Consider the following 115343-nt stretch of genomic DNA (forward strand, 5'->3'; position numbering starts at 1 on the left):
GTTGACCATGCCGCGCGTCTCTTCGGTCAGCGGACAATGCAGCGACACGACATCCGCCTCGGCCAGCAGTTCATCCTGACTGACGAACCGAATCCCGGCTTCGCCTGCCGGCACCGTGCGGGTGGTTGCGATGACATCCATCCCGAATGCCCGGGCCAGCCCGGCCACCTTGCGCCCGATCTGCCCGTAGCCGATGATGCCGAACGTCTTGCCGGCCAATTCCGTCTGCGGCGACAGCCCGTAGCTGAAGTCCGGCTGGCGGGACCAGCGGCCCCGCTTCACCGAGCGATCATGGGCTTCCACCCGGTGGCACCAGGCAAGGAGCAGGGCGAAGACGAATTGGGCGACATTGTCCGCGCCGTACCCCGGGACGTTCGTCACGGTGATGCCCAGCGACTGCGCCGCATCGACATCGACGATGTCATAGCCAGTCGCCAGCACGCCGATATAACGGAGCGACGGCAGCTTCCGCAGCGTCTCCGCAGTCAGCGGCGTCTTGTTCGTCAGCACGATATCCGCCCCTTGCGCCCGGGCATCAATCTCCTTCCTCTCCGTGCGCGGATACACCTCCACCTGCACTTCGGCCGCTGGAATACACGCCGCCTCCGCGACCGCTGCGCGCAGCACGTCCCAGCTCAGATCGCCGGGATTGAGCGCATGGCCGTCCAATATGACGATCCGCATCGCGGCTCTCGCCCCCTTCTCCTTTTCGCTTGCGCTTCCTTATTCGCCGTTCTGCTTCGCCAGCGCGGCCTTGAGCAGATCGCCCAGATTGTTGCCGAGCGGCTCCTGCTTCTCGAATTGCTTGACCAGCTTCCGCTCTTCATGCTTCTTGATTCGGCCGCCGCCTTCCTCCAGCTTCTCCGTAATGTTGCAAGGAAGGCACTGCACGAATTTGCCGGCTTTGCCGATTTTGAACTCCATTTTTTTATGGCATTGCGGGCAGCGCCGGTTCGACAGATTCTTCTCCTCCGAGCGCCGGTACTCGCATGATTTGTTGGAGCAGACGAGCCACTTGCCCCGCTTCCCCTTGCGCTCCATCAGCCGCGATCCGCACTCCGGGCAATGGCTGCTCGTCAGGTTATGCGGCTTATACTCCGCCTGGCTCCGCTTCACTTCGCTCACGAGCTGTTCCGTCATCTTGCGGATATCCGTCATGAAGGCAGACGTCTGAGCCGAACCGCGGGCAATCTGCTCCAGCTCGCGCTCCCACTGTGCCGTCAACTCCGGCGAACGAAGCTGCTCGGACACGAGGTTGATGAGCTGGGTCCCCTTGCCGGTCGGCTGGAGCGAAGAGCCTTGGCGTTCGATCGTGTCGGAGGAGACCAGCTTCTCGATGATATCCGCCCGGGTCGCCGGCGTGCCGAGTCCGTATTTCTCCATCTGGGTAAGCAGCGTAGCTTCGGTATATCTTGCAGGCGGCTTCGTCCGTCCGCGGCGGGTAAGGACGCGCTTCGCCTGCAGCCGTTGGCCCTGGGTGAGGCTCGGCAGGCGCTGCTCGGCCCTGCCCGCTTCGTCGGCATCGTCATCGTCATCCGCCAGCTCCCAATCGTTCTCATACGCCTTTTTCCAGCCGTTGTCGATGACCGTCTTGCCTTTCGCATGCAGCTGCTCCCCGCCCATGCCGATCGTGACCGCGACTTGCTCGTAACGGACCGGGGGCAAGAACAAGGCGAGGAAGCGGCGCGCGATGAGATCATAGAGCTTGCGCTCCTCCGGCGACAGATTGGCCAGCCGCAGCGGCTCATCCGTAGGAATGATGGCGTGATGATCCGTCACCTTCGCATCATCGACGATGCGCTTCGTTACATGCAGCTTCCCGCGCAGGAGCGGCTTCGCGATCGCGGCGTACGGGCCAACGGCCATCGCATCCAGCCGCTCGGGCAGCGTCCCCGTCATATCGGAAGACAGATACCGGCTGTCCGTGCGCGGATACGTTACGAGCTTGTGCTGCTCGTACAGCCGCTGCAGCACATTCGACGTCTGCTTCGCGGAGAAGCCGTAGCGCCGGTTCGCGTCCCGCTGCAGCTCGGTCAAATCGTAAGCGAGCGGATGCGGCTCGCTCTTCTCCGACTTCTTCAAGCCGGAGATCAGCGCCTCGCGCCCTCTCAGCTTCTCGGTCAGCGCCGCAGCCTCTTCCAGCCGGAACAGGCGGGCATCCCCGCCCGGGGCGCGCCATGCGGCCTCGAAGCCGCCGAAGTCAGCGTGCACCGTCTCATATTCCTGCGATTGGAACTCCCGAATCTCCTGCTCCCGCTTCATCAGCATCGCCAGCGTCGGCGTCTGCACCCGGCCGGCGGACAACGGGGTCTCGAACTTGGTCGTCAGCGCCCGCGTCACATTCAACCCGATGAGCCAATCGGCTTCGGCGCGGCAGCGGGCCGATTCATACAGCCGATCGAACGCCTTGCCGGGCTTCAATTGGCGGAAGCCCTCCCGAATCGCCTTGTCTGTCTGGGAGGAGATCCAGAGACGATGGAACGGCTTGTTCCACTTGACCATCTGCATAATCCAGCGGGCGAGCAATTCTCCTTCGCGTGCCGCGTCCGTCGCGACAATCAGGTCCTTCAGGTCCTGACGCTTGCAGAGCTGCTGGACGGCCTTGAATTGATGAGATGATTCCCGAAGCACCTTCAATCGCATCCGATCCGGGATGATCGGCAGATCTTCCAGGCGCCAGGTCTGGTAGTTCTTATCGTAGTCTTCCGGCTCCGCCAGCCCGACCAGATGACCAAGCGCCCAGGTGACGACATAATCAGGACCTTCAAAATATGTTTTATGCGAGTTGCGGCATCCGAGCACGCGCGCGAGCTCCCGCGCAACCGAAGGCTTTTCTGCCAGAACGAGTGATTTCATGCGTCCATTCCTTCCTTATCGATAATCTGAACCCATTATAGCATGGCGTTCAACAGCGGTACCGCCCCTTCCCCTGCCGCCAACGGACGCAGCCCCGAAAGAAGAATTTGTCTCTCGGGGCCCGCATGGCGATACATCGTTCCGGCTTAGAGCGAGCGGACGGCTCCCCCGTCGGCCAGCACCGCCTGTCCGGTCATATAGCTGTTCGCCGGCGAGGCGAGGAACGCGATCAGCGTCCCCATCTCCTCCGGGCTGCCGTATCGTCCGATAGGAATGCGGCGGCGCTGCTCCTCCTCGATCTGGCCGACCTCCACCTGCCGCGCCTCCGCGGCCAACTGGTCCAATTGGATGACGCGATCGGTCGCGAAGCGGCCCGGACCGACCGTATTGATGAGAATATTGTCCCGTGCCAGCTCCGGAGCCAACGTCTTCGCAAGCCCGAGCACGCCGACCCGCAGGGTGGAGGAGACGATGAGATTCTCGATCGGCTCCTTATGTGCGGAGGAGGTCACATTGACGATGCGCCCGAACTTCTGGCCGCGCATATAAGGAAGCACGGCGCGAATGGAGCGGATATAGCTGAGCAGCGTCAGCTCGAAGCCGTGCTGCCAGGCCGAGTCGTCAATCTCATCGAAGGTTCCCGGTGCCGGCCCGCCGCAATTGTTGACCAGAATGTCGACCGTGCCGTACCGCTCCACGGTAACGGCTACGATGCGTTCAATGTCTTGCGGGCGGGTAATATCCGCCACGACGGCAAGCGGCCGGCTGCCTGTCCGTGCCTCTATCTGTCCCGCCGCCTCGCGAACGGTCTCTTCCTGGCGGCCGACCAATGTCACGCGCGCCCCTTCCCCCGCCAGCGCGGAGGCTGCTGCCAATCCCAAGCCTTTGGATGAGGCCAACACGATGGCCGTCTTGTCCTTCAGTTGCAAATCCATAGATACCCGGCTCCTCTCCTGTAAAATACGGCAAGTCTGCCGCACGCCGCGGCAGATTCGACATGCACCTGCGATGCTGCTATCGACATTATACCAAATTCAACCACTTTCTTCGTAATCCTCCTCCCTGGTTGTGCTATGATAAGGGAATGGACAACCGCGGCCCGCACGCCGCGGCCGCTATCGCAAGGAGGGATTCCACGCCTTGAACGCGTTCACGCTGAAGCTGCTCGCGCTCGCACTCATGCTGCTCGATCATATTCATTTTTATTTCCCGGATTCTCCCGACTGGTTCCATAGCGCGGGACGGCTGGCCGCCCCCATCTTCTTCTTCTTCGCGGCGGAAGGCTACGCCCATACGCGCGACATCCGGCGCTACATGCTGCGCATGTTCATTTTCGCTCTGGTGATGGCGGCAGGCAGCGAGCTGCTGACGTTGGCCATGCCGGGCGGCACGATTGACAATAACATCTTCCTCTCGCTCTTCGCCGCGCTCGTGCTGATGGCAGCGTTGGACTGGGCGAGATCGTCAGGCCAGACGGCGGGAGGCATCCTGATCTGCGGCACGATTATGGGAGCCATGTTCTTCGTCGAGTACGGCTTGCTGGCGGTGTCGATGGCGATCGTCTTCCATCTGCTTCGAGGCACCAAAGCGATGATGCCGGCGTTCATCCTCTCTTCTCTCGTGCTCTCGCTCGCCCCGTACGCCCATGTGCACCGAGAGGAGATGTGGACGGCGCATTACCTGTTCGTGGTCAATCCGCAATGGATGATGATCTTTGCCATCCCGCTGATAATGGCCTATAACAGAGAACGAGGCCCGGACCAGCCATGGGCCAAGTACGTATTCTATTTCTTTTATCCACTGCATGTGTGGATTCTATATGCCATCAGCTGGCTGGCCGCGGCATAGGCCGCCCCATGTCAGCCGTGCATTCCCCGCTTACTCGCAGCGTGAAGCAGAGCAAACGAGATGATAATATGGTAAAATAGTCCTACTACTGATAGACTATCAAGCAGCAATGCCGCTGCTGCGGGAAACATAGGCCAAGTCCTAGCAATGATAGAATCTGATACATGCTAAGATACATAACTTCATGAGGAGAGATGACATGAAAAATAGATGGTTCATCGGACTCGCGTTCGTGATGCTGCTTGCCGCATTTGCAACCGGAGCGTTGGCCGCCGGGTCGTACAAGCTGATCGTGGACGGGAAGAAAATAGATGCGGACATCCGGGACATCAACGGCACCGTCTATGTGCCGTTGCGCACCGTCTCGGAAGCGCTTGGGGCCGCCGTGCGCTATGACAAGACCAGCCAGACGATTACGCTCCATTCGTCTCCGCGTGCTGCACCGGCCGCGCAAGATGCGGCGGATGAATCGCGCAAGGGTTCCCGGCAGCATCCGGCTTCGCTGGGCGAGACGGTGGCCTTTGCGGCGGGCAACGGAGCCGATGCGACGGCGACAGGAAGCATAACCATCGAGGAGATTGTTAGAGGGAAGGAAGCATGGGATCAAATCTATGCGACGAACCGCTTCAACAAAGCGCCGCGCAAAGGCTATGAATACATATTGGCAAAAGTGACCGTCAGCATCGACTCTCACGCCAACCCGGACGCGGCGGTCGATGTCAACGCGTTCGACTTCACCCTGGTCTCATCCGCCGGCGCCGATTACCCCGCAGTCGCGGTCGTCACTCCGGATCCCCCGCTCCGGACGAAGATATATGTCGGCGGCACCTATACGGGATGGGCCGCCTTCCAGGTCCGTCATGACGACGCGGAGCCGCTCATCGCGAACGGCCGCAAACACGACGGCACGAGCGGCCTGTGGTTCAAGACCGTTCCATAACAACAACGAAGCCGCAGCATCCCTGGCTTAGGGAGGCTGCGGCTGATTGCGTTGGGCCTATGGAAGCTTTTTCAGCTCGATCGTCTCTCTGTCTTCCTCTTCCTTACCGTCATCGGTCAGGCCGCGGGTGGAATTGCGGAATTCCCGCAGCGTATCGCCGAATGCGCGGCCGAGCTGCGGCAGCTTCGCCGGGCCGAAGAGCAACAGCGCCAGCATCAAAATAATGACCAGGCCGGAAATCCCGATATTGTTCAGCATGGAGGCCACCTCCTTCCTTGAAGATGTGAGGGCTACGGACTGGCAGACGAGGCATCCAGCCGGCGGGAATAGGCAGCGGACAGACAAATGCTCAGTTCGAACAACGCGATCAGCGGGATGGTTACCGACAAATGCGAGACGACATCGGGCGGCGAGATGCATGCCCCGACAATCGTCAATCCGAGGTAGGCAGGCTTCCGGATGCGGCGCAGCTTATCCGGCGTCATGAGTTCCAGCCGGGTCAGGAACAGGACCACGACCGGCATCTCGAAGGCAATGCCGAGCGGGAAGACGATATTGAACATCAACGTGAAATACCGGTCGATGCCATAAATCTCCGCCGCCCCAATGCTGCGGTTCATCTGCATCAGGAATTCCAGCATCATCGGGAACACAAGGTAATAGCTGAAGGCAACCCCCAGCAGGAACATCAGGAAGGAGGCGGGCACATAAGCCAGCGCCGCCAGCGCCTCTACTTCCGTCAACCCCGGGCGGACGAACGCCCACAGCTGATAAAAGAGGACAGGCAGCGACAGCAGCACAGCGAAGAGCAGGGCGCACTTCATATAGACGAACAGCCCGTCCGTGAACGCGAACACGTTCCATTGGATTCCGAGCTTGGCTGGACGCGACTTCAGCAGAACCAGCAGCCGCGGCGATAAGTATACCCCGACGCACAGCATCGCAATGAACCACGAAGTGAACACAATCAGCCGCTTGCGCAGTTCCGTCAAATGCAGAATCAGTTCTTCCTGGTTATTCATTCGATCTCGCCCCTTGCCGGACAAGGTGAGGACGCGAAGGGTTTCCGCATTTACGCCAACGGCCCTCCCTGCTTCAAATACGTGAGAATGCCTTCCGCCGCGCGATAGGCAAGCGCGCCTACGGTGGCGGTCGGGTTGTACCCGCTGTTATGAGGGAAGGCCGACGCGCCGACGACGAATACATTATCCGCGTCCCACATTTGCATATAGTTATTGACGGCCGAAGTGGACGGATCGCTTCCCATAATGACGCCGCCCGTGTTATGCGTCGACTGGTACGGCACGATATTGTACGGGCCAAGCTCCCCATTGGAACCGGCCTTGCTCGGTTTCATTTCTTGCATAATCTCTGCGGACTTCGCAGCCATGAACTTGACCAACTCGCGGTCCTGATCCTCGAAATCATACGTAATCCGGATCTGGGGAAGTCCATACGTATCCTTGTAGGTAGGGTCCAAATCAAGATAGTGGTGCCGCCATGGCATATTTGCTCCTTGCGGCCCAACGCTCAGCGTGCGATACGCGTAATGCAACGAAGCCTTCTTGAATTCCTTGCCCCAGGAAGGCGTTCCCTCCGGAACCGAGTTGTTGGCGATAGGCCGAAGGCCGGTCTGAGACAGGCGAATACCGGCTCCGTGAATGAAGTTGACATCCGAATGGTCGAAGTTGTCACCGTTGAAGTCATCAATTTCAATGCCCAGCGCTCCGGCGCCTGCATAGGTGTTGAACTCGCGGTCCTCATAAAATCCGGCGGCGGCCCCCCCATTCACTTGGTAGGCATAGTTGCGGCCGATGACGCCCTGCCCGGTATCCGGGTTATAAGCCGTCCCCAGATTCGACAGCAGCAGCAGCTTCACGTTATTGAAGACGTAACTGGCCAAAATAACGACATCGGCAGGCTGAATGAACTCCTTGCGCGTCACCGTGTCCACGTAGACAACGCCCGTTGCTTTTTTGCCGCTATGTAAAATCTCGGTCACATTGGAGTTCGTCCGGATCTCCAGATTCCCCGTCTTCTCGGCGACTGGAATGACCGTCACGACCGGATCGGCCTTCGCTCCATATTCGCATCCGAATCGCTCACAGAAGGCGCAATATTGGCAGGCGGCCCGTGCGATGCCGTCCGGATTCGTATACGCTTGAGACAGATTCGCCGACGGCATCATGTACGGATGGTAGCCCAGCTTTTTGGAGGCTTCCTCGAACATGGTAATCGCCGGCGTTTTTTTCATGGGCGGCGTCGGGAACGGATTGGATCGCTTGCCGACCATCGGATTCTGCTCCTGCTCCCCGGAGATGCCGGCCATTTTCTCGAAGTTGTCGAAATAAGGCTCCAGCTCATCATAGGTAATGCCCCAGTCCTGAATGGTCATGCCGTCCGGAATCTTCTTTTTGCCGTAACGTTCCACCGTCTTCGTATAAATCTCGAAATCATACGGCAAAAACCGGAAATATTGGCCGTTCCAATGGATTCCGGCACCGCCGAGACCTTCGCCCATCAGGAAGGAGCCATAGCTTCGCAGCGGCAGCGCCCGCTGGCTTTGTTGGTTGCGGAACGTGACCGTCTCCTTGGACAAGTCTTGCATCAGCTCATAGCGCTGGGCGTAGCGCAGCTCATCATGGACCATGAAATAGTCTTCCGTCTTGCGGCTCTTGCCCCGTTCCAGCCCGAGCACCTTGATGCCTGCCTTGGTCAGCTCGGAAGCGATGACTCCTCCCGCCCAACCCATGCCGACGATCACGACGGGCACTTTCGGTAACTTCGTTGCCATAGCATCGCTCTCCTTACGCGGTTATTAATGTTGGGTCATATGGCTGTGCAAGCTTTGCGGTTCCATCTCGACGAATTCGGGCTTCTCGATAATATTGAGGTAACTCATCTGGTTGCCCGGGTAGCGTCTCATTCTCCATCCCATCATATCTTTGTTCCCGCCATAGAGCGGATCGGCGTAGACGCCTTCGAGCGTCAGCGCACGCAGCATTTTGAAGAAGGCTCCCGTCGTCTCCCCATTATCCAGGAGGACATCCTTGCCTTCCTCGAACGCCTTGAGCACTTCATCCTGCTGACTCGCTTCCAGCTCGGTGAAGGTCTTGCCGTAATGCTTCGTGCTGAACATCTCCAACGCGTCCAATCCTAGCATGAACAGTTCATGGTGCTTGATGCTCGGGAAGCCGCCTTGCGTCGGCTCGCCCTTGAAAAACGGCCCCTGCATATATTCACGCGCATTAATTCCCCATTGGCCTGCCAGCTGGTGATCGATATAAAAGGCAACCCCAAGCTCGGCCGCGCCCTGCCCGATATCGTCTGCGGGGAAAATCCGTTCCACAGCCGCTTCCGTGAGGCGGAACTCCCGCTGATTGAAAAACATCAGCGCCTGGTTATGATCCGCAGCCTGCTGCGGCGCCGGCTGATTCGGAGCCGGCTGCGTCCCGGCGCCCGGCCGTACAGAACGATCGATGACCGCTCCTACGACACCCCCGACTATGGCTCCGCCAAGCGCCGCCCCGGACACTTTCAGAAATTGCCGGCGGGATTGGTCGCGGGCTTGGCCTTGCTGGTTGCTGCGTGTGTCCGCCACATTCATCCTCCTTTTCTGAATTCGGCATCGAATCTTGCACTCACTCTTGAAGTCCGCTGCCCATGTAGTCACGCCTACACTCCGCTGTTCCTTACAAGTTTTGCGAAGCAAAACTCGCTACGAAAGCCGCTTCGAGTTCAAGCAACCTTCTCGGTGCTGAAAATCGGTCTTTTTAAAATGTTCATTTATACAGTCTTCTTTTATGTACGCTTACTATTTCCGTCCACAGGAACAATATGCATATGGTTGACGGCTTGCCGAGACCCGCCACGGCGCGAAAAAGGAGCGAAGATAACCTGCATCTCCACTCCTCTGCGCCGCTTGGTGCGGACGGCGGCATCCGTTTATTTATGGGCAGACAGCCAGTCTACCAACGCGCTAATCTCATCCTCGCTCAATACGCCCTTGAACGCCGTCATTCCGTTGCCTCCGTTATGGATGACAGTCGAGATTTCTTCCGGAGTGCGCGTCGCCCCGACCTTTTGCAGATTCGGGCCCACTTGTCCTTCCAGATTGGCTCCATGGCAGACGAGGCAGTTCTGCTTATAGACCGCCGCCGCGTCTACGGTAGCGGCAGGAGGCGTAGTCTGTTCCGGGGCCGTTCCCTGATTCGTGCCGGCCCCCTGCTTGTTCGCGGATCCGCAAGCAGCCAATCCGATGATGAGGGCTGCAGAGAAGATCATTATGGTCATTTTTTTGAACATCGCTTCATCCACCTCATATTCATGCCAAGAATACCGTTAGCATACCCACTCGTTGTCTCATCATGTATTTATCATTTTCCCTCAAATTAAATTATCCACAATTTAATTGACCACAATTTTTGGTTGTGCTATAAATGGGGGTAGTTAGTTGATACGTTACTTTTCGAATGCAAAGGAGCGGGTGAATGATGGCAACGGTCTACGATTTTACGGTGAAGAAGCCGAATGGCGAATTAACGTCCTTGCGGGATTACGAAGGGCAATTGCTCCTTATCGTCAATACCGCGAGCAAATGCGGATTTACGCCGCAATTCAAGGAACTGCAGGCCTTGTATGACAAGTTCAAGGATCGCGGCTTCGCCGTGCTCGGCTTTCCGTGCGCCCAGTTCGGCAATCAAGAGTACGAGAAGACGGAGGAGACGATGGAGTTCTGTCAGGTGAATTACGGCGTCACCTTCCCGATGTTCGCGAAGGTCGATGTGAAGGGGCCAGAGGCCGATCCGTTGTTTTCCCATCTGACCCATGAGAAAAAAGGGCTGCTGGGCAGCACCGAGATCAAGTGGAATTTCACCAAATTCCTCGTCGGCAAAGACGGGCTCGTCGTGGACCGGTATGCACCGCAGACGAATCCGGCCAAGCTGGAAGATGAGATTGCGGCTCTGCTCTAGCGGGGCCAAGGTTAGGAGTGGTTGCGATGACGACATCCCATCTCCTGCCGCCGGATGAACGGCTGAAGCTGGATAACCAGCTCTGCTTCGCCATTTATGCGGCTTCCCGGGAATTGACGAAGCTATACCGGCCGCTTCTGGAGCGGCTGGAGCTGACCTACCCGCAATATCTCGCCCTCCTGGCGCTATGGGAACATGACGGCATGACGGTGAAGGAATTGGGTCACCGCTTATATTTGGACTCCGGCACGCTAACGCCGATGCTGAAGCGCATGGAGCAGCAAGGGCTGATTCGGCGGACTCGCGCCGCTGAGGATGAACGCAAGGTCATCCTCTCGCTGACCGGCAAGGGCCATTCCTTGAAAAAGGAGGCGGCCTGCATCCCTGCCCAATTAGCGGAGCTGGTTGACAGCGCCCGGCTCGATCCGGCATGCCTGCTGCGCGACATCCGCACGCTGCTGGACCATTTGTCGCAGCATCCTCCGCAGCAGGCCGAATGACGGTTTGACTTTTGGATAAAATATTCTATAATAATATCAATCATGATACAGCTACCACGCCAATGAAGAGCATCCAACTCGGAGGCGTTCTCGATCGGATATAGACAGCCGCTTGTACCTGTCCTTGTCTCTAAGTGAACCGGGCCCGCCCGTTACCGCGGAACCAAGAGGATTCTCCGTCGCCTGCGCCTGAGCGGGAGCGGGAATCAAGTTGGGTGGCACCGCGAGCTAGCGCTCCTCGTCCCAATCGGATGAGGGGCGCTTTCTGTTTATTTTCGGTAGATCGAAGGAGATGTGACGAATGCTGGATATCAAATGGATTCGCAGCCACCCGGATACGGTTCAGGAGGCGGCCCGGGTCAAAGGAATGGAGTTCGACGTGAATGAACTGCTTCAATGGGATGAAGCGAGAAGAGCGAGGCTGCAGGAGGCGGATACGCTCCGCCAAGCCCGCAATGAGGTTTCGGCCCGCATCGCGGCCTGTCTGCGCGATGGTCGGCGTGATGAAGCCGAGACGCTGAAGGCGAGCGTGCGGGAGATGAACGAGACGCTGGAGCGTCTGGAACGGGAACTCGGCGAAGCGGAGCGGGAATTCCGCCGCTGCATGCTGCTCGTTCCGAATCTGCCGGCGGCGGATTCTCCGGTCGGCGCTTCGGACGCCGACAATGTGGAGCTGCGGCGCGTCGGCGAGCCGCCACGCTTCACCTTCGAGCCGCTTGATCATGTTGAGCTCGGCGAGCGGCTTGGCCTGATCGACACGGAGCGCGGGGTGAAGGTCGCGGGCTCGCGCAGCTATTACTTGCGGCAGGCTGGCGTGCTGCTCCATCGGGCGGTGCAGCAGCTGGCGCTCGATCTGCTCGCCGACCGCGGCTTCACGCTGCTGGACGTGCCGCTCCTCGCGCGGGAGGAGGCGCTGGTCGGGACCGGCTTCTTCCCGCTTGGCGAGGAGCAGACATACGCGCTGCCCGAGGACGGCCTCTGGCTCGTCGGCACGTCGGAGGTCAGCCTCGCCGCGTATTACAGCGGCGAGATCGTGGACGTGAGCGAGCCGATCCGGCTGGCGGGCGCCTCGTCCTGCTTCCGCCGCGAAGTCGGCTCGGCCGGCCGGGATGTGCGCGGCCTGTACCGGGTTCACCAGTTCGCCAAGGTGGAACAGGTCGTGCTGACCCGCAGCGATCCGGCGGAATCGAACCGGATGCTGGAGGAGATGGTCGCCCACGCCGAGGACATCCTTCATGCCCTGGAGCTGCCGTACCGCGTCATGGACGTCTGCACCGGCGACATGTCGCAGAAGACGTATAAGCAGTACGATATCGAGACGTGGATGCCCGGGCGCGCCGCTTACGGCGAGACCCACTCGGCCTCGAATCTGCTCGACTTCCAGGCGCGGCGGCTGCAGATCCGCTACCGTGACGAGGACGGGGCGCTCCAGTACTGCCACACCCTCAACAATACGGCCGTCGCCAGCCCGCGCATCCTGATTCCGCTGCTGGAGAATCATCAGCAGGCGGACGGATCGGTGCGGATCCCGGAAGCGCTGCGGCCATATATGCGCGGAATGGATCGCATCCAATAAGGGCCCTTACACAGGGCTTATCCCATAGGCATTGAATCATGACGCAGGGCAAGACGGGATAACCGGGAATGGAAAGGCGGAAAGACGGGTGCGGGACTAACGGCGGAACTTCTGCGGAACTAGCTGCGGAACTAACGGCGGAACTTGCCGCGGAACTAGCCTTGGTACTAGCCGCGGAACTTGCCGCGGAAGATGCATGAGGCAATCCTGCATTGGTGCAGGAATTTACGCTATTTCAGCCGCTATCTAATGAGATTCCTGCAAAAGTACATCATTTTTCCCGATTTTTACTCTCGATCCATGGGGATGGTCTACATTCCTGCTATTGTGCAGGAATTTCGGTAACGGGGGGAGCTTCACAAGAGAAAACTGTAATTTTGCAGTTTTATGGCATGTCGATCTGTGAGCAGCAGGGCGGGGCTGTCTCCCTATAGCTATAAACTACTTACCGGGAACAGCCCCCTTGTTTGCTGCCTATCCATTGTTTGGCCGGAGGTTTGATTGCATCCTTGTTCTCGCTCTAGACGGCGGTCTTGCTTGGTCTTGCTTCTTGCTTGCGGTCTTACTTCAGTCTTGCTTGCGGTCTTACTCGCAGTACGTGTTACTTGTAGTCTTGCGTGCTTGCGTTCTTACTTGCGGTCTTACTTGCGCTCTTGCCGCTGCCCTCGGCGGCCGACGCATCCTTCCGCTTCTCGCCGGCAATGGCCGTCACTGCATCTGCGGAGGTCCGCAGCGATCGCTTGACCTCGAAGGTTCCCAGTTCGGCCGCCTTGCCGTCCTTGTCGATCTTGCCATATTTGACCGTGTCCTGAACCGGGAACGTATGCTGAAAATAGATTAGCGACGCCTCCCCTTCGGGCCGGGTTCCGCTCTCCTCCAGATAGGTATCCGGATTGGATGTCGTCCGTCCCTGCCATAACACTTCCGCCAGCCCCTCCTCATTCACGGCGATGTAGCTCTTCACATCCTTCACCGTAGAGTAGTAGCGCAAAGCTTCTCCTTCCGGGAATTCGATCTTGACCTCGAAGCCTTCGGCCCGATACGGCAGCTCACGGTTCGGGAAGACGAAGGGCAGCAGCAAGGCTTCCTTGCGCGCATCCTCCAGCCCTCCGGTGCGCAGCACCTCATCCCGCCGCACCCGTTCCGGCGTCCGGATAATTGCCGTACGCGTGCTGTTGTTCCACTCCACCTCGCCGCCCAGCGCCTCGCTCACGAAGCGGAGCGGCACATACGTGTGGCCGTCAATGATTTTGACCGGAGCCGCCAGCTCCACTTCTTTGCCGTTCACCCAAGCGGCCGTCTTATCCGCGACCAGCTTCACGGCATTCGACTTGCCCTTGGAATATACCCATACCGTCTTGGTGGCCGCGTCCCATTTGTACGTAATCTCCTGGTCGTTCGAGTTGCCGAAGTAACTGTAATCATCAAAAGCAAATAACGGAACCATGATGTAATTGCGCTCCCATCTCCATTCCGTTAGCTGAAATCCGTTCATGTACACATTGGTCGCCTTCCCGCCAGCCGCCGTATTGCCCGCCGCCTCCGCGTTCCCCGGTCCGGCCAATAATTGGAGTCCCAACCCGATGACCAGACATAATCCGGCTAGCATCCATTTGCGCATCTTTCCTGCTCCTCTCGCATTCGATGTAGGTCCTGGTCGTGCTTCTATGTAAGGGATTCGCTATTCATCCAGCCGAACCCTTCTTCCAGATGCTGCAATCGGCGAAGTTTTGAAAAAAATGTCGAGGACCGGGGGGGAGTGGCGAACCAGACCGCGAAAAATACTGCAAAACTACATTAATTCTTCGAGCGGTCTTGGCGTGGAGAAGGAAGCCTGCAAATAGGCATCAATTTCGGCCCATCGCGGCGACTCCTTGGGAAATACAGGATAATTGATGTATTTTTGCAGGAATTCTATTGATTTTACGTGGTAACGAGATAAAATCCTGCACATTTGCAGTTTTGCCCCTTAGCATTTCTTAGCATGACGAGAAGTAGGCTTGGTGCACTTTCCTAGCTTTCATTCGTGCAGCCATCTAGAAATAGTCTTCATTCGTGCAACCTTCTAGAATAGCTTTCATGCGTGCAGCCTTCTAGAATAGCTTTCATGCGTGCAGCCAACTAGAATAATCTTCATTCGAGCGGCCGACCAGAATAGCTCTCATTATGACATGCAACGAGAATAGCCCTCATTCTTGCAACCAACAGATATGAAATTATAGGATTCCTTTGAGTGCGATGATAAACTCATATAAAAAATAGCCCGCAAAACCAAATAAAATAAAACCGGCGATGATGGATACCCTTTTGATCATCGTTCTGCTCATAGCTTTCCTTGTGACCGCCACAATGGCTAGTAATCCAACATCATGGACGAGAATACCGGTTAAAATACCTGCACCCACGATTAAGAATTTTCCCGGTTGGGTCATATCATACGAATCCGAAAGTACAGCTCCGAACACGGAGATCCAGAACACGAGGTTTCCCGGCGACACCGCTACAAGTAAACCATTGCGATAGGAGCTGAAAAAAGATTTGTTCGGTTTATCGCCAGCTAACGCAATATCTTGATCCGAGTTTTTGATAGAATCATAGCCTAAGAACGCCAAGAACCCTGCACCGATCAGCCACATTGGGATTTGAATGTAGGGTATGGCAAGTACGGAAGCCAAGCCCATATATAAGGCAATAATTAGTAGAAGATCGATGGTCATTCCGCCTAAGCCTACCGCCCAACCATGCATAAACCCCTTTTTCAGACCTTGCTTCGTCATTTCAACGGTCATTGCGCCTACCGGCATGGCAACGGCAAGCCCCGCTAGCAGATACGTGAAAAATAGATTCAACGATAAACACTTCTTTCATAGGATGATGTCGTGATAAGTTCATATCCACTTTACTATAAGAATACATAGAAATAAATAATTATGCAAAAATAAGCGTGAAAATTCACTTTGGAAAGCATCCGACACGGCGAATGTACACAAAAGCAGACCGGAACTGCTCCGGCCTGCCTGTCTTTCGTCGCTATTCCTTCTTACTTCTTACTCCGCTGCGGGCTTGTTCTTCAAGCCGAGCACTTCCAAGCCGTAGATGCGCGCGGCCGTATCTCCGCCCTGCGTCGGCTTCTGCACGAGCAGACGGACGTAGCGTGCCTCGGTCTTCGCGATGGCGTGCTTGCTGGTCGCCTTGTCGTTGTCGATCACGGTAACCGCATCGCTCCAATTCTCTCCGTCCATGCTTAGCTGAATCTTGAATTCACGCGTACTGAAGGCAGGGGATTCGCCGCCTGCTTCAGCATGGTGAACGACGAACTGGGTAATCGCATGCGCCTGCCCCAGATCGACCGACAGCCAATGCTCGCCGCTGCCGACCGCGCACCACTTCGTGCTCATATCTCCGTCGACGGCAAATTGCGGCGCTTCGCTGTCATTCACGAAGCTGGACGCCTCCGTCTTCGCCCCGATCGCCAGATCCTCCGAGCGGAACGCCGCCTCTTTGGATACCGTAATCAGCTTGGATTTCGTCATGACATCTTCGCCGGCCTCGTTCTTGGCCTTCAGCGTTATCTCATACGTCCCTTCTTCCGCATAGCTCACCTTCGGATGACGCTCCTTGCTCGACGCAGGCGTGCCGCCCGGGAAGCTCCATTCCCATTCCGCCGTAACCTCGGATGATTTGTCCGTCAGCTGCACGGCTTCTCCCGGCGCCACGAAGGTCTTATCGGCCTCGAAGTCCGCCTTCGGTGCCGGATAGGCCGGCCACTCGAACGATATCTCTGCCGAGCGGCCTTGCTTGTAGTGGCTATTCACCGGCACGACGGCCAGCTTCGTCTCCTGTTCCATGCCATTCCGCTTCATCTCGGACACATAGTAATAGTTGTTGCCTGTCGCTCCGACGAACTCGCGGGAGCCGTCCGGCAGGACCCGGTACACCTCGTAGAGCAACGCATCGTCGCCGAGCGGAGTCCAGGTCAAGCGGGCATCGGCATAAATGCCGTCGCGCACATCGTTCTCGATCAGCTTGAGATCGGAGACCTGCCCGACTTCCTCCGCTTTGTCGTCCAGATTGCCAATCTGGAGCCGGCCGATGTTGACCGCATATAGATTGTTGCTTGTCTTGCCTTCTACTTGAACCGAGACGCCGACGATCTTCTGCCCCGCATACGGGCTCAAGTCGTAGACGGCACGCGTCCAATCGCCGTGAACCCCGGCCGCTTCGGCGGAAGCCGGCTTCACGATCTTGTACTCATCCGGCGCCCCCTCCAAGGCTACGCCGATGTTAATGGCTGCCGCTTCGCTGTCATTGGATTGATAGATGAGCGACATTTGCAAGGCGGACGTCGCGTCGATGTCGGTCTTGAACAGCTTCACGTTCGACGAAGCCCCCGGCGCGACCGTACCGAGCAATCTGAGCGAGCTTCCGCCATAAAAGGAAGTGCCGAAATCGAAGCTAGGCTTCAGCTTCTGGCCTTGCTCGTCCACCATCCAGCGCCAGGTCGGCAATATATCCTGGAGGCTCCGGTTGAACCATTCGCGATCGCGCACCTTTGTGCCGTTCACGCTGAATTGCTTCCCGTTCCCCGTATTGAAATGCGTGATAAAGTCCGCCTTCGTAATCACCGTCTTGTCCACGATATCATGGGCAATGCCGCGCCAGGCGTTGCCTTGCGCCTTCGTATTCGACGGGTCCTTGTTCTCCCCGACCCAGAGCTTCTGCTCCTTCTCCATGAAATCCTGGATCGTCTTCGTCGTATTGAACGCCCAGTCCGGACGATACAGGCCGAGCGAGGTTACGGCTGTGCCGTCTTCCGGGAACAAGACCGGGAAGTTGTATTTGCCCTGGTAACCTCCGCCGCCTTCCAGATCCATGCCCGCATACAGATCGTATTGATCGCGCTTCAAGCTGTCGGCCAGCTTGGGCGAGTTCTGGAATGGCGTGACGTAATCATATTGGCCTTCTTTTTTGAATTGCCAGCGGAAGTCGATGAACATCTGATCCGCGACACGCTCTTCCCCGTCTTGGAAGAACATGCTGTTCTTGTCCGTCAAGGCGCCCTGCCATTTGACCGGCCCCTCCTTAATCATCGAATCGTACCAGATGATTTCCATATGGGACGGCTTCTTTTTTTGCATATATTTCACAAACTGCTGCATAAGCTGCGCATCTTCCGCTGTCGTCCCCTGCGTCTCCTGGTTGATGAACCACCCGTCGAAGCCGTAATACGAGGCGACTTCAATCAGCTTATCCGCGACCGGGAACGATCCGTCCTCCTTCTGCTGAACCAGATCACGCAGCCATTCGATCTTGCCGCCATGCTCCGTCTGCGGCAGGAAAACGGTTCCATACACCGGAACGCCGTTCTTATGTGCTGCATCGATGACATCCGCGCTTGGAGGCACAATCAGTCCTTCCCCTGCCGAACCGCCCCACATAATGAGCTTGTCCACATACTGCCAGTAGCTGAACGCATAGCCATGGAACTGATCGTTCCCTTGCGACGGCGCGCCGCTTGTGCTTTTATACATGGACGCGAGCGCCATGACCTTCGGCTCCGTCTTGGCGTTCGGATTCACTTTGTGGCCCTGCACCCGTTCGGTATTCAGCTTCACCGAGCTGCGGTTGAATGGCGCATCCTTGTCTGTCTGCGGCGACCATTCCAGCAAGGTGTCCGGATACCAATAGGACGAATGCGGCTGCGCAGCATGGGCTTGTCCGGCCCAGCCGGTGAGCGCGCCGGCGATCATCGCCGTGCTGAGCAATAAGGCAAACTTGCGCTTCATATTGCTGCGGGACAGAACAGTTGGTTTTAGGCGTTTCATGAAAAATCCCTCCAAATGGTCCATTATGTATACTTTCACATGGAAATAATTTGTCTCCATTTTTCGCCTTGACCGCTTAAGCCCCAGCGAAAAAGATAACGCTTCCACACAACGACAAGTCCATTGTAAACGTTTGCGTCACAAAAAAAAGGGCAATTATCCCCAATCGGACAATCGCCTTTAATTAATCTCCTGAACCTTTAATTAATCCACTACTAGGATTTCCGGATTACCCTCTTCCTGGTACAGTTCAACAGTTTTTCAGCAAATACGGGAAGCAGCAGCAATGCTTCAACGCTTACAACGGAATGCCGGGATATGTGCCCTGCTACCGCTTGAGCATGCTTTTCAGCACCCACTTCCGTTCTTCCCGCTTCTTGTAACGCGGCAGCGATCGATAGATCGCCACGGCCTGCTTCCACGCCTCCCGGGCTTCCTCCTTGCGGTCAAGCTGCTCGTATAGCTGACCAAGGCGGTAATACGATTCACATGATGACGAATGAACCTCCTGATAGGCCTGCAAAGCCTCAATCGCCCGGTTCTTGTCCGTCGCCGCATACAGAGAGGCAAGCCGAAGATGCGGCTGGCCGTATTTGACCCGGGCGTTCAGCTCCAACGCCTTCCTGATGGCCGCTTCTCCCCGTTCCGGCTCGCCAGTGTGCAGCCAGCAGGTTCCGAGATCATCCCAGAATTCGGCTGAATGATCCATCGTCTCCTGCAGCGGCTCCAGCCATTGTCTCGCTTCCCGATAAGCTCTGCGCTCGATCAGCAGCCGGGCGAGCTCCATCTTAGCGGACACATCATGCGGGTTGGTGCCGAGCTGCTGCTTCAGCTTCCCGATCCGGCTTCTGCGCTTCAGCGGCTTAAGCAAGCTCGGCGACAGACCGACGAAGCGCCGATCGAGCACATATAGAATAAGCAGCAGCACGATGATGGCTGCAATCGGATTGCCCAAAAGCCAAAATAGCATGCCAAAGGCCAGAAATTTGCTCACGTTCCATTCCACCCCTACTAAGAATGATCCGAGTATATCATAATCCGGGCACCGCCCACACCTGCCCCCTCCCTGCCCGTTCCTGCCGGTTCATACCTGTTCCTGCACGTTCTTGTCGGTTCCTGCCCGTCCCTGCTCATCCATGTCCCCGGCTTGTCCAATGCCATGATTTTCGGCTGCGGCTTGCGGTGCAACGAGATCGTGATTAAGGGGGCGCCCATGTCTTGATGGAGCCATGCCCGGAACGGTTGGCGGACTTGATTGGCCGGTTGTTATCGGAACGGCAGGGCGCGCCGGTATGCTGGCCGCTTGCAACCGGCGCCCCGATAGATTCATAATAAGGGGAGCTTGTGACTTAGACTACGACTAGCGAAGAGGAGACATCTATGGTATCGGAAAAAGAGAAAATGATCCGGGGCGAGCTGTACCGTGCTGGAGATGAAGAACTGGTGCGCGATCGCGAGCGGGCCAGACGATTGACCCGGCTGTATAATCAGACCATGGAAACGGATTACGAGGAGCGGACAAGACTGCTGCAATCGCTCTTCGGCAGCTTGGGAGAAGGGACCTATATCGAGCCGTCGTTCAAATGCGACTATGGCTACAACATTCATGTCGGAAGCCGGTTCTACGCCAATTTCGACTGTGTCATGCTCGATGTATGCGAGATTCGCATCGGCGACGACTGCTTCCTGGCGCCTGGCGTTCACATCTATACCGCTACCCACCCGCTGGATCCGATAGAGCGCAGCTCCGGGGCAGAGTTCGGCAGGCCTGTCACGATCGGCGATCGGGTCTGGATTGGCGGCCGGGCCGTCATCAATCCGGGCGTTACGATTGGCAACAATGCCGTCATCGCTTCGGGAGCCGTCGTCACGAAGGATGTGCCTGATAATGTTGTCGTCGGTGGCAACCCGGCGCGCATCATCAAGACGATCGACGTCAAATAGCACAGCCGGACCGGACAGCGGTCCAACAAGCATAACAGCCGGATACGGGCCAGGGCGGCTCCGCATCCGGCTAACGCCGATCGGTGAGTCACACGATGATGGCCCCGGGCTCCGAAGCTATGCCTTCATCCCGGTCATCACGTAATATTGTTCGGAAGGAAAAGAGACGCTGATCTCCTTGAAGCCGATCTGCAGCATCGCATGCAGCAGATCATCGGACAATATCCGGTGAGCGGGCGGCGGGCCTTCCTGCGGCTTCTTCACATCCCACTCGGCGATCAGCGCGCGGCCGCCGGGCTTCAGAAGACGGTGGATCTCCTTCAAGCCCTGCTCTGGCGGCTCCACCTCATGCAGCACGAGCGAGGCGATGACATGATCGGCCGCCCCATCCGGCAGCGGCATGCGTTCAATCTCCCCTAGCTGGCTCTGGATATGGCTGATCCCTTCCTGACGGGCCCGCTTTTGCAGTTCCTCCAGCATCTGCGGCTCGGCATCCAGCGCAATCACCTTGCCGCGGGTCAGCTTCGCTGCAGGCAGGGTGAAATATCCTGTGCCTGCGCCGATATCGACAACCGTATCGCCATCCTCGATGTTCAATAATGCGACAAGGCGCTCAGGGGGGAGCGATTGACGGCGTTCCGGACTGTCCAGCCTCGCCATGTTCTCCGGGTTGAAGCGACGTTCTGACATTTCTTCTCCTCCTTGACAATCAACCTGTTGCGCGGCGGCTTCCTAAGGAAGACCGCCACAAATCTCATCTGCATTCATCTTAACGAAGAAGCGTAAAGCCAACAACAGAGGGAAGTCCCGATTCTATCCGGACCTTCCGCATTAAAAATCGGCTTCATGAGCGCTCTCTATCATGTCCAGCAGTACGGATAGCGGCTGGGTTCCTACCTTTCTCGAGAACTCCCTGCCCTCCTTGAACACAACAAGCGAGGGAATGCCTTGAAGCTGGTAACGAACGGCGGCGACGAAGTTCACATCCGCATTGCATGCGGCGATGCTTGCCCGCCCCCCGGCTTCGGCGGCCAACTGCTCCAAGACGGGAGCCATCGCTTGGCAAGGCTTGCACCACGGCGCCCAAAATTCAACCAATACAATCGGATGCTTCCGTATATGCTCCTCAAAAGTAGCATCCGTCAGTTCCACGACCGGCACGAGACCACCCCCTTCTCTCTATTATATACCCCTACCCGTATCATTTCATGCTAAAAATTAAATGTGTTAGCCACAAAAAAACGGATCAGCCTGGATTGTATCCTGGCCGATCCGTGTGTGAACAAGCAATGAATGATGTCTTCCCTTGCGGCAGCTTCCTTGCCTCCGACATCCGCTGCCTACGCACAAAAGAACGCGTGATCACCGATGATGAGCAGCACCGCTGCCCACTGGGTGAATGTAAAAGGTATCCGCCTCAGGCCTATCCCTCCTATTCACGAACCGGGCCGCAGACTCGATTGGCCTCTCCCGTTCCATTTCTGTAGCGGACAGCTAGGCAATGTAATGAAAGAAATGCCAATCGGCCATTAGCAGGATGAAACTGATAAGCAGCCCCGCTGTAGCTGCGCGGAGCCATCTTTGCCCTCTGGAATACGGAGTGTTCCTGCCTATCCAAAGAGAGAGAGCAAAGAATAGACCCGCAAGCATCGCTAGTATCCAATTGATCGTAATCCCATAGTTCAACCGTTCGACAAGGAGATGCGGATTGCCGACAACGTCCATGAGCAGCAACAACACATTAATGATGATAGCGGTACCGCATAGGAGAGCCGCTGCGAACCATCGATTGGTGTTGCTTGAAGGCACAATTCCCTTTTTTCTCCGTACAAGCCAGCGGAGGAATAGCCCAAGCGGGGCTAACAAAAAGAATCCAATCGCGATGACAGCAATAACCAGATAGGCCATCAGCGCCGGGACCGATCGGCCCGGCTTGACCGGAAGCAAATCCATTGCTTGCCCGCCGCTTAGCCGCGTTATTTGTCCTTCTGACTTATCAACGTACAAGATAGGCGCCATCATCTGCAGACTCTGATAATTGGTCTTCTCCAAGGTGTAGATATAGGGACGAACCTGCTTATAATATCCCGATCTTCCCATCACGGTCAAGGTAAGATCATGTTCGCCCTTTGCCTCCAGACGAATGAGCCCCAGATAGGCCATCACTTCCTGGATCGTGGTGAAGGTATTGCGCGAGAGCACATAGTATCCGGCCGCTTCGCTTGACGGCGGCAGCTCCTCTCCAAGCTGCGCGGGCTCCTCTTCGTTATTTCCTATGAGCAAGTTTATCAGATGAGGCACGATCACGCGTTCCACCTCTGTATTGACTAAGACGACAATCCCCAGCTTTTCCTCCGGAACGACCGCGAAATTGCTGGAGAAGCCAATCGTGCCCCCACTATGCCCCAGCGTGCGGGGATGTGCGTTGTATTCCCAGAAGCCATGCGCATTGGACAGGAGATCCTCGTGCGGCGTATAGCTCCGGGCAAGCATCGTATGCAGTGTCTGGCGATTGCGGAACAGCGGGCTCTCTTCAGCCGTCAGCGCTAGGGCGAAGCGGGCCAGATCCTCCGCCGTTCCCTGCATAGCGCCTGCAGGATAATACGGAATAACATACTTGTCTCTGGGCTCGAAGCCTCCTCCCGCTGCGACCGCATAGCCTGTCGCTTCGGCCTCCTTCAAATCCGGATGATCCTGCAATGCCGGATGGCCGGAGGTATGGTTCATGTCCAGCGGACGTAAAATCCGCTTCATCTCATAGTCGGAAAACCGTTCCCCGCTTACCTTCTCCACCACCAATGCCGCCAAGGCGGTCGCGAAGTTGGAGTAGGACATGACTGTGCCAGGCTCGAATATTTGCTCGGGTTGGGAAGACAGCAGCACCTCATCGAGGGACGCCAATTCCCCTGACGGCTTGATAAAGAAGCCCCCCGAATATTCCTCGAAGCCCGCGGTATGGCTCATCAGATCCAGCATCGTAACCGGTTGGTCGTAGCGAAGCTTCTCTGCGAACTCCTGAGGCAAATACGCCCTGATATCCTGATCCAGCTCGATCTGTCCCGCTTCCGCCAACTGCATGACGGAGGTCCAGACGAACAGCTTGTTGATTGAGCCGAAGCCAAACACCGTCTTGGCGGGGTCTACAGGGATGTGCTTCTCTACATTGGCATACCCGTAACCTTTGGAAAAGATAATGCTGTCCCCTCTCGTTACCACGACCGCGGCGCCGGGAGTGGAGGTTCCGATATAGTCATTCACATAGCTATCGATCTCTTGCTCAAGCTTGGCGTAGGGAATACCGGAAGGGGTCCGCTCAGAGCCCGCTTCCTCCGCCCGGGCCGGGATCGAAAATGCAGGCAACAGCAGAACGCTAATCATGAGTGCGGCGACGAATTTGTTCCATATGTTCATGTTCCTGTACATGCGGGTACTCCTCTCGAGTCTATTCCATAATCAGCCCATACGCTGTGATCCGCTTGATTCTGCGCGACACCAACAGCGCTACGACATAAGCGAGTACCGTCATCGCGATGCAGAGCTTCGTGATAAGCGGGACAGGGATGATGAAGCGCGCATGGGACAGGCCGGCATCAAAAAGAATCAGCTTCAGCACGGAATTGGTATACAGGCAGCCCAGCACGCCGCCGGCGATGATGCCCGCGATGACGATGGGCATGAGGCAAAGTGCAATCTGAGTCATCAACTGGAACGTGGTGTAGCCTATCGCTTTGAGAATGCCGAACTCTCTTTTTCGCTTAATGAGGCTCGCGTTAATGACCAGATAGAGGAGCAAGACGACGACCAGCGCGGTGATCGCCACAATGACCGCCATGACGGCAAAGATGGCTGTAATATATCCCTCGCTCTGGCTCTCTAACGATTGATTCACATCCGTGATCGCCTGAATCCGGCTGCCGTACGCCGATTCGGCGGCGTGAATAAAGTCCGCATTCGCCGTATCTTCCAGATAGACGTTAATGGACATGCCCTGGTGACCGGGTACAAGATGCTGTACGCCCGCCATCGTTAATGAGGCTCCATGGTTCCCTCTGTGAAGCGACTGGTTCAACCCGGTAATCAGAAACGGATAGGAGGCCTCCCCCAATCCGGCATGAATCGTGTCGCCGACGGATTTGCCGAGCTGTCTGGCCAGTCCCCGGGTAACGGCAATCTCGTTATCATATTGCGGATAACGGCCTTCATAGATAGTCGGATTATCCAGCTTGCCGTAATCGTCGGAGATCTCGGTCGTCACTAGTTGCCCCTCTATCGACGTTGTTATATAGTCCAAAATATTTGCTTTCTCCACTCCCGGCATCTGTTCGATTCGCTTCAGCAGCTCCCCGCTGTCATGACCGGGCGCAACCTGAATCCCGATGTCTGGGGTCTCGGCGCCAACCAGCTGGAAAAAGGCCGTTTTATCTTCTGCGGCATTGTAGTACAAGACAACCGAGAACACCGAAGCAAAGGTAATCGCGGCCATAATACCGGCGATCATCAGATTATGCCTGCGGTTCGCCAGCATCGCTTTGCAAGCCAGCAGCAAGGAAAGGCCGCCCGCAGCCTGATCCAGCGGGAGCGGATTCCGTCTGAAATTATGGGGCTGGATCCCTCGCCGCAGAGCCGCAGCCGGGTGCAGCATATGAATGCGCCGCGAAGAGAGCAGCGTCACCGCCAGCACCAGCAAGACCATGATCAGCACGGTGAGCAGATCCGTTCCGGTATGGATGCCTCCCGGCCACAGCAGCCCCGTCACAAAAGAGAGGACGGCTCCGAATGCCGGCATCGCCGCATAAGAAACGGCTGTGCCTGCCGCACTGGCGGGAAGGGCGATCAGCATATACTGCAACCCAATCGACGACACAATCTGCAGGCTGGTATAGCCCAACGCCTTGAGCACCCCAATGTTCACCATTTCCTCCTCAATGCCGTTCGTGATGTGGAACTTGATGACAAGGAGCGACGCCAGCACGATCACCGCCGCGAAGGCGATCAGAATCAGGGCGACGACATGAACGGTCATCATGCTGCTGTCGGCCATGTCCAGGTTCGCGCTCCAAAAGCCGGAGTCCGCAGCCGCATACAATTGCGGGAATTGCTTGTGAAAGTCACGTAATAAAGAGCCGGATTGTTCACTATTCCTTACTTGAGCAGACAGCAGGATACCGTCGGACGCAGGTCCGAGTTCGGCAGACAGTTGGAGGTAGGCCGCATCCGGCAAATAGAATTTGAGCATGGCGAGCTTGGTCGTCCCCATCAAGGCGGACTCGAAAAAACCGGCTACACGGTACCGATACGTCTTATTGTGATAGGTAAATGCGATGGAATCTCCCAGCTGGTAGCCGCCGGCCTTCAGTCCATAAGGGATATACATCCCGTCTTCCATGCCGGAAGCGGACTCCCCAACCAGCTTCAGCGGCGCGATGTCGCGGCGGCTATCTGCATTCAACAGGGCAAGACGAATGCTGAAGTCGTTGTTGTTGTAACGAATCGTAGCCGCGGGGAGAAAAATCATCTGCTCCGTGACGCTTCCGATTACGCCTGGGTATCCATTGAGAAAATCCGCGTAAGGCTGCTGAAAGTCCGCCTTGTTCATCACCATGCTGACATGCGCATCATGCAGCTCATCCACCTTGTCTTCGTAAAAGGAGTTCATCGAAGACGTAATCGTCATGCCGATGTTCAGCAGCAGCGAAGCGGCAAATATCAAAACGAACAGCGAGATCGCCGCGCTTTTCCCTTGTCTGATATTGGCAATGGCGAGGTCGGCTATTCTCACCTCACCACCCCATTTCGGTCAAAAACGCATGGAGCCGCTCCTGCCGATCGCGATTCTGATCCGCATCATAGGCGCCCAAATCGAGCTCCCCGCCAATCATGCCGTCGCGCAGGTAAAGAATCCGGTTGCCCCGTAAAGCCGTTTTGATATCATGGGTGACCACGACCATGCTCTGTCCATTCCGGTTGACCTCGGTCATGACATCCAGCACGCTGTCGCTGGATGCGGAATTAAGCGCCCCGGTAGGCTCATCGGCGAACACCATTTTCGGATGGTTGATCAGGGCGCGCACAATGCCGGCCCGCTGCGCTTCGCCGCCGGACAACTGGGAGGGGAAGTTGCCCCACACCGATTCAGGCAAGTCCACCTGGGCAAGCAGCCGCTTCGCTGTGGCAGCAACGGACTGCTTGTTCTTATTCACCAACAGTCCGCACGCCAGCACATTATCCAGCACGCTCATATTGTCCAGCAGACAGATGTGCTGGAACACGAACCCGCAATAATGTCTGCGGAACACAGCAAGCTGATCATGACTCAGCTTGGTGAGATTTTTCCCGATGAAATGAACCTCCCCGAGCGAGGGCTTATCCATGCCGGAGAGCGCGTAGAGGAGCGTCGACTTGCCCGAACCGGAGCTGCCCATAATAATCGTAAAATCTCCTTCCAGCAGGCTGATGTCCACATTTTTCAGCACATGCCGCTGAATTCCGCCCGTAGAGAACGTTTTGCATAATTTCTCGGTTCGAAGTATCGTATTTTGCATGCATGCGGTCATTCCTTTGCTTGAAGTGGAGTGCGGATTGGACTACAGTCCCATCATACAAAACCAATTCTTATCCAGTCTTTGCTCATTCCTTAACCAATCCTTAATTCCATCATTAGCGGAGCTTGATTCGGAGGGTAACGGTAAACCCGTCGTCGCGGTTATGGCATTCGATATCGCCCTGCATGCTCTGCATGAGATATTGGGAGATGAACAAGCCAAGCCCTGCCCCGGAATGGCTCGCGATATTATGGCCCCGGTAAAACTTGTTGAACAGCAGCGGCAATTCTTCCTGACTTACGCCATTCCCGTAATCCATGATGTCCATCTGCAAATGAGCGGGGGTGAGTACAGAGGAGATAGTAATGGCGGTGCCGGCATATTTGTAAGAGTTGCTTATAATATTGTCAAAGACTTGCTGCAAGCGCATCACATCCGTGACGATGATGCATTCCGGGATGGGGCCGCACGAAATCTGCCCGTCATAATTCACGTTCGCGACGATATCCTCCAGCACGCGGCTAGATTCCTCGGTTGCATTGACCTTCAGCTCGGTCAGCTCCTCCAGCGTCGCATGGAACATATCGGTCACCAGCAAGTTAATTTGCTCCGCCTTCGAATGGATCATTTGCAGCTGCTTGATCGCTTTCTCATCGGTCGCGCGAAGCAGCATCAGTTCGCTGATCGCCTTAATGGAGGCGACGGGCGTTTTGACGTCATGGCTCAGACTGGCTACGAGCTCCTTTTTGCTGCGGTTGGCCTCATACTCGCTCTGCCGCGCCGCCGCGAGCTCCTCGCGCATGATGTCGAAGCTCTCGGTGAACGCGCCGAACGGATTGTTTTTGTCCATGTGCAGAGGGATATCCAAGTTCCCCCGTGCCACATTGAGGGCAAAGCTTTGCAGCTTTTTGAACGGCTTCCAGATGACATGATTCAAAAAAAGAATATAGAGCACACATAATATGGCCATCACGGTAAAAGTAATCAGGATCGCGGCAACAAGCTGTTTCTTGGTTTGCAGCGCCTTTTGTTCGTAGTCATCATGAATGATGAGCTTGCCTGCGGCCGCTCCATGCACGGTAACATCCAGTATGGAAGCCCGTTTTTTGATGGCGTCATACAAGGTGATGGGGCGTCCATCCGCCGACTGGTAACGCACGTTCCCGCTCTGATCCAATACGACAAATGGCTGCGTGATGCCGCTGTAATCACCCTGCTCGAGCCGATCCCAGTTGCTTTCCACCGTCTTCAGCACTTGGTTGGCCATGACAACATCCACATCCCTGCTTACTTCCGGCCCAATCACCCGCATCGACAGAACAAGGCCGGCGGCCAATACAACAAGCATCGTCACGAGAAATCCCCTCGTCCTCATCGCTGTCCATCCTCCAGCACATATCCCGTTCCCCACACCGTTTTGATATATTGGGGCTTATTCGGGTCGGTTTCTATTTTCTCGCGCACATGACGAATATGCACGTTCAAGGTTCCGTCCCCGGTAAAAGAGTCCTCCCACACCTTGGCGAACAGTTCTTCCTTCGGGACGACCCGATTCTTGTTGCGCGCCAAATAGCAGAGCAACTTGTATTCCAAGGCCTTGAACTTGACCTCCCTCCCGTTCACGCGGACACGGGACAGCTCGCAGTCAATCTCAACCCGGCCGAATTGCAGCTTGTCCGGAGAGGTTCGGTTTCCGTATCTTTTGAGCACCGCCTTCACCTTGGCCAGCAGAATGCTGAGCGTATACGGCTTCTGGATGTAGTCGTCTCCCCCGATATGAAGAGCAATCAGAATATCATCATCGCTGGAGCGGGCACTGATGAACAAAATGGGAATCTGCGTCGTTTGCCTCAGCTTTTTGCACAGTTCGAAGCCCGAGGTCTGGCCCAAGTTGATATCGAGAAGAATCAGGGAGGTCTCATTCGCTTGCAAAAACCGTTCGCATTCCTCCGCGCTGGTCACAAAGGCCGTTCTCACCCCGAACATATTCAAATACTCGCATGTGGTGTCCGCGAGAATGCACTCGTCATCCACAATCAAACAATCATAGTTCATCTCTGTTCTCCATGGAATCCTCAGAATTGGAACCGGTTCGTCCCTTCCATAAGATACCACAAGTAGAAACGCCACTGTCATCGTTTTCAAAATGCGTGTCTGCGAGAAATAAAAAACAGACCAAGCACCCCGCTGCGGCCCGAACGCCGCGCTTCGAATTGTCCGTACGGCTGTGATATGATGGGTACAAGACCTTAGCGAAAAGGAAGGGTGTGATGAAGCATGCAATACCGCAGATTGGGACGGACCGATCTGAAAGTATCGGTTATCGGCATCGGAACATGGCAGTTCGGCGGCGAGTGGGGCCATGATTATACGCAGGAGGAAGCGGATCGTATTTTACATAAGGCCAAGCAGCTCGGCATCAACCTGATCGATACCGCCGAATGCTACGGCGACCACCTGTCGGAAGCCTTCATTGGCGATTTCCTGCGGCGGGACAAGCGGGAGGATTGGGTCGTGGCGACCAAGTTCGGGCATCAATTCCATTCCCATCTGAACCGCACGGACCGCTATGGGGCGGAAGAGGTGCGCGGGCAGCTGGAAGCGTCGCTGCGGGCCTTGAAGACGGATTATATCGATCTGTACCAATTCCATTCGGGCAATGACCAGGCGTTCGATAATGATGACCTGTGGACGATGCTCGACAAGCAGGTGCAGGCAGGAACGATCCGGCATATCGGCCTGTCGCTGAACAAGAGCAACAGCATGCACCAGACGGCTTCGGCGACCAGCGTCGGAGCGGGAGCGATTCAACTCGTCTACAATCGGCTCGATCGCGGGCCCGAAGAAGAGGTGTTCCCTTCTTGTCTCGAGCAAAATCTCGGCGTGCTGGCGCGGGTTCCGCTCGCGAGCGGCTTCCTGAGCGGCAAGTACAAGCCGGGAACCGAGTTCGCCGCCAATGATGTGCGCCATCGCCATGGACGCGAAGAGCTCGACAAGCGGCTCAAGCAGGTGGAGGAGATTCAGCAGAACGAAGTGCCCCAAGGCATGGATATGGCCGAGTGGGCCCTGTCCTGGTGTCTCCGTCATCCGGCGGTCACCTGCGTCATCCCCGGATGCAAGAACGAGGAGCAGGTGGAGAGCAACGCCCGGGCGGCACGCCATGCCGCGGGCGATCATCCGCAGATCTGGGCGAATCAATAACAGGCAAGCCGGCATCGGCGCCCCCGGATGCCATGGCATGCTCTTCGTGACAAGCAACAGGTATGAATATTCGGAGTTGTCCACACTCCGGTACCCATGATAGTCTTATCGGTAAGGAGCCTGTTGAAGCGGCTCCGCGAGAGAAGATACGCCGGCAGAAGCGAAGGAAGGTGTAAGGATGACGGAACAGCATAACGAGCCGAAAAAAGTTAATCTGGCGGATGCGATGAAGGAAATGCTGGCCAAGAAGAAGCAGCAGCAAGCGAATCAAAAAGGCGGCTTTTCCGGCTCATCGTCGGCCAAAGTGTTAAAAAGCCAAAATACGAAGAAACCGAATAACCAGCGGCGCCGCACAGGCGGATCCTAGCAAGGTTCCGCGCGGCCATTAAGAGGCTTGTACCGCATGCCATGTTGGCGGGACAAGCTTCTTCGTCCTTCTATGAGGACCGCTTCGGCTTTATTTCCCCGCTCGTCCGGCAAGACGGGCATTCCTGCCCCTGTCTAACGGCGGGCGCTCGCCAGCCCCTCTTTACCCGAATATATCCGTATAATTTTGCAAACTCAGAGGAACAATGAATGTGCTGTAACAGCGCTTTCACCTTCAGTATAATTACAAACACATAAGGCAGTACAAGACAGGGGGTGCAAAAAGATTCTGGATGACAGAAGTGCTTCCATTCTCGCGTTACTGCAACAGAGGGAAGACTATGTACCTATCCGGGAGCTAATGGATGCCTTCCACATCTCCAAGCGGACCGTGTATTACGATGTCGACAAAATTAATGGATGGCTGAAGACCAATCATCTGCCCCCCATCGAGTATGTGCGCAGATCAGGCTTTCTCCTTCCGGAAGCGACTCGCAAGCAACTGCCCGTCACGGCGAGAACCATCCACCACTCCCAATATAATCCCTCTCGCATGGAACGGAAGGCTTGGCTCGGAATCCATCTGATTCAGCGGACAGAACCGCTATTTCTCCATGATATGGAGGAACTGCTCAAGGTCAGCCGCGGAACCGCTCATGCCGAATTAAAGGGGCTTCAGCAACAATTATCCGCTGTGCGGTTGAGGATTGTCTATCATCGCAAGCAAGGCTACATCGTTGAAGGCAAGGAGCAGGATCAGAGAACAGCACTATCCCTTTTTTTGTACGACTTATTATCTCTTGTCAGTTGGAAAGACTTCGTGCCGCAGATTCAAGGTCTGATTCATGCCAACCTGTATCGGAACCAGTTGCCGATATTGCAGGCGGAGCAGTTGTCTTCCGTCTACCGTATTATTGCTTCCGGGGAACGAACGATTGGAATGGAACTGACAGACGAGACCGTCTTGCAGCTTGCCGCTCGTCTGCTGCTCTTCACGAACCGGCTCGTTCAAGGGAAGAAGGTAACGATGGACGAGGATGAGAAGGACGCGTTGAAGAAAACGCCCCAATTCAAAGCAGCCTTGCAGATTTCCCGGGAACTAGGGCCGTTGTTCGGCACCGAATTCCCTGAGGACGAGATTTGTTATATGACCGTTCATTTGCTGGCCGCCAAGGTCAACAAGCTGGAGGAAGAATCGCATGACCTCATAACGAACAGGCTGCGCGAAGCGACAAGCCGAATGATTGAGTCGTTCGAACAGCGAGGCTGCATTCATTTCACCGATCGCACAGCCCTGGAGAATCAATTGTTCCTCCATGTGAAGTCCGCCTATTACCGGATCAAGTATGATCTCCAGATCGAGAATCCGCTGACGGACACGGTCATGGAGAAATACCGGGAAGTATTCGAGCTTACGAGACAATCGGTATTCCCGCTGGAGGAACTGCTGGGCAAGCCGCTGGATAACCGGGAAGTTGCCTATCTTGCCATGCATTTCGGCGGTTGGTTGCGGAAGGAGCAAGTCAAGCCGGCGCCAAGCAGGACGGCCGTAATTGTATGTGTGCACGGTGTCTCTGCTTCGCGCATCCTTCGGCTTGAGCTGAAGCGTTTGTTCCCTGCTATCGAGTTCCGCTGAACTATCCTTGCGCGATTATGAAGCCTTTACCGGGCAGGTTCATTTTATTTTTTCTACCGTACCGTTATCGGAATGCAGGGTGCCCGTGTTTATCGTCAGCCCGATACTGACCGATGCGGACAAGGCCCACTTGCTGAATCAGGTTCAGCCTTTTCTGGACGGCGGAAACGGGATGAATGCGCTTGGCCCTTCCGCGCAAGACATTGTCGACCTGGTGAAAAAACATTCTTCCGTCTTGAATGAATCCGCTTTGCAGGAGGATATTAAGCGCTATCTTACAGCCGTGCGGAACCGGCCTCCCCAGGACAGCCGGCCAACCTTGCCGGAGCTGCTGTTCCCTTCGCGCATCACGATCCGGGAAGAAGCCGCCGATTGGCGCGAGGCAATACGAATCGCTTCCCGGCCGCTATTGGATGACGGAAGCATTCGCCAGCCGTATGTCCAGGCCATGATCAAGGCGATTGATGATCATGGTCCCTATATTGTCATTGCCCCGGGAGTAGCCATTGCCCATGCCAAGCCGGAAGATGGCGCGGTTCGAACCTCGATGGCACTTCTTGCGTTACAGCGCAGCGTTGCGTTCAGTGAAGCTCTGAAGCATCAGGTTCGGCTGCTATTCATCGTTGCCAGTCCGGATGGGGATTCTCACCTGAAGGCTTTGACTCAATTATCAGACCTGCTTAAGGAAACCAAAAACAGGATGATGCTGGAGAATGCAAGCGAGAAGCATGAGATTATGCGATTGCTTCTTCCCTATTAGACTACTGCAGTGGACATCAAGGAGGTTATTTGATGCTTTTTTTGGAACCAAGCCTGATTGAGCTGAACGCCAAGGCCAAGGATGCCGAGGAGGCCATTCGCGCCGCCGGACAACTGTTGGTGGACAGTGGCGCAGCAGAGGACAGCTATATTGAGGCGATGGTGGAGTCTTACCGGGAGAAAGGGCCTTACTTCGTCCTTGCTCCTCATATCGCCCTGCCCCATGCCAAGCCCGAAACCGGGGTGAAGCAAGCTTCTGTCTCCTTCGTTCGGTTGAAGCAGCCGGTCGAATTCGGCCATACCCGCAACGATCCGGTCGAGTTCGTCTTCGCGCTCGGTTCTTCATCCAATTCAGAGCATATTACACTGTTGCGGAAGCTGACCACACTGCTTAATGAACCGGCGAATGTGGAAGCGATGAGGGAGGCGGCAACCGCCAAGGATATAGAAGCAATCCTGATCAACGCTGAAGTCTAATATTCCGGTAGTCAAGCCGCGCGATTAACGGTTACTTACGCCATCTTTGACGAAGAACCATTTCACACCTAAGGAGGGTTACTATGAAAATGCTATGTGTTTGCGGCCTAGGGCAAGGAACAAGCTTGATTTTGCGAATGAACGTAGAAAATGTGCTGAAGGAAATGGGCGTGCAAGCGGATGTGGAGCATACCGACGTGTCCACCGCATCAGGCACAGCCGCCGATTACATTGTGACCAGTAATGAGCTCGCGCAAAGCCTGCAAGGACATTCAGCCAAAATCGTTATCGTCAATAACTATTTTGACTTGAATGAAATTAAAGAAACGTTGAAAGAAGCACTGTAAAAAAAGGAGGCATCTCAAAATGGAAGCTCTCTTTTGGATTTCAACGAATATTTTCGGAACACCCGCTATTCTGTTAGGCTTTATCGTTCTGGCCGGTCTTCTCCTTCAGAAGAAGTCGACTACCCAGGTCATCAGCGGCACAGTGAAAGCGGTCATCGGCTTCCTGATTATTAACGCCGGCGCCAGCGTTATCGTCGGTGCGTTGAATGTTTTTGAACCGATGTGGAAGGAAGTATTCGGGCTGGAGGCGCAATCGCTGGGGCAATTTTTGGGACAGGAGTCATTCAACGCTCAATTCGGCAGCGCCGTTACATTAGCCATGCTTGTCGGCTTCCTCATCAACGTGCTGCTGGCACGCTTCACCCGGTTGAAGTACATCTATTTGACCGGACATATGATGTTTTGGACGGCCACCATATTTGCCGGCATTGTCGTCCATACTGCAGGAGAAGTATCACAGTTGAAGCTCGTGCTTTTCCTCGCCGTTATTTTAGGGTTGTATTGGACGATTCAGCCTGCGCTGACCCAACCGTTCATGCGCAAAATTACCGGCAATGACAATATCGCACTCGGACATACCTCCGCATCCGTCGCTCTGCTTGGGGCGCTGTTCGGAAAATGGTTCGGCAACGCCAAAAATGATTCGGAAAAAATCAAGGTTCCGAAAGGCTTGGAGTTCCTCCGCGACTCTAACGTGATTACCGCGGTAAGCATGGGCGCCCTATTCTTGGTCGGCGCTGTCGTTATCGTCATGAAGGGAACGCCTGGCGCCCAGGAACTGGTTGCCCAAGCCGGTCAGCAGAACTTCATTATTTATGCGATTATTCAATCGCTAACCTTTGCTGGCGGTATCGCTATCGTCCTGATGGGCGTGCGCATGTTCATTGGCGAGCTGGTTCCCGCTTTTAACGGCATTGCGACGCGGCTCGTTCCGGGCGCCAAGCCGGCTCTCGACGCTCCGATCGTATTCCCGTACGCTCCGAATGCGGTCATTCTCGGATTTATCGGAGCCTTCGCGGGAGCGCTCATCTGGTTGGTCGTGCTCGGCAGCACGGTGTCTTATATTTTCGTGCCGACGATGATTGTCCTGTTCTTCCATGGCGCTACCGCCGGCGTATTCGGCAATGTGACCGGCGGCGTTCGAGGCGCGTTAATCGCGGGCTTCCTGACCGCTACCGTGGTAGCCTGGGGCCAGTTCTTCATGGTTCGGTTCCTCATCTCGTCGACCGTTCCGGATACGGCGATGTGGGCTGCCGATTCCGACATGTTCATCCTCGGACCGATTATCCGTTTTCTGGCCCAGCTGTTGTTCTAGAACGTATTTGCTCCCGCAACAATGAACATGCGCAACGCAGGGGGGATGTAGAATATGAGTTTTATCCGATTGCTTGATCAAGATATACCGAAGGAACAACTGGGATTCACTTATTCCCACGAGCATATCGTCTGCCGGCCCGCTCACTGGTCTGAACGCGGCGAAGATGACTTATTGCTGGACGATCCGGCCAAATCGAAGCTGGATGTGCTTGATTTCAAATCCTATGGCGGACAATCGATCGTCGACGCAACGGCAATCGACTACGGGCGCGATGTGCCCGCCGTTCATCACATTATGAAGGACACCGGCGTTCAGATTATCGGCACCGCCGGGTTCAACAAAAGTTTCCTGTGGGATGGAAAAATCAAAGACGAGCTCAAGCCCGTCCTCGGCGATTATGAGACATATTATGAATGGATCGAGGCGAAGAGCATCAACGAATTAACCGAGTTCGTCATCCGCGAAGTCGAGGAGGGCCTTGAGGGCACTCCGTTCCGGGCCGGGCAGGTTAAGTTCGGAACCGGTTACAACCGGATTACCCCGCTCGAGGAAAAGACGCTGCGCGCCGTCGCCCGCGCTCATCATGCAACCAAAGCGCCGATTCATTCCCATACGGAAGTCGGCACGCTGGCTCTGGAGCAGATTGAGCTGCTCCGCAGCGAGAATGTCGATGTCAGCTTCCTTAGTATCGGCCATATGGATCGCAATCCCGATCCTTATTATCACGAGCAGGTTGCACGGATGGGCTGCTATCTCTCCTTCGACGGGATCGCCAAAATCAAATACGCCCCGGAGAGCACGCGCATCCAGCTTATCCTGGAACTCGTGCGCAAAGGCTATGAGGATCAGATTCTAATCAGCGGCGATACGGCGCGCAAAAGCTATTACAAGCACTACGACTACGGTCTTGGCTTGCGGCATATTATCGCGGACTGGGTGCCGCGGTTCATCGATGAAGCGAACCGGGCCGGGTTCGACGGCCAACAGCTGGTGAACAAATTTTTCATAAGCAATCCGGCTAACTGCTTCGCTTTCAAGCGATAAAGGAGACGGGAATATGAATTTTCAAGAAGAGAACGCCATGGATGTTGCCGGCAAAATTGAACAAAGTCTATGTGCGATTCTGCCGATCGGGGCCGTGGAGGCGCACGGCCCTCATCTCCCTCTGGGCACCGACAATCTGCTCGCCGAGCGGTTGGCCCGGCTGCTGGCGAACAGAACGAACAGCTTCGTTCTGCCGACTCTTCCCTATGGGCAAGTGTGGAGCCTCCAGAATTTCCCCGGCAGCATCAATGTCTCTAATGAAGCGCTGATCCGGATGCTGTACGACATCGGGGAGAGTCTGGTCCGCCAGGGCTTCCGCATCTTCGCGATGCTGAACGGCCACCTGGGCAACGCGCCCGCCCTGAAGGATGCGGCCCGGCTGCTCTATCGGGATTATCCGGAGCTGAAGGTATACTACTTCTTCTACCCCGGCTCCAAGGAAACGATCGCGAAGGTCCGGGACACGCCGTCTTCCCATGCCTCCTATTTCCATGCTTGCGAACTGGAAACGTCCTATATGCTTTATCTGGCGGAAGAACATGTGGATATGTCCAGAGCTGTCAATGATCCCCCGACGATCGATCTGGAAGCCGACTGCACCCCGACTCCATGGGAGACGTTCACCTCCACCGCTGTGCTCGGCGACGCGACGCTGGCCACGAAGGAGAAGGGACAACAAATCATTGAATCTACCTTGCAGACGATGACCGCGATAATCGCGAATGCCAAGCAACGAATTCTATTAGAGAGGGAGCCATGATGCCGGATGCTTCATACGTACTTGAACCACATTCATGACATGCTGCACCGTATCGAACAACAGGAAGCGAATGCGATTAGTCTGGCCGCCACGAAGACAGCGGAAGCCATCATGAACGGGGGAATTATTCATCTGTTCGGCTGCGGACACTCCCATATTTTGACAGAAGAAGTATTCTACCGGGCCGGCGGGCTTGTGCCGATCCGGCCTATCTTCGTCGAGAAGCTGATGCTTCACGAAGGGGCGGTCCGTTCCTCGGAGCTGGAACGGCAGAACGGCCTGGCGGAGACATTCATGGAAGAGCAAAATATTCGTCCCGGAGAGGTGATGTTCGTTCTCTCCACTTCCGGACGGAATCCGGTTCCGGTGGATGCCGCTCTGATCGCCAAGGCCAAAGGCGCGTTCACGATCGGCATTACCTCGCTTGCCTATTCCCAGAGCCAGCCATCCCGGCATCGAAGCGGCAAGCATTTATATGACGCCGTTGATCTCGTCATCGACAATTATGCGGTGAAGGGCGACGCCATATTGACCCATCCGGATGTGCCGGTTCCCTTTACGCCGACTTCGACGGTCACCGGCGCTGCGATTCTCAACGCCATTCTGGCGGAAGCCATTGCGAGGATGGCTGAACAGGGCTATAACCCCCCTGTATTTCTAAGCGGCAATATCGACGGAGCCGATGAGCATAACAACGCTCTGATCGAGCGTTATCGGGAGAGAATCCCCCTGCTTTCTTGACCCAAGGCTCCAATTAGCGCAATGTCTGACAGGAGGAATAAGGATGGTAACCAAACAACTCGTAATCCAAAATGAACAAGGCTTTCATGTGCGTCCCGCACAGCTATTTACCGATAAGGCCAGCGAATTCAAGTCCACGATCAAGGTCAGATCCGAGAGCGGAGAAGAAGCCGATGCCACCAGCATGCTGGAACTGATGACGCTAGGCCTCGTCAAAGGAACTTCGATTACGCTCGAAGCCGAAGGACCCGATCAGCAGGAAGCGATCGAGGCGCTGGCCGGGCTGATCGAGAGCAAGTTCGGTGAAGACTGATGGCGGAGCAGCACATTCATGGCATCGGAGCATCGAACGGGATACGGATCGCCAAAGCGTTGGTGCTCCGGAATCAGAGTGACCTGGCCAACAGGCGCGAGACCATTAGCCAGGAGGAGACCGAGGCTGAATTGGAGCGGTTGAAGCAGGCCAGGGAGAAGAGCGAGGCCGAACTGCTCGAGTTAGCAGAGCATGCGAAGCAGACGCTCGGCGAGAAGCAGGCCGGCATTATCGTCGGCCAGGCGCGGATGCTGTCCGATCCGGCGCTCTATCCGCTCATGGAGAAGAAGGTAGCCGAGGAACACCTGAGCGCCGAACATGCGGTAAGCGCCGTGACCGAGCAATTTGCCGCCCGGTTCGAGCGGCTCGACAACGAATATATGCGGGAGCGAGCCGCTGATATTCGTGACCTGGGCAAGCGTCTGCTGGCGCGGCTCGGGGGCGGACAGCGGACCGGCCTGTCCGGCTTGCGCGAGGAGGTCATCCTCGTCGCCGATGACCTGGCGCCATCTGAGGCGGTCCAACTCGACAAGCGGTATGTGCAAGCGCTGGTGACGGAGATGGGCGGAAAGACGGCGCACACATCGATTCTGGCACGCTCGCTCGGCATCGCAGCCGTCGTCGGAGCCGGAGAACCCGTTCGCCAGATTGTTGACGGGGAATGGCTTATTGTCGACGGAAGCGAGGGACTCTGCATCCGGATGCCGGAGCCGGAGACCCTCGAAGCGTACCGTCGTCGCCAAGAGAGCGAGCAGGGCGAGCTTCAGGCCTTGGCCCGGTTCAGAGAACGGCCGGCGGAGACGAAGGACGGCGTCCGTGTGGAAATGGCGGCAAATATCGGGACGGTTCAGGAAGCGGCCGCGGCCAAGGAGCTGAACGCGGAAGGCATCGGCTTGTACCGGACCGAGTTCCTGTTCATGAATACGGACCGCATGCCGGACGAAGAAGCTCAGTATGCCGCTTACCGGGAAGCAGCACAACAGATGGGCGGCAAGCCGGTTGTCATCCGCACCTTGGATATCGGCGGAGACAAGGAGCTTCCCTATCTGGATCTGCCGCACGAGGCGAATCCGTTCCTTGGCTACCGCGCCATCCGTATCGGACTCGACCGGCAGGAGCTGCTGCGCACACAGCTGAGGGCGATCGTGCGCGCGAGCCATTACGGGAATGTCAAGGTGATGTTCCCGATGATATCGAGCCTCGAGGAATGGCGGCAGGCTAAGGCCATCTATGAGCAAGCGCGCAAGGAGGTCGTTGCTGACGGCCATTCTATATCCGATGCGATTGAGGTCGGCATTATGGTTGAAATCCCCTCAGCCGCCCTGCTTGCCAGGTCGTTCGCCGCGGAAGTCGATTTCTTCAGCATCGGAACGAATGATCTCGTGCAGTATACGCTGGCCGTAGACAGAATGAACGAGAAGGTATCTTATCTGTACGATTACTTCCATCCCGCCGTCCTGCAACTGATTGAGAGGGTGATCGACGCCGCTCATGAGCACGGCAAATGGGCCGGCATGTGCGGCGGCATGGCCGCCGATCCTCTGGCCGCCCCGCTGCTCATGGGGCTCGGTCTCGATGAATGGAGCATGGAAGCTGCCTCCATCACCACCGTGAAGCGAGCGCTTTCTAGGCTGGACAGCCGCGATTGCAGAGCGCTGGCCGGGCGCTTGCTCCAGCTGAGCACGACCGAAGAAGTGCGGCAAGCGCTGCGCGGGTACGTGGATGGCTTGCCGGAGCAATAACGGCCGGACAAACTAGCTGCCGGCGTCACGCTGGCGTCAATGCGTTCTGCCGCATCATGAGGGCATGCGGCGTGATGGTGGCAGGCTGCGTTAGTCCGCGTCACCAGAGCGTAGCGGCGTGATGGTGGCAGGCTGCGTTAGTCCGCGTCACCAGAGCGTAGCGGCGTGATGGTGGCAGGCTGATGTCATTCGGGGCTGTCCCATATGCAGCTGTTAGCTGCAGGGAGACAGCCCCATCCTGCTTCTCACAGCTCGACTTGCCAAAAATGCTGCAAAATTACAGCTTTCCCTTGTAAGGTTTGCTCCGTTACCGAAATTCCTGCAAAACAGCATGAATGTAAGCCATCCCCACGGATTGATAGCAAAAATCGGGGAAAATGATGCGCTTTTGCAGTAATTTCGTCAGATAGCGGCTGAAACACCGTAAATTCCTGTAGAAATGCAGGATTGCCTCACCGCTCTTCCGCCTTTAGTGCTCCCGTTAGTCCGACCACTAGTCCTGCCGCTAATCCCGCTGCCAGTCCAGCCGTTACTCCCGCCACTAGCCCTGCCGCTAGTCCCGCCTCTACATTCTCTGTTGTCCCGTCTTGCCCTGCGTCATGATTCAACGCCTAAAAGATAGTCCCTAGTTCGGCTTCAATTCCTATGAGACGGTCGCTTGTTCGGCTTCTGCTCCCTCGTCTTCGAACGAGACGAGCAGCGAATGGTGGGAGGCTGTCTGCAGATCGCGCCAGACCCGGTTCAATGGAGCACTCTTCATGACCGATGTCATCCCCATGTACGGGAAGACGGCCTGGGCGCATTCGAGTGCGGCCCGAGCCGCATGCCGGCAGGATGCGGTCACGCGCGCTTGCTCATCGTCATCCAGCGTGCCGCCTCCGGTCACCCGCTTCCATGATGACTCCTGCTCGCGGTAGAACGGTTCGACCGCGGCAGCCAGCTTCGAGCGCTGCGCCGCGAGCAACCGCTCGATGAAGGCGGCGCGTTCGGATGCCGACCAGGCCGTGCGCTGGGCCTCCAGCATCCGCTCCGCTTCGTCAAGGAAGCGGCGCCCCAGGCCGACGGCGACACCGGCGAACGATGCCTGCGCGAACGGAAGGAACGGATAATCATAGATCGCGTCCCGGTCCTCTGTCTGGCGCTCCGTCAGCAGGAAGGTCATCTCTTCCGGCACGAATTGCTCCCGCACGGATATCGTATGGCTGTCCGTCGCCTGCAGGCCGAAGGCATCCCAATCCTCTTCAATCATCACCTGATCCGGCAGGAAAGCGAACGAGCGCATATCTGGCTCCGCAGCGGCGCCATCATTGTCGATGAGCGCATTCGCCGTGAACAGGCTCGCATGCTTCGAGCCGCTGCAATATTTCCATTGACCGCTGACGATATATCCTCCCGCGACACGGCGGGCCGTTCCGGTCGGCATGCCCGATCCGGCCACGACCGCATGAGGCGGCGAGAATAAACGCTCCGCAGTAGCAGGCGGCAAGAACGGGACGAAGAATCCGCCTCCGGAACCGATCGTGATCGTCCAGCCTACATTCCCGTCGACCCAGGAAGCCTCCTCGAAGAGGCGAACCGCCTCCGGCAGCGGCATCATGCTCCCTCCAAGCCGCTTGGGCACGAACAACTTGAATGTGCCTTTATTGAACAGCAGATCAAGAACGCCCGGCGCCAGGCTTCCGGTCCGCTCCATCTCCGCCGACTGCTCACGAATGTACGCAATTTCTTCTGAGTTGAAAAACATCGGTATCACTCCTGCTTCTCCGGTCTTGCCGGTGCATTCCGGGACGGGAACCGGTGCGCTCCCGTCCTGCTCCTTCCAATATATCATATGGGCCTCAGCAGCGGACAGGCGAGGGCTGCGTGAGCAGCAAGGGCGGGACGGACGCTTCCGTCTTCGATTTGCGCCATTGCTTTGACTGGCTGCATTCTTTATCATAGAAGCAAGTGTAACCGAGATAGCTCCTTGAACCGCTCCGCACAGGCAAGTTGCGGGGCCTGATCTGACCATTCCCGAGCGGAAACGGAGGGCAAGACTATGATTCGTACGGTGTTGTTTGATTTCGACGGCACATTGGCGGATACATTGCCATTGTCTTTGCATGCATTTCGGCTGGTCTTCCAGACCTATGACAAGCGATCGCTGACAGACCACGACATCATGTCCATGTTCGGTCCGACGGAAGATGGCATATTGGCGGCCAACCTGCGTCATAAGGGCTTCCTTCCGCAAGCAATCGAAGCGTACTATGAGCATTACCGCCGCTGGCATCCGAGCCGCGTCCGCTCTTCCGGGCCGGTCATGAACCTGCTGCGGGAGCTGAAGGCCCGGGGCTTGTCCATTGGCGTCCTCACCGGCAAGAGCCGGCGATCCTACGACATATCGGTCCGTCACCTCGGATTGGATTCGTATATCGACGCCTCGGTGACCGGCGATGACGTCCAGCAGCCGAAGCCCCATCCGGAGGGCATCTATCAGCTCCTGCAGACGATGGGCTTGGCGCCGAATGAGATCGTATGGGTTGGCGACAGCGAGGCTGACATCGCCGCAGGCCGCAGGGCGGGCGTCCTCACGTTCGCGGCCCAATGGTTCGGCACGGTGCAGACGCGGCAATTCGAGACGCAGCCGAATGGAATGTTCCGGCAGCCCCAGGAGCTGCTGGACGTCATCAGCAGCCAGGGAGCGGATTCGTCCGCCGATCGCCGCTGGCTCGACTGGACGCTGCGGATTCAGGCGATCGCCCAGACCGGCCTCGCTTACGGCGCAGACATCTATGACCGGGAGCGGTACGAAGAGCTGCGCGACATCTGCGTCGCCATGATGGCGGAGCAGACCGGCGCGGAGAAGCCGGCGGTAGAGCTGGCCTTTGCCCGGGACAGCGGCTATGCAACCCCGAAGGTCGACATTCGCGGCGTCGTCTTCCAACATAACCGCGTCCTGCTCGTCAAGGAAAAATCTGACGGATGCTGGGCGCTGCCGGGCGGTTGGGCCGATGTCGGCCTCTCGCCTGCCGAAGTCGCCGTGAAGGAGATCAAAGAGGAGTCGGGCTATGACGCCGAAGCGGTACGTCTCTTGGCCGTGCTCGATAAGCGGCTGCACCGCCATCCTCCCGAGCCCCATCATGTCTACAAAATCTTCATTCAATGCCGGCTGTCGGGAGGCACGGCGAGCAGCGGGATCGAGACGGAAGATGTCCGCTTTTTCCCTGAAGACGATCTGCCCGCTTTATCTGTGCAGCGCAACACGGCAGCCCAACTGCACATGCTGTTCCAATACAACCGCCGGCCGGAGCAGCCCGCATTATTCGATTGATTCATTATCATATGACTAGGCAAATAGAACGTGTTCACGCAGGCCGGATATCATCACGAGAGCGTCTACAAGTACAGAATGGAGTGGCAGCAATGGCTCAACTATATTTCCGCTACGGGGCAATGAACAGCGGCAAATCGATCGAAGTGCTCAAGGTGGCCCACAACTATGAGGAGCAGAACAAGCCGGTGCTTATCTTCACCTCGGCTGTGGACGATCGGGACGGCGTCGGGTATGTGTCGTCCCGCATCGGCTTGAAGCGCCCCGCGCGGCTTGTCCATGCCGATACGAATATATTCCGTGAGGTGTCCCTGCACGGCGGCCCCGTCTCCTGCGTGCTCGTCGATGAAGTCCAGTTCCTGTCGAAGGAGCAGGTCCTTCAGTTGGCCCGCATCGTCGACGAGCTGGATATTCCGGTTATGGGCTTCGGACTCAAAAACGACTTCCGCAATGAACTGTTCGAGGGCAGCTATTATATGCTGCTGTATGCTGACAAAATCGAAGAAATGAAGACGGTCTGCTGGTTCTGCGAACGAAAAGCGACGATGAATCTTCGCGTTGGCGACGACGGCAAACCCGTCTATTCCGGCGAGCAGATTCAGATTGGCGGCAATGAGCGCTACTACCCGGTATGCCGCCGCTGTTATTTCCATCCTCCCTTGTAACGGATAGCGAACCAAAAACCCAGCACCTAACGGCGCTGGGTTCACTGTACTTACATAGATTACTCTGTGATTTTTTCAAGGACAGGTGCAATCGCAATTGGCGGGAGGGACATCGTCATCGCTTTATAATAAACATTTAATTTGTCTCCTACCGAATAGGTTGCATCTTGCGGAGTAGGAACCAACAATATCTTGCCTTGATTCACAAGTTCCCACCACTCCCCTTGCATCGCTTCTTCTTGTGTTGGCGCATTGGCAATGGTCATATACGTGTCACCAATGGAAATGACATATCCGGTGAAAGTCGTTGGTTCCAGTTGGTCAATGGACGAGGCAGAAACCCTCTTGGATGCGGATTCATCCACATGTGCAAAAGTCGGCGTTACGCCTGCCGTAAAGCCTAATCCTAATGACAGAGTAAGTACTGCAACCACCATTTTTTTCTTCGTAATCATATTTATGATCTCCCTTCTATATTTTGGTACAGGAATATATTTCTATATAGGAGATTAAAATCCTTTTGTTTTTACTTTAATTAACAATATTGTCACATTTAATTTTTATTTGGAGGAGATTTCATGATTCTGAGTGCAATGAGACGACTGGATAAAATCATCTTTCTTTTTCCTGGAGCCACAGAGGCAGAAAAGGAATGGTGCGCTTATTTCTATGCCTTGCTGGAACAAATCCCTTCCTTCCGCACAGAAGGGGCGCTATGCCCATCCTTTGCGGACACGGCCCTGCCGGCGATCGAGTTCCGGACGGGGGACTTGAAGCTCCCGATGATTCTAATGAACACGGACGAAGAGATTCGGCTTCATCACCATCAACATCTACTCCTTGTCAGCACGACATCCGGGGGCATCGAAGGCTCCCCGATGACAGGCGAACCGGTGATCACACAACACGACGACGCCTATCATGAGCAGGCCGCTGCGAATACGATATCATACCTGTTCTATCAGCTGCAGGGGCGTCTGACAGGAGTCGATCATGCCGGGCTGAATATCCCCGCCTCTGCCTTAGACCAATCGGAATGGGATGCAGCCATGGCCAAGATAGGCAGCGTAAGCAATCTGTATCGTTATCCCGAAGAAGAGTGGCCTTTCATCATTCCGGCCCGCGATGTCGAATTTGAGGCCGATATTACTGAATTTACGGTCAAAAGAACGCCCAAGTTCGAATTTGTGTACGATATCTATACGAATAAACCGATGTTCCAATTCGCGCTGGAAACGAAGCTGTCGCGGCAAGAGCTGGAGGAAATGTTCCCGGAGCCGGCCGGATTCGCCATTCCCGGCTTGGAAGACATCTTCCGATCGGTTATCATTCAGAGCCCCTGGGACAGCAGTATCGGTATCCGGTTCGACTTGTACTATTTGTCGGAAGCCGCCGGATTGTCCGATTGGGAATCCGGAGAGTGGCTGATCCGCCATGGAGGAAGACTGAGACCGGAGCGTTAACCGCTTCGGCTCCTATTGAATGGTCACGTTATCCACCGTTGCAGGCAAGGAAGCACACCTGCATTTCATCCGGCAAAGTAACCGCAAGCTGGTCAACGGCCAGATGCGAAATGTTTTGTTCGGGCTGGAGGCCACCCGCCAAAGGGACTTGACTGCATCTGGTCACTCGGGATCTATTCGGTGACAAGGATTGATCGGTCGCCACGAGGTTGGAAGGCGAAGACCAATACGATCGAGGTGGCAGGCATCGCGTTGTTCCGCGGGGAGCAGTGTATGGGCCAGATTCCCGCCGCGAAGGGTCTGCTCCTGTCCTTGCTGCGCAGCAGCTCCCCGAACGGAGAAATGTTGATTCAGTTGGAGGGAGACGGGGGCAAAAAGAACACGTAAAGCTTGGGTCCATGTCCAACAAGTGGACGGTCAGCGTCTTGTAGCGGGACAGGGCGAGCCTGTCCCCTGAGGCAGCGAAATCCTGCGTTTATGAATATACACGCTTTCAGCCGCCTTCTGATGAAATTCCTGCAAAAGCCAGGCTGTTTAGAACGTCCGAGGGATTTTGTGGCACTTCATTTTTTGTGTGGTGGATCTCGTCTCTCCGTAGAAAAAATCGATTTAAAACGCTATGGGTGCCAAGTTTTGAGTAGGAAAATGGACAATCTCCACCCCTTCGTAAAAAACAGGGGGGGTCCAACGGCCTGAACACTGCACCATTTCCCTAGACACGTCTGTCCAGGAGGCGAAATCCGCAAAACTGCATGATTTCTCGAGACACGCCTATTCGGTAAGCGAAATCTGCAAAACTGCATGATTTCAACACCTATTCGGTAAGCGAAATCCTGCGTAAATACAGCAATTCGATATGGACGACTTTCCCAGAAAGGGAATCCTGCAAAACTGCAGGAATTTCACCCGTTTCTCTTCGACTTAGCTCAAAAGGGCCTAAAATGATGTAGCTGTGCAGCAATTCCTCGAAATGTGGACTCATTGAGCCGAAATTCCTGTAAAATAGCAGCAATTCCCTCCACACGTTCAAGCCCCAGGAGGCAACGATGCCTCCAGAAGGCAACAATGCTTCCTGAAGGCAATTATGCCCCCCTGAAGGCGATGATGCCCCCAGGATCCGACGCGGTCTCTTGGATCCCGTAACATCAGGCCGTTGAGAAGCCTATGGGATTTTCCCCACCCCATTTTTTATATAGTAGAGCTCGTCTCTCAGTAGAAAAAATCGATTTAAAACGCTATCAGTGCCAAGTTTGAGTAGGAAAATGGACATCTCCATCCCTTCGTAAAAAACAGGGGGGGTCCAACGGCCTGCAAAAGCGCATCCTTTTCGCCGATTTTTGCTTTTAATCCATTGGAATGAGTGAAATTCATTCTGTTTTGCAGGAATTTGGGTCACGGAGTAAACCTCATAAGGAAAAACTGCATTTTTAGCAGTTTTTCCAGCAAGTCGAGTTGTTAGAGTAGGTCGAGCTGTTAAAGCAAGTCGAGCTGTGAGTAGAAGGAGCTGTCTCCCCGCAAAAACTAATGGCAGGACAGCCCCACAGTCATGGAATCAGTGAATCGTTCCGTTCAGACGGAGTGCGGCAGATGAGGGAAGTCCTCCATCGGAATCTCGCCGTCGAGCCCCAGATAGTACCGCCGCAGCGGTGCGAGCGAGTCATCCAGCTCATAGACAAGCGGCGTCCCGGTCGGGATATTGAGACTGACAATGCCGTCGGACGACAAGTTGTCCAGATACCGGACCAACGCCCTGATCGTATTGCCGTGAGCGGATACGATGATGCGCTTGCCGCCCGAGAGGGCGGGAGCGAGCGTCTCATTCCAATAGCTGAGCACGCGGGCTTCCGTATCGTCCAGATTTTCCGTCAGAGGGAATTCTCCTTCCTGGAGATCCTTGTATTGGGGGGCGGACGCTTCATACCGCGGATCGCTCAGGTCCAGCGCAGGCGGTCTCACATCGACGGAGCGGCGCCATAGCTGAACCTGATCCTGCCCGTACCGTTCGGCCGTCTCCGCCTTGTTCAGGCCCTGAAGCGCGCCGTAATGGCGTTCATTGAGCTTCCATGTCTTATGGACGGGAATCCACATCAGATCCATCTCATGAAGCACGATCCAGAGCGTGCGGATCGCCCGCTTCAGCACCGATGCGTACCCTTCGTCGAAGGTGTAGCCGTGCTTTTTCAAAATTTCCCCGGCCAGACGCGCTTCCTTCAGCCCCTGCTCCGACAAGTCGACATCAGTCCAGCCCGTGAAGCGGTTCTCCACATTCCATACGCTCTGACCATGACGCAGCAATACGAGTTTGTTCATCTCAAATCCCTCCTGCCTTCTTCCGGAACGAAGCCGATATTTCTGATATGGATGATTATAGCAAACTTCGGCGGCCGTATCGAATGCGGTGCTTCTCTGCGTCCCGGGCCAATCCCGCCGGGGGAACGGCCCGAGGGCAAGCGGCGAAACGGCCCAAAGGCGAGCAGCGGAACGGAGCGAGGACAAGCGGCGAAACGCCCCGAAGGCGAGCAGCGGAACGGAGCGGGGACAAGCGGCGAAACGGTCCGAAGGCGAGCAGCGGAACGGTAGCCCGGCGGATGGGAAAGTTGAGTAATATGCGCCTCCCGCTTTATACTACGTATAAGAGCGAAGCTTGACTTGGCTTGCATCCGTTCCCGCAACCGGGAAGGAGAAGGACAGATGGATACATTACATTAGAACGAACGCCATGCTGAAGGAGCGTGTTGACATGAATTGGTTGGCGGAAGTCGACAAGAGAAAAGAAGAACTGCTGCAAGACCTGCAAGGCCTGCTCCGCATTGAGAGCACGAAGGATAACGCTACGGCCGGGCCGGGACAGCCGATGGGCCGAAATATCGCCCAGGCGCTCGACTATATGCTCGGGCTGTCGGAGCGGGAACAATTCCGCACCGGCAATCTTGACGGCTACGCCGGCTATGCCGAATACGGAAATGAGGCGGCGCCGGAATATGTGGGCGTGCTCTGCCATCTGGACGTCGTGCCGGCGACCGGGCAGTGGACCACTCCGCCGTTCGAGCCGGATATCCGCGACGGGAAGCTGTTCGCCCGGGGCGCGATCGATGACAAGGGCCCGACCCTGGCCGCCTTCTACGGCCTCAAGCTTGTCAAGGATCTGGGCCTGCCCCTCAAGCGCCGGGTGCGCGTCATCTTCGGAACGGACGAAGAGAGCGGAATGGAATGTATGAAGACCTATACGGAGCGGGAAAAGATGCCGGTATCCGGGTTCGCGCCGGATGCGGACTTCCCGATCACTCATGCCGAGAAGGGGCAGATCAATACGAAGTTCTACCTGCGCGGCTTCGGCAGCTCTTCAGCCGGCGGCGCTGCGGCCCCGCAATACGAGCTCGTCCGCTTCGATGGCGGGGGCATCGCCAATATGGTGCCGGAATCGGCCGTCGCCGTCGTCGCAGGCGAACCGGAAGCGCTCGCCTCCCTCGCCAAGCGATATGAGGCGTATTGCGCGGATGCGGGACTGGCTGGCACCGTAGAAGTGGACGCAGGTCAAGCGACCCTGCGCATGCGGGGCAAATCGGCGCACGGGATGGAGCCGCATGTCGGCGTCAACGCCGCGTTGAAGCTCATCCGCTTCCTGGGCGGGTACAGCTTCCAGCCGGACGCCGCCCGGTATATCGGGTTCATCGACAAGCATCTGGTCGATGACCATCTGGGCACTGCCCTCGGTATTGCCTGTGTCGATGACATTACCGGACCGCTTACGGTCAATGCCGGGATTTTCCAATACGATGGTGCGTCGGCTCCGTTCTTCCATCTCAATATCCGCTTCCCGGTCTCCTACAGCTCTGCCGATGTGCTGAAGCCGCTCGAGGAGAAAATTGCGGAATATGGCATCGAGATGGATCGCGAGATTGATCTGAAGGAGCCGCATCATGTCGATCGGAACCATCCGATGATTCGGACGCTCCAGACCATCTACGAGGAAGAGACGCAGTTGGAGCCTACGCTGCTCACGACCGGCGGCGGCACCTATGCCGCCTTCCTTGACAATGGCGTAGCCTTCGGGGCCCTCTTCCCGGGACGCGAAGAGACCGCGCATCAGGTCGATGAGTACATTATCATTGATGACCTGCTGAAGGCAACGGCTATCTATGCGCGCGCGATCTATGAATTAGCCAATCTGGAAGACTGATGGAAGCAGATGGCTCACTGATCCCTGTCCTCCCCCGCCTCTGGGGTGTATCAATGAAATCGGACCCTCCTGGGCATATTAGGGATATAACGATGAGGGAGGGATTGGGAACGTGAGTGATTTGTTGAAAAAAGCGGTCTCCCTGGGCTGGGGCCTCGCCGTGGTCAGCAAGGAGAAAATCGAGGCGGCCGTCGACGAGCTTGTCCAGAAGGGACAGATCGCTCCCGAGCAGTCGAAAGCGCTGGTTAACCAGCTCGTGGAACGAGGGGAAGAGGAGCAAGCCTCCTTCAGCGCCTCGATTCAGGATATGGTGAAGCGCAAGCTGCAGGACTTCGATGTGGCCGCCAGCTCCGACCTGATCGCGCTGAAGCAGCGGGTGATGATGCTGGAGCAGCGGGTTGCCGCGCTCGAAGGGACTGGCCCGGAAGAACCCGGCGAAGAGGATGGACAGCCGAATATGGAGACGGACGGCCGTGCGGATTAGGCATGCGGGCCGCTACCGCGATATCGCCATGGCGCTCATGCGTCATGGCTTCGGCTATATTGTGGAGGAAATCGGGCTGAGCCGGGTATTGTCCCTGCCCCGCCGCTGGATTACGCACGAGACGCCGCAGACGAAGACGCTCGGCGAACGGCTTCGCCTCGTGCTGGAGGAGCTCGGCCCGGCGTTCATCAAGCTCGGCCAATTGCTCAGCACCCGGGCCGATCTGCTGCCGGGCAGCATCATTCAAGAGCTGGAGAAGCTGCAGGATCAAGTGCCGCCCTTCACCGGCGCCGAAGCCGGCCGCATCATCGAGGACGAGCTGGGCCGGCCGCTGGGGCAGCTTTTTCGGCGCTTCGATGACACCCCGCTCGCCGCCGCCTCCATCGGCCAGGTTCACAAGGCTTGGCTGCCGAACGGCGAAGCGGTGGCCGTCAAGGTGCAGCGGCCCGGCATTACCTCCATCATCGAGCGGGATCTGGAAATACTCCAGGGGCTGACCGAAGCGGCGACGCGCCGCTGGTCCTGGGTGTCCGAGTATCAGATCCCGGAGATGGTTCAGGAATTCGCCAAATCGATGATTGCCGAGCTCGACTATCAGCATGAAGGGCGCAACACCGACAAGATGGCGCAGCTGCTGCGCAGAGATCCCGGCATCCATATTCCGCGCATCGATTGGGAACGCTCCTCAGCCAAGGTGCTGACAATGGAATATGTGGAGGGCATGATGCTGAACCACTATACGGAACGGTTCCCGAAGGGGCCGGAGCGTAAGTCGATCGCCGAGCGCCTCGTGCATGCGATGCTGCACCTGATCTTCATCGACGGCTTCTTCCACGCCGACCCCCATCCGGGCAATATTATGGTGCTCACTGAGAACCGGATCGCCCTGATCGACTTCGGCATGGTCGGACACCTGAACGGGGAAATGAAAGAGAATTTAGCGGAGCTGATTATTGCGCTGATGCAGCACCGAACGTCGGGCATGCTCCGGGCGATTGCCCGGCTCTGCCTCATCTCCGACAAGACGGATATGGATGCGCTGCGCCGCGACCTGGATCGGCTGCGGGACCGGTATTACGACGTGCCGTTCTCCGAGGTGAGTCTCGGCCAGTCCCTTCACGACTTGTTCTCCGTCGCCGAGAAGCACCGGATCGTGTTCCCTCCCGATCTGATTCTGCTGGCCAAGGCACTGCTCACCTTGGAAGGCATCGTGGAGAGGCTCGATCCGGCTATCTCCATCCTTGATATGGCCGAGCCGTTCGGCGTCAAGCTGCTGAAGGAGAAGTACAGCCTCCGCCGCATCCAGAAGAAGGTGGTCGGCGGCGCGCTCGATCTGGTGCAGGCGGTGTCCGATCTGCCGATGCAGGCGAACCGGCTCTCGTCCCTGCTCAGCCGGGGCAAGATCAAGGCCGAAATGGAGCTGCGCGATCTGGAGCATGTGCTGCACAAGCTCGATCAGATCAGCAACCGGCTCTCCTTCAGCATCGTGCTGCTTGCCTTCAGCATCATTATGGTCGGACTGATCGTCGGCTCCTCGCTCAGCAGGAAGCCGACGCTGCTCTGGGATATTCCCGCGATCGAGATCGGCTTCCTCATCGCGGCCTTGCTGTTCATCTGGCTGCTGCTGTCGATATTCCGATCCGGCAGGTTCTAACCAGGCAATGCGGGGAGCTGTGCCGAGGGCGCAGCTTCTCTAGCATTTATTCCTCCCTCCGGATCCGGAGAGGCATACACAATCTCTTGCTTGGAATTCACATAGACAAAGTACGGATATTCCGTAATCCGGTAGGATTCAAATATGTTCTCGCCGGCTTGCAAAAATTGGATTCCATTACTATGGCTATACAGTTCTTTGTAGCCGCCAATTCCGCTTTCTTTTAGCAAAACTGCAGCATTTAGAGCCGTTCCCCGCTCCATACTTGCTTGAATCCATCTCTCTAATGACGGGATGCAATAAGGGCAGTGTGAATCGATAAATATGAGCAGGATTCCATTCTTCGCTATGGCATGGCTTAAATCAAAACGGGTATCACCGGCACCCGGCAAGAAAAATGAGGGAGCTTGCTGGTGCAGTAAGGGGTATAGGCGGCGGCTCTCCCCTTCTCCCTCCATGCTGTTCGTCCGCTGAAGCATAGAGGACAAGAATCTGTAGACAACGACCGTTGCGAATATAACACACGCTAGCAAAGCGAATTGAAAATAGATAGCCACATTCAACCTCCGCCATAAAAATCTCGTCCTTGCGCATCTGCCATATTATGTATATACTCAGTTTATATCATACCTGTCTTTTACTATGATGGCAAATATTGATGAAAGGCGAGGAATAATGTATTCTTTTTCAAATATTTGGCGCGGTTCCGGGTTTGCCCTTCTTTATATTTGGAGATTGAACAAACCCTATTTTTACGTGTCCATTACGCTTCATCTCGCGCTAGGCTTATTGCCTCTGCTGAGCGTATGGACGATGCAAGAACTCGTGAACGAGGTTATTTTAATCGCTCAACCCGGACATGGATTTGCCACAGCGTTATCGATTTTAAGCTTCCAAATGGTCATCATTCTGTCTGCCTATATTCTTCAATTTTTCTCTCAATTAAATGATCAAAAACTTGAAAATCTGCTCGGACTGGTGCTCAAAAAACAAATATTCCGGAAAATTATGAATCTGCCATACTCCACCTTTGAGGACCCGTCTTTCTATGATCAGAACCAGCGAATTATCAATAGCCACTTCCAAATCGTGTCGATGGTTAAGGCCATCATGTCTTTAGGAAGCACCATTATCACGGTTGTGTCGTTGGTGGGCTACATTACCCATATCCATTGGGGATTGCTTGTCATTATCTTTCTATTTTCGATTCCGATCCTGATGATTCATATCCGTTTTGGCAATAAAAGATATGCGCTCACTCGATTTCTGACTCCCTACCACAGAAGAGAAATGTACATATCCGATCTCCTAAGCCAACGAGATTCCTTGAAAGAAATTCGCCTCTTTGGACTGGGCTCGCATCTGATCGAAAAATGGTCTTCATTCTATAAGCGGAGCGCGCAAGAAAAATACAGTTTATCCAAAAATCAAGGCATATGGGAGCTTGCCGGCAGCATGCTGCTCACGTTGACCTATATTGTGTCCGGTATTCTCATTATCCTGCTGATCTCGGCCAAGAGGATAGAAATAGGGGCGTTCGTGGCGGCCCTGCAATCGATTCAAAATATTCAGTCCAGCTTGACCGAAATTTCCGCTTCACTATCCAATATCTATGAAATCAGTTTGTATATCGAGGATTTCAAATCTTTTCAACAAAAAAAGGAGCTGACAAGTTCACCTTCTCAAATCAAATGCGGCGCCATCAACCAGATCAGCGTACAAAATCTCACGTTTACTTATCCAAATCAAATAGAACCGACCCTCAAAAATATTCATCTGTCTATTAAAAAAGGACAAAAGATAGTCATCATCGGAGAAAACGGCTCCGGCAAGACCTCGCTGATCAAATGCATACTAGGTCTGTATGATACGGGAGAAAATACGATATGCGTCAACCAAATTCCTCTACACAACTATGATATCGCATCCTACCATCAACGGATTGCCGCTTTATTTCAGGATTTCATTGAATATGAATTCAGCGCCCGGGAGAATATCGGCTTTGGCAATCTGAACAACCCAAGTAAGCCCGAAGTGATTGCTGCCGCCAAAAAAACGAAAATTCATGAGCACATATCCAAGCTGCCTGAGCATTATGAGTCACTGCTAGGACGTCATTTTGAAGGAGGGCATGAATTATCCGGGGGGCAATGGCAAAAGCTGGCCTTATCCAGAGCTCTATTCAAAAATAGCGATGTAATCATTCTTGACGAGCCTACCTCATCCATGGACCCGGAATCGGAACTCGATATTATTCATGAATTATTTCAAGGGAACGATGACAAAGCGGTGCTTATCATTACGCATCGTCTTGGCGTCGCCGTGCAGGCGGACTATATTTTGGTGATGAAGGAAGGCCGCATCGTCGAGGAAGGCACTCATCAGGAGCTTTTGCGCCAACAGGGCGAATACCATCGTTTATATCGCGCGCAAACCAAAATTTATAATCAGGAAAGCGGGGTTTTCGTCTAAACATGGCTCTCGTTGTTATGTTCCAAAATGTGCTTGCCTTTTTGTTTGTTTCCACCTTTTTACATAAGACACTGAACTACCGCGAACATATTCGCATCATGAATGCTTATCACCTTGTGCCAGCCCGATTTATCGTTCCGTCTTTTATATTATTTGCCGCGGCCGAGCTTGCGATAGGCCTCACGCTTCTCTTGTCCGGGATCACGCTGTATCATGTGGTGTCCATAGGTTCACTGCTAAGTATTTATACCTTTGCAATCGGTTTCAATTTGATGCGAGGGCATCGGCATATAGATTGCGGATGTGGCGGGATTCTTGAAAATGAACAGCTGAGCTGGGGATTAGTGCTTCGTAATCTTCTTCTCGGTTTTTCGGTTGCAGGTATATGGAAATCCCAATCATTGTACATAGTCGAGATTGCGCTTATCCATAAACTTGAGCTGGTCATGCTCTCGCTCATCCTTTTTTCGTTGCTCTGTCTGTTCAAGGAATTATTCAACATCCGGAAAAAACTTGTTCGCCTCATGAAGATGTTTATCTAAAAACCAACGAGGAAGGAGATTCGAATGACCGATTTTATCCTTATCATCACTTTAGTGCTGGTGCTCATCCAGTTGCTGCTTATATTCATGCTGGCAAGGCTCATTGGCCAATTTCTTGCGAAAATAAAAAGCGTGGGCGGGATTTCGTTAACCGAGCTTCAAATCGGAGAGCAAGTTCCGCTTTTTCGGGAGTGGGGCTCACAGGGGCGCAAAGTGATTCTAAGGGAATTGTTGAGCCACAGAAAAGTGCTGCTTCTCTTTATCAGTACGACATGCCAAACCTGCAAAAGCATATTGCCCGACTTACAAAGAGTGGTTGAAAATTGGGATATACATATCGTCGTTATCAATACGGATAAGCAATCCAATGACGAAGAGATCGGGGCGATGCTCCCTTCCGGCATCGATTATATTCGTTCTGTGGACATTATGGACGCTTATGGGGTAAGCAAAGTTCCCTATGCTTTTCTAGTGAACCAAAACGGAATCCTAGAATCCCATCATTCGTTAATGAGTGCGAACATGCTGTGGAATATGCTAGAGAACGAAACGGCACGTTCCAATGACCAGGTCCCAAGCCCCTTATCGGTTATGAATGAGTAGGGTTAGCGTGGTAAGAAAAACGGCAACAGAAAGAAGCGATTGTCCATCTTGGCAGAGGCCAAATCGCTTCCCTGGTTCATCCATTTTATTCTGGCGAATCTGGCGAAAATAGGCTTGTTCCTAGCAGCCGCATCTTACTTTTGTCGGCCTTGTACACTCTTCTCCCGTATCACGATCAACATAGTACTCCCAGGAGGACACTTTTTGCATAATGCACAGGGCGTCGGAGCGGCAGGAGACAACTCTGCGCGTTAAGATGCAGCGTGCGGCAGCAGGCTGGAATCCTGTCAACTTGCTCAAGAAATTTCTCACTCTCATTACCTCCATTACTAATATTTTATTTCATACACATTATATACCTTTTATATTATAAAATCCATATTTGGTTTTATTATCAAGCATGAGGCACCCAATGCTGGACGTAAGGTAAAAGAAGACCCATCCGCGATGGGTCTTCTCTCTTTTGATCACTGTCTTCTGCTAGGATGAACGGGCCGCAATAAAGTCAGGTCTTGGCGGCTTGCCTGAGTACGGCGGTTCAAGCGGATTCTCGACACTGTTATAGACGATGAATACATTGCTGCGCGGGAACGGCGTAATATTGCTGTTCGAGCCATGCATCACATTGCAGTCGAACAATAGAATGGAGCCGGCCTTGCCCGTAGGCGCCACAATGCCGCCTTGATTGGCCAGATAGATGAGACTCTCCTGATCGGGAATGCCGTATTCCTGGCGGCGCAGCGATGACTTATAATGATCGTCCGGCGTGGCCCCGATACAAGAGACGAACATGCGGTGCGATCCGGGGATGACCATTAACGGACCGTTGTTCGCATTGTTCTCTTCCAGCGCAATGGAGCAGCTCAATGCCCTCATGCGCGGCATGCCGTCTTCCACATGCCATGTCTCGAAGTCGGAATGCCAGTAGAACTCTTTGCCTGTAAAGCCTTGCTTGAAATTAATGCGCGATTGATGCACATAGACTTGGCTGCCGAGAATCTGCTGCACGATCGGCAGGATTCTCGGGTGGTTCGCCAGCTGCCGGAATAGGCCCTCCCGATGCACGGCAAAAATCGAGCGTATCTCGTCGCTGCCCGGCTCCCGAATCACTTCCGGCTTCGCGCTGTCCTTATGATCCTGGAACAAGCGGAGCAGCTCCCGCCTCCATACCTGCACTTCTTCCTCGCTGAAGAACGAATCGAGGAACAAGTATCCGTCCGCTTCGTAAGAAGCAAGCTGATCGGCTGTTATCTCCGTCTGCCCGATCGTATGGTTGTAGACAACCGGATCAGGGCGCTTTAACAATAAGGTCTCCGTATTCACTCTGGACGGATACATATCCGGCGTTCTTGCAGCCTCCTGCGCTTGGCTTTGTCCTCTCAATATGATCATGCTCCTTCCGTGAAAAAGTATGGCGGTTCGCGTTCCCGCTTTTTACGTCAGTCGTCATACCCTTGTCTTCGTCCGCCTGCACCCGCGCTTAGACTTCTAACGGATATGTGCCTTCCGCATCATGCACCTCATTGCCCGTGCAAGGCGGGTTGAATACGCACAGCATGCGCATCTGGCTTTTCCCTCTCAGCAGATGCTTCTCATGACCATCGAGCACATATAACGTCCCCGGTTGAATCGGATAGACAACTCCGCTCTCGACGACCTCGATTTCCCCTTCACCTTCGATGCAGTAGACTGCCTCCACATGATGTTTGTACCAGATTTCGGTCTCCGTGCCTGCCTTGATCAGCGTATCATGCAAGGAAAAACCGACTCCGTCCTTCTTCAGCAGCAATCTGCGGCTGTTCCATGTCTCTGCCTTCACATCATGTTCCGTGCCAAGAATATCAGACAATTGCTTGACGATCATCGTAGATTCCTCCTATTTGTTCGTGTTCTCCTTAATTTCGCGTTCCCCACAATATCGTGTTCTCAACAATATCGTGTTCTCCAACATTTCACCGTGTGCCGATATGACGGCATGCTACAGCTCTTCCGCCATTTCCTTCATGCATGTTCGCAAAATATCCAAGCCTGCAAGCAGACCCGTGTCATCGATCGTGAGCGGCGGCATAATCTTCGCCACTTCGCTGTCTGTACCCGATGTCTCCATGATGAGCCCCTTCGCGAAGGCTCTGGCGCAGAGCCGCTCCGCCATGCCCGGGATGCCGAAGGCAATCCCCTGCATCAATCCTCGGCCTCTCGCCGTTCCTTGTAGTTCAGGATATTGTGCGACTAGCTCTTCCAAGCAAGAGCGAATCATCTTTCCTTTGGCCATAATTGCTTGCGTAAAGCGTTCATCATTCCAATAATCGAGTGCCTCAGCCGCGGTGATGAATGCCAAATTATTGCCCCTGAACGTGCCGTTGTGCTCGCCAGGCTCCCAAATATCCAAATCGGGGCGGATTAACGTAAGCGCCATCGGCAGTCCATATCCGCCGATCGATTTGGACAGACAGACGATGTCCGGCGTAATGCCCGCCCGCTCGAAGCTGAAGAAGGTCCCTGTGCGGCCGCATCCCATCTGCACATCGTCCACGATGAGCACAATCTCGTGGCTGCGGCACACCCGCTCCAGCCGCTGCAGCCATTCATTGCTCGCCTCGTTAATCCCGCCTTCACCCTGAATGGTCTCGACGATGATGGCGGCCGGCCGCGACACCCCGCTGCCGCTGTCATTCATATAGCATTCCATATAATCGAGCGTATCGATATCCGATCCCAGATACCCGTCATACGGCATCGTGACCGTGTGATGAAGCGGTATGCCCGCCCCTTGCCGCTTGAACTTGTTGCCCGTGACGGATAAGGCGCCCAGCGTCATGCCGTGAAAGGCGTTCGTGAAGCTGAAGACGGTTGATCTCCCCGTTACCTTGCGCGCCAGCTTCAAGGCGCTCTCCACCGTGTTCGCGCCTGTCGGCCCGGGGAACATCACCTTGTAAGCCAATCCTCGCGGCTCCAAGATGACCCGATGGAATTTCTTCAGAAATTGTTCCTTCGCCTTCGTGGCCATGTCCAAGCTATGCGTGACGCCGTCTTGCTGAATATAGTCCAGCAGCTTCCGCTTCATCGTCCGATTGTTATGCCCGTAGTTGAGTGCGCCGGCTCCGGCGAAGAAATCGATATACTCCCGATTGTCCGCATCCCACAGCTTATAGCCTTGCGCCTTCGTAAATACGGTCGGGAACGACCTGCAGTAGCTTCGAACCTCGGACTCCAACGATTCGAATACTTGCAACGATGTTGTTCTTCCATCCAATACCTTCATGTCACCGTCTCCATTCTATCGTGTATATTGTGGCGCAATGGCCCTATGCGGATCAGCTTCTCGGTCTCATGCGCTCCTTCCGGAAATAGCTGAGAGGAGAACCCCTCCTTCGTCACGAGCGCGCTCTTCCATGTCTTCGCCATCTTGGCGAACAGGCGCTGGGATGCCTTGTTGCTTGGCGCGATCGTCGTCTCCATGTATCGCACCCGATCCCGGCATGCCGCCTCGTACAATGTGCGCAGCAGCGCTTCGGCGATCCCTCGGCCTCGATAGCCCGCACGCACCGCGATTTGCCAGACGAACACCGTGTCCGGCATCTCCGGCGGCCGAAGCGCGGATACGAAGCCGATAATATTCCGATTGTGCTCAGCCACGATGCAGGTGTCGGCGAAATATTCGCACAGCATGATATAACAATAGGCCGAGTTGACATCGAGCGTGCCGCTCTCTGTCACCAGCTTCCATATGTCCGTTCCATCGCCATTCCGCGCGTTGCGGATCGTGCAGGGCAAGGATTGCGTGACGTTGACATCCATGCTCATCGTCCCCCCTCTTCTGCAGATGGTGAAGCTTGCTGAACTCCTCCCATATACCACGTCTGCCTGAACCGGCTCAAAAAGGCTTGCAGGCGCGGGCTTTGCGGGTTCTCGAATATGTGCTCCGGCGTTCCCTGTTCGACGATGGAGCCGCCATCTGTAAACAGGATCCGATCGGCAATCTCCCTGGCAAAATCCATTTCATGCGTGATGAGCATCATCGCCATGTCGCCTTCGGCTGCCAAGTCCTTGATGACCGTAAGCACCTCGCCGACCAGCTCCGGATCGAGCGCGGAGGTCGCTTCGTCGAAGAGCATCACCTTCGGACGCATGACTACGGCTCTGGCAATGGCCACGCGCTGCTTCTGCCCGCCGGACAAGCGTGCAGGGTATTCCTTCACCTTGTCTTCCAGTCCAACCTTAGCCAGCATCTCCATAGCGCGCGCTTCGGCTTCCTGCTTGTTCCATCCCAACACGTGCACCGGCGCTTCCGTCACATTGCGCAAAATGGTCATATGCGGAAAAAGGTGAAAGTGCTGAAAGACCATGCCGATCTTGCTGCGTACGTTGTGCAGATGTTTTTCCTTCGCCGCTACAAGCTTGCCCTTCACTTCTTGGTGCCATAGCCACTCCCCGTCGACTTGAATCGTTCCCGAGGTGGGCCGCTCCAATGTCATGAGAATGCGGGCCAACGTCGTCTTGCCGGATCCGCTCGGGCCGATGACGGCAACCTTTTCCCCCGGATAAATGGATAGATTGATATCTTGCAGCACCCTCACAGAACCGTACGACTTGCATATATTCCGATACATGACGATCGGATCGTGTGCCGCTTGCGAGGCCAGCGGCCTGCATTGGACGCTCTCCATCTTCGCTCTCCCCCCCTTATTTGGACTGAAATCTCTTCTCCAATCTGCTGACAAGCAGAGAGGAAGGATAACTAAGCAGCAGAAATAATAACCCGACCATCGTAAAGGCTTCCAGATAGCGGAATGAGCCTGAACCTATCGCTTTGGCCGTTTGCAGCAATTCGACAAGCGTGATCGCCGATAAGACGGGAGTTTCCTTGAACATCGTAATCAAATAGTTGCCCATGACGGGAATGATTGGCGGTATCGCCTGGGGAAGGATGATGTTCGTCCATGAATGCCGCCTGCCGAAGTTAAGCGCCTTAGCCGCTTCCCATTGACCGGCGGGCACCGCCTCAATCCCCGATCGAAATACTTCGGATAGATAAGCGCTATAATGCAAGCCCAATCCGATGACTCCGGTGACAAACGGAGAAAATGAGATACCGTAAAGCGGTAATGCATAAAAGAGTACGAACAACTGAACGAGCAGCGGAGTGCTGCGGATGAATTCCATCCACGCATTCGCAAGCACAGATACGGCTCGATATCGGGATCGGCGAGCAAGCGCCAATGGCAACCCAAGCATGCATGCCGCCGCAAATCCGAGCAGTGTCGCTCCGATCGTAATCGGGAGCACCTGCAGCAGCTGAGGGAGAATCTCCAATGCGTAGTCCCAACTCCACATACGCTACACCCTCCCCTTCACGGCCCTGCGCTCCACCCATCGAATGCCGAGCGTCAAGGAGTAGGCCATGATGAAATAAAGCAGGAGCAGTAAGGCAAAAATCTGCGGCGTACTGGAGTTGTCAAAGGAGCGTAATACCATGCCTTGGTAGGTCAAATCCATCAAGGTGATGAAGTACACAAGCGATGTTCCCTTCAGCAGCTCGATGAGCAGATTGCCGAACGAAGGCAGCATGAGCGCCATCGCTTGCGGCAATACGATTCTTCGCATCCGCAGCCACGGACTCATATTGAGCGCAACAGCCGCTTCGTACTGCCCCTTGGGCACGGACAGGATCGACCCCCGCACCACTTCAGAGCCATAAGCGCCGTAGTTCAAGCCAAGCGCGAGCACGGCTGCGGCCATCGCCGACATGCGGATGTCGAGCAGCATGGGCAGCGCAAAATATAACCAGAACAACTGAACCAGCAAAGAAGTGCCTCGAAAGACCTCTACGTAAACCGCGCTGACAAAGCGGATGATGCGGTACTTGGACAGACGAGCCAATCCCGCTATAAAAGCGCAGAAGAAAGCGAGCATCATGGAGAAGCATACAATTTGCAGCGTGACCCACGCTCCTTGCAGCAGCGCAGGCACATATTCAAGTATTGCGGAAGCGCTCTTCATGGCTTCACTCTTGCGACAGCCGTTCAGCCGTCATATCTCCAGGCAGCTCCTGCTCCGTGAACCCGAACGGCCTCAATAGTTCAAGCAGCTCGCCCGATTGCTTCAACGCTTCCAGCTCTTGATTGAATGCTTCCCGGAAGGCGGTATCTTCCTTGCGGAACGCCGCCGCTCCATACCCTCTTACGCTTGTGCCGTCTATCTCCGGCTGCTGGAAGTCCATGACTCGCTCCAATTGATCGTCCTTCGTCGAGTCAAGCATCGCCTGCAAGGATGGTCCCGTCATCGTCACCGCATCCACGCGCCCCGCCTGCAAAGCCGAGATAGCCGACGGTTGATCCGGCACCGTTACGATTTGTTCCTTCGCGACACCTGATTTCGCTAAATATTCAAGCTCGATGGCACCCACCATGACGGCGACTGTGACATCCTTGTTGCCAGCAATATCCTCGTAGCTGCGCAGATGGGACGGATTCCCCTTCTTGACCGCGAGCGCCTCGCCAATGCTGTATTCGGGGTTGGCGAAGGCTACTTCCTTGCTCCGCTCCGGATTGATGAACATTCCTGCCGTGATGATGTCGAAGCGCTTCGCCTTCAATCCCGGAATGAGAGAACCGAATTCCGTCAGGACGCCGTTCATCTCCTCGATGCCCATCCGCTTCAACACTTCCCGGGCTACCTCCACGGCCTCGCCCGTCAGTTGGCCATCCGGCGTGGCATAAGCATACGGCTTTTCATTCGCGAAGCCCACGGTAACGTATCCTTCCCGCCTCGCTTTGTCGAGCGCCGTCTCCTGGGGCGATGTCCCGCCGCCGGCTTCGGTCTGGCTGCCGCCGCTCTTCGGCGCACAGCTTACCAGCATAATGGCCAGCGCGCAGCATAATGCATACGAATACCATTTCTTCATCCGACAACTCCTTTTCCCTTTTTTTGGGGCCCTATTTAAGGGTAACATGTTCCTTCCGGTATCTCACCCTTGATATTCCCACTTAATTCCTCCTCAGCCCTCCTGACCTTGGAACAGGGGAGATTAGAGGAGGGATCCAAAAAATCCCTCCCATATCCTTCCCTATAGGGCATGATATGAATTTTAAAAAGCTGTTATCGGAAGAGAAAATAAATAAAAAACCTCGCCAGAAAATAGTTCATTCAATAAATTTGCCGTAAATGAGCGTTTTTCGCTTATATTAGACAAATTTAGACTTTCGTGCACTTGCAAAATAAAAAATGCGGGAATGCGGCCTCAGAAGAGACCGGATTCCCGGACAATATCCCAGCTGTCCAGCGTCGTCGCTTCTGCGGCGGTCATGCCGGTCCGAGCCAGGAATGACTGGACGGCCCGGTATCCGACGGCATAGCCGGAGCATGACGACAGGCCCACCGGCGGGAAGCCTTGCGCCTGCGCGATCTCGTCGCCGTACATATAGGCGGCCACTTCGGCGAATCCCTTCATCGTGAGCCGTTCCCCAATCACCTCGATGGAGTAAGCAAGATCCTCTTCGTCGAACGAGGTGACCCATGGCCCGAGCTTCTCCTCCCCGTACATCTCCTTGGCGAACGATTCGGCCAATCCTTCGATGACGAGGTATTCGCCGAGCGTCACATTGCCATGATCCCAATCGGTGTAAGAGAAGCGGAGATTGTGGTGGAATTCATGAGCCAGGATCGACGGCAGCCGAGGCAGATTATATTCTGTCGGGTACACGATAATCTGGATATACCCGGGGATGCCGCCGAACCCGGTGTAGCTGCGCTGCAGGCGAAGCTTGTCCGGATCGGCGAGGAAGAAGCCGCACAGGATCTCGTCCGCCTTCACCTTCAGCCCGAAGCGGCCGGCATAGGCGGCGCACTGCGCCAGCACTTGCTGCGCCTTCTCCGGCCAGCCCTGCTCCCGCAGCCTCTTCACCGCAGGCTGCCCGAGGTCATCCCGCCCGGCATCGAGGCAGCCGAGCATCCCGGCCGCCATCACGACATCATATCCGCCGGGCTGCGCCGCCTGGAGCGGCACCTGTATCGTCGTCCACATCGGCTCAAACGGCTTCATCAGCTCATAACGGAACAGCTGCTCCCGCTTTCCTGCGGGTTGAGCATACATTCGTTCATACGTGGCCATCGTATCGATGACGTTAATTTTCATGGTGATTCCCTCCTGTTATGTCGCGCCGTTGACGCTCGGGCTGTGCGTCTGTAGCTCTGGCTGCGCATCTGTAGCTCTGGCTGCGCATCTGTAGCTCTGGCTGCGCATCTGTAGCTCTGATTACGCATCTGTAGCTCGGACTGCGCATCTGTAGCTCGGGCTGCGCATCTGTAGCTCGGGCTGCGCATCTGTAGCTCTGCTGCGAATCTGTAGCTCTGCTGCGAATCTGTAGCTCGGGCTGCGCATCACTGCGATGAATTGGCGTCTCCTATGCAGTGTACGGGGTGACGCAGCGAGAGGGTCAAGCCGGACATGCAGAATGGAGGGAAGCGATGGCCTGGATGGTATATAATGAGGAGTAGAATGAAGGAGGCCTGTTCCGCAGCCGGCATCATTCCATTCTTAAGGAAGATGCTTGGGATACGGCCTGCGCCGGCACCTCGGAGGATTAAGGATGGTGTATGATGGCCTTCGGCATATCCCGCACGGAGCTTGACAAGTGGAAGCGTCGCGTTGCCCGCGGGGAAATCGCTTATTTGACGCATTATTGGCAGGATGAACGCTTTCCGGGAATCACGACTGTCACCAAGGTCGGCTGTGCCGATATGGCCCGCTTGACCGCCTGGTGCATAGAGCATGGTCTGAATCCTCGCTATATCCATGCCCGCCGCCCCTTTCCCCACTTCGATCTCATCGGCTCGCGCCAGCGGGAGATTCTGCGGCAGGAGCAGCAATGGGATCAGCTCGAACGATTCCGGCTGACATAGAACAAGCCGGGCGCCTCATGCGCCCCGCTTCAGACTGTCGGCAAAGTCCTGTCGACAGTCTTTTTTCTTATGAAGGGCGGGGCAGGGAAAGGCAGGCCAGGTTGGGCAAGCTGCTCCTTAGGTTAGGGCACACTGCTCCACATGAAAAATGCTGCACCAGCGCAGCATTTTTAATCTCAAAAGGCTAAATTCCGAGAAAATCCTGTAAAATTACATCATTTCGCCACTTTGAACGCTATCTATACCTTGCCGCAGGGGAATTGATGTACTTTTGCAGCAATCCTATTTTCGCATACTCGTGTCAATGAAATTGCTGCATTCTTGCAGTATTGGCGGAGCAGGCTGCGTCAATCCGCGTATTGGCGGAGCAGACTGCGTCAATCTGCGTATTGGCAGAGCAGACTGCGTCAATCTGCGCGTATTGGCAGAGCAGACTGCGTCAATCTGCGTATTGGCAGAGCAGACTGCGTCAATCTGCGTATTGGCGGAGCAGACTGCATCGTCAATCCGCGGCAATCGCTCGACCGATGATGGCGCCTGCTCGCGGACCGCTTTCCCTCCAGGCCTCAATTGTTACGGCCCGGAGGGAAAGCGGTGATCTGGAGGCTCGGATTCTGAATCAGCCTGTAAAGCTTGTCCGTTCCGGGCCAGATGTACCGGGAGCAAAGATGCAGCAAAGCGCAATCGTCGACGATACGTTCGGGCTGAATATGTTGAAGAGGCGGATCATCTTCACCATACCGAAGAAAACAAACAGAAGTAAGCGCAACGGAAAGAAACAAGTGAGCGGGTTTTTGCTGATTTATAGGAGAAGCGTGGTATGCGGCGGACGACATCGCCTAATCGCTTCCGGCTATCGAATTCCGGCAAAAAAGGATCGAATCTGACCTGCAACCCGTTCCGGCTCCTCCAGCGCCACAAAATGCCCGCCTGCATGCAGCTCCTCCCATTGCCGGATGTTCGGGAACAGCCGCTCCACATATTCCCGCGGCGGACGCTCATGCGGCTGAGTGGCCGTCAAGGCCACCCCGTGCGGCACGAGGCATACATCCTCCGGCCCCGGCCATTGGATATGCTTGCCTTCGTAATAATACCGGTTCGCGGCGTTGATCGTCTTCGTGAACCAGTAAATCGACACATTGGCCAGCAGATCTTCCTTGCTGAAATGCCGCAGCAGATCGCCGCTTGCCGGCCCCGTCCAGTAATGCCATTTCTCCAAAATGAATGCAGCCAAGCCTGCCGGGGAATCGTGCAGCGCATAGGCGGATGTCTGAGGCTTCGTCCCCAGGATATGGGCATAGCCTCCTTCTTCTCTGTACCACTGCGCGGAACAGGCGAGAAAGACCTGCTCTGCTTCGGAGAGCTGTGCATCCTTCGTCAGAAAGGGACTCGGGTTGCCCGGGGATGTCGTGTGGTACCCGATCACGCGTTCCGGGTGATCCAGGCACAGCAAGCCAAGCACGCTCGCCCCCAAGTCATAGCCATGCGCGCCAAACCGCTCGTACCCCAATCCGTGCATCAGCTTGACCAGCAAATCCGCTGCTTGCCGATCCTCGAACCCGGGTTCCCGTGGAATGCCGGAAAATCCATGTCCCGGAATGGACGGAAGGATGACATCGAAGGAAAGCGCCGCATCTCCGCCATATCGGTCCGGATGGGCAAGATAGGGAATCAGGTCGATCATTTCGTAGAAGGTGCTTGGCCAGCCATGCGGGATCACGATCGGAATCGGATTCGGCCCGCTCCCTTTTGCATAGATAAAGTGAATATCCATGCCGTCAATCGTCGCGATGTAGTTCGAGAAGGAATTGATGCGCCGTTCCACTGCGCGCCAATCGAATTCCTCCTTCCAGTACGCGATCATGTCCTTCATGAAGGAGAGGGGAATTCCGTAATCCCAATTCGCCCCGGGAATTTCGTCGGGCCACCGTGTCTGATGCAATCTTCGCTTCAACTCTTGAATCTCATCCTCGTGAATATGCACCGTGAAAGGCGTCATTTTCATAACACATGCTCCTTAGACTGAGATAGATGCGGGTGAATATTCAACGTATGATGCCGGGATGATGCCCTGGCAAAGAGGGCTGCCGAGAGGTAGGATAGAGGGCACCCATCTGGTAAACTAAATAGCGAAAGAGACGATTACATCTGAAAATAACCATTAAAACATTTTAAACAATTAACTAACCTGTAAATTGATTTTACTGGTTAAAAAGATACCTGTCAATAGAAGGAAGTGTTGCTGCGATGACAGCGGAATACGATCTGCTTGCCCTAATGGCCGATTTTTTCAATACACATGATAGACGGATGCGGTATGAGGGAGATCCCGGGATCGAGCATTGGTCTGAGCCGCGCCGCTTATATGAATGGTTGCTGCGGCATCAATTGATTGCCCCTTCCGATACGGTCTCGGAGGAGGATCTGCAATTGGCGCGGACGCTCCGGGATGAATTGCGGAGAACCATTGTGAACAACAATCATTATGGTCCAGTACAGTGGGATAAGCTGCATGAACTGATGAGCCTGTTCCCCTTCAGGATCGTGTTCGAGGAGCAGTCGGCACAGTTGATCCCGCTTCAGGCGAATGGCCGTAAGGGGCTAGCCAACATCCTGGCGCAGATGTTCGATCTGAGACAGGCGAACCTGTGGCATCGCCTTCGCGTATGCACGGCCAAGGACTGCCAGTGGGTCTTCGTCGATCGCTCCCGGCCGGGAACGGGCAGATGGTGTTCCATGAAGGCTTGCGGCAATCGGGCGAAGAATAAGACATTTCGGGAGAAAAGGAAGTCGGAGGACGGGAGGTGAGCAGCACGCCTCTAACCTTCCTTTAGCTGCAGCTCATATTTACATTCCCTAGAACAAAATCATGCTAATTTTAAATTGATTCCTCTAAATGATCACACCTAGGCTTTATGAAGGCCTCTATTCTCACTGTCTGAGAGTAAAGTAATAATAGAATATCCGTTCCGCCGAGTACTAAATAACTCGCCCACGGCCCAATTTCCGACATCGCTTCTGAGAGACCAACAAGCGCTAAGTCTTGGACGCGTGGACCTCGTTGCTGCACATACATCTAGCCTCATCCGTCAGCCTATCTGAAGTGATCGAAAAATAGAGAGTCCAATTGGATGAACTCCCTGGCATGTAGAACATCTGCTTCAGCTTATCTCATAGCTGCGGTGAATCAATGCTTTCGATCGCTCCAGTTGATCGTCATTGGCGATTGTAATTTCTAAATCTCCCGTGCCGTAATGGCCAATTTGGCGCACATCTCTCGTAAAAGATGGTTCCAGTTCTATCGTATCGGGATTGACCTTCACATATACGGAGATGCATTTGGTCTGCGGGTGAATCTCGACACATGCAAAGTTTTTTATCCGTTTGAACGCAAAGTAATGCTTTAGCGTGTTCATTTGCACATCGTCTCCAAGCGCTATCATAAAGGCACGCAACGCTTCAAACCGATCCGTCAGTTCCTCGCTTGCTTGGGCAAGGTAATCGGAGACTGTCTTGGATGAAGACGGGGTCTTGGCTTTCAGGAGTTCACCGTCTTCCGTTTCCAAATGAGCCGTTGTTGCATTTACCAAATCGAGCAGTAGCAGTTCATCACCATAACGTTTATATGTATATAATTCAATATTGCGGTTAATCTGCTGTACAGCATGTTCATCGTACTTGGTAAATCCTCCAGCTACACAAAGGAGTCTTGGAGCGCTCCAATCGACGGATTGGGCTATCTCATGGCCCAAACGATTCATGACCAGTACCATGAAGTCCGCCTGATGGTCCATCAGCCAATCCAGATAATACAAGCCTTGGTTGATTACATTTTCATTCGTCGATCGCTTGTATTCAATAATAGCCGGCGAATTATTCTCATCAATGCCGAGCGTGTCGATTCTTCCCCGATGCTTCTTGCCCGTAGAATATTCAGAAGCCAGGAATCGAATGCCCAACAACGCCTCCAAGTTTCGCTCCATCAAGGTTTGCAATGATTTTTCTACCGTTACTGTATATCCGCTTAACTCTTCTACTCCATTGCCTACGAGCCGAAATAATTTCATGTCTCCCATCGAGCATCAGGTTCCTTTCCGCCGGTCAAAATACCAGCACAGCCGGTACTCGCAAATCTCCTTTGTCCACGCATATAATCGTTTCTGATCCATTTCTTTAGTCAGAATGCGTATCTCGAAACCGCCATCTGAAATGCGAATCAGCTTGTTCCCCTTCGCCCAGTGGGTCATCGGCATACGAGCAATAAGTGGGGCCGTACGTTCTGCCGGAGCGTCCCATAGCTTCTGTGTTTCGTTATCCGAGAAGTCAATCTGTTTGCGTTCTGTGTCGCTCATATAATACCCATAAAAGAATGGGGCAGCTTCTTCAGCAGTAATCGGCTTCATCCAGACGCCTTCGCCTCGTTCAAGCATTGCAAGCAGCAGTACCATCTTATAGCTCTTTCGGATAATTGTACTTTCTACTTCTTTTAGCCAATCTGCATGTCTCCTTGCCGTTCCGGCTTCTTCCTTGGTGAGCTCACCTGCTTGCAGCAAGAACGTATAATAGGAATCGAATAACTGCCGATATTCTTGACTATCCGCCTTCCCAAGTCGATGCAGTTCCATGTAAGTAGGTCGGCGATCCAACCGCTTTTTGAGTTCGCGATAGGCGCCCACTGCATGCTCTTTTCGTTTTCCTGATCCAATTAGGCGTTTCTCTTCCGCAATTGCATCCTCCAATTGATTGACGAAACGATCAATTGTCTTTGGTCCGACACCGCTTATCTTCTCCGTCAAATTCGAAAGATCTTCTGGAAGCTCATGAATCGCCGTTACGTTGCATTCATCCTTCAGATATTGCACCAAGCTCGCACAACCATGAATAGGCAGGTCATCAAGACCCATGTCTATCATTGACGCTGGAAAGATCAGTTCCTTGTTGAGAAAGGACTTCCGTAATTCGGTTCTTTCTTCGTTGACGGTCTCTAAGTCTTGAGCAGATTGCGTTGTTTGTGCACGTATAGATTCTCCTTGAGATGGTGGTACGTTATGCATTTTCGATTGCCCTTGCCAGGCACGTTCCTCACACGTTACCGCATGCTCTGTTGTGCCAGCTGTCTCAGATGATACAACATCTGCACTGACTTCCTGCGTAACCGCTACGTCCTTATCGCTTCCCTCTTCATCCGGGATGCTGACCCAGCGTAATTGGCTCGGGTCTTTCCCCATCATGAACCAGGCAGGCTTCCGCTTCGTCGACTGACTGCCGTTCTTGGCATACTTGAAAAAGATCCCCTCCGGCTTGAGAGAGAACAAGACCTCCTTCAGCTCCCAACCGCCAACGATCCACAACGCCCCGCCATTAGACCGCTTGTCGACCACCGTCAGTCCTTGATGGGAGAGGTAATCGCCAACTTCTACCGACTCCCCCGCTTCCGGGACTGGAGGTGGCTCTGAAGCCAATTCCTCTGGCGTAGCTGCATCCACGCTCTTAACAACAGCATTCATATCCTGCGGCGACATCCCCACGGAAGCCACCATGTTCGCAACCTCTTCCCCGGGTGACGATGCTCCTGTAGAGACAGAAGCATTCATCACTGCCACTTGGCTAATTGTCGCACGTAGATGCTTAAACTGCTCGGTAATTGTGGGCAAAATTTTTGCTTCCAACTGTGCGCTCAATAACTGCTCTAGCTGCTCACTCGCTTCGAGCTTTGGCTGTACCTGTGTGTTCGCCGGGCTCAAAGGCATGGTTGGCATGATATAAGTCGGAAGTTCAATCTCTAGCGGCCCATACGATTCCACGTACCATAAAGCTAGCATGAATAAATGCCGATGTGCGGTTAAGGCCAGATCCGGCGGTACGGGCTTCACATCATGGGCAGCCATGTTCCCATTCCTACGTAACCAATCGAAGCTCTCTTTGATCTCATCCGATATGATATCTTTGCGGGCTAATAACTGTACACGTTCGCTCGGCTTTATAAAATAAACGGGCTCAACCTTCTCCTGCTTAGACACCATCGTCGCCATTTCCTCACTAAACAATCTGCCCTGGGTTAGGGTCGCGCGCGGGTTGCTCCACACATCCGCCTCTGCTTGTACTGCTACGGCATAGAGCTCCTCGTTCACCTCACCCAAAAATGCAAATATAGATGCCATAGGGAGTTGTGTGTCCTCCTCTCTTATAAATTTATGAGATGATCATGTATTCATATATATAAAATTACATTTTTAATAGTGGAATTCTTCTAGCTCAGACTTCCCCATTACCTCCGCCTGCTCGATAACGAGATCAATCGCCATTTGTTCAAGATCCGGCGGATATCCGTATTTCTTCAGTAATCTCTTCACAATTACTCTCATTTGTGCCCGGACATTCTCACGCAACGTCCAGTCCACCTTAATATTGCTCTTAATCGCTTGTGTCAGCTCATGCGCAATCTGCTTCAATACGATGTCACCCATCATCTGCTTCGCGGATTCATTGGAAGCAAGCGCATCATAAAATGCAAGCTCTTCCTTAATAAGACCGAGATCTTCACCACGCTTGACGGCCGCATTCATCTCCTTCGCCATCTGGATCAACTCTTCGATCACCTGAGTCGTCTCGATCGTACGATTGTTATATTTCCGAATCGCTTCATCCAGCATCTCAGAGAATTTGCGAGACTGAACCACACTGGTTCGGGAAACAGCTTTCACCTTACCTTGAAGCAGGCGTCGTAAAAGTTCTACAGCCAGGTTCTTCTGCTTCAAGCCTTTTACATGCTCCAAAAACTCATTGGATAATATCGCGATATTCGGCTTTTGTAAGCCTACCGCTTCCAATATATCTACGACTTCTTCCGAAATGACCGACTTCGAAAGCAACTGATTCAATTGGGCATCCAGTTCGCTAGTCGTCTTCCTCTTGTTCTCTGGTGTAATCAACTTCACGATTGCAGACTTGACTGCTTTATAGAAGCTGATTTCCACATTCAATTGTTCTGCCGCTTCCGTCGTCGCACAGAGCGCATAAGAGTGCGCCAACTCTACTGTCCAATTCAGGAAATTACGCTTACCTTCTTTGCCTAGACCAAGAACGTGGTCGACGGTCTCCACAATAGCCTGCATCCGTTCCGAAGCTTTCTCCGATGCAAACTTCGTATAGTTGTGACCATATAATAGCTCACGGATTAACTGGATTCTCTCTACCATATAATCGACGGCCTGATCCGTATCAATGCCTGCTGTCTTGCGATCATTCTCAGTATATTGCTGCAATGCCGATTTCAAACTATCCGCTATACCGATATAATCGACGATAAGTCCGCCTGGTTTATTGCCGAATACCCGGTTGACGCGAGCGATGGCCTGCATCAGATTGTGCCCCTTCATCGGCTTGTCGATGTACATCGTACTCATGCTCGGAACATCGAAGCCTGTCAGCCACATATCGCGGACGATGACAATTTGCAGAGGATCATTCAAGTCCTTCATCCGTTTCGCGAGATGCTCTCGACGGCGCTTGTTCCCGATATACGGTTGCCAATCTTCCGGATCACTGGAGCTGCCTGTCATGACGATCTTAATCTTGCCCTCATTGTCATCATCACTGTGCCATTCTGGACGAAGTGCAATAATCGCCTTGTACAGATCAATCGCAATCCGTCGGGACATGACGGCGATCATCGCCTTACCTGCCATCGCTCCCTGCCGTTGTTCATAGTGGGTCACAATATCTTTAGCTATTTTTTTGACGCGTTTTTCTGCACCCGCTAAGGCTTCAAGTCGGGCCCACTTCGACTTCAGCTTCTGTTGCTGGCTGAACTCTTGATATTCCGTGATTTCTTCGTAGTCATCATCAATCCGCGGACGCTCTTCATCGGATAACTCTAAGCGAGCAATACGGCTTTCATAGTAAATTTTAACTGTTGTCCCATCTTCAACTGCACGCGTCATGTCGTATACATCGATATAATCGCCAAATACAGCTGGCGTATTTTTATCCGCTAGTTCAATCGGGGTCCCCGTATACCCGATGTAAGATGCGTTCGGTAGCGCATCACGCATATATTTCGCGTAACCATACTTAATAGCCGCTTCATCGTTTTTGCCTGCCATTTCGGCATGGAATCCATATTGACTGCGGTGAGCTTCATCCGCGATAACGATGACATTCCGGCGATCGGTCAGGACAGGATATGCTGCCTCGTCTTCCTCCGGAGCAAATTTATGTACGGTAGTGAAGATGATGCCCCCAGATTCTACCGACAGCAAATCTCGCAAATGTACCCGATCCTTAGCCTGCTGCGGAGTCTGCCTAAGCAGATCCTTCGACTTGCTGAACGTAGCGAAGAGCTGATCATCAAGGTCGTTACGATCGGTCACCACAACGATTGTCGGATTATCCAAGGCAAGCACGAGTTTGCCTGCATAGAACACCATCGACAAGCTCTTGCCGGAACCTTGCGTATGCCAGATCACCCCGATCTTGCGATCTCCTTCTTGCAGCGTCGCGCGCTCCGTACTCTCGATCGCTTTATTGGTTGCATGATACTGGTGGTATCCCGCTACAATCTTGTAGATATGTTCGCCATCTGTCTGGAACAAGACGAAGTGCTTGATGATATCCAGTAAACGATGTTTCTTGAACATCCCCTTAATTAGTACTTCCAATTGCGGAATGGAGGCGGCGGCGACATCCTCACCGTCGATCGTCCGCCACATCATGAACCGATCCTCATCTGCTGTCAGCGTCCCGACTCTCGCATTTACTCCATCACTAATGACCATGACAGAGTTATAGGTAAATAGCGACGGAATCGCATGCTTGTATGTCTGTACTTGATTGAAAGCGTCGCTGATTCCGACTTCTTCATTGGAGGCGCTCTTCAGCTCGATAACAGCAAGCGGCAGTCCGTTGATGAATACAACGATGTCCGGCCGCTTCTCCGTCTGATTCTCAATGACCGTAAACTGATTCACAACGAGAAAGTCATTGTTATGAATTCGATCGGGATGAGTATCGAAGATCCAGACTTTCACCGTTGGGTAATCCCCATCGGCATTGCGATATTGCACATCAATGCCATCGGTTATCATTTTCTGAAATGCCTTGTTGTTGATTAACAGACTTGGGCTGCGCGGAATCGTAATGATCCGTACCGCTTCCTCTATCGCTTCTCGCGGTACCTGCTTATTAATGCGAATGAGAGCCTCGCGAAGCCGATCTTCCAATATGACATCCTGATAGTACTGTCGTTCCGGATACTCGCCTTCCGGGGAGATATCCGGACCATAAGCCTTATCATAGTTCAGTTCCTCAAACCACTCTAGCGCGGCTTGCTCGAGATCGCTCTCTGCATAGGAAACCGTATATAGCGCCATGTCTCAACCTCCTGAAGTATTAAGCCTGATCTAGCGGTACGCGAATCTCTCCTGACATCAGCTTGGGGAGAAGGGTGTCGCGGGTGTTAGAAAGAACAACATTATTTTTTTGAATCAAAATCATTTTCGTACAAATGGAGTGATAAATTCCTGAAAATTTGTCTATCATCTTTTGTTCAGGAAGCAATATTGGCATTTGTTTTATTACTTCACGCCCTAATTCTGTTTGCCCAGTACTTCCAGTTGCAGCATGTTCGAATATGGGCTGCATACTTTTTAGTAAACACCCCATATACCCCAATCCATTATTTACATTTGATCGAACAATCGTGACATGCGAATCAACTGTAAAATTATCGAGATGCTCATATACTTGAGCCACTCTACCTAAAGTACCTGTTCCAGTAGAGTTAATTAAAACATCTCCAAATTGAAGTTGTTTCTCTTCATTAACCTTACTGGAATGAGTTCTTGAAAGAGCTACATTTAACATACCATTTCTAATACATTTTTGATTGATAACTCGTTTTTCAGAGTTATCAACATATTTAGGAGCAATACCTCTTGATACTAGTTTTGTACAATTACCTATTTTGTCAGAAGTCCATCCTTTTGGGATTTCTTTCTCTAGCTCTTCGCACCATTCCATATCTCCTCCGCTGGACTTATAAGGTTCTCCGTTTTCATTAGGAAATTCAAAATCCACAAACCAACGTTTAAAGAGAGCTTGAGCCATTTCTTCAAGATTTTTGTTGATGGCATTGTTAAGTTCGATTTTGTCATCTAAAGATTTTAAGGTTTTGGCAATTTGATGTTGATACCCTAATTCAGGTACTTCTATCTCTAATCCAGTCATAATTTTAGTATTAAGAGAGGGCATAGTAGCACCGACGGCAATATTCCTTACATACTCTTTAAAATTCTCGAGTCCAAAATAATATGAGAGAAATATTGGATCAACTAAGCTCTTATTAGTTACTCTTACTCGTAGACAACGACCTGAAAAGAGCCATCCTTCTTCTTTATTCGAAACATAAGCACGTCTATCAACAGAACCTACACGACTAAATACTATGTCGCCCTTTTCCAAACTATATTTAGATAACCTTTTAACATCATCTTCAGAAACAAAAGGGGTATTGTCGTGAATTATTCTATTTTCCCCTAAATGTTCAACTGTGATTATTGGTGTCCCTCTCTCCACGTAGTCTTCTTTATGCAGCTGACTTCCAAAAGGACCCGTTTGCACACTTGCAACTTCTCCGACTTTATATTTAGTTAGATAAAAACTCAAACCCGATCCCCCCAAGCTGCTTGCGAATCTCGTCTTCCAACTGCCGCGACTTCGCGAATTGCTCCGCCAACTCCGCCGTTAGACGCGCCATCTTATCTTCGAACGGCTCGCTCTCCTCTTCCACATCTTCAATGCCGACATAACGTCCCGGTGTTAATATATATTCATGCTCCTGCACTTCCCCAAGCTTTGCTGCCTTGCAGAAGCCCTTCACATCTTCATACGTCCCCGCTTCCGCTTGTCCACGCCACGCATGGTATGTATCAGCCACCTTCTTGATGTCTTCCGCACTCAGCTCGCGATGCGTCCGATCTACCATATGCCCCATTTTCCGAGCATCAATGAACAGAATCTGTCCTCTGCGATCGCGTAAGCCGCGAGGTGTCTTATTCTTGGCCAGGAACCAGAGACATACCGGGATTTGCGTCGAATAGAACAACTGCCCTGGCAATGTCACAATACAGTCCACGAGATCGGCGTTTACCAGCTTGCTACGAATCTCCAGCTCTGCCGTCGTGCTTGTAGACATCGAACCATTCGCTAATACGAATCCCGCAACGCCGTTAGGAGCAAGCTTGTTCACCATATGCTGAATCCATGCATAGTTCGCATTGCCCGCAGGTGGAATACCGAATGACCAACGCGCATCCTCCGTCAGCCGGTCGCCGCCCCAATCGCTAATGTTAAACGGCGGATTGGCAAGAATATAATCCGCCTTCAAGCTCTTGTGAAGGTCATTATGGAATGTATCCGCATGACTCTCCCCCAAGTTGCTGTCAATGCCGCGAATCGCCAAGTTCATTTTACAAAGACGCCATGTCGTTGGATTCGATTCTTGACCATATACCGCGATATCCCCGAGCTTCCCTTGACGTTCTTCCACGAATTTCTCACTTTGCACGAACATGCCACCCGAACCGCAGCACGGGTCATATACGCGGCCTTTATACGGTTCAATCATCGCAACGAGCAGCTGTACGACACTGGAAGGCGTATAGAATTCGCCTCCGTTCTTCCCTTCCGCACTTGCGAACTTACTGAGGAAATATTCATATACCCGTCCAAGTACGTCCTGTGAACGGCTCTCTTCATCCCCCACCTTGAAAGAGAACAAGTCAATGACTTCGCCCAATCGGGTCTTGTCCAGTGCAGGTCTCGCATAGTCCTTTGGCAATACCCCTTTCAGAGAAGGGTTTTCGCGCTCGATATCCATCATCGCTTGGTCGATAATCTGTCCAATTTCAGGCTTCTTAGCATTTTCCTTAATATTGCTCCATCTTGCATCCTTCGGTACCCAAAATATATTCGCAGCCAGATATTCATCCCGATCTTCCGGATCTGCATAAGGTTCTTTTTTCAATGCTTCATACTTCTCTTCGAATGCATCCGATACATACTTCAGAAATAGAAGCCCCAATGCAACATGCTTATACTCTGCGGCATCCATGCTTCCGCGCAGTTTATCCGCCATCCCCCATAGCTTCTCTTCAAATCCAAGATTCGCAGTAGCCATAATCCTGTTATCCCCCTTAGAATATCTCGCTGTATACATTATTCTTTACTTGTTCCCATCTAGCTGTAGCCTGTTGGACAACAGCCAAGTATCGTTCTTTTTCCTCAATATAGCGCTGAATCAGCTTATCTTGCTCTGCTTCCGGACGAAGGGGTAGTTCGATCTCGCCTACATCGGCCGGATTCAAGTTCATGACTGTCGTTCCCCGCTGATAGCTCTGGATAAGCGCCATACCTGTCGGGCTCTCCAAAAAGATTTTGGCGTAATGGCTGCGTACCGTCGACTTCAATCGAATGACGATAATATTCGCGGAAGCGATCACAGTAGAATCACACTGCGGAAATACAGCCAGCTTCGTCACGGTGCCTCTGCAAGTCATGACCAGATCACCGGGAACAATCTCATAGCGCTTTACTTTCCGTTCTTCCTCGTCAATCGTGTCAAGTTGTCCGGGCATCACTTCGCCATCCTCAATATTGGATATATTGAGCACTTTAATCTTGCCCGGTTTCAAGTCGTTTTTCATAATCGACTTGCCGCGGAAGATTTCTGCAACCTCGCTTAGTTTCACCTTTGGCACTTGCGCTTCGCGAAATGCACGCAGCGCATCCTGATTGTTATCCAGCAGCAGCTCTATCCGCCAATCGGTCAATGCCGTGAAGTGGTCGGGAGACAGTTCCGCTTCTTGCTCGATGACAAGCTCCGTTCCCTTAGCTTGTATGTGCACAAGCTTCACTTCTTCCGGCATCCTTGTCCCTAGCATCACTTGATACATGCGAACAGATGTATAGGGACGAAGGAGCCCATCTGGAAGCAACGCTATCGCTTGTACAGGTGCGGCTTGATGAAGCAGCTTGCGCCAGTCAGTATAATCACCGGCTTGGAACATCATGCGTGCGGGCAGCGTTACGCTTAGCATTCCGTTATCTTGCAGCAGAGGCAGCAAATGATGAACCGCCACACCTTCCGAATCCCGGATCGTCGTACTCTCTTGCTCATCTATTTTCATACCGAAATGAGGTATCGCCAGTACAGCATCATACTTATCTTCTAAAGGCAACGGTTGATAAATCGTGACCTGAATGACCGATACATTCGGATAAGGTGCAAAGTATGTGCGAAATACTTGTGCCAATATATAACTCTCGGTCAATAACGTAATCTGATATGTAGTTTTCTTGTAACACTGCGTCTCCCATATTCCGCGTATATATTTCTCCGCCTCTGCTACAAGAATACTGTTGTACTGATTCCGCTCGCACTCATCAAGGAACATCGTCATTATACTCATTGGCACGATAACATTTCCGGTTATCCGATCTTGCTGTAAGGTTTGAAGCGTGTACTCAAGTAGATTCAACTGCTTACCCGCATGGTACAATTTATAGAATAATTCCCGATCGCCCGGAAAATGCCCTAACCGTTGTACTTCAACATGCTCCTTCATCCACTGGAACAACTTTTCCGGTTCTGTCTCCAACTGAATTAATGTTTCCGTATTTCGTTCCAGACTTTTCCTTGTTCGAATCACACGCAATGCTTCACGAAGAAGCTGATCTCTGGTGTAAATATCATGCAGCAAGCAAATATTCCAAAATTGTTCGATCAAATCATCACCCTCTTGCCGCTAGGTATTTATACCTTAAATATACCATTTCGAGATTTAGTATTTCAATACTAAAAATAGATTTCTCACTATAGTAAGAACAAAAAAAAGGGCGCCCATGCTGGGCAACGCACAAAAGCCACCCCTGCTCTCCGGCAGAGATGGCTTTTTCCCAGTTACGATACATCTTACTTCACGGCAAACAAATACGCCTGCAGGCTCTCGGCCACACATTCCATAATCAAGCTGACAAAGGGTTGCAGGTGACCATGAACGCCAGCCTCTTCCAATGGCTCGTAATATCGCAGCCGCGCGGCATCGGCCGCCTTGATTATCGCTGGCGGATAGCCATGCTCCATCAGGATAAGGTTCATAAGAAGCCGTGCAGTCCGGCCATTTCCATCTGAGAACGGATGGATATAGACAAATCGAAAATGGAACTCTGCGGCTAACAGCACAGGATGGAGCACGTCCCGCTGCTCCACATACCACTTCATCAGCTGCTCCATTTGTTCTGGCACAGACGTATAGTGCGGGAGCACATGTTCTGAACCCGATATCCTGACATTGACCATTCGATACCGTCCGGCATCGTCAGCGATGTTTTTGAGAACAAGGTGGTGAAGGGATTTGATCACATGTTCAGTAAGCTCTTGCCTACGCTGAACCAGATCGTGAACATATTGTATCGCTTCCGCATGGTTGATCACTTCCAAATGCTCCCGGAGCTTCTTCCCCCCGATGGTCGTCCCCTGTTCTAACACGAGCTTCGTTTCGAGCAGCGTCAAGGTGTTCCCTTCGATCGCCCGCCACCCACACTGCCATTAATGTTCTTAGTTCCTTCAACGCCCCTCACTTCAACTGTCCCGCTTCACAATCCCCGCCACCTTGCTGCGCGGCACCGTTGGATCGTGGTGAACGATGTACGCTTTGGAGAAGCGATCGAGATAGGCTGATTCGTGAGACTTCGGCGTCAGGATGATAAGCTTCCGCTCCAGCTCGCTTGCATACAGGTCGAATACCTTCAGCTTGCGCTGCTCGTCCAGGGCGCTGTCGAATTCGTCGAGCACGATGAAGTCGGGGGATGTCTCCAGATTCTGGAGCAGGGCGAGCGCGAACAACAGGGAGCTTAATGATTCTTCTCCTCCGGAAACGCCTTTGCCTACCTTGCCGCCGCGAGCCTTGACGCTGACATCCTCCATCGTTCCGCGATGACCTTCTTTCCGTGCCTTGATATACAAGAAAAAATGTGTCCGCTGACGGCGATCCTCAACCTGCTCCCAATCGATCTCCCCTTCGAATTGGAACCGGCTCATATAACCGGTGAACCGCTGCTTAATCTCAAGCACCCTCATATTAATGGTCGTCTCAAGCGAGTTTTTTAGCTCATACGTACGCTCCCGATTCTGCTCGAACAAGATCATTGTCCGCTTATATTCGTCCTGAAGACGGTGGAATTCCTCCTCCACCACCTTATAATTGTCCGGTGCGGCAGGGTCAATGTTCTCTTCATTGCGAGCTTGGTTGAACTGAACCCGTCCCCTCTCGAGGTCCGTTAGAATATCGGAGAGCGATAGCCTTTGATTCGTCTGCATTTCCGCTTCTTTCTGCTCATCAGAGAACAGGTCAACCTGTGCCTCATTGCCGATCACTCGTGCAAGCTGCTTCAAATCCTCGATTTCCCGAATCGTATTGACGAGTTCCCCTTTCGCCGTATCGAGTGCGTCTCCCCTCGTCTGCAGTTGATGACGCAATCTCTGGAGCCCGCGCTCCGCTTGCTCCTGCTTATAGCGGAGGTCCTGTAGCTCTCGTTCTTGCTTACGCTCTACGGTCTCCCGCTTCTCCAGCTCGTTTTCCTCCAGTTCCTGCTTCATGCGCAGCTGTTCCCGCTGCTCCTTCAAGCTGGCTAGCTGTTGCCGCTTCGCATGCAACGCTTCGACCTTCTCCTTCAGCTGTCCAAGCCTGCCGTAGAATTCAGCTTCCGCCTGCAGCTCTCGCTCCTCTCGCTCCAACTGGATTTGATGCCGCATCAGTTCCTCTTGCGCTTGCTTACGTTCACGAATATGTGCGTTAAGCTGTTCTAGACGCTTCTCTTCTTCGGCAAGCTTCCTGGCTCTGCTCGCCCGCTCATGCTCACTCGTGCGATAAGCTTCGGCTTCCCTGACCAACTGGATAATGCTGTTCAGTTCCTGATAACGCTTGGTATCCTGTGCTATCGATGCGTCCAGTTCAGTGAGTTGGCGCTCCAATTCCTGAAGGCTTCGTCTCACTTCATTCTTGCGTTCGATTAGCGCCCGCGCACTCAAAATATATCGCCGTTGCTCCTGCGGTCCACGAATACCGAACGGATCGATTAGCACGCCTTGATCGATTCGTGTAGCTCCATCCTGGAAGAACTGCCCTACCCACCATAACGCCTTCATCGCATGCGGCATCACCTTCTCGTTCAGACCTGCCTTCACCCGCAGCTTCAGCGCTGGAAGTTCGGTCACCGGACGATCCGGCACGACCTTGCGCAGGGGCACATGATACAAGTCATTCGGGGGCGAAGCCATCTGACCATCGAAAAAAAGGGTGTATTTGATCGCGTCAAACTGCTCTTCCGCTTTCCATTGTGCCGATTCATCCAGCTCCACCAGCTCACGCAATGCATACGCGTTCATCCCGTTGGAGCGGAAATAAGCCAATGAATCCATTTGCCTCCGGGACCAGTCGCGCTCATCGTCAAGCCGGGAGAGTTCCTCCTGCAAATCACGTCTACGAAGCGCAGACTCATGTCGTCGCTCCTTTGCCTGAAGCAGCGCTTGCTCTAGCCGTTGAAGCTCTTCCTGAACATGATGGCTGCTTGTATATTGCCGCAGCCTCTCTTCATGCACAGCCCCCTGCTTGCGCTCCTGCTCGATTGCGGCCTCCAGTCTGGAGATGGCCATCATCAGATCTTTAGAACCCTCATTACTTTGCTGCAGGTCGAATTGCAGCTTGTCATGCTGTTCACCCGTCTCGCACAAGGACTCTAGCACGTCGGCAAGCTGCCGCTTGACCTCTGCTTCCGTTCGCGTAATGCGCTCCTTCTCCTTGTTCACTTCCGCAAGCTCATGATCAAGCTCCGCGATGGCGCTCTTCGTCTCCCTGATGCTGCTCTCCAGCGTTTGAAGCTGAATATCGTACTGGGACAGCTTCGCATTGGATTCTTCAATCTGCTGGCGCAGGGCTTGAAGCCGTTCTTGCATCTCCTCCTCCTGCCCCTTCATCTCGAAGATGCATTCCTGCTGCTGCTCTACTTCAAGTTCCAACTGCTCGATATGACTGGTCAATTGCTCCTGCTCCCGCTTATAATGCGCTTCCAGTTGCAGCAACGAACAGGCGTACAGTTTTCCGCCTTCAAGCAGACGCCGCTTATTATCTTCATACCGATCAAGCTCCGATTTCTTAATCTTCATCCATTGTTTCTTATTCGCCACATTGCTCTCAGCCACTCTAAGCGTCTCTTGAGTCTCCTTCTGCTTCTCCATACTCTCTTCCCAGTTGCGCTGCACCTGATCAATCCCATGCATCTCTGCGAAGATACGAAATCGCTCCTCAGGATGCATTACGGCGAACTGATTGACCTCCTGCTGATACCAAATCAGGTAGAACAGGTCCGGATCGAGCTTATACTTGTACTGCAGGTCCTTCTTATATGCCGTGAAGTTATATTGGCGGTCGCCAGACGTATAACGAGTCATATTCTCCCATTGCTCAGGATGATCGCCGGAGGAAATCGCGAATTCCCTCTTTACCGGCTGTCCAGGCTCCTGGACAATGCGCAAGGAGAACTCCACATAATCGGGAGCATCGATTCGCAGCAAGCCTTCATTTTTGAACAGTAGACGAATATGCGCCTTCCATGTCTCATCCGGCAACAGATTCCGAGAACGCAATCCTTCCAGATCCACCTTGGACGAGTACAGGACAGCCCCCATACAATACGTTATTGTTGATTTACCCGCTCCATTCGGCCCGGTAATCAGCACATGTTCCTGCCGACCGGACAGATCCATCTTTGTACTGTCATAGTCGCGAATGCCGCTGAACCACATTTTCCACGGTATCATGGCTTACTCCTCAGATCCTTCCTGATACAGATTATATCGCTTGAAAAATTTCAGCACCTCTTCCTTATTCAACTGATTGGACTGGCTGAACTCGACAGTACGGCGCAAAAAGGAATCCGAGAACATATGAACTCCGATCGCCGTCAATTGATATGCCTTCTCCGGAGAGCTCGTATCGTATTCCTCCAAAGCGCCAATCTTGCGGAGCTGATCGATGTTATGAAGCAAGCGCTGGTTCGCCTTCGTCGTCTCATGCCCGAATGCATTAAGAAGTTGATCGAAAAGCGTGAACTCATGCCCAAGCACCTCTTGCTGGTAGAACATAAAGAGGAGTATCGCGAGCGCCTCCTTCGATAAGCTGCTGCGTGCCGTTCGTGCCGGGACTCTCATCATCGCCACGACCTGATCTCGCCGCTCATCATAGATAACCCGGAAGTAGCGCGCTACCGCCTGGTTCACCCGCTGTATGAAGGAATAGAACTTGTCATCCTGCTCCGATATGCGAAGCTGCTTCTCCACTTCTCTTCTTGACAATCCGAAATTGCCAGCTCGAAGCGTAGCGGAGGATGAGAATAATATATTCATGAAGGTAAGTTCTTCCTCTGCACTCAACACCCCTCGTAAGGAGTGCATCGCATTGAGAGGATTCGTATTTACGGCATTGATGCCATCCTGCATCTCTATCTCTGTCTCCCTACCCGATGACGGGGAATGATGCGGATTGACGTCAGCTATGTCCGTACCCGTATCCGTGTCGATGTCCACGAAGCCCCTGTTCTGTTCATCCATGATGATCATCCCCTCCGTTCCTGATTGACATCATTTCCCGTTCCATTTTCGATGTGATCAGAAGCATAACTATCGATAGCGACCATTTCTGTATTCTCTGCGAGGCCTGCACGCTGTTCTTCTCTATCCGTTACATGAGAACGGGTTCCGAACGTTCGCTTCCGGAGAACCTGATTGCGCTCCTCCAGACGTAACCACTCCCAATCCTTCTCATACATGAGATCATCATTGTTCATGCCCGGGTGCGCCTTGTCAATGGACATTTTCTTATTGCCGACCAAAGCTGCGATTGCGGTCAGCGCATTGATTGCATCTCCCCACGAAGAGGAGGTTGCCTCAATCATGACCTGCTCGATTGGTGCTTCTTCCACCTGCTTCATATAATTTTCGATCGCGTCGGTCTGTATCATGGATTTCGTAAGCAGCCAATGCGATTCACCCATCAGTTCCCCCAGCTGATCCATGAATATTTCCTCTTCCCTATATTCCATATCGATATTTTCTTCCTGGATCCGGTCCACAACAGGCTCGTACGTCTCCAAATAATGCACAGCCTCTGAAATGGCTTCTGCCGACAGCGGCACAGCGAACTTGACGGGCATCCACAACCCATCTACCGCTTCCCCTGCGTACTGATCTTGCTCCATGAAGCTCATTAGCTGATACACATTAGGGATATCCGATTCCAGCGGAGGATCATACATTTGCACGATAAACTCTCTCACCTTCTCCGGATGGATGGTAGATGACAGCAATGTCTGCTGCATCGCCGTAAATTTCAAATATTTATTGATCATGCCGAGGCTCAAGTTCGTTCCTTCCGCCAGCACAGCGGTTCCCTGCTGCATAAGATTGCTCAGAACGAGACTGTCCTCCAGTGTCTGGAACTGACGGAACCGCTCGGTGAGCTTCGTCTCCAGCTCCTTCATCAGCTGATGGATAATCTCCAACTGCGGCAAGGCATTGCGATCAGCCAGCATCTCCAGCTCCCGCTCCTTCATCAGTTGAATGGCATTCTCGACATTGCGAATCATGCTGGCGATCTTGTTGCCGCCCGATATACCATGATCGTCATAGGCTTCGCTAAGCTCCGCATCCCTTCTCGCTTGAAAGAGCGAGCGTCCGATATCATCGTGCATGTAGTAAGCCAGAGAGTCGTTCGCGAGCCGGATCAGCGCATCCATCATCCGCTTGCCTACATCTCGCATCTTCAACTGCCTCGATTGTTTGGATATCCAATTGTATTTCACAAGCACGTTGACAATCTGAGATACCCTGCTCTTGGACGGCGGCTCTGGATCATGAATGAATCGATTCCGATATCGATAGAACAACGTATCCGAGTTCTCGATTGGATCATCCAGCCCAAGCGCCTCTTCATTAATCAACTGAATGATCCGTAAAAACCGCAATATTTCAGATGGAGAATGGAACGCATTTTGGGAACCAAGATCGCTCAGTACTCCTGACAAATAGGCAATATCCCGCATCGACTGAAACAGTTCTGGCGAGGACTCTCCGCTCTGAAAAATCGAAATTAAAGGCTGATCCATCGCCGCCACTCCTCTGCATCTCCTAATACTTGTTCCTGCTCCAACCTCGTCTTCTGAAGCAAGTCTTTCATGTAACTTTGGTATGTGATCCAATTGGTAACTACTCGATGATCATGGGTAATCCATTTGATCGTAAGATGTTCCTGCGCAGCAACGATATCCATCATTTCTCGTGAGATGAGGAGGCCGTCCTCATCATAGTCGCTCCAGAGGAGCACCTGAACAATGCGGCTATTCTTCAGCAGTTGATGAATGAGACGCCGATGGGAGCTTCTGATGTGGCCATCTACACAGGCGATGAACAAGCATGACTCCTTCACGAAATCCCGTTCGGCAGCGATCCTCGTCAAGATGCCCCGATTCTCGACCAGCCACAGCGTGGACGCATTCGTGCGGTACTGATCCTGTCCAATCGACAAATCCGTCAACGCATGAACAGGCCCCGGCTGATAGCTTGACCATTGCCCGCTCAAATGCCCTGCAAAGTAGAAGGGCGTAATCTGTCCGGGACTGATTAGCCCGAACATGGCCGCTGGCTGCGTGCTCCACTGCTCCAGGGCATGGAGAAACTCATCCTTGTCGCGATCAAAGGCTTTGGAGCCTCCTATATCTCCAACATACTGCGCGCCGATCTCTTTCCAGTCGAACACCTCTTGATGAATGGCGATAGACAGAAACGCCAGTACGAACTGTAAAAATCTCATCCTCTTCGGCATCCCCCAAGACGATGACAGAGCATCCGATTGTCTCAGTTCTTCATTCGTCCATTGAAGGCTGGCGGATACATGCGAGATAAGCGGAGATAGCAAGGCAGCACGATCATGAAGTTGATTCTGCGCGCTATTCCATTTTTCCAGAACACGCTCGATCTCTGCATGGTATGTCTTCAACCAGCTTTCCTTCTCCTGCTGTACCTCAGCGGCCTGTTTTTGCAAGTAAATATATAAAAGATACCCCATTCGGTAATGAACTCGCTCCACCGTCTTGCCATCTCGCTTCAAGCGAAGCTCCTTAATAATCCAGCCCTTGCTTAGCCAATCAAAGGCCTGACCTTCATCTGCAAGTATTGCTCGCTTGCCGGGAGTCCATTGAAGCAGTTGCGCATCCGGGACAAGTGTCTCATCATGCAAGTTGGAATCCCTGAGTAACGCTAGTGATAGGATGCCGACCTTTCTCAAGGTTCTTGCAGTTCGCTTCATAACTGAAATATCTGCAAGAGGAGAAATGACATCGGTAAGCGTATCTCTATCCAACTGCTCGTCTTTTTTTAGAATGAACTCATTGATATATTGAAAGAGCCCCTCGTTCGCTAACACGATTACACTGGCCTCCTCACTTGTCTGCACCATGTATCCAATCCGTTCTATTCTTCCGTACACTCATTCTATCAAAAAAATCGATGCAGGCGTGAGATAAGGAAATGATGCCAAAAAAGCCACCCCTGCTCTCCGGCAAAAGAAGCTATAGTCCATATATTAAAGCAGGCTATCTGTTCACGAGTAAACGCACTAGTGCGTTGGTTTTTGTCGTGATTCGCAGGCAGTACAGGGTGTTTGGGCATGTCACAAAAAAGCGGGAGAGCATTCTGTACAAAGTATGTTGACTTTACCAGACTGCAGTTGTAGCATAATTCATAACTACATGCGTAGTTTTGCAAATTGATTTTGGAGGTTTTATGCATGAATCAAATACCGCCCATTACGGATGCAGAGTTGGAAATTATGCGCGTCTTGTGGACAAATCCGAATTGCCTTTCGAACGAGGTCGTCAAGAAAATGACGGATCGAATGGGGTGGAGCCCGAATACGACTCGGACGCTCCTCAGTCGTCTGGTGCAGAAGGAAGCGGCGGGCGCAAAGCTGGAAAAGGGTTCGAAGCGCACCCAATTATTTTATCCGATCATCAGCGAGCAGGAGTACCTGCGGTCTGAAACCAAATCCTTCATGAAAAAACTGTATGGCGGAGCATTGAAGCCAATGTTGGCCAACTTTTTGCAGGATAAAAAGCTGAATGCGCAAGAAATCGAGGATCTGAAGGCATTGTTTGACGAAAACCGCAGCGACGGGGAATCGGAAAAGAGAGAGCCCTGATGAGTCCTGCATGGAACGAATGTTTATTGTCGTTCTTCGGCTGGGTCATCCGCGGGTCGTTAATGGCCGGCATCCTGGTCGTGCTTGTCCTGAGTTTACAATTTCTGCTGCGCAAAAGGCTTGAGGCTAGATGGAAATATTGGCTCTGGTTGCCTGTGGCGATTCGTCTACTGCTCCCTTGGGCGCCGGAATCCTCGCTTAGCTTATACAATGTTCTGCCTGTGGATGTCTTAGCGCCCGGAATTCAACAACAAACTCCAAATGCATCGGCTTGGCATCAATGGTGGAAGGGGTCAGGGGGGAATAACGAAGAGACAGCTCAAATAGAGCGTTCCTACACCCCGGAGAAAAGCAGCCAAATAAGAGGAGATGCGGAAGTTTCAGATCCGTCCCATAAATCGGGAACTGTGCGGGACATAAGCATCTGGTGGAGCGGGTTCAAACAAATGGGATTCACCAATCTGCTGATGTTGGTTTGGCTTGCAGGCGTGCTGTTTCTTGCGGCGAAGACGGCATACGACCAGCTTCGATTGCAACAAGCTCTGCGCGCGGGCCGATGTATTGACACGCCTTTGTTATCGGCAGTCTTCAGCGAAACGAAGCAGCTAATGGGCGTAAAGCGTGAAGTGCGGTTTGTAGCAAGTGAGCGCATTCCTGGGCCTGCCGTAGTCGGTGTTCACAAGCCGGCGATCGTTGTTTCGCCGAGTCTGCTCGTTACGCTGCGAGAGCATCAGCTTCGGTGTATTTTGGCGCACGAATTTGCGCATATACAGCGGAGGGATGTGGCGGTGAATTGGACGATGCACATTTTGCTCATTCTCCATTGGTTTAATCCATTGTTGTGGCTTGCCGTACATAAAACAAGGCAGGATCAGGAGATGGCCTGCGATGCATGCGTACTGAATCGGATGAGTTCTCAGCCAAATCTACAGCATATCAATACATATGGGCAAACCATCATCCATGTGCTGGAGCATTTTCATTTGTCAGGCAAACGACATCAGCCAGGGCTTGCCGGATTGTCTGCGACGCATAAACAAATGAAGAAAAGGTTGTTAATGATCAAGCGATTTCATAAAAGATCCTATCATTTATCCATTTTGGGGATGGCGATTATTGTTGCGCTTGGCAGCGTGACGCTGGTAAATGCGAAGGGAAACGATGTTGGGGCCGCTCCATCCCCTGATGTCAACGAGATTGCCTTGAAAACGGCGGCAACTAAACCAAAAGCTGAAGGTGAAGGCGAAATGCTGGAGAAAGCGGAGAAAGAGAGAGTCGCCAAACTGCTTGAAAAAAATCCGGATGATACGTATATCGTATATGTCAGCAATGAATTAAAGAAAGAAAAGGGCGGCCGAGAAGTTTTTCTCATGGGAGGCTCACCTCCTGCATTCGATACATATGAGGCTTACCTCAAAAGAGCATCGACCTTGAAAGAGGCGGTCCTGCAGCAGCCAGCGGACTTGCCGGAGGGCTATACTTTCGCCGAAGCGAATATTTATTTCGTGTTCACTTCTAAGAATTTTGCACCAGTAAAAGCCGAGGCTAAAAAGCTGGGGAAACAGGTATATTCCAAGAAAATTAACGTGACAAAAAGCCACCACATCGGGTTAACGTACACGAATGGAGAAGACTTTATCTCATTTCAGAGCTTTCATTTTGACGAGGAAGATGTAAAAGATAAGAAGAGGAAAGAAAAGGAATACAACTATACATCCGCTAAAGACAGAGAAAAGAAAGATCCGAAGCATGAAGGAAGAAATTATCTTAGCTGGGAAGAAGGTGAAAAAAGCTTTCAAATCGTAACCAATAAGGGTAATCCATTGATGGAAGAAGACCTAATCAAGCTGGCGAAAACGGCTGTAAAAAAATAGCTTTGTTGCCCATGCAGTCTGAAATAGAATGCAGAGGCTATCTTTTTGAGCGTGATCCGAAGGTTGAAATAGGTCAACTTTTGCAAGTATGAAAAGTGAAGAAATTTTACATCAATGATGTTGACATTTACAAACTACAACTGTAGTATATTACTAAACTACATTTGTAGTTTATTTTGATTGAAATCAATAATGAGAGGAGTACTACAAAATGAAAGCAGCATCAAAAGTAGCAATTACAGCATTAAGCAGTATTTTATTACTGGGTTCTTCGATGAACCTAACGACAGAGGCGGCCCCATCCCGTGCTTCAAGCGACATCGCCTTGAAGACGGCAGCCGCTAAACCTAAGGCGATAGATGAAGGGGAAAGGTTAGAAAAAGAAGAGAAGGATAAAATAAACAAGTTGATGAAAGAAAATCCGGATGATACGTATATGTTATATGTCAGCAATGAATTAAAGAAAGAAAAAGGCGGCCGAGAAGTTTTTCTCTTTGGAGGCTCGCCCCCAAGTTTCGATACATATGAGGCTTATCTCAAAAGAGCATCGACCTTGAAAGAGGCGGTTCTGCAGCAGCCAACTGACTTGCCGGAGGGCTATACCTTAAGCAAAGCGAATATTTATTTCGTGTTCACTCCTAAGGATTTTGCAGCAGTGAAAGCCGAGGCTAAAAAGCTAGGCAAACAAATATATTCCAAGAAGATGAACGTAACAAAAAGCCACCACATCGGGTTAACGTACACGAATGGAGAAGACTTTATCTCATTTCAGAGTTTTCATTTTGACGAGGAAGATGTAAAAGATAAGAAGAGGAAAGAAAAAGAATACACCTATACATCCGCTAAAGACAGAGAAAAGGAAGATCCGAAGCACGAAGGAAGAAATTCTCTTAGCTGGGGGGAAGGTGAAAAAAGCTTTCAAATCGTAACCAATAAGGGTAATCCGTTGACGGAAGAAGACCTGATCAAGCTGGCGAAAACGGCAGTAAAAAAATAGCTTTGTAAACGGAATGATTGTAGAAATGATGAAGATATAATAGGTCTTGTAAAAGCCCATGCAGTCTGAAATTGGATGCATGGGCTATCTACTCCCCGGGCAATGGAGCACCATCGCCATCATAGCTAACTCTTCGCTTCGTTGGTATCGAGCCAAAAGTTCCGTAGAGAACTGCCCGTTACGGTAAGCTGCACGTTCTCTTAGCGCTCATGGTGCCCCGCCCCCAACTGTTCCGTTGCTTATGCCTGCAACACTTGGTTCAGATGGGCCGAGGCTCCTTGCTGTGGCTCTTCTTTTTGCCATTTGCTTTTTACATAAGGATACGCACTTAGCTAGCTCTCTCTAGCTCTCTTACCAAGGGTGGACACTTCCTGAACCGCCAGTAAACGTGGATGCTGTTGTGGTTATTATAACAGTGCTAAGAAGGACATTAAAAGTTAGTTTTTTCATTTTGTTTCTCACGCTAATTCCTCCAATTCTTTAACGATTCGTTGGTAGTAATTGCTTAACAGTTCTAGCGTAAACTGAGGTGAAACGTTATTCGTTAAATGGATATGCATAGCGGTATTGAGAACTTCTTTTTCCTTGGCTACATCATCTACTTTGGAATACCAAAAGGCAGACTGAACCATATTCGTAATGCCTTTGCCGGTGTCGCCCGCAGCCAAATAATATTCTCCCTTGACTCGAAGATAATCAGCGTATGTAGCGCAAACTAACGGATTTCTCTCATCAACGACAGCGGGAGTTGCCTTGTCGTTCTCCAAAACAACTTTAGCGCCTTCGAGGTTGCCCAGCTGTAAGTACAATTGCAGAAGTTGTTTGGTCGCCGGAATAACGGAGGCACTTCTGCACGTATCAAGAAATGATTCGAGCTGTTTGATTGCTTGGTTGACATTTCCTTTTTTTGCATTGAAGAATGCATCCATAAGTATGACATTATCTTTTGTTTGAGGGTATGTGAAATTTTTGTACTGTATAAGATACAGTTCTGACTCTTTATATGCTCCAATACTGAAATAAGCATCTATAAGGACACCGAGCGCATCTGCTTTATATTGGCTTTCTCCGCTTTTCAATACTTCTTTGCAATAATCAATGCACTCGTAATGATTGCTCAGGGTGTATGCATGAATGCCTAATTTATAATACAAACACACACGTTCCTCGGACGATAGGAAATCAACATAATGCAGAATATACTTTCCAGTCTGGTAAGTTTCCTTCAATCTGCTGAAATCATTTCGTTCAATAAGATAACGTTGGTACATGCTTTTAGCTATGTAAGGCATAATGCCATGAGAACGTGAGTGATTAAGGATGAGGCCGTACAACGAAAGTTTGATGGAGTCATTATTGATGGAGTCTGTATCACGATACAACTTTCCTACTAAATACAGGGTATCTTCATTTGGTGCTTCAAGGAACTTTCCGGCTATTTTTGTTATCAACGACGGGTGCTCAAGTGTTTCCAACTCATTTTGCAAAATAGCATATATGACTTCCGATTTATGTCCAATCTCGATGTACTGTTCTACGATGTCACTATGGGGAATGCCTAATACTCCAGCGATGGACAAGATGGATTGAAAATCAGGACGTTTAACCTCGCCGTTTTCAATTCTCGACAAGCTGCCCTTATCAACGCCGACCGCTTCTTGCAGCTTCGACAGACTCATTTCTTTCTGCTATCTCTTTCCATCAAATAAAACAACCGGGACGCACGAGGCGCCCCGGTTGCCGTTATCCGGCTTGCAGCAAGCCGGTGATTGATTATTGAATTGCCGCTCCTATTTCTTTTACCATTTCCTCTACGGAGACGAGGCCGCCGCCCGACAGATACCAGTAGCTCGGATCGAGGTAGACGATGTGCCCTTCCTTGTAGGCCTTGGTCTTCTTGACCAGTTCGTTCTCTACGACTTGCTTCGCTGACGATTCGCCGCCGACGACAGCGCCTCTATCGATAACGAACAGATAGTCTGGATCCTTCTCCACGATATATTCGAAGGATACAGGGTCTCCGTGAGTCGATGTTTTAATGTCCGGATCAACCGGCGGGAAGCCGAATACGTCATGGATAATGCCGAAGCGGGAGCCGGCGCCATAGGCGCTGATTTTGCCGTCGTTCGCCAGAATGATGAGCGCGTTTTTGTTCGACGCCGTCACTTTCTCATTCAATTGCTTGATATCTCCATCGCTCTTCGCAAGCTCCGCTTGTACTTCGGATTCTTTGTTGAAGATTTTGCCGAGGTTTTCCGCGTTCTCTTTGAAGGACTCCATATAACGGTCCGTGTCAATATCCATGTATATCGTCGGCGCGATGGCCTTGAACTCTTCATACGACGACGCTTGCCGGCCGGCAATGATGATCAGGTCCGGCTTCAGGGCGTGAATCGCCTCGAAGTCCGGCTCCTTCAAACCGCCCGCATTCACATACTTCTCGTCTTCGAATTTTTTCAAGTAAGGAGGCAGGCTGTTCTTTGGCAGCGCCGCGATGTCTACACCCAATTTGTCCAGGGAATCGACGACTCCGTAGCTGAATACAACGACTTTAGACGGGTTCTTCTTCACCGTCGTTTCGTCCAACTCATGCTTAATAACGATTTCTTCCGCTGTGTTGTTCGCTTCGGCTCCAGTAGATGTCGAACCATTGCTGCTGTCTGTCTTATTGGAACCACATGCTGCAACGAGGGTTGCCATCATGGCTATAACCAGAATTAGGACTGTTTTCTTCAATTTCTTTCACCTCTACCATGTCTTTTTATAAATATATTTATCGCCGTTAATATCACAAATTCGCACTATCATGGCACGACAATGCGATATTACCGAACGGTGTGACCCCTTTTTGTGTTGAGCTATGCATAATAAACGCAGATCTTATTATCATTGAAGTTCTCGATGCTCATGTCCATATCATAAATGTCATGGAGAACCGCGCTGTCGATAATGTCATCGGTCGCGCCCTCCTTGATGACTTTGCCATTCTTCAATGCCACGATATAGTCGGAATAGCAGGAGGCAAAGTTGATATCGTGAATGACGATGACAATCGTTTTGCCGAGCTCATTGACGAGTCTGCGCAATATTTTCATAATCTGCACGGAATGCTTCATATCCAGGTTGTTCAGCGGTTCGTCAAGCAATATATACTCTGTATTCTGCGCGATAACCATCGCGATATAAGCCCGCTGCTTCTGCCCGCCGCTCAGCTGATCCAGATACTTGTGCTGCATGTCGGCAAGCCCCATATATTCAATCGCTTCATCGACGTACTTCCAATCTTCGTCGGACAATCTCCCTTGCGAATAAGGGAAGCGCCCGAAGGAGACCAGCTCCCGAATCGTAAGCCGCAGATTGATATGGTTCGACTGCTTCAGAATCGAGATCTTTTTCGCCAGCTCCTTGCTGTCCCACTGGCTGATTTCTTTCCCGTCAATGATCACTTCTCCGGAATCCTTCGAAATGAGCCTGCTTATGATAGACAGCAGCGTACTTTTGCCTGCGCCATTCGGACCGATGAACGACGTGATTTTTCTTTTGGCAATCGTAACCGAGATGTCCTCGATCACGTTTTTGCCGCCATATTGTTTGGATACGCCTCTTACTTCTACCATGATTTGTTCTCCTTCATTAGAAGATAAATAAAGTAGACCCCGCCGACGAAATTGATGATGACGCTAAGCGTCGTGGAGAAGGTGAATATCCGCTCCACAATGAGCTGGCCGCCCACAAGGGCGATAATGCTGATGAGGACGGAGCCGGCGATAAGATAGCTGTGCCGGTACGTCTTCAGAAATTGATACGTTACGTTCACGACGAGCAAGCCGAGAAAGGTAATCGGCCCGACAAGCGCCGTGGAAATTGAGATAAGTACAGCGACGATAAAGAGCAGCCGCTTCACGACATAGTCGTAATTGACGCCGAGGTTGATCGCCTGCTCCCTGCCTAGCGCAAGCACATCCAGATACTTGATGAAGCGCAGAAAGTAGAGCGTGACGAGCAGAAGCAGCACGCCTCCCAGAAGGAGCAGCTTCGTATTGACATGGGTGAAGCTGGCGAACATTTTGTCCTGCACGATCATGAACTCTGCCGGGTCAATCAGAACCTGCATGAAGGTGGACATGCTTCCGAAAAAAGTGCCAAATATAATGCCAATAAGCAGCAGGAAGTATATGTTCTGATTCTCGCCCTTGAATATAAGCTTGAACAGCAGGCCCGAGAACACAACCATCAGTCCGACGGACACCAGGAAGTCCACATTGCTGTTCATCATCATCAGTGTCTTCGAGCCAAATACGAAGATGACGATGGTCTGAATCAGCATATACAGCGAATCCAGGCCCAATATGCTCGGTGTCAGTATGCGGTTGTTCGTAATCGTCTGGAATACGGTTGTGGCAAATGCGATCGAAGCGCCTGTCAGGACAATCGCCAATACTTTGATTGTTCTCTTCGGCAGCACGTAGTCCCAGTTGTCCCCCAGCTTGAAGAACAGGAACAACCCTATCAGCGTGAGAGCAAGGACAGCAAGAACCCCCGTTTTCGCTTTATAACCCATGTGCCCTTCTCCTCATTAACATATAGACGAATATGGCACTTCCGATGACGCCGACCGTCAAGCTGATCGACAATTCATACGGGAAGATGATGATGCGTCCCAAAATATCGCAGAACAGAACGAATACGGCCCCGAGAAGCGCGGTATGCGACAAGCTATTCTTCAAATTATCGCCTCGGTAAATGGAAACGATATTCGGAATAATGAGACCCAGGAAAGGAATCGTTCCAACGGTAAGCACGACCGTGCACGTAACGAGCGCCACCAGGATCAAGCCGATGTTGACCACCCGCTTGTAGTTGAGCCCGAGGTTTTTCGAGAAATCCTCGCCCATCCCCGCTACCGTGAACTTGTTCGCATACAGGTATGCAATCACGAGAAGCGGAATGCTGATATACAGCAGCTCATACCGCCCCTTGATAATCATCGAGAAGTCGCCCTGCAGCCACGAGGACATGTTCTGAATCAAATCATACTTATATGCAAAAAAGGTGGAAATGGAACTAATAATATTGCCAAACATCAATCCGACGAGCGGAATGAAGATGGTGTCTTTGAATTTGATGCGATCCAATATCTTCATAAACAGCATCGTGCCTGCCAAAGCGAAGACGAACGCAACGAGCATCTTCACCAGCGGGCTCGCCGTCGTGAACAGCATCAAAGAGACGAGTATCCCCAAGCGGGCCGAGTCAAGCGTCCCTGCCGTCGTGGGCGAGACGAACTTGTTCCGGCTAAGCTGCTGCATAATCAGGCCGCATATGCTCATGCTGACCCCGGCGAGAATGATACTGATAAGCCTTGGCACCCGGCTGACGAGAAAAGTATGAACCTTATCGTCGTTCAGATTGAACAAATCCCATGGCTTAATGTCTATGACCCCGATAAACAGGGAAATGAAGGCAAACAGGATAAGCGCAATAACCAGATATCTCTTCTTCATGTCTCTTTCCTTACAATTAAGAGTATAGGCGTTCCGGATGTATGGTCTGCATTCCCCATGTTCACCCGCATGCATAACAATGATATTCATTATCATTAACGCGTTGTAACAGTTATGATTATAACGCTTCCCCCGGGATAGTCAATGGATTTGGCCAAAATAATTGATTATCATTCTCAATTAGAATCATTATTATAATGAAATTATTTGATAAAAACGATTAGATCGGCTGCGGATAGAGTGATGCTTCAACAGGACGCCGCGCTGCCAGTTCATGAACGATGCTGTGGCGCCTCGGCGCTGCAAAGGGTAGCCCGACCAGCCTGTCCCGACTCGCGTGGATACCGGCCAAAAGGAGCCGAGTAACTGACATTCCCGCTTGTGAGGCCGGATTCATCTAAGAAAAAAGCCCGGTGAACGCATCACCGGACTCTCATCTTGTCCGAGCAAGGATAGCATTATGAGTTGGCTGACAGACGGTTCTTGGCGGCCCGCTTCTTCTTCACGGCGTGAATGATCTGGGCAATCGCACCGTCTCCGGTTACGTTGGCTGCCGTTCCGAAGCTGTCCTGAGCGATGTAGAGCGCGATCGCGAGGCTAACCATGGCTTCATCGAAGCCGAGCATCGACTGGAATAAGCCGATAGCCGCCATCACTCCGCCGCCTGGAACGCTGGGAGCGGCGATCATCGCGATGCCGAGCATGAATATGAAAGGCACCATAGTGCTCACCGTCAGCGGCACGCCATGAATGTAAAGTATGGCGCTCGCGACCGAAGTAATCGTAACTGCCGATCCGGTAATATGAATCGTCGCACATAACGGCACGACAAAGTTCGTCACTTCTTCGTCTGTCCCGAGCTTCTTCACTTGCTGCATCGTCACCGGAATCGTCGCCGCCGAAGATTGCGTGCCGAGCGCCGTGAGGTATGCCGGGAGCATCGTGCGCAGCAGCGCCAGCGGGTTGCGCTTGTTCACTGCTCCTGCGATCGCATACTGGCACAGGATGACCACGAAATGCAACACGAGTATGACGGCGAATACCTTGACGAACACTTGCAGAATGAACGCGACTTCGCCTGCCTGCGTCATATTCATAAAGAGCCCCGCGATATGAAACGGCAGCAACGGAATAATAATCGCTTGTATCGCCTTGGCTACAATATCCTTGAATTCCAGCGAAGCGGTAAGAAGCGCATTCGTCTTCACGAAGGTGATGCCAACCCCGAGCAGGAAAGACAACAGCAGCGCCGTCATAATGTCGAACACGGGCGGCATAGGCAGCTCGAAGTAGGTGGTCAGCAGCATCTCCTCCGGATTCTTGGCTGCCAGCCCGGAAGCCCCGGACAGCAGCCTGGGAAAAAACGACGACGCAACGCCATAAGCGAGCATCCCGGATAATACCGTAGATACATATACGATAAATGTAGTCAATCCGAGGAGCTTCCCGGCTCCCCTGCCAAGCTCCCCGATCCCCGGAACAATAAAGCCCAAAATAATGAGCGGAATCAGGAAGCTCAGAAACTGACCAAATACATGATTTAATGTCGCAAAAATTCGTATGAACCAGTCCGGCATAATAAGCCCTGCTCCAATGCCGAGCATAATCGCAATGACAATGCGCGGAAACAATCCGAATCGCATATTCATAGACCTTCTCCCCTCTGACTACCTGAGAAAAACAAGATTACTATTTTGTCTCCCCAGCAAATACAGATGTTCCTCTAGTAAGTACATCTCAATATACTAACATATCATGCATCCACATGACAATTCCCGTATACAAAAAAAGCCCGATGAACGGATCATCGGACCTTCTCTTACCATGTTATTTATACTTGCGCCAATCCATGCTGCTGTTGTTCAACAAATAATCGAAGTCATTGTCCAGCCTCTTCTGCTCTGCCGCCCGGGCTTGCTCCGCCTGGCGTCTCGCGTCTTCCTTCCGCTGCGATTCCTCCGCCTTCAATACAGTAGCCTGCTCCTTCAGCTGCGCTACGATATCAGGCCGCAGCAGATCCTTGAGCGTCGCCGGCTTATCTTGGGCAGATTGGGCAGTCCCTTCCGGAGCGGCGTTCCGGCCTCTCTTCTTCGCCATCGCACTCACCTCATCCCCATTATAGCAGAATCTCCCTTATCCGGCACCGTGGCATGAACTGCGGGGAGCCTTGCTGCCTGCGCGCGTTACGCCTTTCGATCCGTATTCGTTCCACAAATACAATTTGGGCGCCGCTCTCTCCCAATCCACTGCTCAGGAAAATCCCCCTTGCCACCTTTCAAGCGATGATGTATCCTTATGATATATATCATTATGATACATTAGAAGGTGAGACAATGGCTGCTAAGCACAGTGACACGACCTATGCGATTCTCGGGCTGCTGACGACGGACTGCCATACAGGCTACGACATCAAGCAGATGATGGACACCAGCCTCAATCATTTCTGGAAGATTAGCTACGGACAAATCTATCCGACGTTGAAAAAGCTGGTCGAGGACGGCTGGGCTGTGGTAACCGATACCGCCCAGGAATCGAAGCCCGACAAAAAAGAGTACCATATTACGCCCCAAGGAATGCAGGCGCTGCAGGCCTGGCTGCAGGAACCGCTTCAACAGCTCCATACGTACAAAAATGAATTTTTGCTCAAGCTGTTCTTCCACCGTCATCAAGAGCCGGACGCAACGCTCGGGCAGATCGAGCGGTTCAAGTCGATGCTCCAGGAGCGGTATCAGATGTACGAAGCGATCGAAAATCAGATCATGACGCATTGTTCGGATGAAGAAGATTTGCAATATTGGCTGCTTACGCTCGACTATGGCAAGCGCGTCGTTCGGGCGGAGATGGAATGGAGCGATGCGGCGATCCGGCAGCTTCAACAGAATAGATAAGGAGGAGACACAATGGGAAAATCAATCTTTGGCGGGCGCTACACGGTAGAGGAGAGAGAGCAGGATATTGTCGTGTTCCTAATCGGAATGAGGGTGAACAAATGGCGGGCCGTTCATCAATGGTGGCCGGTCTTTACAGCGATGCCGCCCATGATTCGGGAATTGTATACGAACCCGGAGCTTGGCTTTCTTTCTTTGGAGACGACCGTCAATCTAAGAACGATATTGATGGTTCAATATTGGCGCTCCTTCGAGGAACTGACAGCCTATGCGCGGGGGCCGGAGCATTTGAAGGCCTGGCGGCGATTCTATCAGGCGGTCGGGAAGACGAATGCGGTCGGCATCTATCACGAGACGTATATCGTGCGCGGAGGCCAGTTCGAGGCCGTCTACGGCAATATGCCGAAGTTCGGCCTGGCCAAGGCGCGGGGACACGCGCCAATCACGCCTCGGACCGATTCCGCGGCGCAGCGGGTCCGGGCTTGAGTGAAGACTCCCATCTGTCCAATGCACGGGCGGATGGGAGTCGATTGCATTGCTCAGACTATGCTTCCGCACCTGGCACCGGATCGACCTGTACCATCGCCTGCTTGCCGCTCAATTGAATGCCGGTGCGCTTCGTTCCCGCCGGACGCAAATCCTGCAACAGCCGTTCGAGGATCTGCTGCGCCAGAGCGCCTTCCTTGCCCTTGATGCGGATGACGAGCTGCACCGAATCTCCGGCGCGCAGGATCCGTTCCGCCTGATTTTTCTTCGTCTCATAGTCATGATCCTCGATCTGCGGCGTCAGGCGAATCTCCTTCACCTTCGGCTGCCGCTCCGCCTTGCGGGCCTGCTGCGTCTCCTGCTTGGCCGCTCCCGCTCCAATCAGCTTGCAGGGAGGCGGGCTGCTCATCAGCGACAGGCAGACGAGATCCACCTTCAGCTTTTTCGCCATCGCGAGCGCCTCCGAGGTCGGCACGATGCCGAGCTGTTCCCCGTTCAGACCGGTCAATTCGACTTCGGCAGCCCGTATCTTCTCGTTCTTAATCATTGTGAATCCTCCTGCCCATTCGCTATAATGAACCCATATTACCGCCTGGAAGGAGATATATCAATGTCTCGCAAAGAAATCGAAGAACAGATTATCCGCAACTATGAACGGGACGAGCAGATGATGATCCTGGTGTTCGCCCAGTGGTGCGTCAATCACCAGCTTGATCCGGCCGAGCTCTATCAGCAGGCCTATCCGCAGCAGGGCGTCAACCCGGCGCTGCAGCAGGCCATCGGCCTCACGGTGCCGAAGGAAGAGGCCGGCGACATTCCGGACGACACGGTGCTCGGCGTCCTCGCGCTCTACGGCAACGATGATCTGGCCTTCGTCGTGACGGAGGCCATCAAGCATCGGGCCGCACGCGCCAAGGCTGCCGGCGGCAGCGGAGCCTCCTGACAGACGCCGGACGCGGGACGCTGGTTGGGCAATAGCCACCCGCCAATTCGCGCCGCTAACGCCGCTCGGCTGATGCAGCACGGGCCTGACCGTCGTACTGCGCGTATTGGACGTCCGCTGTGCAGCACAGCCCAGACGTTGTCCTGCGCATGACTGACGACCGCTGTGCAGCAGCGCTATCCCCGCCTAGCCCAGCGGGAGAGGCGAACATTTTCAGCAAGAAAAGGAAATGTGCGAAGCCGCCCCGAAGTAGGAAGTAGATAATGATAGATCAGTTTGTTGCACCAAAGGAGAACAATACTATGCAGATTCGAAAATGGAAAACGGAGGAACAGCCTCCGATGGAATTGCTGCTGCTGGCAGACCCTTCTGCCGAGCTCGTGCACGAATACCTCGGGCGGGGAACATGCTTCCTTGCAGAGCAGGAAGGGGAAGTCATCGGCGTCTATGTGCTGCTGCCGACCCGGCCGGGCACAATCGAGCTGGTCAACGTGGCCGTCGCAGAGAGCCATCAAGGACAGGGCATCGGCAAGCAGCTCGTCCTTCACGCGATCGAGACCGCCAAGGCGCTCGGCTGCCAGACGATAGAAGTAGGTACAGGCAGCACCAGCATAAGCCAACTCGCGCTCTACCAGAAATGCGGGTTCCGAATGACGGGCATTGACCGCGATTTCTTCGTTCGCCATTATGAGGAGGAAATCTACGAGAACGGCATGCTGCTGCGGGACATGGTGCGTCTGGGTCAAGATCTGTAACAGTCGAGCAGAGAACAAGATGCCGTGTTCCGGCTACCCTGCCGCAGCAGAGCGGGAATGCGATGCATGCGACTGCCACCATGTCCGCTCGCCGCTGCCGGCAATGAGGCGGGCTGGTCAAGTAACCGATCCCACAGTATAATCAACGTAAGAGACGAAGAACGTCCCGATCCTTTCCGCGCGAAAGGAATCGGGACGTTTTTATTTTGTGGAAGGAGGAGGTAAGGTGAGTTTTGAAAAGGCGCATGAGGCGTTTATTCAGCACCATTTGCAGAGAAGGACGGGAGAGCGAAGGGGGCGGCTGGAGCGGGGACATCGTGAGGCCGAGAAGCTGTTTTGCCGCAACGTATGGTGGCCCCTTCGGGGCAGCTTTGACCAGTTGCATCCGGAATACGAAGTGCTTGATTGGCGGGGCCTGTCCTATTTCTGCGATTTTGCCTGGCTGTCGCCGCAGGTCAAGCTGATCATCGAGATCAAAGGCTTCGTACCGCACGTCCGAAATATGGACAGGCAAAAGTACTGCAATGAGCTGAACCGGGAGACGTTTTTGTCCGCTATTGGTTTTCAAGTCATCTCCTTCGCTTATGACGATGTCGCTGACCGCCCTGAACTGTGTGTGGCGCTGCTGCGCATGGTGATTAGCCGCTATCACGCGGACTCCGTGCCTGTCAGTCTGCACAGTCTCGTGGAACGGGAGACCATCCGGCTCGCTTGCATGCTCGGCCGTCCGATCCGTCCCATCGACGTGGAGGCGCATTTATGCGTAAACCATCGCAAAGCGGTGGGAACGCTGCAGTCGCTCTGCTCCAAGGGATGGTTTACGGCTGTGACCGGAGGGGCAGGCAAATATGTCGTGCGTTATGAGCTAAGGCCGGGCGCGCTGCAGTATTTGTAGAAATCCTGCATTTCTACATCATTTCTGATCGCCGATATGGTGCTCTGAACGATTCCTGCAAAAATACATCATTTTCGCGCTCAAAGTGAAGTCGAGCTAGTCAGAGGGTGAATATCCTGCATCCCTGCAGTATTTTTCCTCAAACCGACGTTTTCTGGTGAAAAATACTGTAGTTTTGCAGCTTTGGTCTGTCGGGGGGACGTTCAGGGGGACGTTCAGGGGGACGTTCAGGGAGACGGTCAGAGGTACGTTCGATGACACGAATGCGGGGGTACGCAAATGCAAGACGTATGCAAGACGTACACGAATGCGGGCGTTCCCGAATGCCGGTGTACGCGAAAGTAATGCCAAGCAAGAGACCGCATCGCCGACAGCGATACGGTCTTAGGCATTCTCGCTCCCCCGCCTTGCGGCTTAGAACAGCGAGAATCGGTTCGGCACCACATGTTCGTGCAATAAATAGGTCCAGGTCGACTGCCGCGGCGGCGCGCCCTCCAGCCCGATGGCTCGAGCAACAGCATCCCCGTCGTCCTGCCGGGTCTCAAAATCGAGCGCGCGCAGCTCCTGCCGAATGCCGTCCTCGATGTGCTGCGGCAAGTCCGCGAAGGCCCCGATAAGCCGCTGATGGTACAGATCGAGCGGATCCTGGCGGCTCAGCCCCTCCAGGTGCAGCCCTTCCCTTACCGCGGACACATATTCCACATAATCGGACCAGCTCCGATCGATATGCATCAACGTCACCCGCTTCTCCAGGCGGCGCGCCCGCTCTGCTCCCCACCGCCGGCACAAGCGCTCATGCCGCGCCGCATCTTCAGCAAGCTTCAGCGGCGGCGGCCCCTCCTCCATCAGCACGCTCTGGCGCCAGACGGCGATGATGCGCCGCTGCTGCTCCAGCACATCAGCGTAACGGTTCAACATGCGCCGCCGCTCTGCATTCCGTCCTTCCGCCACCTGCTGAATATGGGAGATCCGGCGGTGGACGGCGGGCGCTCGCAGCGGCTTGTCCGGATTCGCGGACAGCCAACGCTCCGGGAACGGATACGCTCGGCCATAGCGATGGAGCAGCGAATCCTCCAGGCTGACGAAAAAGCGGGACGCCCCCGGATCGCCCTGCCTGCCCGCGCGCCCCCGGAGCTGATCGTCGAGGCGGCGGCTGTCATGCAGATTCGTGCCGATGACGTACAAGCCCCCTAGCTGTGCGATCTTGGCATATTGGGCCGGATCCCCGCCGCCGAGCACGATGTCGACGCCCCGGCCAGCCATGTTCGTCGAGATGGTAACCGCGCCCCAGGTCCCTGCCCGCGCGATCAGCTCCGCTTCCTCCGCGTCATGCTTCGCATTCAGCACGCAGCAAGGCACACCAGCCTGCTCCAATTCGCACGCCAACCGGTCCGATTCCGCCACGCTTGCCGTTCCTACCAGAATCGGCCGGCCTGTGCGGTGGACCGAGGCGATCTCGGCCAGCAGCGCCTGCTGCTTGCCCAGCAAGCTCGGACATACGAGCGGGGGCTCATCCTGCCTCCGGCATGGCCGGTTCGAAGGAATGACGGCCACCTCCAGCTGATAGGTGTCCCGCAACTCGTCCGCCGCGGAGCGGAGGGTGCCCGACATGCCGCAGAACGACGGATAGAGGCTCAGCAAATGCTGCAGCGTAATCATGCCGAGAATGCGGCCGCCAGGCTGCGGAGCTAGGCCCTCCTTCGCCTCTACGGCCGCCTGCATCCCGTCCGGCCACCGGCGCTTGTCTGCGATCCGGCCAGTGAATTCGTCCACCAGCTCAATCCGCCCCTCCCGGACGATATAATCGACATCGCGCCGCAGCAGCACTTCCGCGTGAAGCGCATGATGGAGACCCGCCAGGAGGCTGGACTGATCCGGATGGTACAGACTCCCGCACCCCAGGAGCGCTTCCGCCCGATCCGCCCCCTCCTCCGTCAAATAGACCTGCGCGCCGGCGTCATCCACATCATAATCAAGCCCCGGCCGCAGCCGCTTCGCCAAGGCGGCCATCCACTCTGCATCGGCGCGGTTCCCGGACGGCTTCCCCTCGCCCGCGATGACGAGCGGCACTCTCGCCTCATCAATCAGGATGGAATCGGCCTCGTCGATCAGCGCCAAATAGAAGGGACGCTGCACGAGTGAATCCGAATCCATGCAGAGGCCGTCCCGCAAATAATCGAAGCCCGCCTCCTTCGCCGTCACATACGTAACATCCGCCGCATAGGCCGCTCTTCGTTCGGCCAACGGCATCGCTTCGCGGACACAACCCGCCGTAAGGCCGAGGTATTCATACACCGGCCCCATCCAGGCGGCATCCCTGCCCGCCAAATAATCATTGAAGGTCATCACGTGCACGCCCTTGCCATATAAGGCATGCAGACAGGCCGGCAGCACGGCGGCCAATGTCTTCCCTTCCCCGGTCTGCATCTCGACCAGCTTCCCCTCATGCAAGGCCATGCCGGCAAGAAGCTGGACATCGTACAAGCGGATATTCAGCATGCGACGCACCGCCTCGTACGTCAGAGCGAATGATTCGATGAGCAGATCATCGGCGCAGGCTCCGCCCCGTGCCGCTTGAAGCAGCAGGCAGGCACGTCTCCGCAACCGGGCATCCGTCTCCTGTTCCAACGCGAGAGCACGTATCGCTTGGAGCCGTTCCGCATAAGGCTTGAGCTTCCGGAACTGGAGCGCGCGCTCCAATCGGTTCCGCAAGCGATATTGAATAGAATCCATGGAAATCCTCCCTTGTCTGTACGATCACCGTATCGATTGAATCGGAGTGTCGTGCGACAAGACGGTTTTCCGGATCTTTGATCATCCGAAGCCAAATAACCCGCAGGGCGCTCATCCTGCTCACATAACGCAGAGATTGCACCCCATGGTTGCAGAGCGCGGCCTGCGGCCGGAGCAGCATGATCGATAAGGACAGCATTTCCTGGCGCTGAGCCGTATTTTCCACCAGCAGCAGGACACAGAGCGGCACTCTGGTTCCCATCTTTTCCAGACAACGAGAGAAGAAGCCCGCCACTCCGAACAGCCCCGCCGCTGCGGCGGCCATCCAGAGCAGCATCCGGACGGCAGCGCCCAATAGGATGGCAGCGCCCACTATCCCCTGCCAAATATCCGCTTCCATTGAGTGCACCCATAGCCACAACCGCTTCCCGATCTGTAAAGGGTTCATCCCCATTTCCGTCATAGGCTCCATCCTTCGCTTCCCGCAGGTTTACATATTTAATAGGTATGTACGGCAAAAAGAGCCTTCCGTTCCATCACGGAAGACTCCTTTCCATAACTCTCACATGTATCCAACTATTGCTGCAAGGCCTTCCCCTGAACGACACTCTTCGCAAAATTCCTTCCGAACGCCCGGCATAATTCCCTGTCCGGCTCAGACGGGGTCAGTTCGACTTTCAAGCCGTCCTGGACGATGTCGCTCCCCAATTCCCGCAGCCGATCCATCAGAATATCGACCGCTTTGCCGACCTGGGCATAGCATGAATCGCATGAGCCGAACACAGCTGCTTGAGTGCCGCTCAGATCAAGGTCTTCCATATCATCGTAAAAATCGAGAAATTCGTACGGCAGCTCCCCATCTCCCCAAGTGTAGGCGCCAAGCAGGATTCCATCATATCCGGACAACTCGGATGCAGTCGCATCCATAACCTCCATGACCGTGAGATCCTCACCCGCTTCGCGAACCCCTGCTGCAATCGCATCAGCCATCTCCTCGGTATTCCCGCTCATACTGGCATATATCAAAATGATCTTCGCCATCCTTCATCCCATCCTTTCCTTATCTCGACCCATAATCACCCTGGCATCGCCAACGGCGATATAGGACCTGAGCTGTCACAGCTCTACATTTCCTTTTCCAGCAAAAATCCCGCAAGTGAACTAAGTTAGTGATACAGCCCGCTGCCCGCCGGCCCCTCATTCATGACCCCGAGCATCAAGCGCACAAAATCAAGCGAAGAATGATAATGCTCCTCCTTCGGGCGGAAGGCATACGCCGAGCCATTCATCAAGGCATAAATTTCGATTCGGTCCGGCAGCCGGCCAAAAGCCTTGTATGCGAAGACGAGCGCAAATTGAACGTAGGCTTTAAATACTTGCGGCTCATCGGCGACCACATACTTCCGTATGACGAGGGACGAATCCGAGCACTCGGCCACCTGGAGCGTCATCGACAGGTCTGCTCCCAATTCCACAGCCTGGACGTTCAGCCTCTCCCCTATGAGCAGCGCATGTCCGGGGGCTTCCTCAGTCAAGTATTCATCCAAAAAGTGAAATACCGAACGCTTGATTCGCAAATAATGCTGCTCCGACGGGAAACGCTCCCGCTCCGGCGTCCAATAGCTCTCCATATCGGACAGGACGGAAGCGGCCATTCTTGCCTCGGGAGCACGTGAATAATACGCATGCACGATCTGATTGACCGACGCTTGCGCCGCATACACCCAGCTCGATTCATGAGCATTCCGGCACTTGCGATAATAACAATGCCGGCAGCGGACGAACCGTTCGATGTCCTCATCACTTAGCCGTTCCTTCGGCACCGGTATTCCCGGCAATGACATGGGATTCCTCCTAACTGCTCAATCTATTTGATAATGATTATCATTATTAATCACAGCTCTATTTTATTACAACCTAAGCTCCGCTTCAACCCGCAAAATCGCAAATTAGCTATACACAGCAAAAAACACAGGCGGTCCACCGCCTGTGTCTATCCCTTCTATGTCCCACATTTAAAATAATACTGGGCGCTTATCCTAGCTTCTTTTCATACAAATTGGCGCTCCAGCCTTCTCCAGCTGCGGTCCGCACAAAAGCAAAACCAACCTCCGCATAATATTGGTTCAGGCCTTCGTTTTCGGTCATGCAATCCAGGCGGAAGAATCGTTTTCCTTGGTTTTTCACATAGTTCTCGGCCCATTCCAGCAGCCTGTATCCTATTCTCATCCCGCTATATTTTCTAGTGACGACGAGCCGATGCAGGTAGCCCGATTCTTCATTGTCAAGCTCTCGCCATATCGCCGGATCGCTCCACTGGATGGCAAAGCACCCGATTCCGTCTCCGCCTGCCAAGGCAATGAACACTTCCCTCTCTTGCATGAAGCGCTCTATATACTCGTTGGTAAAGGCGTGCTCATCCCAGAGCATAATGCCGCGCGCGGCTCTCCAGCGGGCAGCTTCCACATACAGCTCTTGCAGCAGGGCAACGTGCTCCGAAGCGGCTCGTTGAATCACAAGGGAACGGGCGGCGTCATTCGCGGCAGCCATCGATCCATTCGCCTGCCTTTCTGATGATAATGAAGGGCGGAGGAGGTTGCTAGAGGAATGGCCTCATCCTTGGGCGGCAGCCCGGGACTGCTCCAACGTGCAGATGATCTCCTCCAGACTCATATCGGCCAATGAGGCCAATTGCAGATCGACATGCTCGAACGAGAAAAGGCCGGTCACCCGGTTCGGCACGGCGACGCAAGACAGACCGGCTGCCTTCGCCGCGAGCGTCCCGACAAGGGAATCCTCGAATGCAATCGTCTCCTCCGGCTTCACGCCAAGCTTCTCCACCGCCTTCCGGTATATCTCCGGATCCGGCTTCACCTTGGCGGCATCGTCCCGCGTCTGCAGCACATCGAAATAATCAATAAGCCCGCAGCGCTTAATATGCTCTACGGCCCAGGCGGCCGAGGCGCTGGAAGCGAGGGCCACGCGCAGGCCGATGCGGCACGCATCCTCCAGCAGCTGCTTCACGCCCGGCATCACATCCAATTCCTCGATTAGGGCGGTGTACATTTCCCGGTGACGGCGGTGCAGCGCCTCCCGATCGACAGGCTTGCCGAGCTGTTCATCCAAGTAATCACAGGCCAGCTGCCATGTCTGAATGCCGCCGGCCCACTCCTTCCATACCTCCAGCGGCATGTCCAGATCGAAGCTCCGGACGAGCTCGCAGAAGGAATCGTAGCTGGCCGTCTCCGTATCTACAATGAGTCCGTCAAAATCCAACGCAATCGCCTTGATCGGCATAACTCCGCCTCCTTCCCAATCCACTCCGTTGTTTTCCGTTATACAGAACATACTTCCATACTGCGCGGCTTATTTCCTTCTACGGCCGCTGATTTCGAACAGGATCGCTCAGGATTGTCAGCTCGTAAGGTATTCTTGCTTGGATTTCGGCTTCCACAGCGAACCGGCCATCCCGGCAAAAATAAGCACGATACCGGCAACCTGCAGCAAAGTCGGACGGAATCCGGTAAAGACCGTGTCCAGCAAAATGGCGACCGCCGGATCGACAAAGATGAGTGCGGATATAATCCGGGCCGACAAATTGCGGAGGCTATCAAAAAACAAATAATAGACAAAACCGGTATGAATCAGCCCGGTTGCCGCAATATACGCCCAATTCTCCAGCGTCAGGCTGTTGAATGCGCTGAAGTCCACAAAAGGCAGCAGCAAAAACACGCCCAACAGCGTCTGCAGCACCGTCATCAAGTACGCGCTCATGATGTTGATGCCTTTGCCCAGCAGCGTCGTCCCGGCATAGAACAGCGCGGCCAGCAGCGCCCAGCCGGCACCCGTAGACCACACCTCCCGCCACGACAATCCCTGGTCGATGCCGATGACGAACAGCGTGCCGACGAAGCAGACGAGGATGGAGAGTGCCGCCAGCAGCGTCATTTTCTCACGGAACAGGAAGCTTCCCAGGATGAGGACGAAGACAGGCGCAAGATGATAGATCGAAATCGAAATGGTGACCGACATCGTCTCAAAGGATCGGAACAGAAAGACCCAGTTCAGGACGAGGAACACGCCGCACGCCAGAACCTGAATCACTTCTCTTCCGATAAGCCGCTCCCGCTTGGCCTGGCCGGTCAGCACCCAGCACAGGCTGAGGAACAAGGTCGCGCAGATACAGCGGACGAATACCAATTCAAGCGCGGGCAAGCCCGTCTGCTGCGAGAAAAAGCCGACAGAGCCGAAGATAGCCATCGACAGCGTCAACTTCAATTTGGGGAATGAATTCATATGCAAGTTCAACTCCGCTATAAAGACTGATGTATTTCCCCATCATACCTGTTCTTATGCGAGGCGGCAATGGTAAGGTGTTATCGCGCGATTCTCCGCGATCGTCAAGCCTGCGGCTTCACCTGCTTCACGAGGCGCTTCGGGGCTGCGCGCAAATAAGCCTCCTCGATCAGGTCGCCCAGCTCATCCCAATCCAAAGGTTCATCCGTCTTGACCGATACCCAACCATGATGGCCGATATAAGGCGTCTTGATGAAGCCGCCCTGCTGAAGCAAAATGTCCTGCGTCTCCCGATCCGACTTGAAGGACAGGCCGGGCACTTTGCCGTGCTCCCCCATAATGACGAATGATTTGCCCCTCACCTTGAAGGTGTTGTGGCCGAATCCGTCAATGATCTCGTCCACTTCCGGCAGCGTGCCGCAGATGCGGCGCACCCGCTCCAGCATCGCCAGCCCTTCCGGCGATGTCATGCCTTCTCTTGGTTCCATACCGTCATGCCCCTTCCACATTCCTGCAGTCGTTCAATGTTGTCCCCGATTATAGCACAAGGCGAGCGCAGCATGAAGAACAGCCCCTCGCCCGCCGTTCCGGCCAAGCAAGAGGCTGCAAGAAGCTGCACCGTATGATGCTGCTGTCGTTACCGCTTCACGGACACCGGGTCCGAGTTGTTCCGCGTACCGACCGCTTTAATAATGAACTCATAGGAATGGCCCGAATCGAGATTGTTCACGGAATACGTATACTGGGTCTGTCCTGCGGCCGCCGGAATATAGGCGCTCCAGTTGGTGCCGGCCTGGCCGTTCTTCTCATAGATGCGGAAGCCTCGGACCGGCTCGGAGCTGGCAGAAGGCAGCTTCCACGAGAGGCCGGCCCGCTTGCCGCTGAAGGCGAGCTTCGCCTGCTCGACCTTGTCCGGCTTGCCGTCCGTCCGCTTAATGGCGTACTCGTCATAGACGGCCGGCTTCGCCTTGTCCGCCGTATAGGCCGTCAGCTTGAGCACCTCATCCGCGATCGAGACATCGACGAACATTTTCTTGAACGGCTGTTCATTTATAGCTGCAAAATAATCATTATAGCCCGGATACTTTGTGTAAAATTTCTCGCCGAGAGAATTCGGCATCAGATAGATGCTCCCCGGCGGGTTCAGCACGCGGCCTTGCCCATCCTTCTGCACGTTCTTCACCGGCACATCGTTCAGCATCTGGTACGAACGCATATACATATGGTCGTGCGCCTCGAACACGATGTCGATGCCCATCTCATCGAACACCGGAACAAGATATTTTTTATAAAATTGAATCCGGCCGTCCTCCCACTGGCCTGCGTTGTCGCCGGCCGAATAAGGCCCTTTGTGAAGCGACACGAACTTCCACTTCTTATCCGTCTTGGCAACCTGAAGCCGCATCCAATCCAATTGGGCCCAGAATTCGTCATCCGCCCAAGCGACATCCTTGCCGTTGGACTTCAGTTCGCCTTCGAACTGCGAATTGATGACGAGGAAGAGCGCGTCGCCATATTCGAACGAATAGATCGAGCCTTCATGGGCCCCGGTCACGCCGGCGCTTAGCGGCACGTTGAAATGATTATAGAAGTTCCGGTTCGGCGTCGTCTCGTCGCCGTCATAATCCTGTACTTCATGCCCTCCGAGCACCGGAACAAAAGGAACCTGGGCCAATTCGTCCTGAGCGGCGCCCAGCATCCACTGCCACTGCTCCTCCAGATCGCCGTTGTCGACCAGATCGCCGACGTTGATCAGGAACTTCGGATCGCCGATCTGATCAATCGCTTTGCGGAACGTGTCCTGCCACTTCTCGAAGGCGGACAGCTTCGAGGCCTGGGAATCCGACCCGACGATGAAATGGTACGGCTGATGATTGTCCGCCGCATCGGTCGTGAAGCTTCCAATCCGGCTCCAGCCTGCGCCATCCCCGTTGCCAACCCGGTACTTGTAGGCGGTGCCTGGCTTCAAGTTATCGGCGGAGGCGCGGTGGCTGATGAAGGTCGTATACTTTTGCTTGTCGCGATCCTTGGCGCTCATGAACGTCTTGATCGCTTCCGCGCTGCCGTGGAAGACTAACGCCTCATGCGCCGGGAATTCGCTTCCCTGCATTTTGGACGCTTCCACGACCTGCAGCACCGTGCCCGTCATCTGATCCGTATACCAGGCGAGCGCAATGCTTGTCTTCGGATCGCCGTTGAACGTCATATTGACGAGCCGCGGCGTATGCCCCGAACCGTCAATGCGCTCGCCCGCGATTCGCACGTCTTTGATGCGGCTGGAGCCGGCGCTGCCGACGCCGCCCGACTCGCCGGATGTTCTTGCATCCGAGTTGACCACCCACCGGACATAGAGCAGCGGCTGGTTGTTCGCCTCCTGCGGAAGCGGCTTGTTGATCAGCTTGCATGCGTTGTTTTTACAGTTAAAATTATGGGTCTCCATCTTAAGTACGCCGCCCTGAATGTCTGTCCATGTCCCGTTATCGAGACTGAATTGCGCCTTGAAATCCCGCGGCCCCGTGCCTGAAGAGGTCTGGGTCGACGATACCGTAATATTTTTGAAGCCGGTGGTCGGCACCGTCGCGAGCCAATATTTCGTCCCTACCCCGCGATCCCAGCCTTGGTACGTAATCGCGTTGTCGCTGTAGTACTCGTAGGTCCCGCCCACATTCTTGAACAAAGCAGCATTCTTGTAAGCCCCGGATGCCGCGGGGAAAATTCCGTTCTCTCCCGCATCCTTGAACACCCATTGGGCAATCGCCTCCTGCTGCGCCAGCAGCTGTTGCTGATCCCCTTCCGCCGCGGCGGATCCCGGGACATGGATGACAGCCAGCAGGAATGCCATCAGCAGGCATAGCATGCGATTTCCTGTTCGTCTCAATTCCTTCACCTCTCTCGCTCATGTGCACAACTTCTGACTTCGCTCGATGTAAGGATGACGCAGCAGTTTCTACTGCAGGAAATAATCCACAGCTCCTCCCCTCCACGGTTCGGTTCCTATTCGCTTTTAGCCTACAACATAGGATTCATTGATTTCCAGAACGTATCTTATCTAATTTCCGGAATTTCAACATATCTTCTTGTCATTTTCGATGTAAGCAGCCATATCTAGAAAGGGAATGCCCCCTACTTCATTAAATCATGACGAGAGACAAAGACGGGATTGCGACGAAGGCGGGAAATGCCACGGAAAACGGTGGCCGGGAATGCCACGGAAAGCGGTGGCCGTTAATGCCACGGAAAGCGGTGGCCGGGAATGCCACGGAAAGCGGTGGCCGGGAATGCCGCGGAAAACGGATGCTGCAGCGTAATCCTGCGTAAACGCAGCAATTTTCTCCAGCTGAGTTGCGATTGGATGAGATTCCTGCAAAAGCCAGGCTGTTGAGAAAGTCCAAAGGATTTTTGGGCACTTCATCAGGACTTATCTCTCAGTAGAAAAATTTTATCTGATCGAAGTGCCTGAAAACTGCACAATGAAATGTCTATCCGATAGGCGAAGTCCTCAAAACTGCACGGTTTCTCAAGACACGTTGATTCAATGGCAAAATCCTGCACCAATACAGCAATTCGGTAGGGACGACTTCACCAGAAAGGGAATCCTGTGAAACTGCAGCAATTTCACCCGTTTCTCTTCGACTTAGCTCAAAAGGGCCTAAAATGATGTAGCTGTGCAGCAATTCCTCGAAATGTGGACTCATTGAGCCGAAATTCCTGTAAAATGGCAGCAATTCACTCCACACGTTAAAACCCCAGGAGATAATGATGCCTCCAGAAGGCAATGACGCTCTGAATGCCAAGTTTCGATTAGGTACTCACCCCTCCAAAAAAACAGGGGTTTTCCAACAGCCTGAAAAGCGCATCATTTTCGCCGATTTTTGCTTTCAATCCATTGGCATGGCTCAAATTAATGTTGTTTTGCAGGAATTCCTCCAACGGAATAAATGTTAGAAGGGAAAACTGCATTTTCGCAGTTTTTTTGGGAAGTCGAGCCGTGGAAGGCAGGTTGGGCCGAAGGCACCAGACAAGTTAGAACGAACAAAGCGAACCAACCGTCACATCAAAGAGTTGGAATGATGAATACTCGGACATATCCGGCAAAATGCGCGACTCTTTTACACAGAGCGGGACCGGATCACCGTAGCGAAGAACTGCTTGTGAGGCGTGCAGCGATAACAAAAAAAGCCCTCCGCTATGGACAATGTCATTAAGATAAGGCGTGGAAACCATAATCAAGCACAAGAGCAGGTTATCGAAAAGATAGCCCGCTCTTTTTTTGAAAGAAAATCAAGACTTAACAGGTAGATGGATATGTGTGGCGAAGACCCTTGAAACACGAGGAGGCCACGTCCATGAATGAGTATGCGAATTCGCTAAAAAAAACGCTGACATCCCTCATACGAGAAATGGCAGCCGCACCAGCTCCTTATGTCAAAAACCCTGAAAAAGATTTTACCCGAAAGAAAAAGCTGCCCTTTGAAACGGTGATGCAACTCCTGATCTCCATGGGGGGCAACAGCATATATAAGGAACTTTGGGAATCACAAGGCTATGACGTAAACACCGCAACCACTTCCGCTTTTGTCCAACAGAGGAATAAAGTGCTGCCGTCTGCTGTGGAATTCTTGTTTCACGCATTTACGCAATCGGTTACGGATATCAAGGACTACCGAGGGTATCGGCTACTTGCCGTTGACGGTTCGGATTTGCATATCGCAACTGACTCTGCGGACACGGACACCTATTTTCAAAGTCAACCGAACACGAAAGGCTATAACCTTCTGCATTTGAACGCTGCCTATGACTTGTGCAACAGACTGTACGTGGATGCCATTGTTCAGCCACGAAGGTTGTGCAACGAGGGAAGGGCGCTGGCTGCTATGGTTCACCGTTCTCCAATCAAGGGCAAAACCATTGTGATTGCCGATAGAGGTTATGAAAGTTACAACAATTTCGCGCATCTTGAACGCAAAGGGTGGAACTATGTCATACGGGTAAAGGATTTGGATTCCAATGGTATTCTTTCGGGCTTGCGTTTGCCCTCTAGCGGAGAGTTTGATAGGAACGTTCATCTGACACTCACCAAAAAACAAACCAAAGAGGTCAAGGCTAATCCCGAGATTTACAAGTTCGTTCCTTCCACGTCTACCTTTGATTTTTTGGATTTGCATGAGAACTTGTTTTATCCGATTTCCTTTCGGGTGGTTCGTTTCGTCCTGCCGAGTGGCGCTTTTGAGACCGTCATTACGAATCTTACCGCCACGGATTTCCCACCGGGTGAAATCATGTCAATGTATAACATGCGATGGGGCATTGAAACCTCATTCCGGGCATTAAAGTACACTGTCGGTCTGACGAATTTTCATGCAAAGAAACGAGAGTCCATCACCCAGGAGATATTCGCAAGAATGATCCTGTACAATTTCGCTGAAATGATGACCTCGCACGTCGTCATTTCCCAAATGGAGAAACGGCACCCCTATCAAGTTAACTTCACGGTTGCCGTTCACGTGTGTAGACACTTCCTGCGCTCAAGGGACGATGAACCCCCGCCTGATGTTGAAGCGCTGATTCGCAAAAACATTTTGCCGATTCGACCCATTCGCCCAGGGCAGCAGAATACGCGCAAAATACGCTACAAATCAGTGGTTAGCTTCGTCTATAGAGTAGCATAATTTGTTTCATATGAACATTTTTTTAAGCGGATCTTCCCTCCGCTTTGTTTGCCGTGCACTTTTTTCCTTGCTTGTATAAAAAAAGAAACGGCACAGGGTCTTTCCCATGCCGTTTTAGATTCCTATGTTTTCGGCTCTTGTCTTTGAGCTAAACTTAATGACATTGCCGCTATGGAGGGCCGCTTGGTCTGCTTGGCCAGCTTGGTCTGCTTGGGCCGCTTGGCCAGCTTGGTCTGCTTGGGCCGCTTCGTCTGCTTGGCCAGCTTGGTCTGCTTGGTCTATCTCTTGGTCTTACTCTTGGTCTATCTCTTGGTCTATCTCTTGGCCTATCTCTTGGTCTATCTCTCAGCCCTGCTGCGCAGCGAATGCTGCAGCAGCCAGTCGTAGAGCCCGTCACTGTTATACGTCTCGGTCCACGAATCATGACCGGCCTCGGGGTACACGGTCAGCTTCACATCGCCGCCCGCTTCCCGCAGCGCTTCAACCATCGCTTCCGATTGGCTCAGCGGGACGACCGTATCCTTCGCCCCGTGGAATACCCACACCGGAACCTGCTTCAGCAGCGAGACCTGCTGCGGATTATGGCCCCCGCAGATCGGCACCAGCGCGGCGAACCGATCCGGGTAAGCGATTCCGAGGCTCCAGGTTCCAAATCCGCCCATGCTTAAGCCCGTCACATAGATTCGATCCGTATCCGCCCGGTAAGCGGCCGTCACCTCATCAAGCAATGCGATCACCGCGTCCATCTCCACTTGCCAGTGCGAATGCTCCGGGCATTGCGGCGCGATGATGATGAACGGCAGATCGGTATGCTCCGCCAGCTTGGGAGGACCGTGAACCTTCACCTTCTCCAGATCGTTCCCCCGCTCGCCTGCCCCGTGAAGGAACAGAAGGACCGGCCATTTTTGGTCGGAAGAGGCATCATACTGCGCCGGCAAATGCAGCAAGTATTGAATATGTACCGTTTTGCGAATCTGTGTATTCAGGGTATGCGCGGTTAGAGCCATTATGCGTCACCTCATGTGTTCGAATTCCGCCGCAGCGGCATTGCTCCCTTCATTGTATCATGAATGCGTTCACAATGGCTGTGCTGTAAGGTGCGGCCCGCGCTCTCGTTCCCGGCTACCTCGTCCCTTCGCTCCGGCCTGCGACGCTCCAGCGATGCGCATATTGCCGCAGCCGCGGATGCGTCTCCTCCGGCTCGGACGCCAACAGGAGGCGGAGCTTCCCGATCCATGCCGCGAAGGAAGAGAAGGAGGCCAGCTGGTTGGCTGTCTCCGGCGTCACATATAAGAAATAAGGAGAGGGATACTTCTCCGTCAGATGGCGAAGGGCGGCATCAAGCGGCGTATACTTCTTGCGCTTGCCTTCCCAATCTTCGATGGCCACCTTTGCACTGTCTCTGCCGCCCCGCTCCCGGGCCCATTGCTCCAACCGGTTCACCCGCTTATAATAGGCGGTCGCGGTTCCCTTCGCCATTCGCTTCAACGTCTCCTCGTGGATCGGATACAGCACTAACATTTTGAAGGCATACATCGCGGCATATTCCGCGGCCCGATCGAGTTCTTCCGCTGTGGCGCGTTCAAAAGAATCGTAGTAAATCAGCGTTCCTTTCTCCTTCTCGACCGGCGGCTCATAGCCATACGGTACGGTGATGTTGCTGCGTCCCATGGCTGCTCCCTTCTGGGCGGAGATTCGTTATTCGTCCGCCTCGGCATAATGCTCGCTGCAGAACAAGTTCACCGCCGCTATCTCATTGTCTTCCAGATCGAACTCCAGATAGCGTTCGGTCGTCCGCTCATAGAGCTCGTGCTTCACAATATAGGCCCGCTCCGCCTCGACGGCATAGATAACTCGGACGTAGACGCCGTGTTCCGAATACAGTTCATCTTCCTCGGACACTTCGATATCGAGTCTGAATTCATAGCGCCGTCCGGCCAAAATATGGAACGGATCCTTTACTAATTCTATGCTATAGTCTGTGATGTTCAACATGATCTCATCCCTT

General features: G+C 53.5%; 102 protein-coding genes and 1 pseudogene (1 of these 103 only partly in view). 39 read left to right on the top strand and 64 right to left on the bottom strand.

Annotated features, from left to right (window positions below):
• The 3 genes from FLT43_RS12725 to FLT43_RS12735 all read right to left on the bottom strand — a co-directional run.
• Positions 1–684 carry the 5' portion of a D-2-hydroxyacid dehydrogenase gene (locus FLT43_RS12725; protein ID WP_087444571.1) on the bottom strand. The gene continues 306 nt to the left of window position 1, outside the view, so only the first 684 of its 990 coding nucleotides appear in the window; the start codon lies at positions 682–684; its stop codon lies beyond the left edge, outside the window.
• A gap of 39 nt (positions 685–723) precedes the next feature.
• Entirely contained in the window at positions 724–2856 is a 2133-nt protein-coding gene (locus FLT43_RS12730; protein ID WP_087444570.1) for a DNA topoisomerase III, read from the bottom strand.
• 146 nt (positions 2857–3002) lie between these two features.
• Positions 3003–3791, bottom strand: a complete 789-nt coding sequence (locus FLT43_RS12735; RefSeq protein WP_087444569.1) for an SDR family oxidoreductase — start codon at positions 3789–3791, stop codon at positions 3003–3005.
• A gap of 205 nt (positions 3792–3996) precedes the next feature.
• Between FLT43_RS12735 and FLT43_RS12740 the strand changes: the two genes are divergently transcribed.
• Positions 3997–4704: a TraX family protein gene (locus FLT43_RS12740; RefSeq protein ID WP_087444568.1), complete on the top strand. Its 708-nt coding sequence runs from the start codon at positions 3997–3999 to the stop codon at positions 4702–4704.
• 199 nt (positions 4705–4903) lie between these two features.
• Complete coding sequence (locus tag FLT43_RS12745; RefSeq protein ID WP_164776341.1) at positions 4904–5644, top strand: stalk domain-containing protein; 741 nt, start codon at positions 4904–4906, stop codon at positions 5642–5644.
• 57 nt (positions 5645–5701) lie between these two features.
• On the opposite strand, the gene FLT43_RS12750 is transcribed toward FLT43_RS12745, so the two are convergent.
• The 5 genes from FLT43_RS12750 to FLT43_RS12770 all read right to left on the bottom strand — a co-directional run bounded on the left by FLT43_RS12750 (position 5702) and on the right by FLT43_RS12770 (position 9949).
• Positions 5702–5902, bottom strand: coding sequence for a twin-arginine translocase TatA/TatE family subunit (locus tag FLT43_RS12750; RefSeq protein WP_087444566.1), 201 nt, complete (start codon positions 5900–5902; stop codon positions 5702–5704).
• Between the two features lie 32 nt (positions 5903–5934).
• Positions 5935–6666, bottom strand: a complete 732-nt coding sequence (gene tatC / locus FLT43_RS12755) for a twin-arginine translocase subunit TatC (RefSeq protein WP_087444565.1) — start codon at positions 6664–6666, stop codon at positions 5935–5937.
• 50 nt (positions 6667–6716) lie between these two features.
• Entirely contained in the window at positions 6717–8438 is a 1722-nt protein-coding gene (locus FLT43_RS12760) for a GMC family oxidoreductase (protein ID WP_087444564.1), read from the bottom strand.
• Positions 8439–8462: 24 nt separating this feature from the next.
• Positions 8463–9251 carry a gluconate 2-dehydrogenase subunit 3 family protein gene (locus FLT43_RS12765; protein WP_087444563.1) on the bottom strand — a complete coding sequence of 263 codons (789 nt, stop codon included), beginning with the start codon at positions 9249–9251 and terminating at the stop codon, positions 8463–8465.
• A 338-nt stretch (positions 9252–9589) separates the two neighbouring features.
• On the bottom strand, positions 9590–9949 hold the full coding sequence (locus FLT43_RS12770) for a c-type cytochrome (RefSeq protein ID WP_087444562.1): 360 nt from the start codon (positions 9947–9949) through the stop codon (positions 9590–9592).
• A gap of 188 nt (positions 9950–10137) precedes the next feature.
• Between FLT43_RS12770 and FLT43_RS12775 the strand changes: the two genes are divergently transcribed.
• The 3 genes from FLT43_RS12775 to serS all read left to right on the top strand — a co-directional run bounded on the left by FLT43_RS12775 (position 10138) and on the right by serS (position 12693).
• A complete protein-coding gene (locus FLT43_RS12775; RefSeq protein WP_087445379.1) occupies positions 10138–10617 on the top strand; it encodes a glutathione peroxidase in 480 nt (159 codons plus the stop codon).
• Positions 10618–10643: 26 nt separating this feature from the next.
• Positions 10644–11117, top strand: coding sequence for a MarR family winged helix-turn-helix transcriptional regulator (locus FLT43_RS12780; protein WP_087444561.1), 474 nt, complete (start codon positions 10644–10646; stop codon positions 11115–11117).
• Positions 11118–11418: 301 nt separating this feature from the next.
• Complete coding sequence (gene serS / locus FLT43_RS12785) at positions 11419–12693, top strand: serine--tRNA ligase (protein ID WP_087444560.1); 1275 nt, start codon at positions 11419–11421, stop codon at positions 12691–12693.
• A 601-nt stretch (positions 12694–13294) separates the two neighbouring features.
• Here the strand turns inward: serS and FLT43_RS12790 are convergent.
• From FLT43_RS12790 to FLT43_RS12805, 4 genes are all read right to left on the bottom strand, one after another.
• Positions 13295–14314 (bottom strand): copper amine oxidase N-terminal domain-containing protein, encoded by a 1020-nt coding sequence (locus tag FLT43_RS12790; RefSeq protein WP_087444559.1) that lies wholly within the window; start codon positions 14312–14314, stop codon positions 13295–13297.
• Positions 14315–14909: 595 nt separating this feature from the next.
• Entirely contained in the window at positions 14910–15542 is a 633-nt protein-coding gene (locus tag FLT43_RS12795) for a LysE family translocator (protein WP_087444558.1), read from the bottom strand.
• Between the two features lie 198 nt (positions 15543–15740).
• A complete protein-coding gene (locus tag FLT43_RS12800; RefSeq protein WP_087445378.1) occupies positions 15741–18518 on the bottom strand; it encodes an endo-beta-N-acetylglucosaminidase in 2778 nt (925 codons plus the stop codon).
• A 328-nt stretch (positions 18519–18846) separates the two neighbouring features.
• A complete protein-coding gene (locus FLT43_RS12805) occupies positions 18847–19512 on the bottom strand; it encodes a tetratricopeptide repeat protein (protein WP_087444557.1) in 666 nt (221 codons plus the stop codon).
• Between the two features lie 386 nt (positions 19513–19898).
• Here FLT43_RS12805 and maa point away from each other — a divergent pair, with 386 nt between their 5' ends.
• Entirely contained in the window at positions 19899–20462 is a 564-nt protein-coding gene (maa, locus tag FLT43_RS12810) for a maltose O-acetyltransferase (RefSeq protein WP_087444556.1), read from the top strand.
• A gap of 117 nt (positions 20463–20579) precedes the next feature.
• On the opposite strand, the gene FLT43_RS12815 is transcribed toward maa, so the two are convergent.
• The 7 genes from FLT43_RS12815 to FLT43_RS12845 form a co-directional block, all read right to left on the bottom strand.
• Positions 20580–21152 carry a class I SAM-dependent methyltransferase gene (locus FLT43_RS12815; RefSeq protein ID WP_087444555.1) on the bottom strand — a complete coding sequence of 191 codons (573 nt, stop codon included), beginning with the start codon at positions 21150–21152 and terminating at the stop codon, positions 20580–20582.
• A gap of 141 nt (positions 21153–21293) precedes the next feature.
• Positions 21294–21623: a thioredoxin family protein gene (locus FLT43_RS12820; protein WP_087444554.1), complete on the bottom strand. Its 330-nt coding sequence runs from the start codon at positions 21621–21623 to the stop codon at positions 21294–21296.
• Between the two features lie 333 nt (positions 21624–21956).
• Entirely contained in the window at positions 21957–23885 is a 1929-nt protein-coding gene (locus tag FLT43_RS12825; RefSeq protein WP_087444553.1) for a serine hydrolase domain-containing protein, read from the bottom strand.
• 19 nt (positions 23886–23904) lie between these two features.
• The gene (locus tag FLT43_RS12830; RefSeq protein ID WP_244194349.1) at positions 23905–26241 is read right to left on the bottom strand and encodes an ABC transporter permease; all 2337 of its coding nucleotides are present in this window, start codon (positions 26239–26241) and stop codon (positions 23905–23907) included.
• A 1-nt stretch (position 26242) separates the two neighbouring features.
• Complete coding sequence (locus FLT43_RS12835) at positions 26243–27004, bottom strand: ABC transporter ATP-binding protein (protein WP_087444552.1); 762 nt, start codon at positions 27002–27004, stop codon at positions 26243–26245.
• Between the two features lie 115 nt (positions 27005–27119).
• Positions 27120–28379: a HAMP domain-containing sensor histidine kinase gene (locus FLT43_RS12840; RefSeq protein WP_087444551.1), complete on the bottom strand. Its 1260-nt coding sequence runs from the start codon at positions 28377–28379 to the stop codon at positions 27120–27122.
• Entirely contained in the window at positions 28376–29059 is a 684-nt protein-coding gene (locus tag FLT43_RS12845) for a response regulator transcription factor (RefSeq protein WP_087444550.1), read from the bottom strand. Before FLT43_RS12845 ends, FLT43_RS12840 begins: the two co-directional genes overlap by 4 nt.
• Before the next feature lie 222 nt (positions 29060–29281).
• Here FLT43_RS12845 and FLT43_RS12850 point away from each other — a divergent pair, with 222 nt between their 5' ends.
• The 12 genes from FLT43_RS12850 to ptsP all read left to right on the top strand — a co-directional run bounded on the left by FLT43_RS12850 (position 29282) and on the right by ptsP (position 39708).
• The gene (locus FLT43_RS12850; RefSeq protein ID WP_087444549.1) at positions 29282–30205 is read left to right on the top strand and encodes an aldo/keto reductase; all 924 of its coding nucleotides are present in this window, start codon (positions 29282–29284) and stop codon (positions 30203–30205) included.
• A 178-nt stretch (positions 30206–30383) separates the two neighbouring features.
• Positions 30384–30572, top strand: coding sequence for a hypothetical protein (locus tag FLT43_RS12855; protein WP_087444548.1), 189 nt, complete (start codon positions 30384–30386; stop codon positions 30570–30572).
• Positions 30573–30920: 348 nt separating this feature from the next.
• Complete coding sequence (locus tag FLT43_RS30125; protein ID WP_244194421.1) at positions 30921–32207, top strand: BglG family transcription antiterminator; 1287 nt, start codon at positions 30921–30923, stop codon at positions 32205–32207.
• Between the two features lie 85 nt (positions 32208–32292).
• Positions 32293–32967, top strand: coding sequence for a PTS sugar transporter subunit IIA (locus FLT43_RS30130; RefSeq protein ID WP_244194348.1), 675 nt, complete (start codon positions 32293–32295; stop codon positions 32965–32967).
• 32 nt (positions 32968–32999) lie between these two features.
• Entirely contained in the window at positions 33000–33443 is a 444-nt protein-coding gene (locus FLT43_RS12865; protein ID WP_087444547.1) for a PTS sugar transporter subunit IIA, read from the top strand.
• Positions 33444–33526: 83 nt separating this feature from the next.
• Positions 33527–33790, top strand: coding sequence for a PTS sugar transporter subunit IIB (locus FLT43_RS12870; RefSeq protein WP_087444546.1), 264 nt, complete (start codon positions 33527–33529; stop codon positions 33788–33790).
• A gap of 19 nt (positions 33791–33809) precedes the next feature.
• Positions 33810–35105 (top strand): PTS ascorbate transporter subunit IIC, encoded by a 1296-nt coding sequence (locus tag FLT43_RS12875; RefSeq protein ID WP_087444545.1) that lies wholly within the window; start codon positions 33810–33812, stop codon positions 35103–35105.
• Between the two features lie 54 nt (positions 35106–35159).
• A complete protein-coding gene (locus tag FLT43_RS12880) occupies positions 35160–36152 on the top strand; it encodes a phosphotriesterase family protein (protein ID WP_087444544.1) in 993 nt (330 codons plus the stop codon).
• A 13-nt stretch (positions 36153–36165) separates the two neighbouring features.
• Entirely contained in the window at positions 36166–36912 is a 747-nt protein-coding gene (locus FLT43_RS12885) for a creatininase family protein (RefSeq protein WP_087444543.1), read from the top strand.
• Between the two features lie 6 nt (positions 36913–36918).
• Complete coding sequence (locus FLT43_RS12890) at positions 36919–37653, top strand: SIS domain-containing protein (protein WP_087444542.1); 735 nt, start codon at positions 36919–36921, stop codon at positions 37651–37653.
• A gap of 43 nt (positions 37654–37696) precedes the next feature.
• Complete coding sequence (locus FLT43_RS12895; RefSeq protein ID WP_087444541.1) at positions 37697–37966, top strand: HPr family phosphocarrier protein; 270 nt, start codon at positions 37697–37699, stop codon at positions 37964–37966.
• A complete protein-coding gene (gene ptsP / locus FLT43_RS12900) occupies positions 37966–39708 on the top strand; it encodes a phosphoenolpyruvate--protein phosphotransferase (protein ID WP_087444540.1) in 1743 nt (580 codons plus the stop codon). Before FLT43_RS12895 ends, ptsP begins: the two co-directional genes overlap by 1 nt.
• A 643-nt stretch (positions 39709–40351) precedes the next feature.
• On the opposite strand, the gene FLT43_RS12910 is transcribed toward ptsP, so the two are convergent.
• Positions 40352–41539 carry an acyl-CoA dehydrogenase family protein gene (locus FLT43_RS12910; RefSeq protein WP_244194347.1) on the bottom strand — a complete coding sequence of 396 codons (1188 nt, stop codon included), beginning with the start codon at positions 41537–41539 and terminating at the stop codon, positions 40352–40354.
• A gap of 207 nt (positions 41540–41746) precedes the next feature.
• Between FLT43_RS12910 and FLT43_RS30660 the strand changes: the two genes are divergently transcribed.
• Both FLT43_RS30660 and FLT43_RS12920 read left to right on the top strand, forming a co-directional pair.
• Entirely contained in the window at positions 41747–43021 is a 1275-nt protein-coding gene (locus FLT43_RS30660) for an NUDIX hydrolase N-terminal domain-containing protein (RefSeq protein ID WP_087444539.1), read from the top strand.
• Positions 43022–43113: 92 nt separating this feature from the next.
• Entirely contained in the window at positions 43114–43686 is a 573-nt protein-coding gene (locus tag FLT43_RS12920; protein ID WP_087444538.1) for a thymidine kinase, read from the top strand.
• Positions 43687–43745: 59 nt separating this feature from the next.
• On the opposite strand, the gene FLT43_RS12925 is transcribed toward FLT43_RS12920, so the two are convergent.
• Positions 43746–44141, bottom strand: a complete 396-nt coding sequence (locus FLT43_RS12925) for a DUF3221 domain-containing protein (protein WP_087444537.1) — start codon at positions 44139–44141, stop codon at positions 43746–43748.
• A 123-nt stretch (positions 44142–44264) separates the two neighbouring features.
• Between FLT43_RS12925 and FLT43_RS12930 the strand changes: the two genes are divergently transcribed.
• Both FLT43_RS12930 and FLT43_RS12935 read left to right on the top strand, forming a co-directional pair.
• The gene (locus FLT43_RS12930; protein ID WP_087444536.1) at positions 44265–45149 is read left to right on the top strand and encodes a hypothetical protein; all 885 of its coding nucleotides are present in this window, start codon (positions 44265–44267) and stop codon (positions 45147–45149) included.
• A 180-nt stretch (positions 45150–45329) separates the two neighbouring features.
• Positions 45330–45536, top strand: coding sequence for a hypothetical protein (locus FLT43_RS12935; protein WP_127511000.1), 207 nt, complete (start codon positions 45330–45332; stop codon positions 45534–45536).
• A 1182-nt stretch (positions 45537–46718) separates the two neighbouring features.
• Here FLT43_RS12935 and gpmA read toward each other — a convergent pair.
• Positions 46719–47459 (bottom strand): 2,3-diphosphoglycerate-dependent phosphoglycerate mutase, encoded by a 741-nt coding sequence (gene gpmA, locus FLT43_RS12940; RefSeq protein ID WP_087444535.1) that lies wholly within the window; start codon positions 47457–47459, stop codon positions 46719–46721.
• Between the two features lie 430 nt (positions 47460–47889).
• Here gpmA and pepV point away from each other — a divergent pair, with 430 nt between their 5' ends.
• The 3 genes from pepV to FLT43_RS12955 all read left to right on the top strand — a co-directional run bounded on the left by pepV (position 47890) and on the right by FLT43_RS12955 (position 51467).
• Positions 47890–49329, top strand: a complete 1440-nt coding sequence (gene pepV, locus FLT43_RS12945; RefSeq protein WP_174818180.1) for a dipeptidase PepV — start codon at positions 47890–47892, stop codon at positions 49327–49329.
• 112 nt (positions 49330–49441) lie between these two features.
• Complete coding sequence (locus FLT43_RS12950) at positions 49442–49813, top strand: phasin family protein (protein WP_087444532.1); 372 nt, start codon at positions 49442–49444, stop codon at positions 49811–49813.
• Entirely contained in the window at positions 49803–51467 is a 1665-nt protein-coding gene (locus FLT43_RS12955; RefSeq protein WP_087444531.1) for an ABC1 kinase family protein, read from the top strand. The genes FLT43_RS12950 and FLT43_RS12955 overlap by 11 nt, the downstream gene beginning before the upstream one ends.
• On the opposite strand, the gene FLT43_RS12960 is transcribed toward FLT43_RS12955, so the two are convergent.
• Positions 51464–51925 (bottom strand): peroxiredoxin family protein, encoded by a 462-nt coding sequence (locus FLT43_RS12960; RefSeq protein WP_127510917.1) that lies wholly within the window; start codon positions 51923–51925, stop codon positions 51464–51466. The genes FLT43_RS12955 and FLT43_RS12960 overlap by 4 nt on opposite strands.
• Before the next feature lie 277 nt (positions 51926–52202).
• Between FLT43_RS12960 and FLT43_RS12965 the strand changes: the two genes are divergently transcribed.
• The 3 genes from FLT43_RS12965 to FLT43_RS12975 are packed head-to-tail and all read left to right on the top strand — an operon-like array spanning position 52203 to position 55084.
• Positions 52203–53939, top strand: coding sequence for an ABC transporter ATP-binding protein (locus FLT43_RS12965; protein WP_164776389.1), 1737 nt, complete (start codon positions 52203–52205; stop codon positions 53937–53939).
• 2 nt (positions 53940–53941) lie between these two features.
• Positions 53942–54481 carry a MauE/DoxX family redox-associated membrane protein gene (locus FLT43_RS12970; protein ID WP_087444528.1) on the top strand — a complete coding sequence of 180 codons (540 nt, stop codon included), beginning with the start codon at positions 53942–53944 and terminating at the stop codon, positions 54479–54481.
• Positions 54482–54505: 24 nt separating this feature from the next.
• The gene (locus tag FLT43_RS12975) at positions 54506–55084 is read left to right on the top strand and encodes a TlpA family protein disulfide reductase (protein ID WP_087444527.1); all 579 of its coding nucleotides are present in this window, start codon (positions 54506–54508) and stop codon (positions 55082–55084) included.
• A 480-nt stretch (positions 55085–55564) separates the two neighbouring features.
• On the opposite strand, the gene thpD is transcribed toward FLT43_RS12975, so the two are convergent.
• From thpD to FLT43_RS13025, 9 genes are all read right to left on the bottom strand, one after another.
• A complete protein-coding gene (gene thpD, locus FLT43_RS12985) occupies positions 55565–56467 on the bottom strand; it encodes an ectoine hydroxylase (protein WP_280525910.1) in 903 nt (300 codons plus the stop codon).
• Between the two features lie 97 nt (positions 56468–56564).
• Positions 56565–56948, bottom strand: coding sequence for an ectoine synthase (locus FLT43_RS12990; protein ID WP_087444524.1), 384 nt, complete (start codon positions 56946–56948; stop codon positions 56565–56567).
• Between the two features lie 114 nt (positions 56949–57062).
• On the bottom strand, positions 57063–58346 hold the full coding sequence (gene ectB, locus FLT43_RS12995; RefSeq protein WP_087444523.1) for a diaminobutyrate--2-oxoglutarate transaminase: 1284 nt from the start codon (positions 58344–58346) through the stop codon (positions 57063–57065).
• Positions 58343–58888 (bottom strand): diaminobutyrate acetyltransferase, encoded by a 546-nt coding sequence (gene ectA, locus FLT43_RS13000; protein ID WP_244194346.1) that lies wholly within the window; start codon positions 58886–58888, stop codon positions 58343–58345. The genes ectB and ectA overlap by 4 nt, the downstream gene beginning before the upstream one ends.
• Positions 58885–59751, bottom strand: a complete 867-nt coding sequence (ehuA, locus tag FLT43_RS13005) for an ectoine/hydroxyectoine ABC transporter ATP-binding protein EhuA (RefSeq protein ID WP_087444521.1) — start codon at positions 59749–59751, stop codon at positions 58885–58887. Before ehuA ends, ectA begins: the two co-directional genes overlap by 4 nt.
• A 16-nt stretch (positions 59752–59767) precedes the next feature.
• A complete protein-coding gene (gene ehuD, locus FLT43_RS13010; protein ID WP_087444520.1) occupies positions 59768–60418 on the bottom strand; it encodes an ectoine/hydroxyectoine ABC transporter permease subunit EhuD in 651 nt (216 codons plus the stop codon).
• Between the two features lie 3 nt (positions 60419–60421).
• Positions 60422–61084, bottom strand: a complete 663-nt coding sequence (gene ehuC / locus FLT43_RS13015) for an ectoine/hydroxyectoine ABC transporter permease subunit EhuC (RefSeq protein WP_087444519.1) — start codon at positions 61082–61084, stop codon at positions 60422–60424.
• Positions 61085–61088: 4 nt separating this feature from the next.
• The gene (gene ehuB / locus FLT43_RS13020; protein ID WP_087444518.1) at positions 61089–61988 is read right to left on the bottom strand and encodes an ectoine/hydroxyectoine ABC transporter substrate-binding protein EhuB; all 900 of its coding nucleotides are present in this window, start codon (positions 61986–61988) and stop codon (positions 61089–61091) included.
• 336 nt (positions 61989–62324) lie between these two features.
• A complete protein-coding gene (locus FLT43_RS13025; protein WP_087444517.1) occupies positions 62325–63218 on the bottom strand; it encodes a DUF2268 domain-containing putative Zn-dependent protease in 894 nt (297 codons plus the stop codon).
• A gap of 464 nt (positions 63219–63682) precedes the next feature.
• Here FLT43_RS13025 and FLT43_RS13030 point away from each other — a divergent pair, with 464 nt between their 5' ends.
• The gene (locus FLT43_RS13030) at positions 63683–63985 is read left to right on the top strand and encodes a hypothetical protein (RefSeq protein ID WP_087444516.1); all 303 of its coding nucleotides are present in this window, start codon (positions 63683–63685) and stop codon (positions 63983–63985) included.
• A gap of 853 nt (positions 63986–64838) precedes the next feature.
• Here the strand turns inward: FLT43_RS13030 and FLT43_RS13035 are convergent.
• Positions 64839–65990: an epoxide hydrolase family protein gene (locus FLT43_RS13035; protein ID WP_087444515.1), complete on the bottom strand. Its 1152-nt coding sequence runs from the start codon at positions 65988–65990 to the stop codon at positions 64839–64841.
• A gap of 242 nt (positions 65991–66232) precedes the next feature.
• On the opposite strand from FLT43_RS13035, the gene FLT43_RS13040 reads away from it, so the two are divergent.
• Complete coding sequence (locus FLT43_RS13040; RefSeq protein WP_087444514.1) at positions 66233–66793, top strand: CGNR zinc finger domain-containing protein; 561 nt, start codon at positions 66233–66235, stop codon at positions 66791–66793.
• Positions 66794–67146: 353 nt separating this feature from the next.
• Here FLT43_RS13040 and FLT43_RS13045 read toward each other — a convergent pair whose 3' ends face one another.
• The 11 genes from FLT43_RS13045 to FLT43_RS13095 form a co-directional block, all read right to left on the bottom strand.
• The gene (locus tag FLT43_RS13045; protein WP_087444513.1) at positions 67147–68061 is read right to left on the bottom strand and encodes a DUF5655 domain-containing protein; all 915 of its coding nucleotides are present in this window, start codon (positions 68059–68061) and stop codon (positions 67147–67149) included.
• 6 nt (positions 68062–68067) lie between these two features.
• Positions 68068–70146, bottom strand: coding sequence for a DUF4145 domain-containing protein (locus FLT43_RS13050; RefSeq protein ID WP_087444512.1), 2079 nt, complete (start codon positions 70144–70146; stop codon positions 68068–68070).
• 72 nt (positions 70147–70218) lie between these two features.
• On the bottom strand, positions 70219–73356 hold the full coding sequence (locus FLT43_RS13055) for a type I restriction endonuclease subunit R (protein WP_087444511.1): 3138 nt from the start codon (positions 73354–73356) through the stop codon (positions 70219–70221).
• A gap of 19 nt (positions 73357–73375) precedes the next feature.
• Positions 73376–74650 (bottom strand): restriction endonuclease subunit S, encoded by a 1275-nt coding sequence (locus FLT43_RS13060; protein WP_164776387.1) that lies wholly within the window; start codon positions 74648–74650, stop codon positions 73376–73378.
• Positions 74631–76163: a class I SAM-dependent DNA methyltransferase gene (locus FLT43_RS13065; RefSeq protein ID WP_087444509.1), complete on the bottom strand. Its 1533-nt coding sequence runs from the start codon at positions 76161–76163 to the stop codon at positions 74631–74633. Before FLT43_RS13065 ends, FLT43_RS13060 begins: the two co-directional genes overlap by 20 nt.
• 16 nt (positions 76164–76179) lie before the next feature.
• Positions 76180–77772, bottom strand: a complete 1593-nt coding sequence (locus FLT43_RS13070; RefSeq protein WP_244194345.1) for a restriction endonuclease subunit S — start codon at positions 77770–77772, stop codon at positions 76180–76182.
• 185 nt (positions 77773–77957) lie between these two features.
• Positions 77958–78557 (bottom strand): Fic family protein, encoded by a 600-nt coding sequence (locus FLT43_RS13075; protein ID WP_244194344.1) that lies wholly within the window; start codon positions 78555–78557, stop codon positions 77958–77960.
• Positions 78558–78626: 69 nt separating this feature from the next.
• Positions 78627–81863, bottom strand: a complete 3237-nt coding sequence (locus FLT43_RS13080; protein ID WP_087444507.1) for an AAA family ATPase — start codon at positions 81861–81863, stop codon at positions 78627–78629.
• A gap of 3 nt (positions 81864–81866) precedes the next feature.
• Complete coding sequence (locus FLT43_RS13085) at positions 81867–82541, bottom strand: hypothetical protein (RefSeq protein ID WP_087445374.1); 675 nt, start codon at positions 82539–82541, stop codon at positions 81867–81869.
• Positions 82542–82657: 116 nt separating this feature from the next.
• On the bottom strand, positions 82658–84205 hold the full coding sequence (locus FLT43_RS13090; RefSeq protein ID WP_244194343.1) for a hypothetical protein: 1548 nt from the start codon (positions 84203–84205) through the stop codon (positions 82658–82660).
• Positions 84190–85521, bottom strand: a complete 1332-nt coding sequence (locus FLT43_RS13095) for a DUF2399 domain-containing protein (RefSeq protein ID WP_164776386.1) — start codon at positions 85519–85521, stop codon at positions 84190–84192. The genes FLT43_RS13090 and FLT43_RS13095 overlap by 16 nt, the downstream gene beginning before the upstream one ends.
• A 363-nt stretch (positions 85522–85884) precedes the next feature.
• On the opposite strand from FLT43_RS13095, the gene FLT43_RS13100 reads away from it, so the two are divergent.
• The 3 genes from FLT43_RS13100 (at position 85885) to FLT43_RS13110 (ending at position 89166) form a co-directional block, all read left to right on the top strand.
• A complete protein-coding gene (locus tag FLT43_RS13100; RefSeq protein WP_087444505.1) occupies positions 85885–86295 on the top strand; it encodes a BlaI/MecI/CopY family transcriptional regulator in 411 nt (136 codons plus the stop codon).
• Positions 86295–88169 (top strand): M56 family metallopeptidase, encoded by a 1875-nt coding sequence (locus FLT43_RS13105; protein ID WP_087444504.1) that lies wholly within the window; start codon positions 86295–86297, stop codon positions 88167–88169. Before FLT43_RS13100 ends, FLT43_RS13105 begins: the two co-directional genes overlap by 1 nt.
• Positions 88170–88380: 211 nt before the next feature.
• Complete coding sequence (locus FLT43_RS13110; protein WP_087444503.1) at positions 88381–89166, top strand: hypothetical protein; 786 nt, start codon at positions 88381–88383, stop codon at positions 89164–89166.
• Positions 89167–89253: 87 nt separating this feature from the next.
• On the opposite strand, the pseudogene FLT43_RS30145 reads toward FLT43_RS13110, so the two are convergent.
• From FLT43_RS30145 to FLT43_RS13145, 8 genes and pseudogenes are all read right to left on the bottom strand, one after another.
• A pseudogene (locus tag FLT43_RS30145) lies at positions 89254–89429 on the bottom strand (IS256 family transposase); the annotation flags it as partial.
• Positions 89430–89624: 195 nt separating this feature from the next.
• Positions 89625–90845 carry a helix-turn-helix domain-containing protein gene (locus tag FLT43_RS13115; protein ID WP_244194342.1) on the bottom strand — a complete coding sequence of 407 codons (1221 nt, stop codon included), beginning with the start codon at positions 90843–90845 and terminating at the stop codon, positions 89625–89627.
• A gap of 94 nt (positions 90846–90939) precedes the next feature.
• Positions 90940–91902, bottom strand: coding sequence for a siderophore ABC transporter substrate-binding protein (locus FLT43_RS13120; RefSeq protein ID WP_087444502.1), 963 nt, complete (start codon positions 91900–91902; stop codon positions 90940–90942).
• A gap of 122 nt (positions 91903–92024) precedes the next feature.
• The gene (locus FLT43_RS13125) at positions 92025–92783 is read right to left on the bottom strand and encodes an iron ABC transporter ATP-binding protein (RefSeq protein ID WP_087444501.1); all 759 of its coding nucleotides are present in this window, start codon (positions 92781–92783) and stop codon (positions 92025–92027) included.
• The gene (locus FLT43_RS13130; RefSeq protein WP_087444500.1) at positions 92777–93727 is read right to left on the bottom strand and encodes an iron chelate uptake ABC transporter family permease subunit; all 951 of its coding nucleotides are present in this window, start codon (positions 93725–93727) and stop codon (positions 92777–92779) included. The genes FLT43_RS13125 and FLT43_RS13130 overlap by 7 nt, the downstream gene beginning before the upstream one ends.
• The gene (locus FLT43_RS13135) at positions 93717–94670 is read right to left on the bottom strand and encodes an ABC transporter permease (RefSeq protein WP_087444499.1); all 954 of its coding nucleotides are present in this window, start codon (positions 94668–94670) and stop codon (positions 93717–93719) included. Before FLT43_RS13135 ends, FLT43_RS13130 begins: the two co-directional genes overlap by 11 nt.
• Positions 94671–95128: 458 nt before the next feature.
• Complete coding sequence (locus FLT43_RS13140) at positions 95129–96313, bottom strand: dicarboxylate/amino acid:cation symporter (protein ID WP_087445373.1); 1185 nt, start codon at positions 96311–96313, stop codon at positions 95129–95131.
• 184 nt (positions 96314–96497) lie between these two features.
• Entirely contained in the window at positions 96498–96767 is a 270-nt protein-coding gene (locus FLT43_RS13145) for a YqkE family protein (RefSeq protein ID WP_087444498.1), read from the bottom strand.
• A 236-nt stretch (positions 96768–97003) separates the two neighbouring features.
• Here FLT43_RS13145 and FLT43_RS13150 point away from each other — a divergent pair, with 236 nt between their 5' ends.
• Both FLT43_RS13150 and FLT43_RS13155 read left to right on the top strand, forming a co-directional pair.
• On the top strand, positions 97004–97558 hold the full coding sequence (locus FLT43_RS13150; protein ID WP_087445372.1) for a PadR family transcriptional regulator: 555 nt from the start codon (positions 97004–97006) through the stop codon (positions 97556–97558).
• Positions 97559–97570: 12 nt separating this feature from the next.
• Positions 97571–98044 (top strand): DUF4188 domain-containing protein, encoded by a 474-nt coding sequence (locus FLT43_RS13155; protein ID WP_087444497.1) that lies wholly within the window; start codon positions 97571–97573, stop codon positions 98042–98044.
• A 58-nt stretch (positions 98045–98102) separates the two neighbouring features.
• On the opposite strand, the gene infC is transcribed toward FLT43_RS13155, so the two are convergent.
• The gene (gene infC / locus FLT43_RS13160) at positions 98103–98591 is read right to left on the bottom strand and encodes a translation initiation factor IF-3 (RefSeq protein ID WP_087444496.1); all 489 of its coding nucleotides are present in this window, start codon (positions 98589–98591) and stop codon (positions 98103–98105) included.
• 63 nt (positions 98592–98654) lie between these two features.
• On the opposite strand from infC, the gene FLT43_RS13165 reads away from it, so the two are divergent.
• The 3 genes from FLT43_RS13165 to FLT43_RS13175 all read left to right on the top strand — a co-directional run bounded on the left by FLT43_RS13165 (position 98655) and on the right by FLT43_RS13175 (position 100637).
• A complete protein-coding gene (locus FLT43_RS13165; protein ID WP_087444495.1) occupies positions 98655–98987 on the top strand; it encodes a hypothetical protein in 333 nt (110 codons plus the stop codon).
• A gap of 302 nt (positions 98988–99289) precedes the next feature.
• On the top strand, positions 99290–99742 hold the full coding sequence (locus tag FLT43_RS13170; protein ID WP_087444494.1) for a GNAT family N-acetyltransferase: 453 nt from the start codon (positions 99290–99292) through the stop codon (positions 99740–99742).
• A 226-nt stretch (positions 99743–99968) separates the two neighbouring features.
• Positions 99969–100637 carry a DUF559 domain-containing protein gene (locus FLT43_RS13175; protein ID WP_087444493.1) on the top strand — a complete coding sequence of 223 codons (669 nt, stop codon included), beginning with the start codon at positions 99969–99971 and terminating at the stop codon, positions 100635–100637.
• Positions 100638–101051: 414 nt separating this feature from the next.
• Here FLT43_RS13175 and secA2 read toward each other — a convergent pair whose 3' ends face one another.
• From secA2 to FLT43_RS13215, 8 genes are all read right to left on the bottom strand, one after another.
• Positions 101052–103370: an accessory Sec system translocase SecA2 gene (gene secA2 / locus FLT43_RS13180; protein WP_087444492.1), complete on the bottom strand. Its 2319-nt coding sequence runs from the start codon at positions 103368–103370 to the stop codon at positions 101052–101054.
• 576 nt (positions 103371–103946) lie between these two features.
• Entirely contained in the window at positions 103947–104411 is a 465-nt protein-coding gene (locus tag FLT43_RS13185) for a flavodoxin (protein WP_087444491.1), read from the bottom strand.
• A gap of 125 nt (positions 104412–104536) precedes the next feature.
• Positions 104537–105214, bottom strand: coding sequence for a cobyrinic acid a,c-diamide synthase (locus tag FLT43_RS13190; RefSeq protein WP_087444490.1), 678 nt, complete (start codon positions 105212–105214; stop codon positions 104537–104539).
• Between the two features lie 190 nt (positions 105215–105404).
• Entirely contained in the window at positions 105405–105920 is a 516-nt protein-coding gene (locus FLT43_RS13195; RefSeq protein ID WP_087444489.1) for a GNAT family N-acetyltransferase, read from the bottom strand.
• A 63-nt stretch (positions 105921–105983) separates the two neighbouring features.
• Positions 105984–106667, bottom strand: coding sequence for an HAD family hydrolase (locus FLT43_RS13200; protein ID WP_244194341.1), 684 nt, complete (start codon positions 106665–106667; stop codon positions 105984–105986).
• A gap of 117 nt (positions 106668–106784) precedes the next feature.
• On the bottom strand, positions 106785–107666 hold the full coding sequence (locus tag FLT43_RS13205) for a DMT family transporter (protein ID WP_087444487.1): 882 nt from the start codon (positions 107664–107666) through the stop codon (positions 106785–106787).
• A gap of 104 nt (positions 107667–107770) precedes the next feature.
• Positions 107771–108154 (bottom strand): MmcQ/YjbR family DNA-binding protein, encoded by a 384-nt coding sequence (locus FLT43_RS13210; protein ID WP_087444486.1) that lies wholly within the window; start codon positions 108152–108154, stop codon positions 107771–107773.
• Positions 108155–108303: 149 nt separating this feature from the next.
• Positions 108304–110553 (bottom strand): fibronectin type III domain-containing protein, encoded by a 2250-nt coding sequence (locus FLT43_RS13215; protein WP_244194340.1) that lies wholly within the window; start codon positions 110551–110553, stop codon positions 108304–108306.
• Between the two features lie 1459 nt (positions 110554–112012).
• On the opposite strand from FLT43_RS13215, the gene FLT43_RS13220 reads away from it, so the two are divergent.
• Complete coding sequence (locus tag FLT43_RS13220; protein WP_115057820.1) at positions 112013–113335, top strand: IS4 family transposase; 1323 nt, start codon at positions 112013–112015, stop codon at positions 113333–113335.
• Between the two features lie 338 nt (positions 113336–113673).
• Here FLT43_RS13220 and FLT43_RS13230 read toward each other — a convergent pair whose 3' ends face one another.
• The 3 genes from FLT43_RS13230 to FLT43_RS13240 all read right to left on the bottom strand — a co-directional run bounded on the left by FLT43_RS13230 (position 113674) and on the right by FLT43_RS13240 (position 115330).
• The gene (locus tag FLT43_RS13230) at positions 113674–114342 is read right to left on the bottom strand and encodes a carboxylesterase family protein (RefSeq protein WP_087443431.1); all 669 of its coding nucleotides are present in this window, start codon (positions 114340–114342) and stop codon (positions 113674–113676) included.
• 115 nt (positions 114343–114457) lie between these two features.
• Positions 114458–115006, bottom strand: coding sequence for a hypothetical protein (locus FLT43_RS13235; protein WP_087443430.1), 549 nt, complete (start codon positions 115004–115006; stop codon positions 114458–114460).
• 27 nt (positions 115007–115033) lie between these two features.
• Positions 115034–115330, bottom strand: coding sequence for a DUF6509 family protein (locus FLT43_RS13240; protein WP_087443429.1), 297 nt, complete (start codon positions 115328–115330; stop codon positions 115034–115036).
• Positions 115331–115343 lie beyond the last annotated feature (13 nt).

It is taken from the genome of Paenibacillus thiaminolyticus, from assembly GCF_007066085.1.
In the GTDB taxonomy this organism is placed as follows: Bacteria; Bacillota; Bacilli; order Paenibacillales; family Paenibacillaceae; genus Paenibacillus_B; species Paenibacillus_B thiaminolyticus.

Excerpts from the sequence above, each read along its gene's own strand:
- FLT43_RS13115 (WP_244194342.1), bottom strand. The coding sequence starts at position 90,845 with ATGAGTCTGTCGAAGCTGCAAGAAGCGGTCGGCGTTGATAAGGGCAGC.
- FLT43_RS13165 (WP_087444495.1), top strand. The coding sequence starts at position 98,655 with ATGTCTCGCAAAGAAATCGAAGAACAGATTATCCGCAACTATGAACGG.
- ehuB (WP_087444518.1), bottom strand. The coding sequence starts at position 61,988 with ATGAAGAAATGGTATTCGTATGCATTATGCTGCGCGCTGGCCATTATG.
- FLT43_RS13240 (WP_087443429.1), bottom strand. The coding sequence starts at position 115,330 with ATGTTGAACATCACAGACTATAGCATAGAATTAGTAAAGGATCCGTTC.
- ptsP (WP_087444540.1), top strand. The coding sequence starts at position 37,966 with ATGGCGGAGCAGCACATTCATGGCATCGGAGCATCGAACGGGATACGG.
- ehuA (WP_087444521.1), bottom strand. The coding sequence starts at position 59,751 with ATGGAGAGCGTCCAATGCAGGCCGCTGGCCTCGCAAGCGGCACACGAT.
- FLT43_RS12780 (WP_087444561.1), top strand. The coding sequence starts at position 10,644 with ATGACGACATCCCATCTCCTGCCGCCGGATGAACGGCTGAAGCTGGAT.
- FLT43_RS12990 (WP_087444524.1), bottom strand. The coding sequence starts at position 56,948 with ATGATCGTCAAGCAATTGTCTGATATTCTTGGCACGGAACATGATGTG.
- FLT43_RS13055 (WP_087444511.1), bottom strand. The coding sequence starts at position 73,356 with ATGGCGCTATATACGGTTTCCTATGCAGAGAGCGATCTCGAGCAAGCC.
- FLT43_RS13125 (WP_087444501.1), bottom strand. The coding sequence starts at position 92,783 with ATGGTAGAAGTAAGAGGCGTATCCAAACAATATGGCGGCAAAAACGTG.
- FLT43_RS13080 (WP_087444507.1), bottom strand. The coding sequence starts at position 81,863 with ATGATACCGTGGAAAATGTGGTTCAGCGGCATTCGCGACTATGACAGT.
- FLT43_RS13100 (WP_087444505.1), top strand. The coding sequence starts at position 85,885 with ATGAATCAAATACCGCCCATTACGGATGCAGAGTTGGAAATTATGCGC.
- FLT43_RS13065 (WP_087444509.1), bottom strand. The coding sequence starts at position 76,163 with ATGGCTACTGCGAATCTTGGATTTGAAGAGAAGCTATGGGGGATGGCG.
- FLT43_RS13140 (WP_087445373.1), bottom strand. The coding sequence starts at position 96,313 with ATGCGATTCGGATTGTTTCCGCGCATTGTCATTGCGATTATGCTCGGC.
- FLT43_RS12775 (WP_087445379.1), top strand. The coding sequence starts at position 10,138 with ATGGCAACGGTCTACGATTTTACGGTGAAGAAGCCGAATGGCGAATTA.
- FLT43_RS13235 (WP_087443430.1), bottom strand. The coding sequence starts at position 115,006 with ATGGGACGCAGCAACATCACCGTACCGTATGGCTATGAGCCGCCGGTC.
- FLT43_RS13230 (WP_087443431.1), bottom strand. The coding sequence starts at position 114,342 with ATGGCTCTAACCGCGCATACCCTGAATACACAGATTCGCAAAACGGTA.
- FLT43_RS12845 (WP_087444550.1), bottom strand. The coding sequence starts at position 29,059 with ATGAACTATGATTGTTTGATTGTGGATGACGAGTGCATTCTCGCGGAC.
- FLT43_RS12875 (WP_087444545.1), top strand. The coding sequence starts at position 33,810 with ATGGAAGCTCTCTTTTGGATTTCAACGAATATTTTCGGAACACCCGCT.
- FLT43_RS13050 (WP_087444512.1), bottom strand. The coding sequence starts at position 70,146 with ATGGCATCTATATTTGCATTTTTGGGTGAGGTGAACGAGGAGCTCTAT.
- FLT43_RS12850 (WP_087444549.1), top strand. The coding sequence starts at position 29,282 with ATGCAATACCGCAGATTGGGACGGACCGATCTGAAAGTATCGGTTATC.
- FLT43_RS13090 (WP_244194343.1), bottom strand. The coding sequence starts at position 84,205 with ATGGATCAGCCTTTAATTTCGATTTTTCAGAGCGGAGAGTCCTCGCCA.
- FLT43_RS13205 (WP_087444487.1), bottom strand. The coding sequence starts at position 107,666 with ATGAATTCATTCCCCAAATTGAAGTTGACGCTGTCGATGGCTATCTTC.
- secA2 (WP_087444492.1), bottom strand. The coding sequence starts at position 103,370 with ATGGATTCTATTCAATATCGCTTGCGGAACCGATTGGAGCGCGCGCTC.
- ehuC (WP_087444519.1), bottom strand. The coding sequence starts at position 61,084 with ATGAAGAGCGCTTCCGCAATACTTGAATATGTGCCTGCGCTGCTGCAA.
- FLT43_RS12790 (WP_087444559.1), bottom strand. The coding sequence starts at position 14,314 with ATGCGCAAATGGATGCTAGCCGGATTATGTCTGGTCATCGGGTTGGGA.
- FLT43_RS30660 (WP_087444539.1), top strand. The coding sequence starts at position 41,747 with ATGATTCGTACGGTGTTGTTTGATTTCGACGGCACATTGGCGGATACA.
- FLT43_RS12825 (WP_087444553.1), bottom strand. The coding sequence starts at position 23,885 with ATGTACAGGAACATGAACATATGGAACAAATTCGTCGCCGCACTCATG.
- FLT43_RS12925 (WP_087444537.1), bottom strand. The coding sequence starts at position 44,141 with ATGATTACGAAGAAAAAAATGGTGGTTGCAGTACTTACTCTGTCATTA.
- FLT43_RS12765 (WP_087444563.1), bottom strand. The coding sequence starts at position 9,251 with ATGAATGTGGCGGACACACGCAGCAACCAGCAAGGCCAAGCCCGCGAC.
- FLT43_RS13085 (WP_087445374.1), bottom strand. The coding sequence starts at position 82,541 with ATGCAGGATGGCATCAATGCCGTAAATACGAATCCTCTCAATGCGATG.
- maa (WP_087444556.1), top strand. The coding sequence starts at position 19,899 with ATGGTATCGGAAAAAGAGAAAATGATCCGGGGCGAGCTGTACCGTGCT.
- FLT43_RS12870 (WP_087444546.1), top strand. The coding sequence starts at position 33,527 with ATGAAAATGCTATGTGTTTGCGGCCTAGGGCAAGGAACAAGCTTGATT.
- FLT43_RS12840 (WP_087444551.1), bottom strand. The coding sequence starts at position 28,379 with ATGAGGACGAGGGGATTTCTCGTGACGATGCTTGTTGTATTGGCCGCC.
- FLT43_RS12745 (WP_164776341.1), top strand. The coding sequence starts at position 4,904 with ATGAAAAATAGATGGTTCATCGGACTCGCGTTCGTGATGCTGCTTGCC.
- FLT43_RS13135 (WP_087444499.1), bottom strand. The coding sequence starts at position 94,670 with ATGAAGAAGAGATATCTGGTTATTGCGCTTATCCTGTTTGCCTTCATT.
- ehuD (WP_087444520.1), bottom strand. The coding sequence starts at position 60,418 with ATGTGGAGTTGGGACTACGCATTGGAGATTCTCCCTCAGCTGCTGCAG.
- FLT43_RS12920 (WP_087444538.1), top strand. The coding sequence starts at position 43,114 with ATGGCTCAACTATATTTCCGCTACGGGGCAATGAACAGCGGCAAATCG.
- FLT43_RS13145 (WP_087444498.1), bottom strand. The coding sequence starts at position 96,767 with ATGGCGAAGAAGAGAGGCCGGAACGCCGCTCCGGAAGGGACTGCCCAA.
- pepV (WP_174818180.1), top strand. The coding sequence starts at position 47,890 with ATGAATTGGTTGGCGGAAGTCGACAAGAGAAAAGAAGAACTGCTGCAA.
- FLT43_RS12730 (WP_087444570.1), bottom strand. The coding sequence starts at position 2,856 with ATGAAATCACTCGTTCTGGCAGAAAAGCCTTCGGTTGCGCGGGAGCTC.
- FLT43_RS12910 (WP_244194347.1), bottom strand. The coding sequence starts at position 41,539 with ATGATATATTGGAAGGAGCAGGACGGGAGCGCACCGGTTCCCGTCCCG.
- FLT43_RS12975 (WP_087444527.1), top strand. The coding sequence starts at position 54,506 with ATGACCGATTTTATCCTTATCATCACTTTAGTGCTGGTGCTCATCCAG.
- FLT43_RS12750 (WP_087444566.1), bottom strand. The coding sequence starts at position 5,902 with ATGCTGAACAATATCGGGATTTCCGGCCTGGTCATTATTTTGATGCTG.
- FLT43_RS12855 (WP_087444548.1), top strand. The coding sequence starts at position 30,384 with ATGACGGAACAGCATAACGAGCCGAAAAAAGTTAATCTGGCGGATGCG.
- FLT43_RS13035 (WP_087444515.1), bottom strand. The coding sequence starts at position 65,990 with ATGAAAATGACGCCTTTCACGGTGCATATTCACGAGGATGAGATTCAA.
- FLT43_RS13200 (WP_244194341.1), bottom strand. The coding sequence starts at position 106,667 with ATGCCGATCAAGGCGATTGCGTTGGATTTTGACGGACTCATTGTAGAT.
- FLT43_RS12895 (WP_087444541.1), top strand. The coding sequence starts at position 37,697 with ATGGTAACCAAACAACTCGTAATCCAAAATGAACAAGGCTTTCATGTG.
- FLT43_RS12960 (WP_127510917.1), bottom strand. The coding sequence starts at position 51,925 with ATGGAGGGAGAAGGGGAGAGCCGCCGCCTATACCCCTTACTGCACCAG.
- FLT43_RS13220 (WP_115057820.1), top strand. The coding sequence starts at position 112,013 with ATGAATGAGTATGCGAATTCGCTAAAAAAAACGCTGACATCCCTCATA.
- FLT43_RS13040 (WP_087444514.1), top strand. The coding sequence starts at position 66,233 with ATGACAGCGGAATACGATCTGCTTGCCCTAATGGCCGATTTTTTCAAT.
- FLT43_RS12835 (WP_087444552.1), bottom strand. The coding sequence starts at position 27,004 with ATGCAAAATACGATACTTCGAACCGAGAAATTATGCAAAACGTTCTCT.
- serS (WP_087444560.1), top strand. The coding sequence starts at position 11,419 with ATGCTGGATATCAAATGGATTCGCAGCCACCCGGATACGGTTCAGGAG.
- ectB (WP_087444523.1), bottom strand. The coding sequence starts at position 58,346 with ATGAAGGTATTGGATGGAAGAACAACATCGTTGCAAGTATTCGAATCG.
- FLT43_RS13105 (WP_087444504.1), top strand. The coding sequence starts at position 86,295 with ATGAGTCCTGCATGGAACGAATGTTTATTGTCGTTCTTCGGCTGGGTC.
- FLT43_RS12890 (WP_087444542.1), top strand. The coding sequence starts at position 36,919 with ATGCTTCATACGTACTTGAACCACATTCATGACATGCTGCACCGTATC.
- FLT43_RS12815 (WP_087444555.1), bottom strand. The coding sequence starts at position 21,152 with ATGTCAGAACGTCGCTTCAACCCGGAGAACATGGCGAGGCTGGACAGT.
- FLT43_RS13195 (WP_087444489.1), bottom strand. The coding sequence starts at position 105,920 with ATGGCTGCCGCGAATGACGCCGCCCGTTCCCTTGTGATTCAACGAGCC.
- FLT43_RS12770 (WP_087444562.1), bottom strand. The coding sequence starts at position 9,949 with ATGTTCAAAAAAATGACCATAATGATCTTCTCTGCAGCCCTCATCATC.
- FLT43_RS12735 (WP_087444569.1), bottom strand. The coding sequence starts at position 3,791 with ATGGATTTGCAACTGAAGGACAAGACGGCCATCGTGTTGGCCTCATCC.
- tatC (WP_087444565.1), bottom strand. The coding sequence starts at position 6,666 with ATGAATAACCAGGAAGAACTGATTCTGCATTTGACGGAACTGCGCAAG.
- FLT43_RS13045 (WP_087444513.1), bottom strand. The coding sequence starts at position 68,061 with ATGGGAGACATGAAATTATTTCGGCTCGTAGGCAATGGAGTAGAAGAG.
- FLT43_RS13150 (WP_087445372.1), top strand. The coding sequence starts at position 97,004 with ATGGCTGCTAAGCACAGTGACACGACCTATGCGATTCTCGGGCTGCTG.
- FLT43_RS12760 (WP_087444564.1), bottom strand. The coding sequence starts at position 8,438 with ATGGCAACGAAGTTACCGAAAGTGCCCGTCGTGATCGTCGGCATGGGT.
- FLT43_RS13030 (WP_087444516.1), top strand. The coding sequence starts at position 63,683 with ATGGCCTTCGGCATATCCCGCACGGAGCTTGACAAGTGGAAGCGTCGC.
- FLT43_RS13130 (WP_087444500.1), bottom strand. The coding sequence starts at position 93,727 with ATGGGTTATAAAGCGAAAACGGGGGTTCTTGCTGTCCTTGCTCTCACG.
- ectA (WP_244194346.1), bottom strand. The coding sequence starts at position 58,888 with ATGAGCATGGATGTCAACGTCACGCAATCCTTGCCCTGCACGATCCGC.
- FLT43_RS13155 (WP_087444497.1), top strand. The coding sequence starts at position 97,571 with ATGGGAAAATCAATCTTTGGCGGGCGCTACACGGTAGAGGAGAGAGAG.
- FLT43_RS13210 (WP_087444486.1), bottom strand. The coding sequence starts at position 108,154 with ATGGAACCAAGAGAAGGCATGACATCGCCGGAAGGGCTGGCGATGCTG.
- FLT43_RS12885 (WP_087444543.1), top strand. The coding sequence starts at position 36,166 with ATGAATTTTCAAGAAGAGAACGCCATGGATGTTGCCGGCAAAATTGAA.
- FLT43_RS12930 (WP_087444536.1), top strand. The coding sequence starts at position 44,265 with ATGATTCTGAGTGCAATGAGACGACTGGATAAAATCATCTTTCTTTTT.
- FLT43_RS13190 (WP_087444490.1), bottom strand. The coding sequence starts at position 105,214 with ATGTCATTGCCGGGAATACCGGTGCCGAAGGAACGGCTAAGTGATGAG.
- gpmA (WP_087444535.1), bottom strand. The coding sequence starts at position 47,459 with ATGAACAAACTCGTATTGCTGCGTCATGGTCAGAGCGTATGGAATGTG.
- FLT43_RS13110 (WP_087444503.1), top strand. The coding sequence starts at position 88,381 with ATGAAAGCAGCATCAAAAGTAGCAATTACAGCATTAAGCAGTATTTTA.
- FLT43_RS13185 (WP_087444491.1), bottom strand. The coding sequence starts at position 104,411 with ATGGCGAAGATCATTTTGATATATGCCAGTATGAGCGGGAATACCGAG.
- FLT43_RS13025 (WP_087444517.1), bottom strand. The coding sequence starts at position 63,218 with ATGAAAATTAACGTCATCGATACGATGGCCACGTATGAACGAATGTAT.
- FLT43_RS12880 (WP_087444544.1), top strand. The coding sequence starts at position 35,160 with ATGAGTTTTATCCGATTGCTTGATCAAGATATACCGAAGGAACAACTG.
- FLT43_RS12800 (WP_087445378.1), bottom strand. The coding sequence starts at position 18,518 with ATGAAACGCCTAAAACCAACTGTTCTGTCCCGCAGCAATATGAAGCGC.
- FLT43_RS12970 (WP_087444528.1), top strand. The coding sequence starts at position 53,942 with ATGGCTCTCGTTGTTATGTTCCAAAATGTGCTTGCCTTTTTGTTTGTT.
- FLT43_RS13170 (WP_087444494.1), top strand. The coding sequence starts at position 99,290 with ATGCAGATTCGAAAATGGAAAACGGAGGAACAGCCTCCGATGGAATTG.
- FLT43_RS12865 (WP_087444547.1), top strand. The coding sequence starts at position 33,000 with ATGCTTTTTTTGGAACCAAGCCTGATTGAGCTGAACGCCAAGGCCAAG.
- infC (WP_087444496.1), bottom strand. The coding sequence starts at position 98,591 with ATGATTAAGAACGAGAAGATACGGGCTGCCGAAGTCGAATTGACCGGT.